The organism is Curtobacterium sp. AC272, assembly GCF_979258155.1.
The window spans coordinates 1,820,744-1,936,086 of record NZ_OZ409838.1 but is presented as its reverse complement, the minus strand read 5'-3'; the positions used below and the strand labels follow the sequence as shown (position 1 = coordinate 1,936,086).

Below are 115,343 nucleotides of genomic sequence, written 5' to 3'. Positions count from 1 at the left end.
GAGCTACTGGATGGCCGATGGGCCTCAACAGGTTACTGACGTCAGCCAAACTCCGAATGCCGGTGAGTGAGAGCGCAGCAGTGAGACGGTGGGGGATAAGCTTCATCGTCGAGAGGGAAACAACCCAGACTGCCAACTAAGGTCCCTAAGCGTGTGCTAAGTGGGAAAGGATGTGGAGTTGCATAGACAACCAGGAGGTTGGCTTAGAAGCAGCCACCCTTGAAAGAGTGCGTAATAGCTCACTGGTCAAGTGATTCCGCGCCGACAATGTAACGGGGCTCAAGCACACCACCGAAGTTGTAGATTTCGCACACTAGACAAGCCTTCGTGGTTCAGTCGTGCGGAGTGGTAGGAGAGCGTCGTGTGGCGAGTGAAGCGGCGGAGTGATCCAGCCGTGGACGCTACACGAGTGAGAATGCAGGCATGAGTAGCGAAAGACGGGTGAGAAACCCGTCCTCCGAAAGACCAAGGGTTCCAGGGCCAGGTTAATCCGCCCTGGGTAAGTCGGGACCTAAGGCGAGGCCGACAGGCGTAGTCGATGGACAACGGGTTGATATTCCCGTACCGGCGAACAACCGCCCAAGCTAATCCAGTGGTGCTAAGAGTCCTAACCCGGATCAACCGGATCCCTTCGGGGTGATGGTGGCCGGTCTAACGCTCGACCCCATGCTGGTGCGGTTAGCGTATGAACAGGTGTGACGCAGGAAGGTAGCTGAGCCAGGCGATGGTATCCGTAAGGTGAACCTGGTGTAAGGATGTAGGGCTGACGATAGGCAAATCCGTCGTCTGTACGCCTGAGATCCGACGCGTACCCGTAAGGGGAAATCAGTGATCCTATGCTGCCGAGAAAAGCATCGACGCGAGGTTGCAGCCGCCCGTACCCGAAACCGACTCAGGTGGTCAGGTAGAGAATACCAAGGAGATCGAGAGAATCGTGGTTAAGGAACTCGGCAAAATGCCCCCGTAACTTCGGGAGAAGGGGGCCGGACACGTGACCGGACTTTGCTCCGTGAGCGTTGAAGGCCGCAGAGACCAGTGGGAAGCGACTGTTTACTAAAAACACAGGTCCGTGCGAAGTCGCAAGACGATGTATACGGACTGACGCCTGCCCGGTGCTGGAAGGTTAAGAGGAAGGGTTAGCCTTTGGGCGAAGCTCTGAATTTAAGCCCCAGTAAACGGCGGTGGTAACTATAACCATCCTAAGGTAGCGAAATTCCTTGTCGGGTAAGTTCCGACCTGCACGAATGGCGTAACGACTTCCCAGCTGTCTCAACCGCGAACTCGGCGAAATTGCACTACGAGTAAAGATGCTCGTTACGCGCAGCAGGACGGAAAGACCCCGTGACCTTTACTACAGTTTGGTATTGGTGTTCGGTGTGGCTTGTGTAGGATAGGTGGGAGACTGTGAAGCGGGCACGCTAGTGTTCGTGGAGTCATTGTTGAAATACCACTCTGGTCACTCTGGATGTCTAACGTAGGACCCTGATCGGGTTCATGGACAGTGCCTGATGGGTAGTTTAACTGGGGCGGTTGCCTCCCAAAGAGTAACGGAGGCGCCCAAAGGTTCCCTCAACCTGGTTGGCAATCAGGTGGCGAGTGTAAGTGCACAAGGGAGCTTGACTGTGAGACTGACAGGTCGAGCAGGGACGAAAGTCGGGACTAGTGATCCGGCAGTGGCTTGTGGAAGCGCTGTCGCTCAACGGATAAAAGGTACCTCGGGGATAACAGGCTGATCTTGCCCAAGAGTCCATATCGACGGCATGGTTTGGCACCTCGATGTCGGCTCGTCGCATCCTGGGGCTGGAGTAGGTCCCAAGGGTTGGGCTGTTCGCCCATTAAAGCGGTACGCGAGCTGGGTTTAGAACGTCGTGAGACAGTTCGGTCCCTATCCGCTGCGCGCGTTGGAAATTTGAGAAGATCTATCCCTAGTACGAGAGGACCGGGATGGACGAACCTCTGGTGTGTCAGTTGTTCTGCCAAGGGCACCGCTGATTAGCTACGTTCGGACCGGATAACCGCTGAAAGCATCTAAGCGGGAAGCCGTCTTCGAGATGAGATTTCCATGCACCTTGAGTGTGAGAGGCTCCCAGCAGACTACTGGGTTGATAGGCCGGATGTGGAAGCGGGGACTAACGACCCGTGGAGCTGACCGGTACTAATAAGCCGAAGACTTGATAACACACTGATTTCCGTGCACGTGTTGCACGGGCTCGCGTCCACTTTGTGGTTCCCGACAGACGATCGGGAATCAAACTGAATACACCGCTCTGCCCATTCGTGGGCAGCAGCCGGAACATGTTTGAGACCAGATCATGGTCGAAAGTGTTCCGGTGGTCATAGCGAGAGGGAAACGCCCGGTCACATTCCGAACCCGGAAGCTAAGCCTCTCAGCGCCGATGGTACTGCAAGGGGGACCTTGTGGGAGAGTAGGACGCCGCCGGACTTAACGTAGTAACACCAGGGAACCCCTGACCAGCACTGGTCAGGGGTTTTCTGCGTTTCCGGGGGCTCTCGGCGGCGGTGGCCCTTCGATGCGTCCGCTCGTGAGCAGAAAAGGTCGAGTACCCGCGTGCGACTCGACCATTTCTGCTCACAAAGGGTCCCGTTCGGCTTCGTGGTCCTGCTGCTCCTCGCTGGCTGGCTGGCTGGCTGGCTGGCTCGCTGGCTCGCTCAGCCGCGGTCCGGCGCCGTCCTCCCTCGATGACGAGCTCGGGCTCCTCCACGAGTGGCGCTGGCGGTTCGTGAGCAGAGATGGTCGAGTCCTGCCGATCGCACCCGACCATTTCTGCTCACGAAGCGGAGCACGTCCGACGCTGGGGTGGCCGGGTCCACCAGTCTCGGCATCGGCGGCGCTCAGCGTCGAGCCGTGAGGTGAAGGTGGGACGGGTACAGGCGGGCCGTGCCCATGCGCCGGCGGCTGTGCGGGCCTTTCACTGTGCGGCTCGGCATGAAGTGGTCTGCTCGCGTGGAGGCGCGCCTCGAGCCGGACTCTGGACTCGACGCAGCTTGCTGAGCCGGCAGGGCGTACCGCGCTGTGGTTCCCGCTCGGGGAGTCCGATCGCCGACCCAGAGGGCGTTGTCCAGGTCATGAGTAGTTGCGCCTTGTCCTGCGAGCGATCGCTCGACCTGGGCGCGTCGTGGTGTTCGGCCTGCACGGGAGGGCTGGGCACGGCGTCGACGCTCGCCTTCCGGCTGCCGGGGGAGGATGCTGGTCCCGGAGTCCCGGAGTCCCGGAGTCCCGGAGTCCCGGAGTCCCGGAGTCCCGGAGTCCCGGAGTCCCGGAGTCCCGGGTCCCGGAGTCCCGGAGTCCCGGTGTCCCGGTGTCCCGGTGTCCCGGTGTCCCGGTGTCCCGGTGTCCCGGTGTCCCGGTGTCCCGGTGTCCCGGTGTGCCGGAGTGGGTTCTGAGATCGAACCATCCGGCCCCGCTCGGCGACGCACACGGCCTCCGCCCGCGACACGCCCGGGAAGTGGCCCAGCTGGCGCTCCCGTTCACCTCCCCGTAATGTTGTCACTCGTTGCCGCTGAGGCGGAGAACGGAACGGCCGAGACGGTCACCAGGTGAAACCACCTGGAGATGCAGTCCGGACGGGGTCCCGCTCAGGCAACCGACACCCAAGAGTTCCACGGTCTCCATCGTGGCGGTTGAAGGTGTCGCGAGACGAATGCCTCTCTGACGAAGCCCGACGGGTGGAGTGGGGAGTGCGTCTGGTCCTTGAGAACTCAACAGCGTGCACATTGTCAATGCCAATTTATTGATTGACCTCGTGCCTGGCCTCCCTTCGGGTTGGTTGGGTTTGAGACAATTCCTTTTGGATTGAAGATTGTCAGTAGACAGTCAACAGTCAGAATCAACTCGGTCTGATGCCCTTTGGGGTGTTGGGTCTGTATTTTTTTACGGAGAGTTTGATCCTGGCTCAGGACGAACGCTGGCGGCGTGCTTAACACATGCAAGTCGAACGATGATGCCCAGCTTGCTGGGTGGATTAGTGGCGAACGGGTGAGTAACACGTGAGTAACCTGCCCCTGACTCTGGGATAAGCGTTGGAAACGACGTCTAATACTGGATATGATCACTGGCCGCATGGTCTGGTGGTGGAAAGATTTTTTGGTTGGGGATGGACTCGCGGCCTATCAGCTTGTTGGTGAGGTAATGGCTCACCAAGGCGACGACGGGTAGCCGGCCTGAGAGGGTGACCGGCCACACTGGGACTGAGACACGGCCCAGACTCCTACGGGAGGCAGCAGTGGGGAATATTGCACAATGGGCGAAAGCCTGATGCAGCAACGCCGCGTGAGGGATGACGGCCTTCGGGTTGTAAACCTCTTTTAGTAGGGAAGAAGCGAAAGTGACGGTACCTGCAGAAAAAGCACCGGCTAACTACGTGCCAGCAGCCGCGGTAATACGTAGGGTGCAAGCGTTGTCCGGAATTATTGGGCGTAAAGAGCTCGTAGGCGGTTTGTCGCGTCTGCTGTGAAATCCGAGGCTCAACCTCGGGCTTGCAGTGGGTACGGGCAGACTAGAGTGCGGTAGGGGAGATTGGAATTCCTGGTGTAGCGGTGGAATGCGCAGATATCAGGAGGAACACCGATGGCGAAGGCAGATCTCTGGGCCGTAACTGACGCTGAGGAGCGAAAGCATGGGGAGCGAACAGGATTAGATACCCTGGTAGTCCATGCCGTAAACGTTGGGCGCTAGATGTAGGGACCTTTCCACGGTTTCTGTGTCGTAGCTAACGCATTAAGCGCCCCGCCTGGGGAGTACGGCCGCAAGGCTAAAACTCAAAGGAATTGACGGGGGCCCGCACAAGCGGCGGAGCATGCGGATTAATTCGATGCAACGCGAAGAACCTTACCAAGGCTTGACATACACCGGAAACGGCCAGAGATGGTCGCCCCCTTGTGGTCGGTGTACAGGTGGTGCATGGTTGTCGTCAGCTCGTGTCGTGAGATGTTGGGTTAAGTCCCGCAACGAGCGCAACCCTCGTTCTATGTTGCCAGCGGGTTATGCCGGGGACTCATAGGAGACTGCCGGGGTCAACTCGGAGGAAGGTGGGGATGACGTCAAATCATCATGCCCCTTATGTCTTGGGCTTCACGCATGCTACAATGGCCGGTACAAAGGGCTGCGATACCGTAAGGTGGAGCGAATCCCAAAAGCCGGTCTCAGTTCGGATTGAGGTCTGCAACTCGACCTCATGAAGTCGGAGTCGCTAGTAATCGCAGATCAGCAACGCTGCGGTGAATACGTTCCCGGGCCTTGTACACACCGCCCGTCAAGTCATGAAAGTCGGTAACACCCGAAGCCGGTGGCCTAACCCTTGTGGAAGGAGCCGTCGAAGGTGGGATCGGTGATTAGGACTAAGTCGTAACAAGGTAGCCGTACCGGAAGGTGCGGCTGGATCACCTCCTTTCTAAGGAGCATCTGGCCTCGTGTGCCCTTCGGGGTGGGCGTGGTCCAGGCGCCGAGTAACCCGAACGTGGTTGCCGGTAGCTCATGGGTGGAACATTGACAGTGCAGTTGGGAGTGATGCTTCCGACCTCAGTACGCTCTGCTTGCAGGGTTGGGACGGGTCGGGGGTGGAGCGCTCAGCTGGTGCACGTTGTTGGGTCCTGAGGGACCAGGCTTCCTGATCTGCCGTGAGGTGGGTTGGGGGTTGGGCCTACGGGTCCTTCGCCGGGCCGCATGAAGCACTGTCACTGGACGGTGGGGAGTGTGGTGCCGATCGTATGTTGAGAACTACACAGTGGACGCGAGCATCTTTGATTCGCGTCATCCAATCGACCGGGCACTTTTGGTGTTCGTGTTGTGGGTGATGACGGATCGCAATTTTAATCTTTGTGGTCAAGTTTCTAAGAGCAAACGGTGGATGCCTTGGCATCTGGAGCCGAAGAAGGACGTAGAAATCTGCGATAAGCCTCGGGGAGCTGATAATCGAGCCCTGATCCGAGGATTTCCGAATGGGGAAACCCCGCTGGGCGCTTTTGTGACCTGGTGACTCCCGCCTGAATATATAGGGCGGGTAGAGGGAACGTGGGGAAGTGAAACATCTCAGTACCCACAGGAAGAGAAAACAACATGTGATTCCGTGAGTAGTGGCGAGCGAAAGCGGATGAGGCTAAACCGATCATGTGTGATAGCCGGCGGGCGTTGCATGGTCGGGGTTGTGGGACACGTCACTCAGTTCTGCCGGACTGGGGCGGTTACAGCGCATCATAGTCGAACCGGTTTGAAAGCCGGGCCGTAGTGGGTGCCAGCCCCGTAGACGAAATGGTGTTATGGCCGGATGTGTATCCCAAGTAGCACGGGGCCCGAGAAATCCCGTGTGAATCTGTCAGGACCACCTGATAAGCCTAAATACTCCCAGATGACCGATAGCGGACAAGTACCGTGAGGGAAAGGTGAAAAGTACCCCGGGAGGGGAGTGAAATAGTACCTGAAACCGTTTGCTTACAAACCGTCGGAGCCTCCTTAGTAGGGGTGACGGCGTGCCTTTTGAAGAATGAGCCTGCGAGTTAGTGATATGTGGCGAGGTTAACCCGTGTGGGGCAGCCGTAGCGAAAGCGAGTCTGAATAGGGCGTTTGAGTCGCATGTTCTAGACCCGAAGCGAAGTGATCTATCCATGGCCAGGTTGAAGCGACGGTAAGACGTCGTGGAGGACCGAACCCACTTCAGTTGAAAATGGAGGGGATGAGCTGTGGATAGGGGTGAAAGGCCAATCAAACTTCGTGATAGCTGGTTCTCTCCGAAATGCATTTAGGTGCAGCGTTGCGTGTTTCTCGCCGGAGGTAGAGCTACTGGATGGCCGATGGGCCTCAACAGGTTACTGACGTCAGCCAAACTCCGAATGCCGGTGAGTGAGAGCGCAGCAGTGAGACGGTGGGGGATAAGCTTCATCGTCGAGAGGGAAACAACCCAGACTACCAACTAAGGTCCCTAAGCGTGTGCTAAGTGGGAAAGGATGTGGAGTTGCATAGACAACCAGGAGGTTGGCTTAGAAGCAGCCACCCTTGAAAGAGTGCGTAATAGCTCACTGGTCAAGTGATTCCGCGCCGACAATGTAACGGGGCTCAAGCACACCACCGAAGTTGTAGATTTCGCACACTAGACAAGCCTTCGTGGTTCAGTCGTGCGGAGTGGTAGGAGAGCGTCGTGTGGCGAGTGAAGCGGCGGAGTGATCCAGCCGTGGACGCTACACGAGTGAGAATGCAGGCATGAGTAGCGAAAGACGGGTGAGAAACCCGTCCTCCGAAAGACCAAGGGTTCCAGGGCCAGGTTAATCCGCCCTGGGTAAGTCGGGACCTAAGGCGAGGCCGACAGGCGTAGTCGATGGACAACGGGTTGATATTCCCGTACCGGCGAACAACCGCCCAAGCTAATCCAGTGGTGCTAAGAGTCCTAACCCGGATCAACCGGATCCCTTCGGGGTGATGGTGGCCGGTCTAACGCTCGACCCCATGCTGGTGCGGTTAGCGTATGAACAGGTGTGACGCAGGAAGGTAGCTGAGCCAGGCGATGGTATCCGTAAGGTGAACCTGGTGTAAGGATGTAGGGCTGACGATAGGCAAATCCGTCGTCTGTACGCCTGAGATCCGACGCGTACCCGTAAGGGGAAATCAGTGATCCTATGCTGCCGAGAAAAGCATCGACGCGAGGTTGCAGCCGCCCGTACCCGAAACCGACTCAGGTGGTCAGGTAGAGAATACCAAGGAGATCGAGAGAATCGTGGTTAAGGAACTCGGCAAAATGCCCCCGTAACTTCGGGAGAAGGGGGGCCGGACACGTGACCGGACTTTGCTCCGTGAGCGTTGAAGGCCGCAGAGACCAGTGGGAAGCGACTGTTTACTAAAAACACAGGTCCGTGCGAAGTCGCAAGACGATGTATACGGACTGACGCCTGCCCGGTGCTGGAAGGTTAAGAGGAAGGGTTAGCCTTTGGGCGAAGCTCTGAATTTAAGCCCCAGTAAACGGCGGTGGTAACTATAACCATCCTAAGGTAGCGAAATTCCTTGTCGGGTAAGTTCCGACCTGCACGAATGGCGTAACGACTTCCCAGCTGTCTCAACCGCGAACTCGGCGAAATTGCACTACGAGTAAAGATGCTCGTTACGCGCAGCAGGACGGAAAGACCCCGTGACCTTTACTACAGTTTGGTATTGGTGTTCGGTGTGGCTTGTGTAGGATAGGTGGGAGACTGTGAAGCGGGCACGCTAGTGTTCGTGGAGTCATTGTTGAAATACCACTCTGGTCACTCTGGATGTCTAACGTAGGACCCTGATCGGGTTCATGGACAGTGCCTGATGGGTAGTTTAACTGGGGCGGTTGCCTCCCAAAGAGTAACGGAGGCGCCCAAAGGTTCCCTCAACCTGGTTGGCAATCAGGTGGCGAGTGTAAGTGCACAAGGGAGCTTGACTGTGAGACTGACAGGTCGAGCAGGGACGAAAGTCGGGACTAGTGATCCGGCAGTGGCTTGTGGAAGCGCTGTCGCTCAACGGATAAAAGGTACCTCGGGGATAACAGGCTGATCTTGCCCAAGAGTCCATATCGACGGCATGGTTTGGCACCTCGATGTCGGCTCGTCGCATCCTGGGGCTGGAGTAGGTCCCAAGGGTTGGGCTGTTCGCCCATTAAAGCGGTACGCGAGCTGGGTTTAGAACGTCGTGAGACAGTTCGGTCCCTATCCGCTGCGCGCGTTGGAAATTTGAGAAGATCTATCCCTAGTACGAGAGGACCGGGATGGACGAACCTCTGGTGTGTCAGTTGTTCTGCCAAGGGCACCGCTGATTAGCTACGTTCGGACCGGATAACCGCTGAAAGCATCTAAGCGGGAAGCCGTCTTCGAGATGAGATTTCCATGCACCTTGAGTGTGAGAGGCTCCCAGCAGACTACTGGGTTGATAGGCCGGATGTGGAAGCGGGGACTAACGACCCGTGGAGCTGACCGGTACTAATAAGCCGAAGACTTGATAACACACTGATTTCCGTGCACGTGTTGCACGGGCTCGCGTCCACTTTGTGGTTCCCGACAGACGATCGGGAATCAAACTGAATACACCGCTCTGCCCATTCGTGGGCAGCAGCCGGAACATGTTTGAGACCAGATCATGGTCGAAAGTGTTCCGGTGGTCATAGCGAGAGGGAAACGCCCGGTCACATTCCGAACCCGGAAGCTAAGCCTCTCAGCGCCGATGGTACTGCAAGGGGGACCTTGTGGGAGAGTAGGACGCCGCCGGACTTAACGTAACAAGATGTGGCCATCGGCCCTCCATCGTGAATTTGCAGGGAGACCCTCGTTCACGCTGGTGGCCGGTGGCCATTTCTGTTTTGCCGCTCGTTGCTCGACGTCGGCTCCGGTTCGTGATGAACTGGGGGTCGAACGTCGGTCCGACCGACGCGGCACCCAACACAACGACACAGCGGACGAACGCCCGGCCTTCGGCTCGGGCACGCGATGAGGAGCAACGGTGGCGAACGACGACGAGCGGCGGAACGACGGCGACCGGGGAGACCGACCCCGACGGGACGACCGAGCCCCTCGACGCGACGGAGGTCCGCGCGGAGACGCTGCGAGCGGAGGCCGTTGGTCGTCCGGTCCACGTGACTTCGAACGCCGCGAGGGCGACCGCCGCGACCGTCCTGAGCGCTCCGACCGTCCGTTCCGCGACGGCGCTGCACGTCGCGACAGTGCGCCGCGGAGCGGTGGCGACCGTCCGTTCCGTTCCGGAGACCGTGATGATCGTCCGTCGTGGCGGAGCGATCGCGGCGACTCCGGCCGCCCGCCGCGCGGCGACGGCCCCCGCGGTGCTGAGCGTCCGCGCCGCGACGGGGACCGTCCGTTCCGGTCGGACCGCCCCGCGCGTGATGGAGATCGTCCCGCCTACCGTGGTGGTTCGGATCGTCCGCGTCGTGATGGTGACCGTCCCGCGTACCGTGGCGGCTCCGATCGTCCCGCCCGTGACGGCGACCGTCCCGCGTACCGTGGCGGCTCCGATCGTCCCGCCCGTGACGGCGACCGTCCCGCGTACCGTGGCGGCTCCGATCGTCCCGCCCGTGACGGCGACCGTCCCGCCTACCGCGGTGGTTCGGATCGTCCCGCCCGTGACGGCGACCGTCCCGCCTATCGCGGTGGTTCGGATCGTCCCCGTCGTGATGGCGACCGCCCCTACCAGGGTGGTCCGGATCGTCCCCGTCGTGATGGCGACCGCCCCGCGTACCGCGGTGGGTCCGACCGTCCGGCTCGCGATGGAGACCGCCCGTACCGCAGCGGCTCTGACCGCCCGGCGCGTGACGGGGACCGTCCGTCGTACGGTGGTGGTTCATCGGACCGTCCGCGTCGTGACGGCGACCGTCCCGCGTACCGCGGCGGCTCTGACCGTCCCGCGTACCGCGGCGGCGCCGACCGTCCGGCGCGTGACGGCGACCGTCCGGCCCGCGACGGCGACCGTCCGCGTCGTGACGGTGACCGACCGTCCTTCCGGGGCGCTTCGGACCGTCCGGCCCGCGGCGGCGACCGCCCTCGTCAGGACGGCGGCGACGATCGACGCCGGTTCGGCGACGGGACGCGTCACGCCGGCGCACGGTTCGGCGAGGCAGCCCGCGACGACTGGGAAGACCGCGACCCGTACGGCACGAAGTCGATCCGTCCGCGTCACGACGACCCGGACATCCCCGACGAGATCGATGCGCGCGACCTCGACCCCGCGGCGCGCATGGAGCTGAAGACCCTCAGCAAGGACAACGCCGACTGGGTCGCCCGGCACCTCGTGGCCGCGGCGCTGTTCGTCGACGAGGACCCTGCCCTGGCGAACGAGCACGCCCTGAGCGCCGCCCGCCGTGCCGGTCGCGTCGGTGTCGTCCGCGAGACCGCTGCGATCACGGCGTACCGCCTGGGGGACTTCGCGACCGCGCTGCGCGAGCTCCGTACCTACCGGCGCATCTCCGGCCGCAACGACCAGCTCCCGATGATGGTGGACTGCGAACGAGGCCTCGGCCGCCCCGAACGTGCGCTCGAGCTCGGGCGCTCGGTCGAACGTGCAGCGCTCGACACCGCGGTGCAGGTCGAACTCGCGATCGCGATGTCCGGCGCACGCATCGACCTCGGGAACCCCACAGCTGCCCTGGGCGAGCTGGAGATTCCACAGCTGGACCCGTCCACGGCCTACACGTGGTCACCGGCGCTCTACAGTGCTTACGCGGCCACGCTCGAAGAGCTCGGCCGCCAAGACGAGGCCGACGAGTGGTGGGCCCGTGTCGACCGTGCGGCGACGGCTCTCGCCGAAGCCGCCGACGAGAACGCTTGGGAGACAGTTGATGTGGTCGAGGAAACGCTCGAGGTCGAAGAACACGGAGACGCCGGCGAGCTCGACGACACCGACCAGCTCGACGACGACGCCGACCTCGACGACGACGAGCCAGCCCTCGCCGAGCCCGACGTCGTCGGCGAACCCGGCGACGCCGACGAGCCCGGCGAACTCGACGACGACAACCCCCGCGACGTCGACGGCTCCGCAGCCGACTGACGTCCCGACCGCTCCGACGGACGGCGTCGACGTGGTCCTGACGGACCTCGACGGCGTCGTCTACCGGGGGCGGAACGCCATCCCGCACGCGGTCGAGGCGCTCACACGGGCCTCGCTGACCGCACGGGTCGGGTACATCACCAACAACGCGTCCCGACGACCGATCGACGTCGCCGAACACCTCGAGCGCTACGGGCTCGAGGTGTCCGAGGACGACGTCGTCACGTCGTCGCAGGCCGGCGTGCAGCTCCTGTCGACGCTGGTGCCCGCCGGCGCGACGGTGCTCGTCACCGGCGGACTGGGACTGTCGAGCATCGTCGAGGCCGCCGGCTTCACGGTGACGACCAGCGCCGAGGACTCCCCGGCCGCGGTCATCCAGGGCTTCTCCCCGGACCTCGGGTGGAAGGAACTGGCCGAGGCGTCGTTCGCGTTGGCCGACCCGGCGATCCCGTGGGTCGCCACGAACATGGACTGGTCGATCCCGGTCGAGCGCGGCATCGCGCCCGGCAACGGCACGCTCGTGTCCGCAGTCCACCAGGCCGTGGGGCGGATGCCCGTGGTCGCCGGCAAGCCGGAGCGCCCGATCTTCGACGCCGCGGTCGAGCGGTTCGGCGGCGGGAAGACACTGTTCATCGGTGATCGTCTCGACACCGACATCAAGGGGGCGAACGACGTCGGGATCCCGAGCGTCCTCGTGCTCACCGGCATCGACCAGGCGAAGCAGGTGCTCGCTGCCGATCAGCGTTCCCGTCCGGTGTTCGTGCTCGAGGACCTCCGTGGTCTGTCCGAGCCCTACCCGGTGACCGTCCGTCGGCAGGACGACGACGGCACGCGGTACGTCACCGTCGGCAGCGCCACCGTGGCGATGCGGGGGCACGTGGTGCGGGTCCTCGACGCCGGCAGCGACATCGATCGACTCCGCGCCGGCGCAGCGCTGATCTGGGAGTCCGGGCTGGCCATCTACGGCCTTGACGTGGACCCGCAGCTCTACGGCGGCGAGTAGCGTGTCGGACGTGCCGAACCCCGAGCAGCCGTCCGCCGACCTGGAACCGCAGGACGAGTTCGCCGCGCGCACCTCGGCGGCCGAGACCCTGCCGCTCGTCGAACGAGCAGACGCGTTCTCGGCACTCCACGACGAGCTGCGCACGCGGCTCGAGAGCGGCGGCACCGCGAGTGCCTGAACCGGACGGAGCCGTGCCCGACGCGACCCCGGTCCGCCTCGACGCCCTGCTCGCGACACGTGGCCTCGCGCGCTCGCGCACCGCTGCCACCAAGCTCATCCAGGACGGCCGGGTGACGGTCGACGGTCGTCCTGTCGTGAAGCCCTCCGCCCCGACCTCGCCGGCTGCCGACATCGTGGTCGACGCGGCCGACGAGTGGGTCTCCCGCGCTGCCCAGAAGCTGGTCGGGGCGCTCGATGCGTTCGGCGTGGACCCGTCCGGCCGTGTGGTGCTCGACGTCGGTGCGAGCACGGGTGGCTTCACGCAGGTGCTCCTGGCCCGAGGTGCTCGCCGGGTCATCGCGCTCGACGTCGGGCACGGGCAACTGCACCCCACGATCGCCGTCGACGAGCGTGTCGCAGTGGTCGAGGGCACCAACGCCCGCAGCCTGACCCGGTCGGACTACCTCGCGCTCGACGGCGCTGCAGCCGAGACGACCCTGGTGGTCGGCGACCTGTCCTTCATCTCCCTCCGGCTCGTGCTGCCCGCCCTGGCCGAGGCCGTCCCCGCCGACGACTTCGTCCTGTTGGTGAAGCCGCAGTTCGAGGTCGGCCGCGGTGGGGTGCGCGAGGGCATCGTGCACGATGCGGCACTCCGCGACGACGCCCTGATGAACGTGCTGTGGGCGGCGTGGGACCTGGGCTTCGGGACCACCGGGCTCGCGGCGTCGCCGATCATCGGGACGCACGGGAACCACGAGTACCTCGCGCGCTTCCAGCGTGGTGTCGGTGGCAATCCGACAGAATGGAGAGTCCGGGCAACCGAACTCACAGAGGGGACCGCATGAGCGACGACCGGCACATCCTGCTCGTCTCCCACACGGGTCGCCGTGACTCGATCGACGCTGCGGTCGAGGTCTGCGACCTCCTGCACGCCGCCGGTCTGATCCCGGTGATGCCGTTCGACGAGTACGCCGACATCCGGCGGGCCGAAGCCTCGGTGGGGCAGGTCGACATCCTGGGCGTCGACGTCCAGGCGGACCAGCTCGAGATCGTCATCGTGCTCGGCGGCGACGGCACGATCCTGCGCGCGGCCGAACTCGTGCGCGAGACGCGGGCACCGATCGTCGGCGTGAACCTCGGGCACGTGGGCTTCCTGGCGGAGAGCGAGCGGGACGCCCTCGCCGAGACCGTCGAGCGCGCCCTGTCGGGTGAGTACCACGTCGAGGAGCGCGTCACCCTGCAGGTCGACGTGGTCGTCGGCAACCAGATCGTCTACTCGAGTTGGGCGCTCAACGAGGCCACCATCGAGAAGGCCTCGCGCGAGCGCATGCTCGAGGTGGTGACCGAGGTCGACGGTCGTCCGCTGTCCTCGTTCGGGTGCGACGGCGTCGTCGTGTCGACGCCCACCGGGTCCACGGCGTACTCGTTCTCCGGCGGCGGTCCGATCGTCTGGCCGGACGTCGACGCCCTGCTGATGGTGCCGCTCAGCGCGCACGCCCTGTTCTCCCGCCCGATCGTGGTGGGCCCGGACTGCACGCTCGCGATCGAGGTCCTGCGGCGCACGAGCGGTGTCGGGGTGCTGTGGTGCGACGGCCGCCGGACGCACGACCTGCCGCCGGGGGCTCGGGTCGAGGTCCGTCGATCGCCCGACCCCGTGCGGGTCGCGCGCCTCAAGGACGCCCCCTTCACCGATCGGCTCGTCGCGAAGTTCCGGCTCCCCGTCACCGGCTGGCGCGGGCCCCAGACCGACGAGGACGAGGAGCACCACCGATGATCGAGGAGATCGCGATCCGTGACCTCGGGGTCATCGGCGAGACCACGCTCGAACTCGGTCCGGGGTTCACCGTCGTCACGGGCGAGACCGGTGCCGGCAAGACCATGATCGTCACGGCCCTCGGGCTGTTGCTCGGTGCTCAGGCGGACGCCGGCTCGGTCCGCCGTGGTGCCTCGAGCGCCGTGGTCGAGGGCCGCTGGAACGTCCCCGAGCACGCTGCCGTCGCCGACCGCGTCGAGGACGCCGGCGGCGCGGTGGAGGACGGCGAACTGATCCTCACGCGCACGGTCTCGGCCGAGGGCCGCAGTCGAGCCACGGTCGGGGGCCGGAGTGCTCCCGTCGCGGTGCTCGGTGAACTCGCTGACCAGCTCGTGACGGTGCACGGCCAGTCCGACCAGATCCGACTGACCTCGTCGACCGCGCAGCGTGCGGCGCTCGACGGCTTCGGTGGGGCGGCCCTCGAGAAGGCCCTGAACCGGTACGTCGCCGCGTACGACGCGTGGCAGCAGCACACGGGCGAACTCGAGACACTGACACGCGACCGCGACGAGCGGGTGGCCGAAGCCGAACGGATCCGCGCTGCTTCGGACGAGATCGAAGCGGCCGACCCGCAGCCCGGCGAGGACGTCGAGCTCGCCGAGCGCGCCGACCGGCTTGGCAACCTCGAGGAACTCCGGCTGTCCGCGGCCCTGGCGCACGAGGCCCTGTCCAGCGAGTCCCTCGACGGGGTCTCTGACGTCGTCGGCCTGGTCGAGTCCGCCCGACGCGCCGTCGAGCGGGTCGCCGACTCCGACGCCGCTCTGCAGCCCGTGCTCGAACAGCTCACGGAGCTCGGCATCCAGGCGGCCGAGGCCTCGGCGAGCATCTCCAGCTACCTCGGCTCGCTCGAGCCCGAGGCCGGTCACGACCTCGAACTCATCAACGAACGGCGCGCCCTGCTCGCCGGCCTCACCCGCAAGTACGGCGAGACCGTCGACGACGTCATCGACTACGGGCAGCGGGCGAGCGACCGCCTGCTCGAGCTGGACGGCGACGACGACCGCATCGCGGCGCTCCAGCAGTCCGTCGAACAGGACGAGCAGGCCCTCGGGGCGGCAGCGGCCGCGTTGACAGCTGCCCGTACGAAGGCAGCAGCGGACCTCGCGAAGCGCGTCACGACCGAGCTGAAGACGCTCGCGATGGCCGGCGCCACCCTGGTGGTCGAGGTCACCGACGCGGGCGAGTACCGCCGACACGGACGCGACCAGGTGTCGATCCTGCTGCAGCCGCACTCCGGCACCGACCCCGACCGATCGGCAAGGGGGCATCGGGCGGCGAGCTCTCGCGCGTGATGCTCGCGATCGAGGTCGTGATGGCCGGCAGCACGACCGTGCCGACGTTCGTCTTCGACGAGGTCGACGCCGGCGTGGGCGGTGCGGCGGCGATCGAGATCGGCCGTCGGCTGGCGAGGCTCGCCGAGCGCACGCAGGTCATCGTCGTCACGCACCTGGCGCAGGTCGCGGCGTTCGCGAACAACCACCTCAACGTGGTGAAGGACGCCAGCGGCGCCGTGACCTCGTCGAGTGTGCGACGGCTCGAGGGCGAGGACCGCCTGCAGGAGATGGCGCGGTTGCTCTCGGGGCTCGGCGACAGCGCGAGCGGCGTGGAACACGCCCGCGAACTGCTCGACGTGGCCGGCCAGACGGCCTGACCTGCCACGCGGCCGCAAGCACGCAAGCAAGCACGCCCGCGCGCACGGCCCGAAGACCCGGCCGCCCACCCCGCGCAACGCCCACGGCGAACCGAGGTCGCGCCTCCCGGCAGTTCTGACGTACGATGGAATCCCGTGGCGGACACTCTCAGCAGCGGTACCCAGGCAAACACCCCGACCCCGAAGGTGACGAAGCAGATCTTCGTGACCGGCGGGGTCGTCATCTCTCGGCAAGGGCCTGACGGCAGCCAGCCTCGGCAATCTCCTGACGGCTCGCGGCCTCAAGGTCGTCATGCAGAAGCTCGACCCGTACCTCAACGTGGACCCGGGCACCATGAATCCGTTCCAGCACGGCGAGGTCTTCGTGACCGACGACGGTGCGGAGACGGACCTCGACATCGGGCACTACGAGCGCTTCCTCGACATCAACCTGGCGCAGTCGGCGAACGTCACGACCGGCCAGGTGTACTCGACGGTGATCGCCAAGGAGCGTCGCGGCGAGTACCTCGGTGACACCGTGCAGGTCATCCCGCACATCACCGACGAGATCAAGCGTCGGATGCGCGAGCAGGCGGAGAACGACCCGCAGCCCGACGTCATCATCACCGAGGTCGGCGGCACCGTCGGCGACATCGAGTCGCAGCCGTTCATCGAGTCGGCGCGCCAGGTGCGCCACGAGCTCGGCCGCAACAACGTGTTCTTCGTGCACGTGTCGCTCGTGCCGTTCATGAACGCCTCGGGTGAGCAGAAGACGAAGCCGACGCAGCACTCGGTCGCCGCGCTCCGCTCGATCGGCATCCAGCCCGACGCGCTCGTGCTGCGGTCGGACCGCCCGGTGTCGGATTCGAACAAGAAGAAGATCGCCCTGATGTGCGACGTCGACGAGGACGCCGTGGTGAACGCCGTGGACGTCCCGTCGATCTACGACCTGCCGACGCTGCTGAACAACCAGGGCCTCGACCAGGTCATCGTCGACGCGCTCAAGCTCGAGGCCGGCCCGGTCGACTGGACCGCGTGGACCCCGGTGCTCCGTGCCGTGCACGAGCCGAAGAAGGACGTCACGATCGCCCTGGTCGGCAAGTACATCGACCTGCCGGACGCGTACCTGTCGGTCACCGAGGCGCTCCGTGCCGGCGGCTTCGCCCACGACGCGAAGGTGACGCTGAAGTGGGTCGTCTCCGACGACTGCACCACGCCCGAGGGCGCTGCGAAGCAGCTCGGCGACGTCGACGGCATCTGCATCCCCGGCGGGTTCGGCGTGCGCGGCATCGAGGGCAAGCTCGGCGCGCTGCGCTTCGCCCGTGAGCAGGGCATCCCGACGCTCGGTCTGTGCCTCGGCCTGCAGTGCATGGTCATCGAGTACGCCCGCCACGAGGCCGGCCTGACCGACGCGTCGAGCACCGAGTTCGACCCGGAGACCTCGACGCCGGTCATCGCGACCATGGCGGAGCAGGTGGACATCATCGCCGGCGGCGACCTGGGCGGCACCATGCGCCTCGGCCTGTACCCGGCGACGTTCAGCTCCGGGTCGTTGGCCGAGTCGCTCTACGGTGCGCCCGAGGCGTCCGAGCGCCACCGTCACCGCTACGAGGTCAACAACACGTACCGGCAGCAGATCGCGGACGCCGGCCTGGTGTTCTCGGGCACGTCGCCCGACGGCAGCCTGGTCGAGTACGTCGAGCTGCCGCGCGACGTGCACCCGTTCTACATCGCCACGCAGGCGCACCCGGAGCTGCGCTCACGTCCCACGAACGCGCACCCGCTCTTCGCGGGGCTCGTCGCAGCCGCGATCGAGCGCCACGAGGCGTCCAGCCTGTTCGACCCGCAGAACGAGGAGCAGGTCGCGTAAGCGCAGCCCAGCCACGATCGGACGGGAGGTGGGCCCCGCCAGCCGGTACCGGCGCACCGCGCCAGCGGGGCGACGGCCGTGCCTGGAGGGACGGTGCCAGCTGGCACCGCGCCTCCCGTCCGTCTGCGGTCGCGTCGGGGGCGCGTGCTTGGATGGTTCCGTGACTGACGCACCCATCGCTGACGAAGCCGCCTCGTTTGAGGTCACCGAGTCCACCGTCGTGTACGAAGGCGCCGTCTGGGACGTGCGTCGTGACGCGATCGCGTACCACGACGAGACGATGGTGCGGGAGTACATCGACCACACCGGTGCCGTCGCGGTCTACGCCGAGGACGACGAGGGCCGTGTCCTCGTGATCCAGCAGTACCGCCACCCGGTGCAGGTGCGCGACTGGGAGCTGCCGGCCGGGCTGCTCGACGTCGAGGGCGAGGACCTCCGGGTCGCCGCAGCCCGAGCTGGCAGAAGAGGCCGACCTCGAAGCGGACACCTGGGAGCCGCTGGTCCGGTACAACACGTCGTCCGGCGGGAGCAACGAGTTCCTGCAGGTCTACCGCGCCCGGGGCGTGCGGCCCACGACGACGGCGTTCGAGCGCGAGGCTGAGGAAGCCGACATCGTGAAGCGGTGGGTGCCGCGGGCCGAGCTGGTGGAGGCGATCCTCGATGGTCGGCTGCACAACTCCGGGCTGGTCGTGGCCGTGCTCGCGGTGGATGCGCTCGAGCGAGGCCGCGCATGAGCCTGCGAGAACTGGTCGACACGGCGACGTGGACGCACGAGCCCGAGGCCGTGGAGCTCGACGGCGATGTGCTGCGGGTCACGGCGGCCCGGGGCAGCGACGCCTGGCGGACCACGTCGTACGGGTTCGTCCACGACTCCGAGCACGCGCTGGTGCAGCCCCTCGACGGGTCGTTCTCGATCGAGGCATCGTTCGTCCTCGACTACACGGAGCAGTTCGACCAGGCCGGCGTGTTCCTGCGCGTCGACGAGCGGAACTGGATCAAGGCCGGCGTCGAGTTCTCCGACGGGACGCCGCAGCTCGGCGCCGTGGTGACCCGTGACGTCTCGGACTGGTCGGTGGCCCCCGTGCCGGAGTGGGCGGGACGCGTGGTGACGGTCCGGGCCAGCCGCGACGGCGACGCCGTGACCATCCGGGCCTGGGCCGAGGACGAGCAACCCCGGCTGGTGCGGGTCGCGTACCTCGATCCCGATGCCGCCGTGTCGGCGGGACTGCTGTGCGCAGCTCCGACGCGTGCCGGCCTGACCGTGACGTTCACCGGGTACCGGGTCGGGGCCCCCGACGAGGCACTGCACTGACCGTGCGCCTGCTGTCGTGATTCCGCTGGACCGTGCCACGGAGACGTACCTGCGGCACGTCGCGATCGAGCGCGGGCTGTCGCAGCACACGCTGTCGGCGTACCGGCGTGACCTGGCGGTGTTCGCCTCGTGGCTGGCGACGGCTCTGGTGGTCGACTCCGACGGTGCCGACCGGGCCGGTGGGGCGTCTGCGATCGACGACGTCGGGCGGCTCGCTCGGGCAGACGTCTCGGAGTTCGTGACCTACCTGGCGACGAAGCCGGACGGTCCGCTGGCACCGAGGTCGATCGCCCGGATGCTCAGTTCAGTGCGCTCGTTCACGGCCTTCGCGGCGGGTGAGGGCTGGCTGCCGCTCGACCCCGGCACCGCCGTCCGGCCACCGAAGGCCCCGATGCGGCTGCCGAAGGCGATCTCGGTGGAGGACATGGAGCGCCTGCTCGGAGCGGTCTCGGCGGGCGGCTCCGCAGACGGCACTTCCGGTGTCGACGACCCCGTCCGGCTGCGGGACAAGGCGTTGCTCGAGCTGCTCTACGCCACCGGCGCGCGGATCTCCGAGGCGGTGGGGTTGTCGGTGGACGACGTGACCACGCTGTCCGATGACTCGGCCCCCGACGCCGATGGCCTCGCCGTCGTGAAGGTCACCGGCAAGGGGAACAAGCAGCGGGTCGTGCCCCTCGGCAGTTTCGCGCGGGCGGCGATCGACGCCTACCTGGTGCGGGCGCGGCCGGTGTTCGCCGCACGAGGGCCTCGACGCCGGCACTGTTCCTCGGCGCGCGGGGTGCTCGGCTGTCACGGCAGAGCGCGTGGCTCGTGATCCAGTCGGCGGCCGAGGCGGCGGGACTCGAGGCACACGTCTCGCCGCACACGTTCCGGCACTCGTTCGCGACGCACCTGCTCGAGGGCGGGGCCGACGTGCGCGTGGTGCAGGAGTTGCTCGGGCACGCGAGCGTCGCGACGACCCAGATCTACACGATGGTCACGGCGGACATGCTGCGGGACGTGTACCAGACGGCGCATCCGCGGGCGCGGCGGTAGGGCTCGTCGTTCGGCGGGTGCGGGCGTGCACTTCGTGAGCAGAAATGGTCGGGTCGCTGGTCGGCACCCGACAATTTCTGCTCACGAAGTCGGACGGTGACGGCCCCCGACGGGTCAGAAGAGGTGGAACTGGGCCGACGCCGCCACCGCGCCCGTCGCGACCGCCACCACCACCGCGCTCGAGGACGCGCTCCTCGCGGCGACCGCCCACCCACCGGTCGCGCCGGGGCGAACGACACCGACGAGCCCGCACACGAGAGCGAGCGCACTGCAGGCACCCAGCGGGTTGATGAGGATCGACGTCAGGGCCAGCAGCACCGCGAGCACCGTGAACACGCACAGCCGTCGATCGCGACCGCCGCCGGATGCCCACGCGCGGGTCCGGATCGATGCCGTGTGCACGGAGAACGCTGGGCCCACGGGTGCGACGACGATCGGCACGACCGGTTCCGGAGCACTCGGCAGGACACGGGTCGCGGCGCCCCAGGTGTGACCGTCCCACCAGCGGAGACGACTGGCGTCCTGCGGGTCCGGGAACCAGCCTGCGGCCGGCAGTGTCACGGGGACTCCTCGAGGTGCGGGGGACGGTGCTCCTCGAAAGTAGGGGATGCCGCCCCGCCGCCACAGTCCCAAGGCGGGTGTCGGCACAAGTGCGGACACCCGGCGGTGCGCTACGGTCGGCTGGTGACCACGACCCTCGACGGCTTCTGGAACGCACGGCGAGACGAGGCTCCGGAACTGCCGGCCGAGGTGCCGGAGGCATGGTCGTTCGGTGCCACTCCGGCGCAGGCAGACGAGCTGCTCGGCCTGGTGCTCCGCGGGGTCAAGGACGGCACAGCGTCGTCGCTCTGGGACTACGAGGCGACGGGTGACCCGCTCCCCACGACCGGTGAGCGCAGCATCGTGACCGACGGTGCCGGTGTTCCCCGGGCCGTCATCGAGACGACGGACGTCCGGATCGTCCCGTTCGACGCCGTCGGGGCCGAGCATGCGCGTGCCGAAGGCGAGGGCGACCGGACTCTCGAGCACTGGCGGACGGTGCACGAGGCGTACTGGCGCGCGCACTCCGAGAGCCCGCGCGGCTTCGAACCGGACATGCCGGTGGTCTGCGAGCGCTTCCGGCTGATCTGGCCGACGCCGACGCCTGCGCAGACGCCCACGCCGACGACGCCGACGGCGACGGCGACGGCGCCGCCGACGCCTGCGTAGACGCCGCCGCCGACCGTCAGCGCCTGACCGAGCAGATCAGGCCGGCACGGGCGCCGCGTCGACCTCGGTGAACACGTCCTTCACCGCGGCGAGCAGCCGCGCGTTGAAGTCGACGCCGAGCTGGTTCGGCACCGTGACGAGCACGGTGTCGGCAGCGCGGACCGCCTGGTCGGCCGCCAGCTCCGCGACGAGGTCCTCGGGCGAGCCGATGTACGAGCGGCCGAAGCGTGCGAGCCCGCCGTCGAGGTGCCCGACCTGGTCCTGCCCCTCGACTTGTGCGCGCACGCCGAAGTAGTGCCGCGACTCGTCGTCGATGATCGGGATGATGCTCCGCGAGACCGACACCCGAGGGGTCCGGTCCCAGCCCGACTCGGCCCAGACCCGTCGGAAGCGTTCGATCTGTTCGGCCTGCAGTTCGTCGAACGGCACGCCGGTGTCCTCGGTGAGCAGGGTCGACGACATCAGGTTCATGCCCTGCTCGGCGGTCCACTCGGCGGTGGCTCGTGTGCCGGCGCCCCACCAGATGCGGTCGCCGAGCGAGTCGGAGAGCGGGGAGATCGGCAGCGATCCGACCGAGCCGGTCATCTGCGGGTTGGCGTTGGCCATCGGTTCGCCGGCGACGGCGCGACGGAACACGCTGGTGTGCGCGCGGGCCATGTCGCCACCGTTCTCGTCGGACGCGTCCGGTACGTAGCCGAACTGCTGGTAACCGGCGAGGGCGGTCTCGGGTGAGCCACGGGAGACGCCGAGCTGCAGTCGTCCGCCGGAGATCAGGTCGGTCGCCGCGGCCTCCTCGGCCATGTAGAGCGGGTTCTCGTAGCGCATGTCGATCACGCCGGTCCCGATCTCGATGCGGCTGGTCTTCGCGGCGATCGCGGACAGCAGGGGGAACGGTGCCGCCTGCTGCGGTGCGAAGTGGTGCACGCGGAAGTAGGCGCCGTCGACGCCGGCCTCTTCAGCAGCGACCGCGAGGTCGATCGCCTGCACCAGGGACTCACGCCCGCTGCGCACCTTCGACCCCGGCACGTCGCGCCAGTGTCCGAACGACAGGAACCCGATCTTCATCATGTCGATGCAAACGCATCCGGAGAGTCGGGCATTCCGTCTCGACTACGGTGTCCGCCATGGACGACCCCCGCACCGCGCTCGACACGGAACGCGCTCGCAACGAACGGCTGCTCGCCGACGTCGAGCGGAGCATGCGCGACGTCAGTGACGCCCGCCAGGACGCCAACTCCGACGACGAGCACGACCCCGAGGGCGCGACCCTCGCGTGGGAGCGCGGCTCGCTCGGCGCCGTCCGCGACGCGGCCCGGCAGCGGATCGAGCAGGTGGACGCCGCGCTCGCGCGGCTCGACGCCGGCACCTACGGGATCTGCGCGGTCGGCGGGGAACCGATCCCAGCGGCCCGATTGGCCGCCGTCCCGTGGGCCGCGACGTGCGTCGCCCACGCGTGACGGGCCTCCCGGCGGACACCCGCTGACGGACGGGAGGCACGGCGCATCCCCGCCACGCGTCGTCCGTCACGCGCACCGCGCGTCCACCGCGTGCGCCGCGGATTCCCAGCCGCACGCCCTACGTTTTCGGCATGGACGGCGACGCGAACGACGGACCCGGCGAGAGCCGGACCGACGGTGCGCCGCGTCAGCGCTTCCAGTGGTTCCACGACATGCGGACCTGGATCCACGCCAGGCCGCACCTGCACCTGTTCTACAAGGTCCTCGTCGGAATCGTCGGCGGACTGGTCGTCATCATCGGGCTCATCCTGGTGCCGCTGCCCGGGCCGGGGTGGCTCGTGGTGTTCATCGGCCTCACGGTGCTGGCGAGCGAGTTCCACTTCTTCCACAAGATCATCGTGTGGCTCAAGGCGCAGCTGCACCGCTTCTGGGACTGGGCCAAGCGGCACGGACCGAAGCGCCTGCGCGATGCTGCCGACCGGGGCAAGGCCGACGTCGACGCCGCCCACACGGGTGCTGCTCGGACCGTCGGGGTGCGTGCTCGTGGACGGGCGCGCGGCGCGAACTCGGCGCACCCGGGGCACTAGCCGTCGGCTGGTGCGAGGTTGATCACTCCGTGCGGCGCTGTGGCCTCGCACCGTGTGGTCAACCTCGCACCAAGCGGGTGCCGGCCGCCTACTCCGCTGCGACGCGGATCGAGCCGGTGGCGGTGTGCTCGATGACCTCGGCGGCCTGCTCCTCGACGGCGGCCGCGTCCTTCGACGTCAGCTGCAGCACGAGCGCGACGACTGCCGCGAGCACGATGAACCCGCCGTACCCGGCGATGACGGGGACGAGTCCGATCGACGGTTCGAGTAGCCCACCGATGACGGCGGGGACCCCGAACGCCAGGTAGCTGACGACGTAGATCGTCGAGAGCAGTCCGGCGCGGTGGGTCGGTGCCGCGGTCGCGAGCAGCATCCGCAGCGGTGCCTGGAACCCGGCGCCGAAGCCGATGCCAGCGATCGCACTGCCGACGACGAGGCCGGGCAGGGAGTGGGCCATCACGAACGCCACGGTCACGATCGGGCCGAGCACCAGGGCGACGAGCCCGACGAGCACGGCGCGACGAGCGTCCATCCGCTGTGTCGCGAGCCCGGTCAGCGCACCGACGCCCGTGACGACGGCGATGAGTGCGCCGGCCGCGAAGTGGTTCGTGATGCCGAACACCGCACCGAGGGCCGAGGGGACGAGCGAGAGGAACATGCCGCCGAGGGCCCAGCTGGCGACGAGTGAGCCGACGACCCCGCGGAACAGCCGACGTGAGCTCCGCGGCACGCTGATCGTCGGCCGCAGCGAACGGAGCGCTCCGGGGCGCCGTTGGACCTGCTCGGGGACCACGAACAGCGCCAGCACGAGGAGCACGAGCAGCGCTCCGAAGACCAGGTAGACGAGCTGCTCCGGCGCCGGACCCCACTGCACGAGCGCGCCGCTCGACATCGCACCGGTGGCCAGCGCGATCGGCGGGATGACGCCGTTCAGCACGCCGGCCAGCGTCGGGTGCCGATCGAGTGAGTTGTCGATGAGGGCCGCCCCGAGCGCACCGATCAGGAGCCCGACGGAGACGCCCTGCACGATGCGGTCGACGATGAGCGCACCGACGCCGTCCGCGACCGCGAACAGTCCGAGCGACAGGGCGACGCCCAGGCCTCCGGCGACGAGCACGGGTTTGCGGCCGACGTGGTCCGACAGCCGCCCGGCGATCAGCAGGCTCGCGAGCAGCCCGGCGACGTAGATGGCGAAGACGCCGGTCAGCATGAGCGGCGTGAGGTGCCACTCGGCGGCGTAGACCGGGTAGATCGGTGAGGGGACCGCGGACGACGCGACCGACACCAGGAGCATCGCCGCGAGGATCCAGAACCCGGCGACCGAGCGAGCTGACTGCTGCATGAGCATCCTTCCGATGGTCCGTTGTACGACTGCATTCGTACCGCAGTCCGCTGTACGACGCAAGTCGTACAGCAAGCCGAACGGTGGTAGCGTCCCGTCCATGCCCGCGCACGTCGATGCCCCCGAGCGGCTGCCCCAGCCGACCGTGGCCGAGATGGACCTCCCCGTCGTCCTGGACGCCCTGAGCGACCCGATCCGGTTGGCGATCCTGCACCGCTACCTCGTCGACGCCGCCGGTGGTGAACGGAGCTGCGGCTGGGTCGGGATCGACCGACCGAAGTCCACGCTCACCCACCACTTCCGGGTCCTGCGCGAGGCCGGACTGCTCGAACAGCACCTCGAGGGCCTGACCCGCATCAGCCGCGTCCGCATCGAGGACGTGCAGCAGCGGTTCCCGGGGCTGCTCGACCTGGTGCTCGACTGGCAGGTGCCCGCGGCCCTGCTCCGCGACGGGATCGAGTCGTGAGCGCGGTGCCCGGCGCGGGTGCCGACGCCGGCGCCGGGGTGGCAGTGCACACGCTCCCCGACATCGGTGCTGACCCGGTCGTGACGACGGCGCTCGCCGCGGACCTCGACGCCGCAGGCTTCACCGTCGACCGGGTCGACGCACTCTGGGGACCGAAGCGGCCGCATCGCTGCACCGGGGCTCGCGAGTGGCGGCCCTCCGTGCCCTGGCTGCTCGTGAGACATCCCCGCTCGGCACCCTCGCCACCCTGTTCGTGCTCGGCCTGCCGACGTCCCGCGCGGACGCCGCAGCCGCGTTCCCGACCGCCGGGCTCGACGCCGTGGTCGCGGCAGGCCTGCTGCGGGTCTGTGGCACTGACACCGACACCGACACCGACGCCGCGGTCGTTGAGCCGACGGTGGACCTGCGTCCCTACGCCTTCGTCGACGACCTCGGTGCCGGCACCTGGTGGATCGTCTCGGACCTCGGCGAGCTCGCCCTCGGCCACGCGATCAGCGAGGAGCACGTCCTCGGCATCGGCGGCGCCACCACCACGCTGAGCGGTCTGCAGGTGCCCGTCCCCGTCCGCACGGTCCTGGACCTCGGTACCGGCTGCGGGATCCAGGCCATGCACGCCCGGCGCTTCGCCGAGCACGTGGTCGCCACCGACATCTCGCGCCGCGCCCTCGACATCGCCCGCTTCAACGCGGAGTTCAACGGCATCGACGGGATCGACTTCCGGTACGGCTCGCTCTTCGAGCCCGTCACGGGGGAGCGGTTCGACCGCATCGTGTCGAACCCGCCGTTCGTCATCACACCCCGCCGGCCGGGCGTCCCCTCGTACGAGTACCGCGACGGCGGCATGGTCGGCGACGCGCTCGTCGAGACCGTGCTCCGCGGCCTGTCCGAGCACCTCGAGCCCGGTGGGACCGCGCAGCTGCTCGGCAACTGGGAGTACCACTGGGGCGTCGACGGCCTCGACCGCGTGCGCAGCTGGTTCGCGGACACCGACCTCGACGCGTGGGTCATCGAGCGCGAGCGCCAGGACCCCACGTCGTACGCCGAGACCTGGATCCGCGACGGCGGCACCAAGCCCGGGACGCCCGCGTTCGACACGCTGATGGGCGCCTGGCTCGACGACTTCGCGGACCGCCGCGTCACCGGCGTCGGCTTCGGGTACGTCGTGGTGCGTCGAGCCCTGCCAGGAGGAACGGCGAGCCTCCGCCGGTTCGAGCGCGTCCCCGAGACGCTCGGCTCCAACCCCGCCGGGCTCGGCGCCACCGTCGCTCGCGTCCTCGACGCGGCCGCGTGGCTGGCCGCCAACGACGACGCCGCGCTCGCCACGGCGCACCTGACGGTGGCGGGCGACGTCACCGAGGAGCGCTACTACTGGCCGGGCAACGACGACCCGACGGTGATGACGCTCGTGCAGGGCGGCGGACTCGGACGGCGGGTGGACGCGGACACCGCGCTCGCCGCGTTCGTCGGAGCGTGTGACGGCGACCTGTCCGTGGCGGCGATCGTCGGCGCGCTCGCGCAGATCACGGGCGTCGACGAACAGGTGCTCGCCGCCGACCTGTTGCCGGCGGCGCGCGACCTGGTGCTCGACGGGCTGCTGCTGCCGGCCTAGCGAACGGACGGCACGGGCGCTGTCAGCGCCCGTCGCGCCAGCTGTGCTCGGGAGCGTAGCCGAGCAGCTCGCGGGCCTTCTCGGACGACAGCAGCGAGCTGACGCCGTCGATGTCCGCGCGACGCTCGATGTCGGGCACGTAGCGCTCGACGAGCTCGATCGTCGGGGTGTCCATCACGGTGTCGGGACTCGCGATGACGAACGCCTCGAACCCGGTGAGCTCGGCCTCGACGGCCCTGCGGACCGCCTGGGCGCCGTCACGCGAGTCGATGTAGGACCACAGGTTGAAGGTCTTCGCCTCGGGGGTGGCGTCCCACGGGAACGCGGGGTAGTCGGTCTCGTCCATCACGTTCGAGAACCGCAGGCCGATCATCTTCAGCTCCGGGTCCCAGCGGGTGAAGTGGCGGGCCATCTCCTCTTCGACGGCCTTGCCGAGCGAGTACGACGACTGCGGGCGGACCGCGAACTCCTCGTCGACGGGCAGGTAGGGCGGGTGGTGCTCGCCCATCGGGATGCCGAGCAGGGTCTCGCTCGACGCCCACACCAGGTTCTTGACCTTCGCGGCGCGTGCTGCGTGGAAGACGTTGATCGACGCCGTCACGTTGTTCGTGATGAGCGCCACGTCGGGGACCTGCCCCGGTGCGGGCACGGCCGCGAGGTGCACGACGGCGTCCACGTGGTCGTACCGGTCGTCGATGCCGAGCAGGGCGTTCAGGACCTGGCCGTAGTCGGTCAGGTCGATCCGGACGAACTGCACGCCCTCGGGCTGGTCGGGCGAGGGAACGCGGTCGAGCAGCACCACGTCGTACCCGTGCGCATCGAGGTCGCGCACCACCGCTCGTCCGAGCTTGCCGCTGCCGCCGGTCACCACTACACGCGTCATCGCGTCACTCCACATCCTCGTCGGGTCGCCCTCCGGGCACGCCCCATCCTGCCCGGCACCGCCTGACCCGACCAGGCCCTGTCCGTACCCCGCTGTCCGGCGGGGAGCGTCAGGCGGTGGGGGCGACCTGGGCGATCGCGAGCCGGGCGACGAGCTCGACGTGTTGTGCCATGTCCCGCGACGGGTCGAACAGCCACTGGATCTGCATGCCGTCGGACACCGCGAGCAGCACGCTCGTCAGTTCCTCGGCATCGACGTCGGCGCGGAGCCGTCCGTCCTGCTGCATGGTGCGGAAGTCGGCGGACAGGTCGCGACGACTGCGCTCGTAGCGCTCCTGGAAGTACGCGTGCGCGGGGTGCTCGGGGTCGGTCGCAGCGGCGGCGGAGAGGTTGACGAACATCTGCACCAGGCCCGGGACCTCGGCGTTGTGCCGGACGATCGCGGCGAGCAGGGCGGCCGGGTCCGGTGCCTGCCAGTCGTGCTGCAGGTCCATCTCGTCGCGTCGTCGCAGGATCTCGACCCAGAGCTCGTCCTTGGAGTCGAAGTAGTGCAGCAGGCCGGCCTGGGTCAGCCCGACGGCGTCGGCGATGTCCTTGATGCTGGTGCGGCGGAACCCCTGCGAGGCGACGAGGTCGAGCGCGACCGTGAGGATCTCCTCGCGCTTCGCGATGCCCTTCGCGTACGAACCCCGTCGTGCCATGGCAGGACTGTACCGCTCGGAGTGCACACAGAAAACCTAGCCGCACTTGGTTTTGGTGTTACCGTGGGCGGAGCCGCCGACGAAGGCGTGCGAGTCACCGGTGCAGGTGGCGTCCCCGAGAAGAGGTTGCAGTGGCCAACGACGCCCTGACCGTCAACGACACCCCGACCGCAGTCGCACCCACGCGCGGCCGAGGTGCCCCGCTCATGTACACGCTCGGCATGCCGATCGCGATGCTCGGCCTGTACATCGCGCTGCTGCCGCCGGTGCTGGTCGCCATGGCGCTCAAGGTCGCCGAGATCGCGCCGGACAACCAAGCGGGCGTGCTCGGCCTGGCACTCGGTGTCGGCGCGTTCGCCGCGATGGTCGCCAACCCCCTGGCCGGTCGCTTCAGCGATCGGACTGCCGGGAGGCTCGGCATGCGTCGTCCGTGGATCATCGGTGGCACCGTGGTCGGCTTCGCGGGCCTCGTGGTCGTCGCGACGACCACCTCGACCGTCGTGCTGGTGATCGCGTGGGGCGTCACGCAGATCGCCTACAACGCCACGATCGCCGCCATGACCGCGGTCCTGCCGGACCACGTCACGCGGTCCCAGCGCGGCCGGGTCGCGGCGCTGCTCGGGCTCGCCCAGAACCTCGCGCTCGTCGGCGGCACGTTCCTCGTGCAGCTCTTCTCGACCTCGGCGACGCAGATGATCATCCCCGGTGCGATCGGGTCGATCGTCGTCGTGCTCTACGCGCTCGTGTTCCGCGACCGCGTGCTCACCCACCGGCCGACGTCGAAGCTCAGCGTCGGGCAGGTCTTCGGCTCGTTCGTCTTCAACCCCGTGAAGCACCCGGACCTCGGCTGGGCCTGGCTCACCCGGTTCCTGATGGTCGCCGCGCAGTACACCGCGGTGAGCTACCTGACGTACTTCCTGCGGGACGACATCGGCGTGGACCCGGACCACGTCGCGAACGCGGTGTTCCAGGGAACGCTGTGGAACGTCGTCGGCATCGTGCTCACCTCGCTCATCGCCGGCTGGCTGTCGGACAAGCTCGGCCGCCGCAAGCTGTTCGTCGCGATCGCGGGCATCGTCGGCGTGGTCGGGCTCGTGATCATCGCGCTCGCGCCGTCGCTCGGCATGGTCCTGGTCGGCGAGTTCGTGATGGGTGCCGGCATGGGCGTCTTCTACGCCGTCGACCTGGCGCTCATCACCGACGTGCTGCCGTCCGACGAGGACAACGCGAAGGACCTCGGCGTCGTCAACATCGCGCAGGCCCTGCCCCAGTCGATCGTGCCCGCGGCGGCCCCGGGCGTCATCGCCCTGACCGGCGGGTACAGCGGCTTCTTCATCACCGGCGCCGTCGTCGGACTGCTCGGCATCGTCTCGGTGTCCCGCATCCGCGGCGTGCGCTGACCACGCTTCCCCAGGCTCTGAACGAAAGGACCGACCATCGTGACTACCGTGAACGACGTGACCGCTGCCTCCAGTACGGCCGAGCGCATCGACGCGCTCGTCGACCAACTGACCACCGACGAGAAGGTGCAGCTCCTGACGGGGCGCGACTTCTGGACCACCTGGCCCATCGAGAAGATCGGGCTGCGCCGGATCCTGATGTCGGACGGCCCCTCGGGCGTCCGTGGTGAGGTCTGGGACGAGCGCGACCCGTCGCTGAACCTGCCCTCGGCGACCGCGCTGTCGGCGTCCTGGGACCGCGCGATCGCGAAGCGCTACGGCGCCGCAGCAGCCGTCGAGGCACGCCGCAAGGGCGTCGACGTCGTCCTCGGCCCGACCATCAACCTGCACCGCTCGCCGCTCGGCGGCCGGCACTTCGAGGCGTTCAGCGAGGACCCGGTCCTGACCGGTGACCTGGCTGCGTCGTACGTCGACGGTGTGCAGGAGAACGGCGTGGCCGCGACCCCGAAGCACTACATCGCGAACGACTACGAGACCGACCGCTTCACCGCGTCGACCGAGGTCTCCGACCGTGCGCTGCGCGAGCTGTACCTGCTCGCGTTCGAGAAGGCCGTGACCGAGGCGCACGCCTGGGCGATCATGTCGTCGTACAACTCGATCAACGGCGTCACCGCGTCGGAGCACGACCTGCTCGAGACCCCCTTGAACTCGGAGTGGGGCTTCGACGGCATCGTCGTGTCCGACTGGACCGGCGTGCGCTCGGTCGACTCGGCGAAGGCGTCGCAGGACGTCGCGATGCCCGGGCCGAACCAGTGGTGGAGCGAGGGCCCGCTGCTCGCCGCCGTGCAGTCCGGTGCCGTGCCGATCGAGGCGATCGACCGCAAGGTCCGCCGCATCCTGACCCTGGCCGCCCGCGTCGGCGCACTCGAGGGCTTCGACCCCGTGGCCGCGCAGCCGGTGCACGTCGAGGACGGCGTCGCGTTCGTCCGCGAGGCCGAGGCCGAGGGCACCGTCCTCGTCCGCAACACCGGCGTGCTGCCGCTCGACGCGCCCGCCGTCTCCCGCATCGCCGTCATCGGCCACAACGCCGACCAGGCCCGCACGCAGGGCGGTGGCTCGGCCACGGTCGTGCCGTCGCAGGTGGTCTCGCCGCTGGACGGCATCCGTGCAGCGTTCCCGGGCGCCACGGTCGACTACGCGATCGGTGCCGTCGTGCAGGAGGGCATCGCGGAGTTCCCGCTGTCCACCATCACGAACCCCGGCACCGGCGAGCCCGGCGCCCGCGTCGCCTTCGTCAAGGACGACCAGGAACTGTACGTCGAGGACCGCCGCGCCACGGCACTGTTCTGGTTCGGCGGCGACGCCCCCACACGCGAGGCCGACCGGCTCGACATCACCACGACCTACACCGCGCCGTCCACCGGCACCGTGCGGATCGGCATCGGGGCGGCCGGCCGGTCGCGGATGTGGATCGACGGGGAGCTCGTGCTCGATGAGGACGTGCCGTTCGAGGGCGACCAGCTCGGCGCGGCGTTCCTCAACCCGCCGGCGCGCTCGGTGCCCGTGTCGGTGACCTCGGGGCAGCAGGTCGCGATCCGCATCGAGTACGACGTCATCCAGGACGAGACCCTCGGCGGGGTGCTCGCGTACCAGTTCGGCACCGAGCCGTCCGACGAGGACCCGTCGGTGCTCATCGATGCCGCCGTCGAGGCTGCCCGCACGGCTGACGTCGCCGTGGTGGTCGTCGGCACGAACTCGAAGGTCGAGTCCGAGGGGTACGACCGCTCGTCGCTCGCGCTGCCAGGGCACCAGGACGACCTGGTGCGTGCGGTCGTGGCGGCGAACCCGAACACGGTCGTCGTCGTGAACGCCGGCTCGCCCGTGGAGATGCCGTGGCGGAACGACGTCGCCGCGGTCCTGCTCACCTGGTTCGGTGGCCAGGAGTACGGCAACGCGCTCGCCGACGTGCTGACCGGCGCGCAGGAGCCCGGCGGCCGTCTGCCCACCACCTGGCCGGTCGTGATGGCGGACGTGCCCGTGCTGGACGTCACCCCCGTCGACGGCAAGGTGTCGTACGACGAGGGCGTCCACATCGGGTACCGCGCCTGGCTCCGTGCCGGCACCACGCCGGCGTACCCGTTCGGGCACGGCCTCGGCTACACCACGTGGACCGTCGACGGCGTGGTCGCGACGCCGACCGTTTCCGAGGGCGACGCGGTCATCGTCACGGCGACGGTCGCCAACACCGGACCGCGCGCCGGCAAGCACGTCGTGCAGGTCTACGCCTCGCGGGAGTCGTCGGCGGTGGACCGTCCGGCGCGCTGGCTCGTCGGGTTCGCCCCGGTCCGCCTCGGCGCGGGGGAGTCGACCGAGGTCTCGATCGAGGTGCCGGCCCGGGCGTTCGCGCACTGGGACGGAGCCTGGCAGTACGAGCCCGGCGCCTTCACGCTGCACGTCGGAGCCTCGGTCACCGACGAGTCCGGGAGCGCGGCCCTCGAACTGGTCTGACCAGTTCGTCCGGTTTCCGCGCACCGGCGACGCCTGTTGAGTAACATCGATGTGCGCCAGTCGGCTGGTTACCGTCGGCGCACGCACCGACTACGGGGTCGCTGGTTGTGCGACTCAGCCTCCTGATCCGGCTGACGATGCCCCAGCTTCCCCGGTGCGTCCAGAATGCGTCCCCGCGTCCGCGCGGGGGCGCATTCGTTCGTCCCGAGTGTTTCCGTCCTGGAAGGGGTTCGGCGAACCGGTTGACGGACTTCGTGCGATCTGGGCAAAACGGGTGACGGATGATCAACTTTCTCGCCCTGAGGGTGCAACTCAGTGTGACAAACCGCTCGGTAGGTGGAACGATGGTCCCACCATCCCGTGCGGATCAGGGACGAGATGGTCATCCGGCAGGGCTCTCGAGCATCACCGACTCGATCTGAGCCCCGCCGGGTGTCCTGATCCGCTCTCAGGCCCGCAGTGCTGGCGCGATCTCCTCGGCGACGATGCGCAGGATCCGCTCGTGAGCGGCCACGTCGCCGTTCGCGGGCAGGGTGATCACGAGTTCGTCCGTCGCGGTGACGGCGGGGTCGGCGAGCAGTGCGTCGACGATGGCGGCCGGCTCGCCGGACAGGACCTTGCTGAACCGGAACGGCGGGCCGGAGAGCGGTCGGCCCTCGTCGTCCATGCCCGAGGCGTACCCGGTCAGGAACTCCTCGTGGACCGCGCGGTCGTGGTCGTCGAGCAACGGCACGACGATGCGGCCCACCGCGACCTTCGACGGACGGCCGGTCCCGCCGTGCAGCTCGGTGAACCGCTCCCGGTACGCGGCGATCTGGGCGGCCTGCGACTGGGCGAAGGGTGCACCGGTGTCCTCGGTGTTCAGGGTCGAGCAGTGCAGCAGCAGGCCCTTCTCGGCCGTGCGCACCGCCGTGCCCATGCTGCCGCCGCCCCACCACACGCGGTCGCGCAGGCCGGGGCTGAGCGGCTGCAGGGTCAGGTCCGCACCGGCCGGGATGCTCTCGTAGCCAGAGCCGGCGCTGCCGAGTGCGTCGCCGTCGAGCACCTCGAGCAGTCGGGCAGCCCGGGCTTCGGCCTCGTCGCGGAACGAGCGGTCGACGGCGCCGCACACCGGGTCGAGGATCGGCCCGTACCCGGCGATGCCCGTGCTGATGCCGAGCTGCACCCGCCCGCCGCTCAGCAGGTCGACCGTGCTGGCGTCCTCGGCGAGGCGCACCGGGTCCTCGTAGCGCATGCCGAGCACCGCGGTGCCGAAGGCGATGGAGCTGGTGCGCTGGGCCGCGGCGGCGAAGAACGTCATCGGGCTCGTCAGGAAGGGCTCGAAGTGGCGGCCACGGACCCAGCCCGTGCCGTAGCCGAGGGTCTCGGCCGTCTCGAACAGCCGGAGACCGTCCTGCAGGGCGCTCGCCGCACCCGCAGTGCCGCCGTGGTTCGGGACGAAGGTGAGGAAGCCGAGTTCGCGCATGACGCGAGTCTATGCGCGCGTATGGAGCCGGGCCTCCCGGTCGTCCGTACCGACCACCTCGTCACCGCAGCCTGGGAGGATGGGGCCATGACCGACGTCACCACCGTGCCCCCGCTCGTCGCCGCGATCCCGGCGGCGGTGGACGGCGTCGTCGACGCCGACGAGGTCTACGAGGCCTTCGCGGCCTGGGCCGAGGAGAGCGGCCGGCCGCTGTACCCGGCACAGGACGAAGCGGTCATCGAGCTCGTCTCCGGCGCGAACGTCGTGCTGAGCACCCCGACCGGCACCGGCAAGTCGCTCGTCGCGGCCGGCGCGCACTTCGCCGCGCTCGCCGAGGGCAAGCGGAGCTACTACACGGCACCGATCAAGGCGCTCGTCTCCGAGAAGTTCTTCCAGCTGGTCGAGCTGTTCGGCGCGCAGAACGTCGGCATGGTCACCGGCGACTCCAGCGTGAACGGCGATGCCCCCATCGTCTGCTGCACGGCCGAGATCCTGGCGAACCTCGCCCTGCGCGAAGGACCCGACGCCGACGTCGACGTCGTGGTGATGGACGAGTTCCACTTCTACGGCGACCCCGACCGCGGCTGGGCCTGGCAGGTGCCGCTGCTCGTACTCGAACGTGCGCAGTTCCTGCTGATGTCCGCCACCCTCGGCGACGTCACCACCATCGCCGACGACCTGTCCCGGCGGACCGGCCGACCCACCGCCCGCGTGACCGGCGTCAGCCGACCGGTGCCGCTCGAGTACGAGTACGTGATGACGCCCGTGCAGGAGACCGTCGAACGGCTGCTGGAGGAGGGCAAGGCGCCGATCTACATCGTGCACTTCGCCCAGGCGGCTGCGCTCGAGCGGGCGCAGTCGCTGATGTCGGCGAAGGTCGCTGATCGGGCGCGTCGAGACCAGATCGCGGAAGCGATCGCGGGCTTCCGCTTCAGCGCCGGCTTCGGACAGACCCTGTCCCGCCTGATCCGCGCCGGCATCGGCGTGCACCACGCCGGCATGCTGCCGAAGTACCGACGGCTCGTCGAACAGCTCGCACAGCGCGGACTGTTGCCCGTCATCTGCGGCACCGACACCCTGGGCGTCGGCATCAACGTGCCGATCCGGTCCGTGCTGTTCACCGGACTGACGAAGTTCGACGGCACGAAGATGCGGCAGCTGTCCGCACGCGAGTTCCACCAGATCGCCGGTCGCGCCGGACGCGCCGGGTACGACACCGAGGGTGACGTCGTCGCCGAGGCCCCCGAGCACGACATCGAGAACGCCCGTGCGGTCGCCAAGGCCGGGGACGACCAGAAGAAGAAGAGCAAGATCAAGCGGAAGAAGGCGCCGGAGGGGTTCGTGTCCTGGGGCCAGGCCTCGTTCGACCGCCTCATCGGTGCCGAACCGGAACCCATGGTGTCGCGCATGCGCATCACGCACGCGATGGTGCTGTCGGTGGTGGCCCGCGGCGGTTCGGCGTTCGACGAGGTGCGCTCGCTGGTGTTCGACAACCACGAACCGCGCGCCCGCCAGCTCGCGATGGCCCGGCGTGCGCTCGTCATCGCCCGGACGCTCATCAACGCGCAGGTCATCGAGCGGGTGCCGGGGCCTCCGGTCTCCTACCGGCTCACGGTGGACCTGCAGTCGAACTTCGCCCTCAACCAGCCCCTGTCGCCGTTCGCGCTCGCCGCGTTCGAGCTGCTCGACCCGTCTTCGCCGACGTACGCCCTGGACATGGTCTCGATCGTCGAGGCGACACTGGACGACCCGCGAGCGATCCTGTCGCAGCAGCAGTTCAAGGAGCGCGGCGAAGAGGTCGCCCGCATGAAGCGCGAGGGCATCGAGTACGAGGAGCGGATGGAGCTGCTCGAGGAGGTCACCTGGCCTCGCCCGCTGTCCGAGCTGTTGGAGGCGGCGTACGAGGCGTACGCGGCGGAACAGCCCTGGGTTCTCGACTTCGCACTCTCGCCGAAGGCCGTCGTGCGCGACATGTACGAGCGCGCGATGACCTTCGGCGACTTCGTGCGGTTCTACCAGCTCACCCGGTCCGAGGGACTCGTGCTCCGGTACCTGTCCGACGCCTACCGGACCATGCGGCAGACCATCACCGAGGAACAGCGGAACCAGGAGCTCGACGACCTGATCGAATGGCTCGGCGAGGTCGTGCGGCAGACCGACTCCTCGCTCGTCGACGAGTGGGAGGCGCTGCTCAACGGTGACGTGCTGCTGGCCCTGGCCGAAGAGCAGGAGATCGCGCCGCCGCAGCCGGCACGGCTCACCGGCAACGTGCGGGCCTTCACCGTGCTCGTGCGGAACGCGCTGTTCCAGCGGGTGCTGCTCGCCGCGCGCGACGACGTCGACGGACTCGGGGCGCTCGACGCAGCAGCCGGGTTCGACGGTGACGCGTGGGACGCGGTGCTCGAGGAGTACTACGAGGAGCACGACACCATCGGCACCGATGCCGAGGCGCGGTCGATGTCCTACCTGGTGCTCGACCAGGCGGGGGCGACGGGTGCTGGGGCGACGGGTGCGGGAGCGGCGGGCGTGGCGCGCGTGTGGCGCGCTCGGCAGATCTTCGCGGACCCGTCGGGCGACAAGGACTTCGGGTTCTCGGCGACGATCGACCTCGACGCCTCGGACGAAGCCGGCGAGGCCGTGGTCCGGGTCACCGAGATCGGTCGGTTCGACGGGTGGGCCGACGTGGACGTGGACTGATGCCGGCCGGTGCTGGTTCGTTCGTCGTTCGAGCGCTCGGCGCGGAGGACGTCGACGCGCTGCAGGTGCTGCTCGAGACCGTGCCGGACTACGCCGAGCGGATCACCGGGTACCCGCCGGGGCCGTCCGACGGGCTGAGCGCACTCGTGTCGGTGCCGGACGGCTTCGACCCGGCGGGCAAGCACGGGATCGGGCTGTGGGACGGCGACTCGCTCGTGGCGTTCGCGGACGTGCTGCTCGGGTACCCGGCACCGACCACGGCGTACATCGGGCTGCTCGTCGTCCGCGGCGATCGGCAGGGTTCCGGCCTCGGACGGGTCCTGCACGAGGCCGTCGTGGCCCTGGCGGCCGAGGCCCGCGCCGACCGATTGCGACTGGGGATCGTGGCGACGAACGCGGGCGGCGCCGAGCCGTTCTGGCGGGCGCTCGGGTACGCGCCGACGGGGGAGCGGAAGCCGTACCGGTACGACGGGCTCGAGAGCACAGTGGCGTTGTGGGAGCGGGCGGTCTGATCCTCGTTGGTCAGGGGTGGACCAGGGTTGGTCAGGGGTGGACCCGGGTTGGTCAGGGGTGGACCAGGCCCTTCGCCACCAGGCTCCGGGCCGCCGCCACGATCGCCTCGTGCGGATCACGAGGCGTCCAGCCGAGCACGGTGCGGGCGCGCTCGTTCGAGGTGCGCTTGGCGTAGCCGAGGTCGGGCACCATCGCGCGGAACTGCGGCTGCGTCTCGGCCGCGGTCCGCACGACGTCGTCGGGCAGCGTCTGCGTCGGGACCGCCTCGGCGTCATCACCGAGGTGCTCGCGCAGGGTGGCGGCGATCTCGGCCAGCTCGAGCGCCGGGCCGTTCGACAACAGGAACCGCTTGCCCGCTGCATCCGGGGCGGTCGTCGCGGTGACGTGTGCGGCAGCGACGTCACGCACGTCGACGATGGGGATGAACAGCCGCGGGGTCGCGGGCATCGCTCCGGAGAGCATGGACTGCAGGATGTGGTTCGCACCGGACACCGCGTGCCCCATCGCCGGACCCATCACCGCGACCGGCATCGTCGTGACGAGCTCCGGCGCACCGGGCTCGGACGCGACGAAGTCCCACGCGGCGCGTTCGGCGAGGGTCTTGCTCGTGCCGTAGGCGTCGACCCCGGGGCCGTCGAGCACCGTCCAGTCGGCCTCGGTGAACACGTGGTCGGAGTGCGGGTGGCCCCAGCTGACCGCGTGGAAGGCCGAGGTCAGCACCACGCGATCGACTCCGGCCGCGTGTGCGGCGCGCAGCACCCGCAGCGTCCCCTCCACCGCCGGACGGATCACGGTATCCTCGTCCTCGACGTGGCCCGGCAGCACCGGCGAGGCGACGTGGTGCACGACGTCGATGTCCGCGACCGCCTGGGCCCATCCGTCATCGGACGTCAGGTCGGCGGCGACGAACTCCAGCCGGTCGTCGGCGGTCGGGCCGGCCTCGGCGAGGACCGCACGGACCTCGGGTGCACGGTCGAGGGACCGGATCGTGGTGCGGACGCGGTGCCCGGCGTCGAGCAACTGCAGGATCAGGTGGCCGGCGATGAAACCGGAGCCGCCGGTGACCAGGACGTGTTCGGTGTTCTCCATGCGCCCAGCATCGTCTCGAGGTCGGATGCGGACCAGAGCCTCGGTGTTCCTGGGTCTCCCAGACCCAGGCTGACCAAGGTCGTCGGACGCGCTGGCCCGAGACTCGTGCGCGCCGCCGCGAGACTCGTAGTGAGCGACGGTTCTCGGGCGAGCGGCCGCGAGATCAGTCGCTCAGGCCGAGACTCGGCCACCGGCCAGGCGTCGCCGGGTCAGAAGAGCGTGGCCGGCGGGGTCGCCTCGGGCAGTGCGGACGGCTCGGTGACCTCGACGCCGGGCCAGCCCGGACCGTGCGGCACGTCGGTGTGGTTCTGGTAGGCGGTGGCCGCACCACGGGCACGGACGTCGGCGGCCTCGTTCATCTCGTGGCCGACGTGCCCGCGGACCCACTCGAACGTGACCTTGCGACCCTGCAGCTCGGCGTCGAGCTCCTTGATGATCTCGACGTTCATGACCGGCTTGCCGTCGGCCTTGCGCCAGTTCTTCCGCTTCCACCCGGCGAGCCACTCGGTGCAGGCCTTGATGGCGTACTGGCTGTCGCACAGGATGTGCAGCGGCTCGCCGGAGTCCTTCGTCGCGCGGAGCAACTGCAGGACGGCCGTGAGCTCGCCGATGTTGTTCGTCGCCCGGGGCCAGCCACCGGCGGCCCAGCGGTCGTCGTCGACGTACCAGGCCCAGCCGGCGGGGCCGGGGTTGCCGAGGGCTGAGCCGTCTGCTGCGGCGACGATCGTCACGAGGGGACCTCCTGGTCGGGGCTGGTGCCCGTCGAGCGTAACGGACGGTCGAGTGCCTTCCGCGCCGAGGTCAGCGGCGCGCAGGGTCGAAGTTCAGCGTGCTGCCCTCGAGCAACCAGTCGTCGGCGCGGGTCTCCGTGTACGGGTTGAGCCACTGCACCTCGGCCGGCGTGATGCCGAACCGCTGCGCGACCGTGGTCAGCTCGTCGCCGTGCGCCACCAGGTAGTCAGCCGGTCGTCCGTCGGCTTCCGTGACGATGCCGTACGCCCCCGGTCGGTCCTTGCCGACGGTGATGCGCAGGTCCGGGTAGGGGTTCGGGATCTTCCAGTCCAGGGCGCCGACGGCCAGCACCGATCCGACCCACGGACGCTTCGACGGGTCTTCGTCCGGCACCGAGGCAGGGACGAGGACGACACTCTGCAAGTAGTCCGGTCGTGCACCGGCGTCGTGCATGACCACCGTCTTCGGCGGCCCGGAGGCGGCGGTCCACTCGGTCGTGTCCCGCGCCGACGCGTCACCGCCGTCGAGCGGGCTGGCGGTCCGGTGCCGGAACTGCAGGCTCATCTGCTGCGGGGTGGTCGTGCGGTAGCCGGACAGCTGCGCGGTGAACGTACCCGTGTCGTTCGCCACGATGCGCACGTGGATGCTCGTGTCACCGCTCGGGGACGTGACGTCGGTCTCCGCCGCGACCGTGCCCGTGGGCAGGGCCTGCTCGACCTCGTCCGTGTCCCCGTCGACCTGCTCGGTCGTGAGCGTCGGATCGGGGATCGGCTCCGCAGTGCGCTCGGCTGCCTGTCGGGTCGGCTTCGGCAGGGTGTCGTCCCCGCCGAACGCCGTGCAGCCCGTCAGCAGCAGCCCCACCATCGCCGTACCGATGACCGCGCTCGCCGCGGTCCGCATCCGTGTCATCGTTCCCCCACGGCAGGGAGCGTACCGCCGGGGTCCGGCCCGATCGACCGCCGTGACCGAACTGGTACTCGGGGCACACGGACTACCGTCCGGGTCATGAGCGACAGCATCCCGGAGACGCCGGATCCCGACTCGACCGACACTGCGTACAGCCCGTCGAGCGAGCGGGAGACCGAGGCGTCGCAGACCGACCAGCGCAGCGACGCCGAACTCGAGGCGGACGGCATCGACACGTCCAAGATCACCGCCGCACCGGGAACGGGCGGCGCGGACGACGCCGGCGACGTGGAGCCTGCGCCGGGTGACCTGCACCTGCCGTGGCAGTCGGAGGAGGACCGCCGGGGTTAGCGCGCCACGCGGTCGAGTTCGCGGACGAGTTCCTCGCCGTCGCGGACGTCCCAGAAGGCGAACACCTGCGGTCCGAACAGCCCGTCGAGTCCGGTGTTCGCGTAGATCTTGGCGGTCGCTCCGCCGGCGAAGAACGCCGCCACTCCGCTCGGATCGCCGGTGTTCCACTCCACCGAACAGTGCCGTCGGCCCCCGGTCCAGGTGACGGTGCGATCGGTGCGTCCGACCGGGACCTCGCGGGTGGTGTTCGGCCCGATGATCAGTGCGCGGCGGTCGGTGACGGCGTACACGGTCGTGCGCTTGCGGTGTGCCTTCACGAAGAAGCGGCCGACCACCAGGTGCACGCCGACGATCGAGAACACGATCGGGATGATCGCTCCCACGCCGAGGGAGCCGTTCCGCACGACGTCGAGGACCGCGAACGCGACGAAGCCGGTCCACAGCAGGGAGAACGGGATGAGGAAGCCGTCCCGCCCCGTGAAGAGCTTCGCCGGGTCGCTCGTGCCGGCCCAGTAGAGGTGCTCATCGGGTCCGAGGTGCGCACGGGCGGTCTGCTGAGGATCGTTCACCCCGAAGAACCTACGCCGTCACGAGGGTGCCACGTCACGACGGCGCTACCGTCACGAGGGCACCACCGTCACGACACCGCGTCGGGGTGCGAGCCCGTCCGCTGCCCGGACTCGAGCGTGGCGATCGCCGCGAGCTCGTCGTCGCTGAGCACGAAGCCGTCGACGTCGAGGTTCGACCGGATCCGCGACGGCGTCACCGACTTCGGCAGCACCACGACCCCCTGCTGCACGTTCCACCGGACGAGGACCTGCGCGACGCTCACCCCGTGTGCGTCAGCGATGCCGGTGAGGATCGGTTCGTCGATCAGCCGACCGCGACCGAGCGGCGACCAGGCTCCGGTGACGATGCTGTGCTGCTGGTGGAACTCCATGAGCTCGCGCTGCGGGAGCCACGGGTGCCGCTCGACCTGGTTGAGCGCCGGGACCTCGCCCGTCTCGTCGATGAGTCGCTGCAGGTGCGGCACCTGGAAGTTCGAGACCCCGATGCTCCGTGCCCGGCCGGAGTCGCGCAGTTCGACGAGCGCGCGCCAGGTGTCGACGTAGCGGTCGTTCGCCGCGGCCGGCCAGTGGATCAGGTACAGGTCGACCGCGTCGAGCCCCAGCCGCTCGAGGCTGCCGTCGAAGGCACGCAAGGTCGCATCGCGCCCCTGGTGGTCGTTCCACACCTTGGTCGTCACGAAGACGTCGTCACGGTCGAGCCCGGAGGCCCGGATCGCCTTTCCGACGCCGGTCTCGTTGCCGTACATCTCGGCCGTGTCGACGTGCCGGTAGCCGGCGTCGAGTGCGAGACCGACCGCCGTCTCGGCCTCGGTGTCGTCGACCTTGTAGACGCCGAACCCGATCGCGGGGATCGCGGCGCCGTCACGCAGGGGAAGTGAACTGACCATGCACCCATCCTGCCGGTGCGTGGCGGGCGCGCGCCGGGCCTCCCGGCCATCTGCGGAGAACCGTGTACCGGCCGCGATGGCAAATGCAATCGGGCGTACCTGGTCAGAACTTCCGACCAGGTACGCCCGATTCGACCAGGTACGCCGAAAGCCCGCGCCCGCGCTCAGGTCGGCAGGACCACCGGCTCGGTGTCGGGGATGGGGCTGGCGTCACGGCCGCGCAGGTCGGGCAGCCAGCGCTTGGCCCCGAGCGCGACGACGACGCCCGCCCCGGCCATGACCGCACCGACCGTGAAGCCGCCCACCGGGCCACTGCTGTCGATCAGGAAGCCGGCGACCGCGGAACCACCCGCGGCACCGATGAGCTGGCCGGTGCCCATCCAGCCGTAGGCCTCGGCGGTGTCGGAGAACTTGACGGTGGCGGAGACCGAGCCGAACATCACCGCGAGTGCCGGCGCGATGCCGATGCCCGCGATCACGAGGGCGATGCAGAGCCACCAGAAGTTCGTGCCGCCCAGGGCGAGCGCGAGACCGACGAAGACGATCGCCATGCGCGTCCACAGGGTGTTGGGGGAGATCGGACGGTGGCCGAAGGCCAGGCCGCCGAACAGCGACCCGACCGCGAAGACGGCCAGGACGATGCCGGCGTTCGGGCTGCCCTCGCCGAAGACGCTGGTGACGCTGGCCTCGACCGCCGCGCACGCTCCGATGAGCAGCAGACCGGTCAGGGTGGCGACGACGACCGACGGTCGCTTCAGCACCACGCCGAACGCGCGCTTCGAGCGGGGATGCGGACGCGGCCGAGCTCGGGGGAGGCGATGAACCAGATGCCGCCGACCACCAGGAAGACCATGGCGACGACGATCGCCTCGACCGTGCCGACCTGGGTCGCGACGAACGTGGTGATGACCGGGCCGGCGACCCAGATCAGTTCTTGGGCGCTGGCATCGAGCGAGAACAAGGGGGTGAGCTGCGACGAGGTCACCATCTTGGGGTAGATGGTGCGCACCGCCGGCTGCACGGGCGGGACCGCGAGACCGCCGAGGAACCCCACCACCACGTAGCCCCAGAGCGGCATGAGCACGAACCCGATGACCCCCATGCTCACGAGCGCGACGATGCTCGTCAGGATGAGGACGGGGCGCATGCCCCAGCTGCCCATCCAGCGGCTCGTGAGCGGGCCCGCCAGCGCCTGCCCGACACTCGTCGTCGCGAGCACCAGGCCGGCGGCGCCGTAGGAGTGGAAGACGTGCTCGACGTGCAGCAGGTAGGCCAGCGAGAGCATCCCGAACGGGAAGCGCGCGGTGAGCTGTGCGGCGATGACACGACCCACGCCGGGGTCTTCAGGAGGGGGCCGTACGTGCTCACGAGACGAGTGTACGGACCGGACGGATCGGGGTGTCACCCGTCCGGGGGAGGTGTGGAGGAGGTCCTCGTCGACACCGTTCTCAGACACGCCGACGGGAGGTGTCGAGAACTTCCGTCCACAGCTTGTGGAGAGTGTCGGTGGTTGGTGCGAGAGTGGCGGAAAACCGGGCCTCCGGGAATCCACAGTCTGTGGATCGGGTTGTGGAAACTACAGGCGTGTAACACTTTCTCTTGTGGTCGACGGGTCCGCCGGGCACAACATGTAGTAGCGTCGTCCTCAGCACCGCACACGAACTTCGGACCTGGAATCAGGCCCAGAAACCAGGGGAGAACATGGCCGTCACCGTCTACACCAAGCCGTCCTGCGTCCAGTGCACAGCGACGTACCGGGCCCTCGACAACAAGGGCATCGAGTACGAAGTGCACGACGTCTCCACCGATGAGGCAGCCCTCGAGCACGTCAAGAGCCTGGGCTACATGCAGGCCCCCGTCGTCGTCACGGACGACGACCACTGGTCGGGCTTCCGCCCCGACAAGATCGCGACGCTCAGCGCCGAACTGGCGTAGTCGTCTCCCGTCCTGTGGACGGTCACCCGGTTCCGTTCAGGAGGCCCGGATCGCCGCCCACAGGACACCCCCGGTCCGTCTGTCCGCACCTTCCACCGAGGAGCGCGCCATGAGCCGATTGGTCTACTTCTCGAGCGTGTCCGGGTACACCGCGCGCTTCGTCGAGAAGCTCGGCCGCGACGCGGACCGGATCCCGCTCTACCCGAGCGAACCCTTCCTCCACGTGGACGAGCCCTACGTCCTGTTCCTGCCCACCTACGGTGGCGGCAACGGCGATGGTGCGGTCCCCAAGCAGGTCATCAAGTTCCTCAACGACGCGCACAACCGCTCGCTCATCCGCGGTGTGGTCGTCGGCGGCAACACGAACTTCGGCGAGGCCTACGGCCTGGCGGGGGACGTCATCGCACGGAAGTGCCACGTCCCCGTTCTCTACAGATTCGAACTCTTCGGGACCCCTGACGACGTGTCGGCGGTCAACACAGGATTGGATGCATTTTGGACGCAGCAGTTGCAGACGTCGATCTGACGTCGCCGCAGACGGGGATGGACTACCACTCCCTCAACGCGATGCTCAACCTCTACGACGCGGACGGCAACATCCAGTTCGACAAGGACCGGGAAGCCGCGAAGCAGTTCTTCCTGCAGCACGTCAACCAGAACACCGTCTTCTTCCACAACCTGAAGGAGCGGCTCGACTACCTGGTCGAGAACGAGTACTACGAGCGCGAGACGATCGACATGTACTCGCTGGACTTCATCCAGCGACTCAACGACCTGGCGTACTCGAAGAAGTTCCGGTTCCAGACGTTCCTCGGTGCGTTCAAGTACTACACGAGCTACACGCTCAAGACGTTCGACGGCAAGCGCTACCTCGAGCGCTTCGAGGACCGCGTCGTCATGACCGCCCTCGGCCTGGCGCAGGGCAACGAGCAGCTCGCGATCGACCTCGTCGAGGAGATCGTCGCCGGCCGCTTCCAGCCCGCTACCCCGACGTTCCTCAACACGGCGAAGGCCCAGCGCGGCGAACTCGTCTCCTGCTTCCTGCTCCGCATCGAAGACAACATGGAGTCGATCTCGCGCGGGATCAACTCGTCGCTGCAGCTCTCGAAGCGCGGCGGCGGCGTGGCCCTGCTGCTCTCCAACATCCGTGAGGCCGGCGCCCCGATCAAGCAGATCGAGAACCAGTCCTCGGGCATCATCCCCGTGATGAAGCTGCTGGAAGACTCCTTCTCCTACGCGAACCAGCTCGGTGCGCGTCAGGGCGCCGGCGCGGTCTACCTCAGCGCCCACCACCCGGACATCATGAAGTTCCTCGACACCAAGCGCGAGAACGCCGACGAGAAGATCCGCATCAAGACGCTGTCCCTCGGCGTCGTCGTGCCGGACATCACGTTCGAGCTCGCGAAGAACAACGAGGACATGTACCTGTTCTCGCCGTACGACGTCGAGAAGGTCTACGGTGTCCCGTTCGGCGACGTCCCGATCTCCGAGAACTACCGCGCGATGGTCGACGACTCGCGCATCAAGAAGACGAAGATCAAGGCGCGTGACTTCTTCACGACCATCGCCGAGATCCAGTTCGAGTCCGGCTACCCGTACATCGTGTTCGAGGACACGGTGAACAAGGCCAACCCGATCAAGGGTCGGATCAACATGTCCAACCTGTGCTCGGAGATCCTGCAGGTCAACACCCCGACGACCTTCAACGAGGACCTGTCCTACAAGGAGATCGGCAAGGACATCTCCTGCAACCTCGGGTCGCTGAACATCGCGTTGACGATGGACTCGCCGGACTTCGGCAAGACCATCGAGACCGCCATCCGCGGCCTGACCTCGGTCTCGCAGATGTCGCACATCAACTCGGTGCGTTCCGTCGAGGACGGCAACGACAAGTCGCACGCCATCGGCCTCGGCCAGATGAACCTGCACGGTTACCTGGCTCGTGAGCGCGTCTACTACGGCTCCGAAGAGGGCATCGACTTCACGAACATCTACTTCTACACGGTGCTGTTCCACGCCCTGCGTGCCTCGAACAACATCGCCATCGAGACCGGCGAGACCTTCGACGGGTTCCGCGACTCGAAGTACGCGTCGGGTGAGTTCTTCGACAAGTACACCGACCAGGTGTGGACCCCCGCGACCGCTCGTGTCGCCTCGCTGTTCGACAACGCGAACATCACGATCCCGACGCAGGAGGACTGGAAGGCGCTGAAGGCGTCCGTCCAGGAGCACGGCATCTACAACCAGAACCTGCAGGCCGTCCCGCCGACCGGTTCGATCTCGTACATCAACCACTCGACGTCGTCGATCCACCCGATCGCGTCGAAGATCGAGATCCGCAAGGAAGGCAAGCTCGGCCGCGTCTACTACCCGGCGCCGTTCATGACGAACGACAACCTGGACTACTACCAGGACGCGTACGAGATCGGTGCCGAGAAGATCATCGACACGTACGCCGCGGCGACGCAGCACGTGGACCAGGGCCTGTCCCTGACGCTGTTCTTCAAGGACACCGCCACCACGCGTGACATCAACAAGGCCCAGATCTACGCATGGCGCAAGGGCATCAAGACGATCTACTACATCCGTCTGCGCCAGCTCGCCCTCGAGGGCACCGAAGTCGAGGGCTGCGTCAGCTGCATGCTGTAGAGCTGCTGCTCTCTTCCTGGAGGCGCGGGGCGGGCCCCGCCCCGCGCCTCCAGTCCGTCATCAGATCACCATCTCGAATCCGGAAGACAATCCCATGACCCTCACCGACCCGGTCCACGCCACGGGCAAGTCCATCCCGCTGATCAGTTCGGTCAGTGCCATCAACTGGAACCGCATCCAGGACGACAAGGACGTCGAGGTCTGGAACCGGCTGGTCAACAACTTCTGGCTCCCCGAGAAGGTGCCGCTGTCGAACGACGTGCAGTCGTGGAACACGCTGACGCCGGCAGAGCAGCAGCTCACCATGCGGGTCTTCACCGGCCTGACGCTGCTCGACACCATCCAGGGCACCGTCGGCGCGATCAGCCTGATCCCCGACGCCATCACCCCGCACGAAGAAGCCGTCTACACGAACATCGCGTTCATGGAGTCGGTCCACGCGAAGAGCTACTCGTCGATCTTCTCGACGCTGGCCTCGACGCCCGAGATCGACGACGCCTTCCGCTGGTCCACCGAGAACGTGAACCTGCAGAAGAAGGCCCAGATCGTCCTCGACTACTACACCGGTGACGATCCCCTGAAGCGCAAGGTCGCCTCGACCCTGCTCGAGTCGTTCCTGTTCTACTCCGGCTTCTACCTGCCGATGTACTGGTCCTCGCGCGCCAAGCTCACCAACACCGCCGACCTGATCCGCCTGATCATCCGTGACGAAGCCGTCCACGGGTACTACATCGGATACAAGTTCCAGAAGGGCCTTGAGGGCGCCTCGGAAGAGCGCAAGCAGGAGATCAAGGACTACACGTTCAACCTGCTGTTCGAGCTCTACGAGAACGAGGTGCAGTACACGCAGGACCTCTACGACCAGGTCGGGCTGACCGAGGACGTCAAGAAGTTCCTGCACTACAACGCGAACAAAGCGCTGATGAACCTGGGCTACGAGCCGATGTTCCCCAAGGAGACGACGGACGTGAACCCGGCGATCCTGTCGGCGCTCTCGCCGAACGCGGACGAGAACCACGACTTCTTCTCGGGGTCGGGGTCGTCGTACGTCATCGGCAAGGCGGAGAAGACCGAGGACGAGGACTGGGACTTCTAGTGGACTGGTTCTTCGACGGGCTGGGCACAATGCTCGTGACCCGATCCCCCTTTGCTGGCCATGGGGTCGTTGGATTTGGCCAGGGCGGTCGACGCCCTGGCCAAAGAGCCTGCTTGATGGCCAGTTCCCCGCCATGGCGGTTCCTGGTTGTCACGTCTTCTCCGATGGAGCTTGGCGTCACGAGGCAAATGGAGGATGTTGTGGGGCGTACATCGAGGCCGCGACCGGTTGATATGGCGCCCGGGCCGTGGCCGGACGCAGCTGGCTCTGACCCTCTTGGAGAGATCGGGCGTCGGTTTGTCCTTCGTTTGCGGGAGGCTCTTGGTGACCGGTCCGTTCGCTCTTTAGCGAAATCGGCGGGTGTTCACCATCAGACTCTCGAGAACGTTCTCGACGGGACGGTATGGCCGGACCTGTACACGATCGGACGCTTGGAGCTCGCGCTCAAGTCGGAACTTCGTTGACGGACTTGATCCTCGGGCTTCGATCTCCGGCGAGTGCGTGAGCCGAATGGCGATGCTTATGTCCGGCAGGGTTTTGTACGACTATGCCTTGGCGGGGCAGTCAACCAAATTAGTAGCTGCCCTGCCAAGGGTGCCCGTCAACGACGAACGCAGCCTTGTCAGCGGACGTGCGAGCTGGTTCCGCGCGCGATTGGGGAGAGCCGCTGCAACTGCGTGACGTGTCCGGGCTCGAGCTCGTCCAACGACGCCACCCCGAGCAGCCGCATGGTCCGCTCGATCTGCTCCGACAGGATCTGGATCATCCGGTCGACGCCGGCCTCGCCACCCGCCATCAGTCCGTACAGGTACGCCCGGCCCACCATGGTGAACCTCGCGCCGAGCGCCACCGCGGCGACGATGTCCGCCCCGGACATGATCCCCGTGTCCAGGTGCACCTCGGTGTCGTTCCCGACCTCGCGGACCACCTGGGGCAGGAGGTGGAACGGCACGGGTGCACGGTCGAGCTGGCGGCCGCCGTGGTTCGACAGCGTGATGCCGTCGACGCCCAGGTCGGCGAGGCGCTTGGCGTCGGCGAGGGACTGCACGCCCTTGACGACCACCTTGCCCTTCCACTGCGACCGGATCCACGCCAGGTCGTCGTAGGTGACCGTGGGGTCGAACATGTGGTCGAGGAGTTCCCCGACGGTGCCGGACCAGCGGTCGAGCGACGCGAACGCCAACGGCTCGGTGGTCAGGAAGTCGAACCACCACCACGGGCGGGGCATCGCGTTGACGATCGTCTTCACACCGAGCTGCGGCGGGATCGAGAACCCGTTCCGCTTGTCCCGCAGCCGTGCCCCGGCGACGGGCACGTCCACCGTCACGAGCAGCGTGTCGAACCCGGCCTTCTCGGCGCGGGAGACCAGCGCCATCGACTTCTCGCGGTCCTTCCACATGTACAGCTGGAACCAGTTGCGCCCGTGCGGGTTCGCGTCGCGGACGTCCTCGATCGCGGTCGTGCCCATCGTGGACAGCGCGAACGGGATCCCGGCACGGCCGGCCGCACGGGCACCCGCACGCTCGCCCTCGGTCTGCATCATGCGCGTGAACCCGGTCGGGGCGATGCCGAAGGGGTACGCGACCGGCGCGCCCAGCACCTCGCGCGAGGTGTCGACCTGCGACACGTCGCGGAGGATCGCGGGCGTGAACTCGATGTCCTCGAACGCCTGGCGAGCACGGGCGAGGGAGATCTCCGCCTCGGCCGCGCCCTCGGTGTAGTCGAACGCGGCCTTCGGGGTCCGGCGGGCGGCGATGCCACGGAGGTCCCAGATCGTCAGCGCCTGCTCGAGGCGGTGGCGTCGACCCGGCAGTGCGGGCTTCTTGAACTGCATGAGCGGGGCGAGGTCGCGCACGCTCGGCAGCTGCCGCTGTACCCGGACCCGTGCCGTCGAGGCGGGGCCGGTCGCGGCGGCGGGGGCACCGGTCGCGGGGTCGACGCGGTGCTGGTCGTCGGTGGTGGTCATGCGTGGCTCCTGACGGTGGTGCGGTGGGATCGGGCGTCCGAGCCCGGAGCGGGTGTGTAGCGGACCGGTTCGGTGGTGCGGGCGACGACGTCGCGAAGTGCCTCCAGCGATGCTCCGCCGAGTCCGGCGAGTCCGTGGGCACGCGCCTGCACGAGCACGTTGCCGAGCGCGGTCGCTTCGACGGGTCCGGCGAGGACAGGCAGTCCGGTGCGGTCCGCGGTGAGCTGGCAGAGCAGGCGGTTCTGCGATCCGCCGCCGACGACGTGCACGACCCGGACGTCCTTGCCGGTGACGTCGACGATCGTGCGCAGGGTGTCGGCGTACGCGACCGCGAGGGACTCGAGGACCGACCGGACGAACTCGGCGCGCGAGCCAGGCGCCCGCTCGCCGCGCGAGACGCACCACGCGGCGATGCGCGCCGGCATGTCGCCGGGCGCCGCGAACACGTCGTCGGCCACGTCGAACACGGGGACCGCAGTGGCGACGGCCGCGGCGGATGCGAGCAACGCCTCCAGGTCGATCCGTTCGCCGTCCCGTTCCCAGGTGCGGACGCTCTCGGAGAGCAGCCACAGCCCGGAGACGTTCTTCAGGAACCGGACCCGACCGTCGACGCCGCCCTCGTTCGTGCAGTTCGCCTCGCGCGCGGCGTCGGTCACGACGGGCGCGTCGAGTTCGACGCCAACCAACGACCACGTGCCGGAGGAGATGTACGCGAAGTCGGGCTCAGTCGCCGGCACCGCAACGACGGCCGAGGCGGTGTCGTGCGAGCCGACCAGCGTGATCGGGGTGGACGGCCTGGCCCCGACGGCGTCGGCCACGGCGGGCAGGAGCCCGCCGACCTCGTCGCCGGGCTGCCCGAGCTCCGGGAAGATGCCCGAGGGCAGCCCGAGCGACCACCGCAGGTCGTCCGACCACCGCCCCATGGTGATGTCGAGCAGTCCCGTCGTCGAGGCATTCGTGCGTTCCGCCACCTGAACGCCGGTCAGCCAGTACCCGAGCAGGTCCGGGATCAGCAGAGCCCGGTCACCGCTCTGCAGGAGGCCGTCGCGGAGGTCGGCGTGCAGCTGGAACAACGTGTTGAAGGGCAGATGCTGCAGGCCGTTGCGCCGGAACAACGCCTCCTTGCCGATCTTCCGCAGCATCGATCGCGACGCCGCAACATTCCGCTCGTCGCGGTAGTGGTACGGCTGGTGCGTGATGCGCCCCGCCCGGACGATGCCGTAGTCGACTGCCCACGAGTCAATCCCGATGCTGGCGACGTCGTGGTGTCGGGCCAGCGCTTCCCGGAGTCCCAGCCGCACCTGCCGGGACAGCTCGAGCGCGTCCCAGTGCAGGGCCTCGCGCTCGCCCTCCCACACCGGCACGGGCCCGTTCGGGAACCGGGCGACGTGCTCCATCTGCACGCCGTCCCGGTCGAGGTGGCCGACTATGACTCTTCCGCTGGTCGCGCCGAGGTCGACTGCGGCGACGCTGCCGCTGGTGTGCATTGCGCTACCTCAGGAAGGCCGCGGCGACGCCGGCGTCCACCGGCACGTGCAAACCCGTCGTGTGGGAGAAGTCCGCGGTGCAGATGGCGTAGACCGCGTTGGCCACGTTCTCGGGCACGACCTCGCGCTTCAGGATGGTGCGCTGCGCGTAGAACGTCCCGAGGTCCTGCTCGTCGATGCCGTACGTCTTCGCGCGGTTCGCACCCCAGCCCGAGGCGAAGATGCCCGAACCGCGGACGACGCCGTCGGGGTTGATCCCGTTGACGCGGACGCCGTGCTCGCCGAGCTCGGCGGCGAGCAGCCGGACCTGGTGCGCCTGGTCGGCCTTGGTGGCGGAGTAGGCGATGTTGTTCGGCCCGGCGAAGACGGAGTTCTTCGAGGAGATGTAGACGATGTCGCCGCCGAGCCCCTGCTCGATCAGGACCTTCGCGGCCGCCTTGGACACGAGGAAGGAGCCCTTCGCCATGACGTCGTGCTGCAGGTCCCAGTCCTGCTCGGTGGTGTCGAGCAGGCTCTTCGACAGGGACAGTCCGGCGTTGTTGACGACGAGGTCGAGTCCGCCGAAGTGCAGCAGCGTGGCTTGGATCGCCTGGTCAATCGCCTCGGCGCTCGTCACGTTCGCGACCACGCCGATTGCCTGGTCGGGGCTGCCGATCTCCGCAGCGGCCTCCTGCGCCTTGGCGAGGTCGAGGTCGGCGATGACGACGGCTGCGCCCTCGGCAGCGAGGCGCTTCGCGATCGCCTTGCCGATGCCCGACGCGGCACCGGTGACCAGCGCGATGCGGGTCGCCAGCTGCTTGGGCTTCGGCATGCGCTGGAGCTTGGCTTCCTCAAGCGCCCAGTACTCGATGCGGAACTTCTCGGCCTCGTCTATGGGGAGTAGGTGCTCAGCGCCTCGGCCCCGCGCATGACGTTGATCGCGTTGACGTAGAACTCACCGGCGACCCGGGCGGTCTGGGCGTCCTTGCCGTACGAGAACATCCCGATGCCCGGGACGAGCACGATGAGCGGGTCGGCACCGCGGATGGCCGGGCTGTCCGGCGTGGCGTGTCGGTCGTAGTACGCCTGGTAGTCGATGCGGTACTGCTCGTGCAGCTCGTGCAGGCGTGCGCGCTGCTCGTCGACGTTCGCCGTCGCCGGAAGGTCGAGGATGAGTGGCTTCACCTTGGTGCGGAGGAAGTGGTCCGGGCAGCTCGTCCCGAGCGCCGCCAGCTCTTCAGCACGCGAGGACGCCAGGAAGTCGAGCACGACGTCGCTGTCGGTGAAGCGCCCGACGACGGGCTTGTCGTGGCCGGCTATGCCGCGGATCGTCGGCGCGAGTGCGGCTCCACGGGCACGGCGGTCGGTCTCGGGCAGCGCCTCGAAGCCTGCTCGGGTCCCGCCGAACGGGTCGGCCTTCCCGTGCTCCGCGATGTACTGCTCGGCGGTGTCGATGATCCAGCGCGAGTTCGCCTCGGCCTCGTCTGACGTCTCACCCCAGGCGGTGATGCCGTGGCCGCCGAGGATCGTGCCGATTGCCTCGGGGTGCTGGTCCTTGATCGCGGCGATGTCGAGCCCGAGTTGGAAGCCCGGACGGCGCCACGGCACCCAGACGACCCTGTCGCCGAAGATCCGCTCGGTCAGCTCCGGCCCGTCCGCGGCCGTGGCGATCGCGATGCCGGCGTCGGGGTGCAGGTGGTCCATGTGCGCGGCGTCGACGAGCGCGTGCATCGCGGTGTCGATCGACGGTGCCGCGCCGCCCTTGCCGAACAGGGTGTGGTCGAACGCGGCGACCATCTCATCCTCGCGCTCCACGCCCGAGTAAACGTTCCGCAGCGCGCGAACCCGGTCGACCCGGAGGACGGCCAGGCCCGACGGCGTCAGCGTGCCGAGGTCACCGCCGGAACCCTTCACCCACAGCAGCTCGACGGGCTCGCCGGTGACGGGGTCGGTGTCGGTGCCCTTGGCGGAGGTGTTGCCGCCCGCGTAGTTCGTGATCCGCGGATCCGAGCCGAGCGCGTTCGAGCGCGCGATGAGCGCCCTGATCGTCTCGTCTGCCTCCGTGCGGTGCGTTGCGGGCATGACCCGAGCCTCCAGTCCTGTGGTTGTCATGTGTCTACGCGCCCCAGCCGGCTTGGACGCCGCCGACGCGGTCCTCGGCGATCGACTGCTGGTAGCCCGACTCCAGGTACGCGCGCATCGGGTTCGCCGGCAGGCCGCGGGACTCGCGCCACGCGGCGAGGTCCGCCCGGACGTCGGTCTGGTACGCGTCCATGAAGACCTCGTTGGCGCCGAGGACGTCGTGCGCCTCTTGCGCGGCGGTCAGGGCGACGCGGTCGAGGAGCAGCGCCCGGGCCGTCATCTCCTGCACGTTGAGCACGGAGCGGATCTGACCGGGGATCTTGTCCTCGATGTTGTGGCACTGGTCGAGCATGAACGCCACGTCAGGGTTGTCGTAGCCGCCGCCGCGGATGACCTCGACCAGGATGCGGAACAGCTGGAACGGGTCCGCTGCGCCCACGATCAGGTCGTCGTCGGCGTAGAACCGCGAGTTGAAGTCGAAGCTGCCGAGCTTGCCGAGGCGCAGCAGCTGCATCACGATGAACTCGATGTTCGTGCCGGGGGCGTGGTGGCCGGTGTCGAGGCAGACCATCGCCTTGTCGCCGAGGGCCGCCGTCTGCACGTAGCTCGTGCCCCAGTCGGGCACGTCCGTGTGGTAGAACGACGGCTCGAAGAACTTGTACTCGAGCACCAGGCGCTGGTCGGCACCGAGGCGGTCGTAGATCGTGCTGAGCGACTCGTGCAGGCGGTCCTGGCGGGAGCGCATGTCCTCCTGCCCCGGGTAGTTCGAGCCCTCGGCGAGCCAGATCTTCAGGTCACGGCTGCCGGTGGCGTCCATCACGTCGATGCAGCGCAGGTGGTGGTCGATCGCCTTCTGCCGGATCGACTCGTCGACGTGGGTCAGGGCGCCGAACTTGTAGTCGTCGTCCTGGAACGTGTTCGAGTTGACGGTGCCGAGGGAGACCCCGTGCTCCTGGGCGTGACGCTTCAGGTCCGCGAAGTCGTCGACGACGTCCCACGGGATGTGGAGCGCGACGGTGGGGGCGAGCCCGGTGTACCGGTGCACCTGCGCGGCGTCGGCGATCTTCTCGTAGGGGTCGCGCGGGGTGCCCGGCGTGCTGAACACCTTGAAGCGGGTGCCGGAGTTGCCGAAGGCCCAGGACGGGAGCTCGATCTGCTGGCGTGCCAGCTGGTCGGCGATGCCCGCGAAGCTCGGGGTCGATGTCATCGTGTCACTTCCTCGCGAGTGGCCTGAATCGTTTCAGACTGCGGAGACCGGGGGAGCCTTCCGCACGTACATACGGCTTGCCCTGTGGCGCCGCATCCGGCCGGAATCCGTTGGAGCGTTAGCAAACGCGCCTCGTCGGCCCTGAATCGTTTCAGAGAGTAGGTCGTCGACTTCGCTCGGCGCAAGCGCAATTTCGGTCCGCATCGCCAGCGTCGGTCCCCGTGCTGGCCCTGTCGGCCTCCTTGCGAGACGAGTTTGCTCCAGGCTTCGCCCGCCACTCCGGCTACTGCGGCGATTCTCGGGGGCAAGCGGTGAGACGAGGATCTCAGCGAAGGCGTCCGCAATATTGCGTGGTCGCAGCTCAAGTCCGTTGACACCCGTTCAACGGCGGACCTAGCCTGTCCCGCGTCGTGGTGTAGAACGGTCTACGTAGAACGGTCTACGCGAACTTCGCCTCGCCACCCCGAGCGCGGCTTGAACCCAATGGAGGGTCAAATGAAAATTCGTTCGAAGGCCGCTGCTGCGTCGATCGCAGCGCTTGTGGTCGCTGGACTCGTGGGGTGCTCGAACCCCACCTCAAACAACGCTGACAACTCTGGTAACGGCGACGTCGCCCCCGCTAAGAGCATCACCGTGTGGCACAACACGGCGGACACGCCGGCGCTGCTGGACCTCTACAAGAACTTTACGAAGAGCACCGGCATCAAGGTCAACCTGGTCGACATCCCTTCGAACTCCTTCGAGACGACGACCCAGACGAAGTGGACGACGGGTGACCGCCCGGACATCCTCGAGTACCACCCCACAACTGCAGCGATCTTGCAGTTCAACCCCTCCAGCTTCCAGGACCTCTCATCTGAGGCCTTCGTGAAGAAGTCGGGAGATCTGTACAAGAGCGCCGGTTCGTACCAGGGGAAGGTCTACTCGGCCATCACGCAGCTGCCCAGCATCTTCGGCCTGTACTACAACAAGGCCGCGCTGAAGAAGGCTGGCGTTGATGTGCCGAAGAACTGGAGCGACCTGCTCGCCTCCTGCAAGGCTCTCAACGCCAAGGGCATCACGCCGATCTACGAGTCTGGCAACAGCCAGTGGCCTACCCAGATCCTGCCGGCGGCGTACCTGGCCGACAGCAACAAGAACAACACCTACGGCCAGGACCTCTTCGAGAACAAGGAGAAGGTCAACGACCCGAGCGGCGCTTTGTTCAAGGGCATCAAGGCGTACAAGGGTCTGCAGGACGCTGGTTGCTTCCAGAAGGACGTTGCGACCGGAACGTTCGAGAAGGCGACCGACGCGGTGTACAACGGCTCGGCGGCGATGACCGCGCTGCACTCTGATGCGCTCACGCAGTTCGAGCAGGGTGCCGGCAGCGCCGATAAGGTCTCCGAGGCAGTCGGGTTCACCGGCATCTCCGCCAAGAGCAACACCGCGTGGTACGGACCGAGCCCCCTCGGCAGCTACTACGCACCGAAGACCGGCGACAAGGGGCGACAGGCCGCTGCGCTGAAGTTCATCGACTACGCCACGGGCAAGGGCTACAGCAAGCTCATCGAAGAGGGCAAGACCTTCCCTGTGATCCAGGGCGTCGTGGACCCGACGGGTCTCTCGGCGATTCAGAAGGAATTCAAGACGGCGTACGACAACGGCGCCACTGTGGGAACCAACCTCCCCGGTTGGAACACCTTCCCGGCCGAGCTCAGCAAGCTTCTTGCCGGGCAAGAGACGCCGACCCAGGTTGCGGACAACATGCAGTCCAGCGTCGCCCAAGCGGCGAAGGCTGCTGGGGTCAAGGGATGGTAATCTCCGCTGTCGAGCAGGACAAGCGGACGGTCGGGGAGCGCTCTGCGAAGCGCTCCCCGGCCGGGGCCGGCCGGCCGAAGCGTTCTCGCACCCGCTGGCTGTGGTTCATACTCCCGTCCCTGGTGCTCGTCCTCGTCTTTTTTGTCGTCCCCTTCCTGCTGAACGTCCCGTTCGCGTTCACGCAGTGGACTGCTTACAGCCCGGTCATCAGCTTCAACGGAATCAGCAACTTCGAGTTCCTGTGGCAGAACGGCACGTTGCAGAACGCGGTTGTCGTCACCCTCGCTTACGCGGTGGTGGCGATGGGGGTGCAAAACGTATTCGCCATGGCGCTCGCTCTGACACTGCGTAACACCACACGCACAAACTCGTTCTTCCGATCCATTTTCTTCCTACCGGTGTTGATCTCGCCGCTGGCCGCCGGCTTCATTTGGCGCGGCATCGTCGACCCCCAGGGCCCCCTGAACTCCGCGATCTCGGCCATCATTCCGGGCTTCGACTACGCGTGGCTCGGCCACCCCGTCAGCGCGCTGGTAACCGTGGCGTTCATCGACGGGTGGAAGTGGTCCGGAATCGCGACGCTCGTGTACATCGCTGGCCTGAACAGCATCCCCGACGAACTGATGGAAGCGGCGCAGCTCGATGGCGCCGGCCCGTGGAAGCGCTTCTGGCGGATCAGCTTCCCGCTGCTCGCACCTGCGTTCACCTTCAACATCGCGACGACCCTCATCGGCGCGCTCAGCGCCTACGACGTCATCGCATCGACCACGAGCGGCGGTCCGGGGAACTCCACGACCACCATCAACTTCGCGTTGCAGCAACAGTTCGGCTCGAGCTTTTACGGCACGGCCAGTTCATTGGGTCTCACCGTGACCGCACTCGTCATCGCGATCGCGGTCCCGCTCGTCATCTGGCTCCGGAAGAGGGAAGTGGCATGAGTGCTCTGGCAATCCCGAAGACGTCCTCGAGGCTGTCGGTCGACCGACGTGCACGTGGTCTCGCTCTCCTCAAGTACGGGCTGCTCACCCTGTTCGCTGTGCCGTGGGTCGGCGTGCCGTTGTGGATGCTGCTCGTCAATTCCTTCAAGCCCGTCGGTGAGGCCTCGCAACTCTCGCTCGCCCTCCCAAAGCAGTGGGCGATCGCGGAGAACTACACGGCCGTGTTCGTCACCGGCAACTACCTCACCGGTCTTCGGAACAGCCTCCTCGTAGCGGTCCCCACGATCCTCGTGGTCCTGTTCCTTGGTTCGCTGGCGTCGTGGGCTTACGCGCGGAGCACGTCGAAGGTCACACAGGTGTTCTTCTACATGACCGCGTTGTCGATCCTGCTGCCGCCAGCGATCATCCCCACGATCTACGTGCTGAGCAGCCTGCACCTTGATGGCTCGATCCTCGGCTATGCGTTGATGCAGATGGGGACACGCATCGGTGGTGTGATCTTCCTGACCACGGGCTTCGTCCGAGGGCTGCCTGTCGACCTGGAGGAAGCGGCGTCCATCGACGGGGCTTCGCGACTGCGGATCTACTTCTCGGTGCTGCTGCCGTTGCTCCGCCCGATCCTCTTCGTTGGAGCGGTCCTGCTGGTGATCTCCGTGTGGAACGACTTCTTCTTCGGTCTGCTCCTGCTCCGCGGCGGCGACAACGCCACGCTGCCGCTGACGATGTACTCGTTCGCGAGCTCCGGGGAACATGGGCTGAACTGGAACCTCGTCTTCGCTCACGTCGTGATGACGAGTCTGCCCCTCGTCATCGCCTACCTGTTCGCGCAGCGCCAGGTGCTGGCCGGACTCACCGAAGGGTCGCTGAAGGGTTGAGCGTGCACAACACTCCGGCCAACGTCCGCGTCGAACACGTCACGTCAGCGCTAGGTGTCGACATACCTCGTCCGCGGTTGTCGTGGGATCTGCCTCGAGGTGGTGACCAGGGCTCGTATGAGCTTGAAGTTGTGGCACCGACGGGTGAGCGCTGGACAGAGAGAATCGACTCCGCTGACACCGTTCTTGTGCCGTGGGTGGGCCCCGACCTGCAGTCCAGAGCCCGCCGTCGGGTGCGCGTGCGAACCTTCGACTCGGCCAGTCGTCCGTCGCCTTGGAGTAATCCCATCGACGTAGAAGCGGGACTCCTCTCCGCTTCGGACTGGTCCAGCAGATACATCGCTTCATCCCCCAACACAGAACAGCCGGTTGTTCTGCGCGGAACGTTCGAACTCGCACGCCCGGTCGTGCTTGCGCGCTTGTACATCGCGTACCGCGGAGTCGGGGAACCGGTCATCAACGGCAAATCAGCATCGGAAGAAGTGCTCGCGCCGGGGTGGCAGTCGTACGAGCACCGCGAGGTGTACTCGACCCTCGATGTCACTGCTCTCCTCCAAGTGGGGAAGAACACGTTCGACATCTTCCTCGCCGACGGCTGGTACCGGGGACGTCTCGGCTTCCTCCAGCAGCGGGCGCTGTACGGCGACCGGATCTCCGCGATCGCTCAGCTGGAGTACGAGTACGAAGACGGCCGTCGGGAGACTGTTGGCACCGACGCCCACTGGCGTTGGGCAATCGGACCGCTGCAATCCTCCAGCCTCTACGACGGCGAAGTTTACGACGCGCGCCAGGAAGTCGTGATCTCCGACTACGAGGAGGCACCGAGCGGAGGCTGGGCCGATGTCGAAGTCCTTGGAGACGCTTCGGCTCGACTCGAAGCACCGGTCGGCCCGCCGGTTCGGCGTGTGCAGGCAATCCGCCCGGTAGACATCGGCAAGTCACCGTCTGGAAGGACGATCGTCGATTTCGGCCAGAACCTGGTCGGCCGCGTGCGTCTGAGCGTGGAGGGTGCTGCCGGAACGACAATCACTCTGCGGCATGCGGAGGTACTGGAGCACGGCGACATTGGCGTGCGACCACTCCGCAGCGCCCGCGCCACGGATGCGTATGTGCTGAAGGGCGACGGCATCGAGACCTGGGAGCCGCGCTTCACGTACCACGGGTTCAGGTACGTCGAGGTGGAAGGCTGGCCCGGCGGTGCGCCCCGAGCCGAGGACCTCACCGCGCTCGTCATCCACAACGACATGGAGCGCACAGGGTGGTTCAGGTCGTCGAGCGGCGACCTCAACCGTCTGCACGAGAACGTCGTGTGGAGCATGCGGGGAACTTCGTCTCCATCCCGACGGACTGCCCCCAACGCGACGAGCGTCTCGGGTGGACCGGGGACATCAGCGTCTTCGCGCCGACCGCGACCTTCTTGTACGACTCGGTCGGTTTCTTGTCATCCTGGCTGCGGGACCTCGCCGCGGAGCAGCACGATGACGGCCTCGTCCCGTTCTTCGTGCCCGATGTGCCGTTCACGGACGAGGTGAAGGACGTGCCGGGCCTTGCGTTGTCGCACACAGCGGTGTGGGGGACGCTGCGGTCATCGTGCCGTTCGAGCTGTACCGGGCGAGCGGTGACGTCGAGGTACTCGAGCACCAGTACGAGTCGATGCATCGCTGGGTCGACGGTGTCCGTTCGCTCCTCGATGAGCGTCTGGTCTGGGACGAAGGATTCCAGTTCGGCGACTGGCTCGACCCGACGGCGCCGCCCGACGACCCCGCTGCAGGTGCGACAGAGACCGCCCTGGTGGCCACAGCGTACTTCGCCAACTCCGCACGCCTGCTGAGTGAGGCCGCGGCGCTCACCGGGCGACCGGACCACCAGAGGCAGTACGCCGACCTGGCCGACCGCGTGGGGGAAGCCTTCCGCACGCGGTTCGTCCTCCCGGAGGGCACACTCACCAGCGACACGCAGACGGCGTACGCGATCGCGCTGTGCTTTGAGCTGTTCGACGACGTTGCACAGCGACAGTCGGCATCCCGTCGGCTCGTCGAACTCGTCCGCGGATCGGGTCACCGGATCGCCACCGGATTCGTCGGGACCGCACTGATCCTCGACGCGCTCGTGCTCGCCGACGCCCTCGACGATGCGTACGAACTGCTGATGCAGACCGAATGTCCGTCGTGGCTTTACCCTGTCACGATGGGGGCGACGACAGTTTGGGAGCGCTGGGACAGCATGCTTCCGGACGGATCGATCAACCCGGGTGAGATGACGTCGTTCAACCACTACGCACTCGGAGCAGTTGCCGACTGGTTGCACAGGGTCGTTGGTGGATTGGCGCCGGCGGCGCCGGGATGGTCCAGGATCCGCGTCGCGCCCCGGCCGCACAACGCGGTTCGCTCCGGTATGGCAGCGCACCGCACGCCCCATGGCATGGCGTCCGTGCGGTGGGAGGTCTCGAATGGTGTACTCCGCGTCGAAACCGTCGTGCCCCCAGGGACGACCGCAGAAGTAGACCTCCCGGGCGAAGAACCTCGGACCGTGCAGTCCGGGGAGCACCTGTTCGAATGCCGCTGGGACCAGACCGGGCCCAGTGCGTCGGTCTCGTCGGGAGTGGCAGCTCCGTGACGCAGACGGAGCCGACGAAGGAGGTCGTGGCGCGGCCGGTGGAGAGAGGCAGCTCTCCCCGCCGCGCCACGATTCGCGACGTCGCGGAGAGGGCTGGAGTGTCAACCGCTGCCGCCTCGAAGGTGCTTCGAGGTGCCTACGGGGTCAGTGACAACATGAAGTCTCGCGTACAGATGGCCATGCACGAGCTCGGGTACCGACCGAACGCTGCAGCGCGCGGGCTCCGCGGCAAGACGTTCACTATCGGCGTCATGCTCTCCGACATTCACAACCCTTTTTTCGGTCTGCTAACCGACGGCATCAGAAGCTCGCTCTCCGCTGCCGGCTACGAAATGCTTCTTGGCCCCGGTGGCGGAAGCCCACGATCTCAGCAAGGCATGATCAACGCGCTCACTGATCGCGGGATGGACGGATTAGTCCTGATCGCACCGGTTGTAGGTGGAAACCTCCTTGAGCAGCTCGGCAGCCAGCTGCCGATGGTCGTGGTCGGCCGGCACGGGTTGGGGCACACTTACGACACTGTCGCCGGTGATGATCGTCGAGGTTCGTCCCTCATCGTGGATCACCTCGTCAGCCTCGGCCATCAGCGCATCCTGCACCTGACAAATCGGCACGAGAGCTTTGATGAGCCAGAGACGCCGGAGCGGGAACGCGCTGCTGGTTACGTGGAGGCAATGGAGCGGCACGGACTGGGAGAGTTCGTCGACGTCCGGCCGTCGACCTGGAGTGACGTCGGCGGACGGGAGGTTGCTCAGCAGGTACTGGCCATGCGTCAGCGTCCGACGGCTGTCCATGCCGGCGCCGACGTCGCGGCATTCGGGTTGCTTGCCGAACTGTGGGGCGCAGGCGTTGGCGTCCCGAGCGATCTCTCGGTCGTCGGGTACGACGACTCAGCGATGGCGAGTATGCCGCCGATCAACCTCACCACGGTGAATCAAAGTGGAGTCAGGATGGGTGAGCTCGCAGCGCAGACGCTCCTCGAGCGCCTCGACGGACGTACCGACCCACGCGCCGAGCTGATCGAGCCGACGATGGTGGTTCGGGGGACGACCGCCGCACCGTCCTCGCGCCACGCATCCTGATCGGAGTACGGCGTCGACGCGAGCCGAGTCGAGAAGGGACCCGGGGCGCTGTCAATGCATCGTCTGGTCAGGCTCCAACCAGCCGCGTAGATTCGCGGATCACGAGCTTGGTCGGGAGTTCCACTCGGTCGCCGCGAGCCTCTTGACCTGCTCGCAGCTGTTCGATCATCTCGACCGCTCGAGCGGCGAGCGAACGGATCGGCTGGTGGATCGTCGTCAGCGCGGGGTGAAGGACGGCCGAGCGGGCTGTGTCGTCGAATCCGATCACCTGCACATCATCCGGAATCGTGAGGTTCAACCGCCTCGCGGCCGCGTACACACCAATGGCCATATTGTCGTTGCAGGTGAAGACGCCGGTCGGTTGATCTCGACCGAGAACCGGAGCCAGCTCATCAACGAGCGGACGGGTGGTCCAGTCGCTCTTCACCACGGTCATGCTTGCCTCCGGGGCGTGGTCGTGGACCGCGCGCATGAAGCCGCTCTCACGAGCACGTCCGAACCGCAGTCGAGGTTCTCCAGTCACGCAGACGAACCGTCGAACGCCGAGACCAACGAGGTACTCGCCGGCGTCGTAACCGCCCTGCCAGTTGGTTGTTCCGACGCTCTGGAGCTCGTTGGCCGCGTCGGATGACGGTTCGAGCAGGACCATTGGAATCTTCAGTCCGCTCAAGCGTGTCAATTGTGCTCGCGTGGGCTGGATGAGCCCGAGGATGACGCCGGCCGGCCCGCGCCGAGCGACCCGCGCCGGCCAGTCGTCCTCGGGGTCGTCGCGCTCAAGAGTGAGGACCAGGTCATAGCCGAGACGTGCCGCTGCTTGTCGCGCGCCGGTGCTGACCTCCGCGGTCCACGCGTCATCGTATGTTCCGAGGACCAGCTCAATCGTGCGCGGGTCGGTCGATCCGGGGCGCCCGCGAGTGGTGGTAAACCGGTTGTACCCGAGTGATCGCGCGGCCTCCTGGACGCGTAGGCGGGTACCTGCTGGTAGCTCGCCCCTGCCGGATAAAGCACGGGACACGGTTGTCACGGACACGCCGGCCGCCGAAGCAACGTCCGACATGGACACTCGACGGCTGCTGCCGGAAGGTAGCGCGGGCATAAAGGTCCTCCCACATAAGTATCCCGCACTTCGCCCAACTTCGTGGTCGAGGTCCTCTGGAAACAGGACCTCCCGGCCCTGCATGACGCTGGGCCGGGAGGCGGGTACTGAAGGGGAGGAATCAGCGGTTGAAGTGGTGCCGCCACGCAAGGACGTCGACGACCTGCCAAACTGCGAGGTTGCCTTCCCAACCGGGGTAGAGGAAGGATCCCGTGTCGCTTGCCTCGTAGCTGATAGGGGTGTTGAACTCGTAGCCATGCTCCGGCACGTCCCACAACTGACTCGAGACGGCTGAAGCAAAGCCCAACCCAGCTGATCGGAGCGACGAGTCACCGTACCGTTCCCCGGCACTGGCGAGGTTCGCTGCGAACGCGTAGTTCGCCTGCGGCCACACGGATCCCGAGGACCCGCTCGGTGACACGAGGAGGTTCGCGCCGACAGGTCGGCCCTGGCTGTCCTTCAATCCCGAAGCGAAACGCGCCACAGTTCGCAGGTGGTCACGGTAATGGGTCTGGTTCACCACGTCGGGCAGCTTCGCGCGCTCCGCGAGGTACTGCGCGAGGAAGGTGGCGATAAGCGCGTCGTCACCGCCGGCGCCGTCGCTCTCGGGAAGCGTGTAGCGGTAGTAGCCGGCAGACTCGTTCCAGAACAGCTTCTCGAAGTCGGACTTCGCTGCGCTGAGGTCGGACTTCCATCCAGCAAGGATCGTCGGATCTTCGCCGGACTGCTTGCCGGCATCGATCATTGCTTCCGTAGCGAGGATGTACAACGACGACACGTACGAGTCGAACCGGTTTGAGGGGATGCCGTTGTAGGCGTTCGACATTGCCTGGGGGCTGAGCAGCCCGGGCGCCGGGTGCTTCGCCGACGGCACTTCCGGCAAGGCGTGATCGGCGGGGATTGTCTTCTGAAGGTAGGCGAATGTCTTCTTCATGGCGGGGTAGGTGAATCGGAGCGCCTTTTGGTCGTGGTTCCGCTCGGCGTAGTCGTACATCCGGAAGATGCTTTCCGAAGGTCGGTCGAGGAACCAGGAGAGCCCAGGGCCAGAGTCGGTGCCCTCGTTCCACTTGATGAACGGGTTGTCGCCCTCTGCTTCGTTCACACTGAAGTCTGCTGGGTCCCCGTGGCTGGTGGGCGAGAGGATCGCCTCTGCTTTGTTCTCCATTCGGTCCCGTTCTATGAATGGGAATAGCTCCGAATAGACGACGTAGCTATAGATGCCGATCTCGCCGCCCTGGCCGAGGGTTGACAGTCCCCCGGAATTCGCGTCAAGGCCGAGGTAGCTGTGGGTTCCGGGTACCTGGGCTCCTGCGCGCTGCGCTGTGGACTGTGGCGCACTGTTCCGGACGAGTCCGCCCTCCCACAGCGAGGTGTGGAAGGTGACGTTGGCAAGCTGGTTCAGCGCTCCTTCCTTGATCGTGTCCGGAAGCGTTCTCGAATTGACGAGCGGCTCCCACCAGTCGAGCACCTTCTTCAGCGTCTTCTCACGATTCATGAGGGCATCACGTGCGATCGTGTAGCTCTGGTGGAAGGGGTAGCTGCCGGCGATGTAGTCATTCGTGCGCGTCTCGCGGGCGCCGTAGTAGTTCGTGTAGTGCCGCATCCACACCGACTGGTTGTTCGCGAACGCCACCTGCGGGAAGTCCCATGTGAGAGTGAACGGGATGGTCTTCACCTCTCCCGGCTTGAGCGTCGCCGCGACGGCGATCGCGCCTGCCGAAGAGGACTTGTCAATCGGGCGATCTCCGAGCGTGCCCGTCGCGGAGAAGGGCGCGTAGACATCCGACCCGTCTCCTGCAGCGTTCCAGGAAGTCGTGTAGCTGAACGTCTCGTCCGTGCCCACCTTCGCCGCGAGTGTCCACTCGGACTTCTCGGCGTCGGGGGTGTTCTTCGCGGAGTCGGCAGAGAGAGTCACCGCGCGGACTCCCGTGCGCGCGTCCTGCTTGTATTGGCTGTTCAGGCCTTCGCGAACAGTTGCTGGCTGCGTGCCCTGGTGTGCTGCAACGTTCGGCATGGTGAACATGGTGGAGACCTTCGCGGTCTTCCCGGTGGTGTTGGCGATGCGGATGTCGAAGTTCGCCACGGGAAGCGAGCTCTGCTTTTCGTCTCGCGCGACGATGGGGGAGTAGAAGCGCATGGACACGTTGGTCTTAAAGGGCTTGTACTTCATCCACCCGAATGGGTAGAGCGCGGAGTAGTCCGCATCACCCTTGGACAGGGTATTCCAACCCGAAAGCGGGTCGCCCCAGCTGCGTTGCGCGAGTGCGTCACCCTTGTAGTCGACGGCGTGGGACCCATCGGTAGCGAGGGTCCGGACCTCTGCGGGAGCGTTGCCGACCTGTTCGCGCACGTGGAAGGCTGCCTGTGGCAGCGCCCGGCTCTCCCAAGCCTTGTCCTGGGATCCGCCGAAGAACCAGGGGCCGAAGGTGCCCGACTGGTTCACCATGAAGCTGCCGGCACCGATGCCACCGAGGGGAACCCCCATGCCGGGTTCCGTCATCGGGAAGGTGATTCCCGGGTAGGGCCAACCGGGGAGTCCTGCTTGCATGCGTACGGCAGAAATCCTTGAGGGCAGGTTCCGGTGGTGATGTCTCCGAGCGGCCGGGTCGTTGCAGCCGAAGGTATGTCGAACCCTGCACCCGGCCGTGCAGCGTGTGCGGCCAGCGGGGTGAGCCCGGTCGAAGCGAGGGCGAGGGCGAGTCCGGCGACGACGCCTGCGATGAGAGCCCTTGGAACGTGCGGCCTCTGGCGTCGCCCCGGGCGCAGTCGGGGGAGAGTGGACATCATTCATGACTCCTATGTCAGTGATGTGCGTTGCCGATGCATCGGCGGTGAGGTAGGCCCTGCGCAGGGTGGCATCAGAGTAGTTACGGCTCCGCTAGCTGACGAGCGCCCCGGGCATTTTTGCGCAAGGGTGGGCGCCTATGTCGGTCCGGTGGTTCGCTCAGTGGTTGCGCAGGCCGACGCCGCTTCTTGCCGAGGAGATCCATGACCCGCTCGATCCTTGAGTCGTCAGCGGCACGACGGCGGACTATCGTTCTCGCTCTGGGTGGCCTCATGGCGCTCGGTCCGTTCACGATGGACCTCTACCTCCCCGCCTTCCCCGTAGTTCAGCAAGAACTGAGGACAAGCCAAGCCGCGGTGCAGCTGACGCTGACGGCGACAGCGGTGGGGATGGGTGTCGGGCAGCTTGTCGCCGGACCGCTCAGCGACCTCGTCGGGCGCCGCCGGCCCCTGCTGTTCGCGGCGGTCCTGCACGTGCTCTCGAGCATCGCGGTCGCGGCCGCTCCTACGGTCGTGGCAGTGAGTGCGGCACGATTCGGGCAGGGAGTCGGGGCCGCGGCGGGCGGAGTTGTCGCAGTCGCTGTGATTCGTGATCTGTACGGCGGACAGCGCCTGGTTCGGATGCTCGCAAATGTCGCGTTGGTGGCGGGCCTCGCGCCGATCGTCGCTCCCGTGCTGGGGGCACAGCTCCTACTTGTGATCTCGTGGCGGGACATGTTTGTCCTCTTGACCGGCTTTGGGATCCTGATTCTCGCGCTTTGTGCCAGCGTCGTACCTGAGACGCTGTCTCCGGAACTCCGACGCGAGTCACGAGCGGCAGGAGCGCGCGCACACGTTGGTGCGGTGTTCAGGGACCGGACGTTCGTTGGAGCCGCAATATGCGGTTCGATGGTCTTCACATCGATCGTCACGTACATTTCCGCCTCACCGTTTGTCTTTCAAACGGAGCTCGGCCTGAACGCTCAGCAATTTGGTATGGCCTACGCAGTGAATGCGGTTGGGCTCTTTGCTGCGACTCAGATAGCCGCGCGATTGATGCGAGTGATCCAGCCCGCGTGGCTGCTCGCGTTCGCCGTTGCCGCGCTCGGACTGAGCGGATGCGCACTCGCCGCGCTCCAACTCACCCATGCGGGCCTCCTGCCGGTCGCGGTTGCGAGCTTTGCGCTGGTTGCTTTGACGGGCGTGGCCAATCCAAGCCTCAACGTTCTGACGCTCGAGAACCATCCGCGACGCGCAGGCACCGCGGCCGCGGTCACCGGCTTCGCCAACTCAATTGTTGGCGGTTTGGTGTCGCCGCTTCCGGGCCTTCTGGGCGGTGCGAGCGCTGGTTCTCTGGGAACGGTCGTTATCGCCGCGATGATCGTGGCGAGTGCCGCCGTGTGGCTCGTGATCCGACCCTGGACAGTTCCGCGGCTGACGGACTGATTTCAGCGGGCGCGACTGCGTCGAGGGGTGTCCCTGTGTGCGCGGTCTTCGCCCGTGCCATGGGCGCTTCTGTCAGGGCAGCGGCCGGTACGAGAACGACGACACCCGACTCGGTGAACCGGTTCCGCCGATCTCGAGGACCCGTCCAGTGAACCCTCCTGCGACCTCCGTGGAGACGTATCGCCCGTCGAGTTCCGCGAGGACGGTCTCGATGCCGTCGACGCAGGCCAATAGTGAGATCACGTCCGGTCCGGCTTTCCCGTTGGGGATGCTCGCGTCGGTGGGCGCTGTGGCTTTGATCGTGACCTCGACCGGGCCGGTCGCTACGGCAGGAGCAGGCCACGACGTGCTGAGCCCTCCAACGCGAGCGCGGGCCGTCAGGCGTCCGTCGCGCAGAGTGACTGCATACCAGTGGCGCGGGTCGATGCCGAGCCGCAACTCACCCCCGCCCGTCAGGACCGCTGCCGCCTCCCAGCTGAGGTCGGTCACTCGGGTACTGATGTGAAGGCCTCCATGATCGACATCTCCGCTCAGAGCGCCGCCGTGACCGATAACGTCCTGTGGTCGTCCGCTTGCGACTACCCACCGCGGGTGGAGTGGGCCGTCGAACCGCTCTTCGAACGCCGTGTTCCGTCGAGGCAAGCGGTATCGCTCTTCGTCGAACACTGGCCAGCCGTCGACCCAGTCGATGCCTGCAAGGAAGGTCTCACGACCGAGGACATGAAAGCCCGGCGTCGGTCCCTTAGCGCGAACGCCGAGGTACACCGATGCCCACGAGCCGTCCGGAGCCAGCACGAAATCGGCGTGCCCAACGTTCTGCGTGGCGTGGCCGGTGCTCCTGTGCGTGAAGATGGGATTGGTTGGGCATGCTTCGAAGGGGCCGCTCGGTCCGGTCGACCGCGCAACGGTCACGCAGTGCCCGCGCTCGGTTCCACCCTCGGCGAGGAGCAGGTACCAGTAGTCGCCAATCTGGTACAGGTGCGGGCTTTCGGCGGCCGTCATCCCGGAGCCTTGCCAAACGCGGTACGGCTCCGCGAGGAATGTTCCGGTCGAAGGGTCGATCGGGACCTGGTGAACAGCCTGCCCTCCGACGATGAAGTCCAGCACGTGCCAGGTGAGGTAGCACGTGCCCTCGTCATCCCACGCGAGATCCGGGTCAATCCCGCCCGCTGCGGGAACCGGGATGGGATCGCTCCAGGGCCCAGCGGGGTCAAATGCCCAGTAGATCTGCTGTCCTTCGTCGAACCTTGCCGCGTTCGTCGTGATGTACCAGAAACGGCCGTTGTGGTGGCGGAGGGTGCCCGCGAACAGGCCGGAGGACGGCAGCACGCCGGCCGGATCGAACTGCTCGCGTCGGGTGAGTATGTTGCCGATTTGTGTCCAAGTCAGCAGATCTCGGCTGTGGAACAGTGGCACACCGGGAAAGTACTCAAAGCTGGAGAACGCAAGATAGTAGTCGTCTCCGACCCGGCACACCGTCGGGTCGGGGTGGAACCCGGGCACGATTGGCTCGAGGGCCGCGCTCACTGTCTCACCAGTAGCACGAGTGACGTTGACGGTCGAGTTGGTGTCAAGCATTGGTCACTCCGACTCGAGAGAAGAAACTGCGATCGCTTGCTGCGAGCGGACGACGATCTCCCGTGATGCGGAACGACCCGCTCACAGCGCGGTGGTCGGAGGACAGTCCGAGCCAGACATCCACGGTGCCGGGCTCGATGCTGAACTCCCGGAACCGGTCCGTGTACCCGAGTTGCGCGGCGTCGACATCAAAACGGACACGCGCTCGTTCGCTTGGTTCCAGCGTCACTCGCGTGAATCCACCCAGCTGCTGTTCCGGCCGCGTCACGCCGACGCCCGTCGCGCGGAGGTACAGCTGCACGGTCGCCGTGCCGGCTCGCTGACCCGTGTTCTCGACCGTTACTTCGACGTTTGCGGTGCCATCCGACGTGATCTCGCTGCTGACAGAGAGGTCCTCGAATGCGAAGTCGGTGTAGGTGAGTCCGTGGCCGAATGGGAACAGCGGCGTTGCCGGCATGTCCAGGTAGTGCTCGGCGACGTCCGGTGGGAGCGGGTTGCGCTGGCCGGTCCCGCTGCGCTGGTGATGATAGATCGGCAGCTGACCGACGTGGCGTGGGATCGTGTACGGCAGCTTCCCGCTGGGCTGCGTCTCACCAAAGAGCACCTCCGCAACACCGGAAGGACCAAACGGGCCTCCGTATGGAGCCACGAGGATCGCGTTTGCCGCCAGCACTGACTCCGGCAGTGTGTAGGCGCGGCCTTGAAAGAGGACCACGACAAACGGCTTCCCAGTCGCGGCGACAGCGTCGACCAGCCGTCTTTGCGCCGCGGGCAACTCGATGTCCGCTGTGTCGCTGGCCTCGCCTTCGGTCCGATCACCGTTGAACCACAGGCTGGCGCCACCGAGCGCGAGCACGGCGATGTCTGCCTGCTCCACGATCGCGAGGGCACGTTCGACGGCGTCGTCCTCACCCGCCATGATGAGCCCACTGCCCTGCGCGTAGTCGACCTCAGTTCGGGTGCGAATCTCGTCCAGGAGCGTAGTCGCGTCGAGACGATCGCGCACGAAATCCTCCACCGGGACCGCGGGGAACACGCTGTTGTTCCACGCCGCCATGCCCGGGTCGACGCCGATCATGTTGCCCATGCCGCCCGAACTCATGAAGACAGTCATGTCTCGGAACGCGGGGTAGCTGTACGTGGGGAACTGGTACCGAACGGCGTTGGCGTGGGGGCCGACCAGAGCAACTCTCTGTTGGTTCGGCGCGAGTGGGAGCAGCCCATCGTTCTGCACGAGGACGACCGATCGCCGCGCGAGTTCGCGCGACAACTCAGCGCCTTCCGCGGCGACTGCATCGACGTCGATGCGCTCTTGCGGGTACGGGTTTTCGAACAACCCGAGACGGAACTTCGCGGTGAGCACCCGATGGGTAGCCTGGTCCAACGTGGCGAGGTCGAGGCGTCCCGCCTCGACCTCGCCTACCAGGGCGTCGCCGAAGCCGAACGGGGTTGGGAACTCTGTGTCGAGCCCCGCTTCGATTGCAAACCGTCCCGCTTCCGCCGCCGAGTGAGCTGCACGCTGTCGCTCAACCACCTGCTGCAGCGTGCTGTAGTCGGAGGAGACAAAGCCGTCGAAGCCGAGGGTGTCGCGGAGCAGGTTGGTCAGTACCTCTGAGGAGACAGCAGCGGGCGTGCCGTCGACGTCCGCGTAGGAGTTCATGACGGACGCGAGACCGGCGAGCTGAATCGCGGCCTCGAACGGAAATGCGAACAGATCGCGGGTTCGTCGGGGGCCGCCCTCATACGCGGAGAGGTTGATGCCGGTTTCGGGATTGCCGTACCCGATGAAGTGCTTCGCCGTCGCGACCACTCCATCTCGCAGGTCCCGCGACTGCAGCCCCTTCGTGTACGCGACGCTCATCTGACCGACCAGGTACGGATCCTCGCCGTACGTCTCGTGAGTTCGTCCCCACCGCGGATCGAGAGCAATGTCCATGTTGGGCGACAGGGCCTGACGGACGCCGACCCGCTTCATTTGCTGCCGGATGACATCTGCCATCTGTTCGATGAGTTCCGGGCTCCAGCTGGCGGCGAGGCCGATGGCGGTCGGGAACACCATGTGTCCGCCGGCGAGGAATCCATTCAGCGCTTCTGCGTGAACCAGCAACGGGATCCCCAACCGGGAACCTTCGATGACCGTGCGCTGCAGGTCGTGGACGATGTCCGCCATGGTTGCCGGATCGTCGACGCCGAAGTTGCAGATGAACCCAGGAGGGCTTTGCAGCATGGCGTCGAGTTCGGCGGGCCGTTGACCGTCCCGCCTCGTGATGTGCCAGGGCGGAGCCGAAACGAGCTGATGCGCCTTCTCGGTGTTCGTCATGAGCGCGAGGAGCGCGGAAGCGCGCTCTTCCGGCCGTCGTGTGGGGTCGAGATGGTCAGATGACGGCTTTGTCATGGTCACTTCCATGGGACAGTTTTGAGGGGCACTACCAACACCGCGTGCAGGCGCCCTGCGACGCTATGTGACCCCGACCAGACACTCCACCGCGTTGCGCAAAAACCCGGCCACTGTTCCGGCTGCGGTCGGCGGGCCGTGTGGGGTCACCGCTCGGGCTCGGTCCACGGGGCAAGCCACATTCCCGTGATGCCGTCGGTCAATCCGGTCGCGAACGACTCCCAAGTCTGTCGACACGCATCCGCGCGCGTCGCTGCGAGCGCTTCCTCACGTTCCGCGAAGCCGTAGGTGATGAGCTGCCGAGACATGGCGTCTCGTTGCACTCGGACGAAGTCCGGGATGTCCGGTCGGCTGCGTTCGATCCCGGCAAGGGCGTCCTGGAGCGACGTAGACGACAGCGCCTCGTCCGTGAATACCTGACGAAGGGATGGGTCAGCCACGAGCTGCGCTGTCAGCCGCGCGTACCACGTGAGCGGGCCCAGGGACGCGAGGTGCTCTGCGGTCGGCCGGACCAGGCAGTCGACCCATGTGCGCACGTCTGCGGACAATCCAGCGTCTCCCACGAGGACGGCTCGGCGGTTCTCGACGTCGTCCTGGTGGCGACGAACGATCGCCCTGAGGAGATCGGACTTGGTGCCGAAGTGGTAGCCCACCGCGGTGTTGTTGCCCTGTCCGGCGGCCTCACTGACCTGACGGTTCGACACTGCGCCGATCCCGCGTTCGGCGAACAGCCGTTCGGCCGTGTCCAGCAGTGCCGATCTCGTTGATTCGACTCGCTCGCTCCGGGTCAGCGACGGCTCTGGGGTCGAGCGGCGTTTCTGTTGGTCGTCCACGGACATCAGCACACCACAACCATCGCTGCTTGTTTCAATCAAGCGACTGACTTACAGTGGGATCCCATTGCTCAGGAGGAACTATGACCGTGTCAACGACGGAAGCCGCACGCCCGGCTGGTGGTCCAGCCCATGGGACCGTCGGGGCCCGGCCGAGCAGTGGGAGGACCGTGGTCGTTCTCGCGTTCGCCGGGATCGTTGTCTCGCTCATGCAGAGCCTCTTGATCCCGCTGATCCCCCAGCTGCCGAAGTTGCTGAACGCGTCTCCCAGCGACGCGACCTGGGCTGTGACCGCCACCCTCTTGGCCGGAGCTGTTGCGACGCCCACGGTTGGCCGACTCGGTGACATGTTCGGGAAGCGTCGCATGCTCGTGATCAGCGTCGTCCTGCTCGTGGCTGGCTCCGTCATCGGCGCGCTGAGTGTGTCGCTCGTCCCGCTGGTGATCGGCCGTGTCCTCCAGGGCCTCGCTGCCGGCGTCATCCCGCTCGGCATCAGCATCATGCGAGACGAACTCCCCGCGGACAAGCTCGGCGGTGCCACCGCCATGATGAGCGCTTCCCTCGGCGTCGGAGGGGCGCTCGGTCTCCCCGCAGCCGCGATCCTCGCCGACAACTTCGACTGGCACGTCCTGTTCTGGGTGGCAGCGGTGCTCGGCGCGGTGGCACTCGCGCTGGTGATTACGCTGGTCCCGGAGTCCCCGGTGCGAAGCGGCGGGCGCTTCGACTACGTCGGCGCGATCGGCATCTCTTCCGCGCTCGTCGCGCTGCTGCTGGGCATCTCGAAGGGCGCGACGTGGGGATGGGGTTCCCCACTCACGATCGGTCTACTCGTTATCGCTGCCGTCGTGCTCGTGCTGTGGGGCACATGGGAACTCCGGACGACAGCGCCGTTGGTCGACCTGCGCGTGACCGCCGGACGGCAGGTCCTGCTGACGAACGCCGCTTCCATGATCTTTGGATTCGCGATGTTCGCCATGTCGCTGGTGCTCCCGCAGCTGCTGCAGACGCCGTCGTCGACTGGGTACGGCCTCGGTCAGTCGATGCTCGTGGTCGGACTGGTCATGGCGCCGTCCGGCCTCGTCATGATGGCGGTCGCCCCGCTGTCCGCAAGGATCTCGCGAGCGGCCGGTCCGCGGGTGTCGTTGATGGTCGGAGCCGCGACCGTGGCGGTGGGGTACGGGATCAACATCGTGCTCATGTCCGCCGTCTGGGAGCTCGTCCTGGTGTCGGTGCTCATCGGAGCTGGCATCGGAATCGCCTACGGCGCGATGCCTGCCCTCGTGATGGGAGCGGTACCGCAGAGCGAGACCGCCGCTGCCAACAGTCTGAACACGCTCATGCGATCCATCGGCACGTCGTTGTCCAGTTCGGTAGCCGGCGTAATCCTCGCGCAGATGGTCACCCATACAGGCAGAGCGGCGGTGCCCACGCAGGCCGCGTTCCAGACGGTGCTCGCCATCGGCTCAGGAGCCGCGCTCGTAGCTCTGTCCATCGCGTTCTTCCTGCCGAAGCACCGCAGCTGACGGTAGGCCGTCCGCGGCTGGCTCAGCGCGCACCACAGTGACGCAAACGAACAGGAGAGAGATGACTGCCATGCAGACCGAACCCACGATCGACCTCGAGGAGCTGCGGGAGAAGTACCGATTCGAGCGCGACCGGCGACTACGACCGGACGGCGCGCGTCAGTACCGCGGCACACGGGGCGCGTTCGGCTACTGGGCACGAGACCCCTACACTCGAACGACGAGTCGGGAGCCTCGACACGACGCCGTCGAAGTCCTCGTCATCGGTGGCGGTTTCGGCGGACTCCTCACCGCGGCGAAGTTGCGCGATGCCGGTTTCGACTCGGTCCGTGTGACGGACGAAGCGGGCGACTTCGGAGGGACCTGGTACTGGAACCGGTACCCCGGCGTCCACTGCGACATCGAAGCGTCCGTGTATTTGCCGCTGCTCGAGGAGGTCGGGACCAGCCCCACGCGCCGGTACGCGCCGGGCGCGGAGATCCGCGCGCACGCAGTGCGCATCGCCAGGCACTACGACCTGTACGACGACGCGCTCCTGCACACCCGGATCACCGAGCTGCGTTGGGACGAGGCGGACCTGGTGTGGCACGTGCGCACGGACCGGGACGACCACATGCGCGCCCGCTACGTCGTTGTCTCCTCGGGCACGCTCACGCAACCGAAGCTGCCGGCGATCCCCGGGTTCGACCGCTACCGCGGGCACACGTTCCACACCAGCCGTTGGGACTACGCCTACACCGGCGGGGACGAGACCGGAGGGCTGGTCGGCCTGCGTGACAAGCGCGTCGCGGTGGTCGGGACCGGCGCCACCGGCGTGCAGGTCATCCCGAAGGTCGCGAAGGATGCGAAGCACCTCGTCGTCCTGCAACGCACCCCGTCGAGCGTCGACGTGCGCGACAACCGTGACCTCCCCGAGGGCTGGACCGACGGGCTCCCCGCAGGTTGGCAACAGCACCGGATGGACAACTTCCTCGAGACGGTCTCGGGAGAGGAGCCGGAGGTCGATCTCATCGACGACGGGTGGACCGCCACGGCCCGACTGCAGCGACAGATGCTAACCGGAGCCTCCCGTGATGACCTCTCACCGGAGGAACGCGAACGACTCGACGAGATCGCGGACGCCGCCAAGATGGACGCAATCCGCCAGCGGGTCGACGAGATCGTGGTCGATGCGGACACCGCCGCGAAACTGAAGCCTTGGTACCGCTACATGTGCAAGCGCCCGACCTTCAGCGACGAGTACCTTCCCGCGTTCAACCGGGCGAACGTGACACTCGTCGACACCGCGGACACGGGAGGCATCACGGCCATGTCCGAGAACGGGGTCCTCGTCGGAGACCGCGAGTACGAGGTCGACTGCGTGATCTTCGCCACCGGCTTCGAGACGGGCGTCTCCGGGGTCGTCTCCGGTTCGCTCCCGGTCATTGGTGCCGGCGGTATGCCGTTGCTCTCGGCGTGGGCGCAGGGGCCTCGCACGCTGCACGGTATGACGTCCCACGGCTTTCCCAACCTGTTCCACCTCGGGTCGTTTCAAAACGCGAACTCCGTGAACTTCGTGCACATCCTGCAGGAGCAGGCCGTGCACATCGCTGCGGTCCTGGCAGGCGCGCGCACCAGTGGTGCTGCGCGAGTCGAACCGTCAGCCGCGGCGCAGGACGCCTGGGCCGCCACGATCCGCGAGGTGGAGGTCGACAACGGTCGCTTCCTCGAGGCCTGCACGCCTGGCTACTACAACGGCGAGGGCTCCCGCCTGCGGGGAGGCGGGGGTACGGGCCCGGCCCCGTCCGTTTCCACAGGCTCCTCCGAGAGTGGCGCGACGTGCACATGGGCGATGTCCTGGTGCCGCAGGAAGTCGATCGCCCCGATGACCGCTCCGCCTGCGGCCCGCGGCGCACCTGACGCCAAGTAACGCGCATGCGGCGGCACGGCGATCTGCGGTCAGGCCCGGGCGGTGGCGTCGTCCGTTCCTTCGTACCGGAACGACGCAACGGACGTCTCGGCCGCCGCGGAGATGCCGATCATCCGACCGGTAAAGCCGCCCGCCACCTCGGTCGACAGGTACCGGCCGTCGAGTTGCCCGAGCGACGTGAACGTGGACCCCGTCCTGATGCCCAGGACGATCTGGTCCGGCCCGTTGCGGGGGTACCCGCGCGCCCTCGTGCGGGTTCGGTGCGGATCTCGACGACGACGTCCGACACGGCGACGGAACTCCCAAGTGAGAACCACTGGTCGTCGATGACGGCGACCGCTTGCGCTCGGGCTCCGTCGGTCTCGATGAGCACCCGGTGACTCGGATCGATCCTGATCTCGAGCGCAGCAGTGCCGCTCCGCGGGTGCAACCGAGCGGAGGTCCGGGTGAAGAAGTGTTCCTGGCGTCGCCCGACGAACGTCGTCCCACCGCGCGGACGCAGTGTCCACGCCTCGCGCTTCCGGGACAGCACGTCGGAGGGGAAAGCGTCCGGCGAGACCCAGGTCAGCGGGATCGCCGACGCCGGGAGCTCCTCCACCGACGTCGAGGGCCGACGCGGCTCGACAGGCGCACCGATGACGGGCCACCCGTCCTCCCAGGCCACCTCGACGGCGAACGTCTCCCGCCCGAGGACATGCCACGCCGGTGTCGAACCGCGCGGCCGGGTCCCGAGGAACACCATCGCCCAAGAGCCGTCTGATCGCTGCACGAGATCGCCGTGGCCGGTGCTCTGCGTGGGCGACGCGGTACTCCTCGCCGTGAGGAGCGGAGAGGAAGCGGCCGGTTCGTAGGGCCCGGAGATGCTGGTCGACCGCGCGACGGTCACGGCGTGTCCGCGCTCGGTGCCGCCCTCTGCGATGAGGAGGTACCAGAACCCGTGGACGTGGTAGAGGTGCGGTCCCTCAGGGAACTGTCCGCCCGTTCCGCGCCAGAGCACTTCGGGACGGGAACCCAACTCGCCCGACCGCAGGTCGAGCCGGGCCTGCAGGATGCCTTGAGCCCCGGGTGGTAGCTCGCCCGACCAGGTGATCCAGGCCGTCCCGTCCTCGTCCCACGCGAGGTCGGGATCGATACCGACGGCACCTGGCACGCGGATCGGATCGGACCAGGGGCCGCCCGGATCGGTTGCGCTGACGAGGAGCTGCCCAGGACCGTCGTCGACGTTGGTCGTGATCATCCAGAACCGACCGTCGTGGTGGCGAAGCGTGGGCGCGTACACGCCGCCCGACGGGCGCGTCGACGAGGGCGTGAACTGCTCTGCGCGTTCCAGGACGTGACCGATCTGTGTCCAGGAACGCAGGTCCGACGATCGGAACACCGGAACGGCCGGGGCGTACTCGAAACTCGAGTTCACCAGGAAGAACTCGCCGCCGACCGCGCAGACGCTCGGGTCCGGGTGGAAGCCCGGTATCACGGGTGTGGTGGGTAGACGCATGCTCGGCTCCTGTGGTTCGGACGCACCGGACGGGAGCGCTGCGGTCCCGTTGTGACGTCGACGGCACCCTGCGGCGCGGCACCGCGGGGCAATCGGTCCGGAGTGTTGCGCGAAATCGAGCCCTGTCCGACGCGACGCCGACCTGCTGTAACAGGATCGTAACTCTTGACCATTGCGTGGCTGACGGAGCCGGGCTACCTTCGCTCAACAACAACGTGTTGTCGACAACATACCCGCTGTTGCAACGTTCACGCTCCACGAGATTGGCCACCGATGACATCCCCCCACCCTTCAGCGGCGTGCTGTTCGGCGCTGCTTACTACCCCGAGTACCAGCCGGACGCCGACCTCCGACACGACTTCGACCTGATGGTCGAAGCCGGGTTCACCGTCATCCGGGTCGGGGAGTCGGTGTGGTCGACCTGGGAGCCGCGCGAGGGTGTGTTCGAGCTCGACTGGCTGGAGCCGACGCTCGACGAGGCCCATCGACGGGGGATCAGCGTCATCCTGGGCACTCCCACGTACGCCGTCCCGCCGTGGCTGCAGCGGCTCCATCCGGAGATCGCCGCCGAGACGTCCACCGGGAAACGGCATGGTTGGGGCGCGCGCCAGGAGATGGACCAGAGCCACCCGGCCTACCGGTTCTACGCCGAGCGGATCGCCCGGAAGGTGGTCGGGCGGTACGCGAGCCATGCGGCGGTCATCGGCTACCAGGTGGACAACGAACCGGGTATGCGGCTGCCGCACAACGAACACACCTTCCAACGGTTCGTCGAGTGGTTGAAGGTCCGCTACGGCAGCATCGACACCCTCAACGAAGCCTGGGGACTGGTCTACTGGTCCCACCGTCTGTCGGACTGGGCGGACCTCTGGCGACCGGACGGCAACGCCATGCCCGAGTACCAGCTCGAGTGGCGCCGTTTCCAGGCGACCCTCGCCACCGAGCTCATCGCGTGGCAGGCGGACGTGGTGCGCGAGTACGCCCGCGACGACCAGTTCGTCACGACGTGTTTGTCCTACACGCGGCCCCAGGTCCGCGACGAGGAGCTGGCGCGTTCGATCGACGTCGTGGCCGGGAACCCGTACTACCGGATGCAGCACGGTCTCGACTGGGACGCAGCGGTCCTCCGAGAAGAACTCTGGTGGCACACCAGCGTGTGGGCGTTGTTCCAGTGGGGCGACCGGGCTTGGTCGTCGGCGCAGTCCCAGTTCCTCGTCACCGAGACGAACGCACAGTCGGTCGGAGGGTCCTGGCAGAACTTCCCGCCCTTCGCGGGGCAGCTCCGCCAGGCGGCGTTCGCGCTGCTCGCCCGGGGTGGCCGCATGGTCGAGTACTGGCACTGGCACACACTCACCTACGGCGGGGAAGCGTACTGGGGCGGCGTGCTGCCGCACAGCGGGAAGCCCGGTCGGATCTACCGGGAGGTCGCCGCGCTCGGGCGGGAGATCCGCGAACTCGGCGCCGCCTTGGACACCTTCGAGCCGCACGCCGACGTCCTCATGCTGTGGTCGACCGACACGAAGTGGGCGTTCGAGTTCTCGCCACCCCTGGCGAAGCCCGACGGGTCGCCCGACGCCGGTGCATACCAGGAGATCTTCGACGCGTTCTACCGTGGCTTCTTCGAAGCGGGCGCGCAGGTCCGGGTGCAGCACCCCGGGCAGTTCCTCGAACTCGATGCTGCGGACGCCGTCGAGCGGTACCCCGTGCTCGTGGCGGCCGCGGTCTACATCGCCGACGACGACGTCATGAACGCCCTGCGGGCGTACGCGGCCGCGGGCGGACACCTGATCGTCGGCGTGCGCACCGGGTACGCCGACGAACTCGGCCGCGTCCGACGGGAAACGGCGCCACCGGTCCTCGGCGACGCAGCAGGCGTCCACTACGACGAGTACAGCAACCTCATCGAGCCACTCGCGGTCGTGTCGACACCCGCGCTGACGCTTGAACCAGGAGCTGCCGGAAGCGCGTGGGTCGAGCTGCTGGAGGTGGACGACGCCGCGGTCATCGCCTCGTTCCGTCCCACAGAACTCGGCGCGGGCGCAGCGGTCACCACCCGACCGACCGGTGCCGGGTCGATCACCTACGTCGCGACGGTCCCCAATCCCGCCTTCGCGCGGAGCATCGCCCGGTGGGCGGTCCCGGAGACCGCCGCTCGACGATGGGGCGGTCCTGCAAGCGTCACCGTCAGCACCGGCGAAGCAGACGCCCGTTCGATCCACTTCGTGTCGAACTGGTCGGCTGAACCGGCCTGCGTCACCGCTCCCGCCGACCTCCGGGACCTGGTCGCGGGAACCCAGTACGCCTCCGGCGACACCATACCTCTCGAGCCGCGAGCCGCCCGCGTGTTCGCGCTCGAGACTCCGGGTCACCCTCTCCGGTGACCGTCACCCTCCCACCGAAAGCAGCACCATGAAAACTCACCGCAGCGTCGCGCTCGCAGTTGGAGCGGTCGCCGTCACCGTCGCTCTGGCTCTTTCCGGATGCAGCTCATCCGGATCCGGCAACGGAGCCGACACGAAGCCAGCCAGCCAAGCGGAGATCGACAAGGCGATGAACACGTCGACGACGATCAACTTCTGGGCCTGGGTGCCGAACATCCAGAACGAGATCGACCTCTTCGAGAAGAAGTACCCGAAGATCAAGGTCAACCTCGTCAACCAGGGTGACGCGAACACGCAGTACGTGAAGCTGCGAGCAGCCGTCAAGGCAGGCAAGGGCGTTCCCGACGTCGCGCAGATCGGGTACGACTACCTGCCGTCCTTCACGCAGACAAACAGTCTGCTCGACATCACGCCGTACGGTGCCGACAAGATCAAGTCCGACTTCGTGCCTGGGATCTGGAGCCAGGTCACGCAGAACGGGAAAATCTGGGCGGTACCGCAGGACTCCGGGCCGATGGGCACGCTCTACCGAACGGACATCCTCGAGAAGGCGGGCGTCAGCGCTCCCACCACTTGGGACCAGTTCGCGAAGGACGCGCAGACGGTGAAGGAAAAGACCGGCGCCTACATCACGAACATCCCCGGCAACGACATGCCGCAGACGCTCGGCTTCTTCTCGCAGGCCGGTGCGAAGTTGTTCGACTACGACGGGAAGAAGACCGTCAGCATCGACGTGGACAGCGAGAAGACGCAGCAGGTCGTCTCGTACTGGCAGGACCTCATCCAGAAGGACCTCGTCGCGACCGACCCGGACTTCACCGACGCCTGGTACCAGGGATTGTCCCGGGGTTCCTACGCCACCTGGCTCACGGCCGCCTGGGGACCGACGTTCCTCGCCGGCAGCGCGAAGAACACGAGCGGGAAGTGGAAAGCAGCAGAACTCCCGCAGTGGAAGTCCGGCGAGCGGGTCTCCGCGAACTGGGGAGGCTCCTCGGACGCGGTGATGGCGGGGACCGAGAACCCCATCGCCGCGTACGAACTCGCGAAGTTCATCAACAGTGACCCGTCATCGACGATCAAGCTCGCGAACGACCAGTCGCTGTACCCGACGACCACGGCCACACTCAAGGACGCCGCGTTCACGGACGCCGAGTCGGAGTTCTACGGCGGCCAGCAGGTGAACAAGTTCTTCGCCGACGTCTCGACGACGGTTCCCCAGAACCAGGGGTACCTGCCGTTCCAGGACTACGTCAACTCGTCCTACAACGACACCCTCGGCAAGGCCATCGCCGACCACGGCGATCTCAAGTCCGCGCTCACCGCGTGGCAGAAGAAGCTGACCAGTTACGCGAAGCAACAGGGCTTCACCGTCAAGTAACCGACGAGGGCCGGCCGAGCACGCAGTCGGCCGGCCCTCCCACGAAGAGGCAATCATGACCACCGAAGCACCGCGGCGCGCAGCACCGCTTTCCTCGTCCCCCGGAAACGGCGCGGGATCTACGCCGGACAGAACAAGACCGCTTGGCTCCTCACCCTTCCGTTCCTCATCGTCTTCGCCGCCTTTTTCGTCGTCCCGCTGGTGTACTCCGGGTACCTCAGCCTGTTCACCTCGCAACTCGTCGGCGGCGAGGTCTTCAGCGGACTGGGCAACTACGCGAGGGCGCTGCAGGATCCTGCTTTCTGGGAAGGGCTGCGACGCGTCGCGCTCTTCCTCGTCGTGCAGATGCCGATCATGATCGTCGCGTCGATCTTCATCGCACTCGCTCTCGACAGCGGCCGGGTGCGCGGCGGCAAGGTGGTCCGCATCCTCGTCTTCGTCCCGTACGCGGTACCGAGCGTGGTCGCCACCCTCATGTGGGGCTACCTGTACGGTAAGGACTTCGGGCTCATCACGCAGCTGTTCCAGGTGTTGGGACTCCACGCGCCGAACCTGTTGTCGCCCCAGAACGTGCTCGGGTCGACGATGAACATCGTCTGCTGGGAGTTCATCGGGTACAACATGATCGTGCTGTACGCGGCACTCCGCTCCGTCCCGAACGAGCTGTACGAGGCGGCCGAGATCGACGGCGCCGGGCAGTGGCGCATCGCCTGGAGCATCAAGTTGCCGGCGTTGCGCCCTGCACTGCTCCTGACGATCATCTTCTCGATCATCGGTTCGTTCCAGCTCTTCAACGAACCGAACCTCCTCTTCAACATCGCTCCGAACGCCATCGGCAGCGACTTCACGCCGAACCTGTACGCGTACAACCTCGCCTTCCGAAACCAGGAGATCAACTACGCGGCTGCGATCGCGTTCCTGCTCGGGATCGTCATCATGATCGTGTCGTTCGTCGTCCAGGGCATCACCAACCGCAAGGAGCGACTGGCATGACCGCGACCCCGCTCGTCACCGAGGCCACGAAGATCACGGACGCCGTCTCCGGACCGAGCGCGAAGGGGCGTCGTCCGCGCAGCCGACGGCCGCTAGAACGCGACAAGCGCCGCAGCACGGTCCTCTCCATCATCATCTGGCTGACCGTGGTGTACTTCCTCGTCCCGCTCCTCTGGTTGGTGATCTCGAGCACGAAGGACAACGGCAACCTCTTCACGAGTTTCGGGCTCTGGTTCGGGAGCTCCTTCGACTTCTTCGAGAACCTCGGTTCGCTCTTCACCTTCCAGGACGGCATCTACCTCCGGTGGCTCGTCAACACGGCTCTCTACGCGGTCGTCGGCTCCATCGGCGCAGCAGCACTGTCGACGATGGCCGGCTACGCGCTCGCGAAGTACCGCTTCCCCGGTTCCGGCGTGGTGTTCAACGTCGTGCTCGGGTCGATCATGGTCCCGCTCACCGCGCTCGCCCTGCCGACCTACCTCCTGTTCGCCGCGGGCGGGCTCACGGACACGGTCTGGGCCGTCATCCTGCCGTCCCTCGTCAGCCCGTTCGGCGTCTACCTCCTTCGCGTGTACGCCGCCGACGCGGTCGACGACAGCCTGCTCGAGGCGGCGCGGATCGATGGTGCGAGCGAGTTCCGGGCCTTCCGCACGATCTCGCTCCGACTCCTCACCCCGGGCATCGTGACCATCCTGCTGTTCCAGCTCGTGGCGACCTGGAACAACTACTTCCTCCCGCTCATCATGCTGAACAGCCCGAAGCTGTTCCCCGTCACCGTCGGACTCGCGCAGTGGCAGAGCGCGGCGTCAGCGGGTGGCGGCGCGCAGGTGCTGTTCTCGACCGTCCTGACCGGCGCGTTCGTCTCCATCATCCCGCTGATGATCGCCTTCCTGTTCCTGCAGCGCTTCTGGCAGTCGGGCCTCGCCACGGGCGGTGTGAAGGGCTGAAGCAAAGGGGAGCCGAACACCCCCACACCAACTGATCTGCACCACCGAGCTCCATCAACGAAGAGGAACGGCAATGCACGAAGAACGATCCGGGTCCATCTCCCGACGAGCGGCGCTCGGCGGCGCTGCAGCACTCGGTGCTCTGGCGCTGACGCAACTCGACGGCGGTGCCGCGTCGGCATCGACGGAAGCGCCGGCGGCGTCGGGCAACGGCGGTGTGAACGCGAGGCCGTCGACGATCCCGGCGCTCCGCGAATGGCAGGGGCGACGCGGCGGCTTCGAACTCACTCGTTCGACCGTGATCCTGGTCAGGACGCGGGACACCTGGCAGCTTCGGGACATCGCGGCCGTCATCGCAGCCGACGTCCGCGCCGCGACCGGACGGCTCCTCCGTGTGCTGGTCTCCGACCGCCGCCCGCACCGCGGTGACATCGACCTCCGACTCGGTGCCGTCGGTGCCGATCTCGGTTCCGAGGGGTACCAACTCGACATCGGCGACGCGGTGACAATCACCGCAGCGTCCGCCTCCGGCGTCTTCTACGGAGGTCAGACGCTCCTCCAACTACTCCGGCAGAGCGCGACCGTTCCGACCGGGACGGCGCGGGACTGGCCGACGTACCGTGAACGCGGCCTGATGGTCGACGTTGCTCGCATGTACTTCCCACTCGAGTGGCTGAAGGCCCGCGTGCGTGACATGGCTTCGGTCAAGCTGAACATCCTGTCGCTCCACCTCACCGACGACGAAGGGTGGGGTGTGGAGAGCAAGCTCGGACTGCAGTCCGCGAAGTACCTCACGAAACGTGAGCTCACCGAACTCGTCGCGTACGCGTCGGCCCGTCGCATCACCGTCATCCCGGAGATCGATTCCCCGGCCCACCTCGGCGCACTGCTGCAGAAGTACCCGCAGTACCGGCTCGTGGACACCAACGGGACGACCTCTCCGTCGAAGCTCGACTTCACGATCCCTGGCGCGGTCGACCTGATCAAGTCGATCCTCGCCGAGTACCTTCCACTGTTCCCTGGTCAGTACTGGCACCTCGGGCAGGACGAGTACCTCGCGAACAGCCTGTTCGCCGACTACCCGCAGCTGGAGCAGTGGGCGAAGGAACGGGTCGGGTCCGCTGCGACTGCGAAGGACTCGGTGATCGCGTTCGCGAACGAGCTGAATGCGTTCGTCCGTGCCCGCGGGAAGCGAGCGCGGATGTGGAACGACAACCTCGGGCCCGGCACGACGATCAACGCCGACTCGAACATCGTCGTGCAGTGGTGGACCGACGCCGACCCGGAGAACCTGTTCGGCGACACCGGCCCGTACTCGCCGCAGGTCCTCGTGGACCAGGGACACGAGGTCCTGAACGACAGTCTGCTCCCGACGTACGCCTACCCGCCCGGTGGGCAGACGCCGCAGATCGACCCGGCATGGATGTACGAGGATTGGTCTGCTGAGCAGTTCTACGGCTACCTCTACCGCGAGGACGGCGCCGGCGGATACCAGAAGTACCTGCCCACCAAGACGCTTAGCGTCGGGAACCCAAAGCAGACCGGTTCGTCGCTGAACGACTGGAACAGTGGGGGAACGTGGACTCCTGATGAGGCCGCGGCCGACCTGTTCCCGCGTCTGCGGATCATGGCGCAGAAGACCTGGAACTCCCCGCAGGTCACTTCGTCGTACTCCGACTTCGCGTCACTCATCGCGAAGACCGGGTCTGTGGGCGTCTGAACGCAGCACGTGGACGGTCGCGGCTGCAGAGCGGCGGCCGTCCGCGTCCTGTCGTCCCCGAACACCGAGAAGAGGCGAGACCGCCATGACACGCACCCCGCTCGACACGGGTTGGACCATCCGGCCGAAGACCAGCATGTTCGTCGCTCTCACGGACGGCGAGGAAGCGCGTACCACCGTGCGGGTGCCACACGATGCCGCCCTCGCGCTCGAGAGGACGCCGCACAGCGACGGTGGCACGCACAACGGCTACGTCCCATCGGCGACGGTGGAGTACCAGCTCGAGCTCGCCGTCCCGGAGGGCTACCGGAGGAAGCGGGTGGCGATCGAGTTCGAAGCGGTACACCGAGACGCGATGGTGTACGTGAACGATGACTTCGCAGGGCAACGGCCGAACGGCTACACCGGGTTCTCCATTGACCTCGACCCCTACCTCCGTTACGGCGAGACGAACCGCATCCGTGTCGACGCGCGAGCTCACGACGACTCTCGTTGGTACGCCGGGCTCGGTATCCACCGGGACGTGTGGCTGGTGGTCTCGGAGCCGGTCCACGTCGACAGCGCGCTCGTGCAGGTCACGACACCGGACATCGAAGAGGCTCTGGCGGTTGTCGTGGTGAGCGTCCCCGTCGTGAACACCACCTCCGCAACGCAACGGATGTCCGTGAGGACGGAGATCACGGGCACGGCTGGGATCGTCCTGTCGCATTCCGACTCCCCGGTGACCGTCCGGCCCCACACCACAGCAACAGTGCGACTCCGCCACTACGTGGCAACGCCGGCACTGTGGAGCGTCGAACACCCGGTGTTGCACACCGCGAAGGTCGAGCTCTTCGCCGAGCACGACCTCGTCGACTCCACCGAGACGTCGTTCGGGATCCGTCGACTCCAGCTCGACCCGGCACACGGCCTCCGCATCAACGGGGAGACGGTGAAGCTGCGCGGTGCCTGCGTGCACCACGACAACGGCATCCTCGGGGCGGCGAGCATCGGTCGTTCAGACGAACGACGGGTGGAACTGCTCAAAGCGGCGGGCTTCAATGCCATCCGGAGCGCGCACAACCCGATCAGTCGCGCGATGCTCGAAGCCTGTGACCGGGTGGGCATGCTCGTCATGGACGAAACGTTCGACGTCTGGACCGTCGGCAAGTCGCACCACGACTATTCGCTGAGGTTCGCCGAGTGGTGGGAACGAGACGTCACCGCCATGGTCCAGAAGGACTTCAACCACCCGAGCGTCGTCTTCTACTCGATCGGCAACGAGATCCCCGAGACCGGGACGCCACTCGGAAGCGAGTGGGGTCGTCGGATCGCAGACAGGGTTCGCGAACTCGACCCCTCCCGATTCGTCACCAATGCCATCAACGGGTTCGTTTCGGTACTCCCCGAAGCCGTCGAGCTCCTCGAAGCTGCCGGCGGCAACCTCGAGGGGGGTGTCAACGCGGCGATGGAGTCGATGGAGGGTTTCATGTCCGACGTCATCGCCTCACCGCTCGTCACGGAGAGGACGGCCGAGTCGTTCGCGATCCTCGACGCGGCCGGGATCAACTACGGCGCGGCCCGCTACGACCTCGACCGAGACCTCTTCCCCGACCGCATCATCATCGGGACCGAGACCTACCCGGGCGACATCGCAACCAACTGGAGTGCGGTGCTCGGCAATCCCCGCGTGATCGGCGACTTCACCTGGACCGGCTGGGACTACCTCGGCGAGGTCGGCATCGGCGCTCCTCGCTACGACGGTGAGGACAGAGCCTTCGGAGCACCGTACCCGTGGCGTCTCGCATGGTGCGGCGACATCGACATCACCGGTCACCGACGTCCGGCGTCGTACTACCGGGAGATCATCTTCGGTCGTCGTCAGCGACCGTACATCGCCGTCCAGCACCCGGACACCCATGGCCGGACACGCATCCCTGGCCAGTGGTCCTGGAGCGATTCGATCGCCAGCTGGTCATGGGACGTCGCTGACGGCACGATGGTCACCGTCGAGATCTACAGCGACGCGGACGCAGTCGAACTACTCGTCAACGGAACGCCCTCCGGACGTGCCCCCGCAGGCAGGTCCGCGTCGTTCCGCGCGGAGTTCGACGTGCCGTACCGTCACGGTGAGGTGACCGCAGTCGCCTACCGGAACGACGTCGAGGTGGGACGCCACACGTTGCGGTCAGCGACCGGCAGGCACACGCTGAACGCGCAGGCCGACCGGCGGGCACTCGTCGCGGACCACTCCGATCTGGCGTTCGTCTCCATCACCCTGCAGGGCACCAACGGCGTGGTGATCCCGGATGCCGATCGTCCGGTGACCGTGGACGTCAGTGGACCAGCGGTGTTGCAAGGCCTCGGCAGTGCTCGTCCCGATCAACCGGAACGCTACGACGGCACCACCCACACCAGCTTCCGTGGCCGGCTGCTCGCAGTGGTCCGCCCTGACGCTCCAGGAGCCGTTGAGGTCATCGTCAGTGCGCCTGGCTGCGAGGACGTGGTCGTGCCGCTGACGGTCGTCGCCCCGGGGGTGCATGCCGGCTGAGTCCGCCCCAGGGGTGCGGATGCGAGGCGCTCGGCACTCAGGTCGCCCTCCCGGACTCCGCGTGGTCTCCGAACTCCAGCGTGCCGGCCAGGACCTGCAGCACGTGCTGGTAGGCCGACCCAGTCGCTCGGCTCATGCCGATCTCGCACGTTCGGTTCACGGACGCGTGTGTGATCGATGACGCAGCCGCGACGGCCGCTGCCTCGGCCGTCGTCGCTGCTCGCGTCAACTCGGGATGCAGCATGCCTCGGTCGCCCGCGAACCCGCAGCAGCTCCAATCGTCGGGGATCACGACGTGGTCCGCAGCCGCCGCCGCGACGCGCACCAGGGCGTCGTTCAAACCGAGTCGAGTCGACGAGCACGTCGGGTGCACCGTCATCGAGGCGACCTTGGCTCGAGGCGGAAGCTTCGGCAGTACGACCTCATCGACGAAGGCCACAGCGTCGATCACCCGGATGCCCGCCTCGCTGCTGGCATCGAGGAGAATCCGCAAGCCTTCGGAACACGACGACGCGTCGCTGACGACCGGCAGGGCGCCGTCGGAGGTCGCGTCGCGGAGCGAGGCGACGACGCGACGCCGCATGACCTCGTACCCGTCGTCGAGTCCCTTGGACTTCCACGGGGTGCCGCAGCACAGCGAGGGCAGCCCCTCAGGAGTGACGAGCGAGACGCCGGCCTTCCTGCAGAGTTGCAGGAAAGCGCCTCGGACGTCGCCGCCACCCACACCTCCGAACATGGTCGTCGTACAGCTCGAGAAGTACACCGCGCTCGGCGTGCCGGGGAGTTCGACCCGACGCCGCGTCGTGCCACCGCGCGGAAGGTCCGCAGAGTAGGCAGGCACCGTGTCGGCCCCAAGAGCGCGGCGGGCGACGCGGGTCGCGGCTGCTGCGATCTGAGGTGCCGCGGATGCGCCGCTGAGCGCCGCGCCGCCCGCACGAGTGACCACGCCCCACGACTTCGCCGCAGCGCTCCACGCATGCTCGACCACCGGGGCGTTCTGTTCGGCGCGGAGCCTGCGGACGAGGTCACCAGTGTTGATGAGGACAGGACAAGCGGTCTGGCACATGCCGTCGACCGCGCAGGTCTGTACCGCGTCGTAGTCGTACTCCGAGCGGAGCACGTCAGCGAGGGCTGTGTCTCCCGCAGCATCTGCCCGTGCGATCTCGCGCCGCAGCACGATCCGCTCTCGAGGGGTGGTGGTGAGGTCCCGGCTCGGGCAGACGGGCTCGCAGTAGCCACACTCAACGCATCGGTCGACTTCCGCTTCGACCGTGGGCGTCGTCTTAAGTCCGCGCACGTGTGCGTCCGGGTCGTTGCTGAGCAGCACCCCGGGGTTGAGGACCCCGTCCGGGTCGAGCAGCGCTTTGACCGCGACCATGACCGCATGGAGAGTGTCGCCGTACTGTCGTCGGACGAACGGCGCCATGACTCGTCCCGTGCCGTGCTCGGCCTTCAACGTGCCGCCTTGCTCGAGCACCAGGTCGACCATGTCGGTGGTGAACGCCGCGTACCGCTCGAGTAGTCGCGGCTGGTCGAACCGCTCGTTCAGCATGAAGTGGATGTTGCCGTCCTTCGCGTGGCCGAAGATCACGCTGTCCTCGTACCCGTGCAGCTCGAACAGCTCGGTCAGACGGACGCACGTCTCGTAGAGGCGCTCGACAGGCACCGCGATGTCCTCGAGCAGCGCCGTCGTCCCCGACGGGCGGGCGCCGGCGACGAGTGTGTACAACCCCTTCCGGATGTGCCACAGCTGGGCTCGGCGGGCCGGATCCGTGCTCAGGAGACCGACGGCAGGCATGTGGAGCGAGGCCAGCATCCCGGCGGACCTGGCGAGCCGTTCGTCGAGAGCTGCCTGTGTGCTCTCCTGGTACTCCACCAGGAGAGCGGCCTGCGTCGTGACGGCGAGCGCCCGGAGGTCGTCCGGTGCCTCGGCGTCCCGTTGTGCCACCCGGAGGCTTGTCGCATCGAGGAGTTCGACCGCCGCGAACCCCGCGGCGACGAGCTCCGGTAGCGCCGAGGTCGCGGTCTCCAGATCGGGGAACACCAGGAGACCAGTCGCCGCGAACGGGCGGACAGCGATGGTGTCGAAGACCGCTTCGGCCACGAACGCGAGGGTGCCCTCGCTCCCGATGACGAGGTGTTCGAGGATGTCGATCGGGCGGTCGTGGTCCAGGAAGCTGTTCAGGCCGTAGCCCATGGTGTTCTTGATCGCATGCAGTCGTCGAAGCGTAGCTACGGACCGCTCGTCGGCGCGCACCTCGTCACGGAGCCGCAGCAGCCCTGCGTGCACGTCCGGGCGCCGCGCCCGCAAGTCGTTGTCGGCATCTGCTGCACCGGTGTCGAAGACGCTGCCGTCGGCGAGGACGAGCACGGCCGACGCGAGTGTGCGGTAGGTGTTCGACTCGATGCCGCACGCCATCCCGCTCGAGTTGTTGGCGATGACCCCGCCGACGGTGCAGGCGATCTCCGACGCGGGATCCGGGCCGAGCTTCCTGCCGTGTCGAGCCAATCGGATGTTGACCGCGCGGACGGTCGCACCTGGTCCGGTGCGCACCTGCGCACCCGCTCTGAGGACTTCGATCTGGCGGAAGTGCCGGCGCCCGTCGACGATCACGCCCGACGAGCTCGCCTGCCCGGACAGGCTGGTGCCACCGGAACGGAACGTGACGCTCGTGCCCGCTGCGCGGCTCGCGGCGAGGACGGCGGCGAGTTCCTCGGTCGAGCCGGGCGTGACGACCGCCTGAGGGGTGAGGAGGTAGTGGGATGCGTCGTGTGCGGCTGCCAAGCGATCGGTCGCGCGACTCGCGACGCCGTGCGGCGCCGCGATCGTCAACGCGTCGACGACCTCGCGAGGCACGGGGCGGAGCGTCGTGCTGCCCGCGGCACTGCCCCCGTCAGTGCGACTCACGTGACACCTCCGAGCCGCTGGCACCGATCAGGAAGTCGAGGTCGGCCCCGGTGTCCGCCTGCGTCACGTGATCGACGTACAGCCGCTCCCACCCTCGGCGTGGGTTCGCGAACCCAGCGACGGTCGCGGCGTTGGGGACCCGTGCCTCCAGTTCATCGGCCGGAACGTCGAGGTCCAGGCGGCGACCGCGGACGTCGAGCTCGATCCAGTCGCCGTTTCGGACGAGGCCCAGCGGACCGCCGGCTGCGGCTTCAGGTGTGACGTGCAGGACCACGGTGCCGTAGGCGGTTCCGCTCATGCGCCCGTCACAGATCCGGACGATGTCGCGGACGCCGCGTTCCAGCAGCTTGCGCGGGAGTGGCATGTTCGACACCTCTGGCATCCCCGGGTAGCCCTTCGGCCCACAGCCGCGGAGGACCATCACGCTGTTCTCATCGATCTCGAGGTCCGGGTCGTCGATGCGGGCGCGGAAGTCCTCGATCGAGTCGAACACGACGGCTCGGCCGCGGTGTTTGAGCAGGTGGGTCGACGCGGCCGCGGGCTTGATGATCGCGCCGCCCGGGGCGAGGGTGCCCCGGAGGACCGAGATCCCGGCGTTCGGGAGCAAGGGGTTCGATCGTTCGGTGATCACGTCCGCGTCCCAAATGCGGGCATCGTCCAGATGGTCGACGAGGGGGCGACCATCAACCGTCAACGCGTCGGGGTCGAGGAGGTCACGGACCTCGCTGAGGACTGCTTGGAATCCTCCGGCTCGGTGCAGGTCGTCCATCAGGAACCGTCCGGCAGGCTGCAGGTTCACGAGGAGGGGAACGTTCGCACCGATCCTGTCGAAGTCATCGACGGTCAGCTCGATGCCGAGACGCCCTGCGATCGCGAGCAGGTGGACGACGGCGTTCGTCGATCCGCCGATGGCCGCGAGCGCGACGATCGCATTGTGGAAGCTTCCCCGGGTGAGGAACGTGCTCGGTCGGCGATCGTCTCGGACGAGATCGACGGCGAGGCGCCCCGTTGCATGAGCGCCCTCCAAGAGGCGGCTGTCGATCGCCGGAGTCCCGGCGAGCCCCGGCAGCACCGTCCCCAGCGCCTCAGCGACGAGTGCCATCGTCGACGCGGTTCCCATCGTGTTGCAGTGCCCCTTGCTGCGGATCATCGAGGACTCGGAGAGGAGGAAGTCCTGCTCGGAGAGCTTTCCGCCGCGGACCTCTTCACTCAGACGCCAGACGTCGGTGCCGCAGCCCAGAGCCTGCCCGCGGAAGGTGCCCGTAGCCATCGGTCCCCCCGGCACGACGACCGCCGGGAGATCGACCGATGCTGCCGCCATGAGCAGGGAGGGGATCGTCTTGTCGCAACCGCCGAGGAGGACGACCCCGTCGATGGGGTTCGCGCGGAGCATCTCCTCGGTGGCCATCGCTGCCATGTTCCGCCACAGCATCGCGGTCGGGCGGACGTTCGTCTCTCCGAGGGAGACGACGGGCAGCTCGAGCGGGATGCCTCCGGCCTCGTAAACCCCGTTCTTGACCGCCTGAGCAACTTCGTCGAGATGTGAGTTGCACGGTGTCAGATCCGAGGCGGTGTTCGCGATCGCGATCTGGGGTTGTCCCTCGAACGCGTTCCCGGGGGTACCGCGCCGCATCCAGGCGCGGTGGATGTACGAGTTGCGGTCGTCGCCGCCGTACCACTCAGAACTTCGCAACATCATTGTTTTCCATTTCCCGGAATTGTGCTCTGATAGCCGAAACATGATTAGTATAGGCGCGACCTCAGGAGGCAACGGTGCACAACGCCCGCTCGGCAGACGCCGACGTCCTCGTCGACGCAGCCAGGAGGCTCGTGGTTGCGACCGAAGACGCCTACGACCTCGCAGAAGGACCACTCTGGGATCCGGTGCGGTCGGTGCTGCTGTGGGTGGACATCACAGCGGGCCGCGTCCAGGAGGCTGTGCTCCGCCCCGGCGGAACGCTCGACGTCGTCGGGCAGGAGCAGTTTGGAGGGACCGTCGGCGCGGTCGCGATCGGTCCGGGCCGCGAACTCCTCGCCGCGGTCGGAGGACGTCTCGTCGTCAGGTCGCGCGACGGCGACCGCTCGTTCGGGCCCGAGCTCGTGCCGGGCGGATCCGGTCGACGGCTCAACGACGGCAAGCCGGACCCGGCGGGACGATTCGTCGTCGGGACGCTGGCGCTCGACGGTACGTCCGAGTCCGAGTCGCTTATGACCGTGGCGGGGGACGAGACGGTTCGGACCCTCGACGACGACCTCTCGCTGGCGAACGGCTTGGCTTGGAGTGCAGACGGGACGTTGTTCTACACGGTGGACACACTCAGGCAGACGGTGTTCGTCCGCCCCTACGACGTCGAGTCCGGCGCGACAGGACCCCGATCGGTGTTCACGCAGCTGGACCACGGCTTCCCGGACGGCATCTGCGTCGACGGAACCGGTTGCGTTTGGGTTGCGGTGTGGGGCGCCGGTGCCGTGAACCGGTACTCCTCGGACGGGAGTCTCCTGGACGTCATCGACGTTCCCGCGCCCCATGTATCGAGTGTCGCCTTCGCCGGGGCGGACCTCGAAACGCTCGTCATCACCACTGCGAAGCAGGACCTGTCGAGAGATCAGCTCCGCGCTTTCCCGCTCTCGGGGCGACTCTTTACCTGTGTTCCTGGTCCCCGCGGGCTCCTACAGCCACGCTGGGCTGGTCCGATCCCTGCCGATGACTCCTCGAAAGGTCAGTGATGAAACTCCTCCGTGTCGGTCCTGTGGGCGATGAGAAGCCCGCCGTGCTCCTCGACGACGAGACCTACCTCGACGTCTCCGACATCGTCGACGACTACGACGAGCGCTTCTTCGGGTCCGGAGGGCTTGACAGGCTTCGGGCCGTCCTCCCCGCTCGCGCCGAGGCGCGAACCGGAGCCGCTGCGCTCGCCGGGAAGCGCCTCGGCGCGCCGATCGCCCGACCGCACCAGATCCTCTGCATCGGACTGAACTACAGCGACCACGCGGCTGAGACCGGACAGGCCGTCCCCGCGGAGCCGATCTTGTTCACGAAGTCCCCGAACACGATCATCGGACCGGACGATGACGTCCGTGTTCCTCGGGGTTCGACGAAACCCGACTGGGAAGTCGAACTCGGGATCGTGATCGGGAAGCGGACGAGCTACCTCGACACCGTCGAGGATGCTCGAGATGCAATTGCCGGGTGGGTCCTGGTGAACGACGTGAGCGAACGGGCATTCCAGATGGAACGCGGCGGTCAGTGGTCGAAGGGCAAGTCTGCTGAGACGTTCAATCCCGCTGGCCCCTTCCTTGTCACTCCCGACGAGGTGCCCGACGTCCTGGACCTCGACATGTGGCTCGACGTCAACGGTGTCCGCAGGCAGACCGGTTCGACGTCGACGATGATCTTCGATCCGTACTTCATCGTCCACCACCTGAGCCAGTTCATGGTGTTGGAGCCGGGCGACCTGATCAATACGGGCACACCCCCGGGCGTCGGCATGGGCTTCGACCCGCAGATCTGGTTGCAGGCGGGCGACGTGATGGAGCTCGGCATCGAGGGGCTCGGACGTCAACGCCAGAACGTCCTGGCACCGCGATGAGGGCGTTCGTGATCAACGGCCCTGGTGCGGCCGCGGTTGAGGACGTCCCCGAACCCGAAGCTGCACCGGACGAGGTCATCGTCGATGTACGACGGGTGGGGATCTGCGGCACGGACGTCGAGTTCTACACCGGCGAAATGCAGTACCTCCACGACGGGAACGCCGCCTTCCCGATGCGGATCGGTCACGAGTGGACTGGCCTCGTGTCGGCTGTGGGAGACAGCGTGGACCCCGCCTGGTTGGGCAAGCGTGTGACCGGCGACACTATGCTCGGGTGCGGTCGGTGTCAGCGGTGCCGCACCGGACATCAACACGTCTGTAACTTCCGTACTGAGCTCGGTATCCGAGGTGGGCGTGCAGGGGCGCTGGCCGACCGTATGTCGATCCCGGCGCGGGCTCTGCTGGAGCTTCCGGACGTCGTGGACGACACTCTCGGTGCGCTGGTCGAGCCTGGGGGGAACGCACTCCGAGCAGTGCGGGGGGCGGGCGTGGAGCCGGGCGCGCGTGTTCTGGTCCTCGGGCCCGGCACGATCGGGCTCCTGGTGGCGATGTTCGCGCGAGCTTCGGGTGCGGAGGTCCACTTGTTGGGGAAGCCGGGGCGCTCGTCTGACTTCGCGGCCACTTTGGGTTTCGATGGCGTTTGGACAGAGGATGACCTTCCGACTGATCTCGCGTGGGATGCGGTGGTGGACGCGTCCAATGCCGAGCACCTCCCCGCCCGTGCGGTCGAACTGGTCGAGCCTGCAGGACGGGTCGTCTTCGTCGGACTCGCGGGTACACCGAGCCTCGTGGACTCGCGAGCGCTCGCGCTGAAGGACGTTACCGCCGTCGGCGTGCTCAGCGCCTCCGGCGGACTGCAGGGCACGATCGATGCGTATGCCACTGGTGTCGTTGATCCTCGCCCCCTCGTCGCCGCCGCGGTGCCGCTCGAAGACCTCGCCGGCGTGTTCTCCGGCACGCGCTCGCACCGCGACGGAGCGGGGCCGAAGACACACGTCGTGATCGACGGAGCAGCTTCGTGAGCGAGTACACGGGGCTTGCGGCGATCGTCACGGGTGGCGCGAGCGGTATCGGCGCATCGACCGTCCGGGTCCTGCTCGAACGGGGTGCTCGCGTCGCAGTCCTCGACCTCGACCCTGCGGGAACTCCGGCGGGGGCCCTCGCGGTGGCCGCCGACGTCACGGATGCGGCGGCGGTGTCGGACGCTGTGGCGCACATCGGTGAGACGTTCGGGGGCGTCGTGGACGTGCTCGTCAACAACGCCGGGATAGGAGCGACCGGAGATGTCGCTGCGAACGACGACGACGAATGGGCCCGCGTGCTCGACGTCAACGTGATCTCGATGGCACGTGTGACTCGAGCCGTACTCCCGTACCTCCGTCGTTCGCAGCACGCCGCCATCGTCAACACATGCTCCGCTGTCGCCGCAGTCGGGGTACCCAACCGGGCGCTCTACAGCGCGTCGAAAGGCGCCGTCGCCGGGCTCACGCTCGCGATGGCCGCCGATCAGGTGGCGGACGGGGTGCGGGTGAACGCGGTGTCGCCTGGAACTGCCGATACACCCTGGGTAGACCGAATCATGCGCGGGAGCGCCAACCCGGACGCTGCTGCAGCGGCGCTCCGAAGCCGTCAACCCATCGGCAGGCTCGTGACCGCTGACGAAGTGGCTCACGCCATCGCGTATCTTGCTTCGCCGCTGTCCGCCTCGACCACTGGAGTAGTGCTCGGCGTCGACGGTGGCATGCCGACCCTGCGACTGCCGTGAACGACCGATCGAAGGAAGAATCATGAAGACTGCTGTGATCACCGGAGGTGCGAGGCGGGCTCGGTGCCGCGACCGCTGAGCGCCTCCGTCAGGACGACGTGCGGACGGTTACCTTCGACGTCGCGGCGGGTGCCGACGTCGTCGTGGACGTGACTGACGAGGACGCGCTGCGCGCGGCTGCTGTCGAAGTCGGTCCGGTTGACATCGTCATCAATTCGGCAGGGGTCGTCGGACCGGGTGTTTCGCTGCTCGAGACGGAGCTCGCGGACTGGCGCCGCGTGCTGGACGTCAACGTCCTCGGCACAGTCGCGATGATGCGGGCCTTCGTCCCGGGCATGGTGGAGCGAGGATGGGGGCGAGTCGTGAACTTCGCCAGCATGGCGGGAAAGGACGGCAACCCCAACCTCTCCGTCTACTCGGCCTCGAAGGCGGCCGTGATCGCACTCACGAAGTCTGCCGGCAAGGAACTCGCCACCTCAGGAGTTCTCGTCAACGCCATCGCCCCAGCGGTGATCGCGACCCCTATGAACGCCGCGACTGCTCCCGAGGCGCTCGCGCACATTACGAGTTTGATCCCGATGCGGCGGGTCGGAGAGCCCGCGGAGGTCGGGGAACTCGTTGCCTGGTTGGCGTCGGAGCGGGTGAGCTTCTCCACCGGCGCCGTCTACGACATCAGCGGAGGCCGAGCCACGTACTGACGGCCCGTCCGCTGCGGAAGCAGAGGCCACGGGTCAGTGCGACCAGTCGTTCGATGCCGGGGCCACGAGCGGCAGGATCACGGGCAAGCTCTCGACGAGCGCGTCGATGGGAAGTCGGAATGCGAGGGCGCTCACACTGACGGCACCGGCCGTGTGCGATGGCGTGCCGCCCTGGATTGGTACCGCGATGCAATTGATGCCCAGCTCGTTCTCCTGGTCGTCCACCGCGTAGCCCTTCGCCCGCACGCTCTCCGAGCTCCTCCCACAACGCCGGGATCGTGGTGATCGTCCGGTCGGTCCGGGGTTCGAAGGGGCCCGGACCGAGGCGGCCCACGAGTTCCTCCTCGCTGCGCACCACGCGGCTCAGGAGCAGCTTGCCCACCGCAGTGCGGTACGCCGGGTTCCGGCCCCCGATCACCGACGTGGAGTCGAACAGCACCTTCGGGCGGATCGACCTTCGCGCGGTACACCACGTCGGCGCCCTCCAGGATGGCGTAGTGCGCGGTCTCCCCGAAGCGTTCAGCGAGCCGCTCCAGCACCGGGAGGACTCGCGCTGCCTCAGGGCGTGCAGCTTGGTACTCGAAGGCGAGGCGGAGGAATTCATCGCCGAGTTGGTAGGCGCCTCGGCCGGACTGGACCGCCAGCCCCGCTTTCCGCAGTGCGACGAGTGCGCGGTGGACGGTCGGTTTTGGACTGCGAAGCGGCGTCGACAGCTCGTCCAGAGAGGCCCCGTCCGGGTGCTTCGCGAGTTCGACGAGCACGGCGAGAACGCGGTCGGCCCCGACGACCCGCCCTGGCTCCTCTGACAACGAACTGCTCCGATCCGCCCCTTGCACGTCACTGCTCGGAATCCTATGCCGAATACCGGAACGCGCGGGTCGTCGTGTGTGAAGATTGCTGCCTGTTGGCGCTCTGGACAGGTATGAATGGACTGTGAAGCCCTCGACCATCTACGACGTCGCCCGGGAAGCGGGCGTTTCCCACCAGACGGTCACCCGTTACCTCCGGGGCTACGAAGGCATTCGCGACGCGACTAAACAACGCGTTGAGAAGGCGATCGCCCGGTTGGAGTACCGACCGAACACGGCTGCGAGGCAGCTCCGGCTTCGAACCACAAACCGCGTTGCTGTCCTCGCGGACCGCATCGGTCAGGGCGGCCCCGCCCTGATCGTTCGTGGGGTGACCGAGCGTCTGCAGCAGCGCGGCTACGTCAGTGACATCATCGCTGTGGATGGTCAGGACCTTGCGTCTGTCGACGCGGCTATCGACCTCGCTACCGAGTACCAGGTGGCGGGGATCCTCGCGACGGCGCAGACAGACATCGTCCTCGACCGCCTTCGGTCGCGTCCGATCGCTGTGCCGATGGTGATCGACGCGCAGATCGTGGATCCGATCAGCGGGGAGCTGGTAGGGCAGCTCGCGGGCGTTGAAGCGGCCCAGCACCTGCTCGAGTTGGGCCATCGGAAGATCGGCTACGTGGCAGGCCCATCCGGCTGGCTCGCTACTCGCGACCGACAGAACGGATTCGTCTCCACCGTCGAAGCAGCCGGCGCCACCGTCGCCTGGGTCCGCGAAGGGGACTGGACGGGGGCCTCCGGATACAAGGCCTGGCAGATGCTCGATGAGGACGCCAGGAACATCACGGCGATCGGTGTAGCGAACGACACGATGGCGATGGGGATCATGGCGGCGCTTTCCGACGACGGCCGCAGCGTACCCGACGACGTGAGCGTCGTGGGCACCGACGACACGGACGAAGGGCGATTCGTGCGCCCCGCGTTAACCACGGTGCAGCTCGACTTCGAGGACGAAGGACGCCAGATCGCGCAGCGACTCGTCAATGCCATCTCTGACAGTCGGAGTGGTGAGGGCGGAGGAGAGGCATTCGATGAGGTGCTCCATCCCCCGCGGCTCATCTCTCGAGCCTCGACAAGCGTGGTGTCGGAACTGGGTCGTCCTGGGACGTGATCCGCCGTCTGGAGGCCACCGGTCCGCCTCCTGACCGGGCAGCTGGGCGGCGCGGGAGTGCCTTCATCCTTCCCACCGCGACACGGGCGGCATGAAGGCCCCGGGTCTGCTCAGGACCCGCGAGCAGCGCTGGCCGGGAACGGGAAGGGCACCGTGCGGACGACCATCCGCACGGTGCCCCGTCGTTTCAGTGCTGCGCTACCGTCAACAGGGCCGTTGCTGCCAGGCTCCGTTCGGAGTCCCCGACCGAGATGGTTCGACCCGCCGTCGCCGACTGCCAGTTGCTCGTGCCGGTGTCCCAGTACCGCAGCTGTTCGCTGTCGATGTGGACGCTGACGATCCCGCTCCTACCGGGCGCGAGCATGATGTTCCCGTAGCCGCCCAGCGCGTGCTCGGCGAACTGGGCGTCGTAGTGACCGCGCGGAGCCCCGAGGTAGAACTGTGGCGTCGCCGAGCCCGTCCTCGCTCCCGTGTTGCGGACGCGGACCGACACGGTCGCGCCCGAAGAGTCCGGCCTCACCTTGAGGTGCGAGTACTGGAACGAGGTGTACGACAGCCCGTACCCGAACGGGAACAACGGCGTCTGTCCGGTCTTGTCGTCCCACCGGTAGCCGACGTAGATGCCCTCACGGAAGTCGAGCGACCCGTCGCGTCCCGTGAGCGCTTCCGGCGTAGCGGACACCGGGCCCTGCTCGGGACCAGCCGGGAACGTCACCGGAAGGTGACCGGACGGGTTCACGTCGCCGTACAGGACCTGCCCCAGCGCGGTACCGAAGGTCTGCCCGGGGTACCAGGCCTGCACCACGCCTTGCACGTTCTTCAACCACGGCATCAACACAGCGCCGGCGGTGTTCAGCACGACGATCGTGTGCGGGTTCGCTTTCGCGACGGCTTCGATGAGCTGGTCCTGGTCTCCCGGCAGCTCGAGGCTGTCGCGATCCGCGCCCTCGCCCGATGCGAAGTTCGCCAAGACGATCGCGACGTCGGACTTCTTGGCCGCCGCGACGGCGGACGGGATCTGGGACTGCGACGGTGTCTGCCAAGCGAGGTTGATGCCGTCGTTGCCGAAGGAGTTGCTGACGCTGGTGTACGAGACGGAGAGGTGCACGGGTCGCCCAGCGTGAAGCCGGATCGTGCCCTGAGCCGGGTACGCCACTCCGCTGCCGAGCTGTGAGGTGGGTTTCTTCGCGTCGATCACCGTCCGACCGTCCACACTGAACGTTTCGTCGCCCGAGACGAGCGAGGTGAACCGGTAGAGACCGGTCTCCGTCGGCGTCAAGGTGGTGGTCCAGCGAGCCGAGTACGGAGCCGTCAGGCCGGTCGGGACCTGTGTCAGGTTGATCGACGGGTCCGTGCGGGTGATTGTCGGAGTGCCCTGTGGAACCGCCGAGTCCCAGTACTGCGCAGACCAACCACTGCCGCTCCCGGTCGTCGGGGCGAGGGAGTCGCCCGCGACGAGGTCGGTCGCGGCGACGTCACCCGCAGACCCCTGCGCCTGGACGATGGTCGTGCCAGGCCCCGCCCGCTTGGTGATCCCGGCCAGCGGGGTGGTCGTGGTCGCGGCGGAGACGGGCACCGATGGTCCGCCTCCTTCGACGTACACCGCGTCCATCCCGGACGGACCGATGACAGCCACGGACTTGTCCCGGCTGCTCTTGAGGAAGTGCGTCGTGGGTGTTCTTCAGCAGCACCATGCCCTTCGCCGCGACTTCCGTCGCCAGCTGCTGATGCGCTGCGGTGCTGATCTCCGTCTGCGAGACGGGTGGGTGGTCGAACACCCCGGAATCGAACAGTGCGTAGAAGATGCGCTGGTCGCCGTCGTTCAGCGCCGACAGCGGGATCTGCCCCGACCTGTACATGTCTGCGGTCCGCTGCTGGTTGCCGTCGTCGAAGCCGGCGATGTCGACGCCGGCGATCGCCGCGAGCACGGCGTCGCGCTGTGCGGCCAGGTAGTCGGGGATCACCAGACCCTTGAACTGGCTCTTCAGATCGCCCAAGAGCTGCGGGTTCTGGCACGCCTGTTGCCCGTTCACCTGGTTGTACGAGCACATCACGGAGTCAGCCCCGCCGTTCTTCGTGGCCGCGACCACCGGCGCCTCGTAGATCTCGTGCAGTGCCTGTTGCGGGATGTTTTCGTTGATCGCAGGGGTGCGGTAGCCGAGTGTGACGGGGACGGTTCCGCCTCCAGGCACGTTGTACTGCAGGACCAGCGGCCAGTCGCCCCCTTCGAAGCCCATGCGTCCGTACTCCTGCGTGTTGGCACCGAAGTGCTTGACCGTGGTCATGACGTCTTGCGACTTCGCGCCGTCGATCTCGGCGCGGGCCGTGGTGCCGATCAGGTACGGGTCTTCGCCCAGGTTCTCCGCCTGCCGGCCCGACAGCGGCTGGCGGGCCACATCCGTGGCCGGACCGAGCCAGATGCCGTCACCGTTCGCTCGCGTCTCCTGCGCCACGGCCGTGCCGTACCGGGTGGCGAGGTCCGTGTCGAAGCCCGCAGCGAGGTCCTGCGCGGAGGGGAATGCGGTCGCTCCCACCGCCGCGATCCCGCTGGGTCCGTCGTGCGAGGCGAGGATCGCCGGGAGACCGTACTGCACGAGCGGGTGGAAGTTGTCGAGCGCGACGTCGATCTTCTCCTCGAATGTCAGAGCGCCGAGCAGGGCTGTTGCACGTTCTGTCGGCGTTTTCGAAGTGTCACGCCACGGTTCGTCGCTCGCAAACGCGGCGGTGCTCAGCGAGCAGACGGAGCCGACGACGAGAGCGCCGACCGTGACGCCGGCGGCGAAGCCGCGTTTTATGTACTTACGCATGAATCTCCCTTGATTTCCGTAAGCGCCGCTGTGCGGACTTGGTGGCGATGTTATCGACAACATTTTCTGGCCGCAAGGGAGGCGACATGCTCGCCCGAACACTGGGAGCCTGGTTCTCCCAGTTTTCCGAGTTCGTCGACTCCGGCCCTCGATCGTTGCGCAACGTTCACCGCATACCAGCGCTCGGCGGGAACTTCAGACTTCGTCCCACTCATGGCCGGCGGTCGCCACTTCCCTCGGCCGGGGCGGTGTCGCTTCCGTCTTCATCGTGTGCGGGGCGCTCGGACTCGTCGGAGCCATGTTCGATGCCGTTGCAATCCGCGGTCGCGTCCATCCTCGTCGCCCTCGTCATCGCCCTGCCCTGTCCCTTCGTGAAACTATTTCCTTATGGGTGAAAGGTTCCGGCGGGAGGCGCTTTCGGGTCGGGTCGACGAGTTCAATGAAGTCCTTGCCGCCCGGTTCGGGCGGGTCCGATCGGAGCCATGCCCGGCGCGGTTCGAGCTGCGGCACGCCGGCGACGACGACGTCGCACTCACCCGCGCAATCTGCGATATCGGGCATGGCGGTCTCCTGCGCCCACGGGAGCACCACCTGATCCTGTGGGCGGGCGGCGGGGACATTTCCTACATCGCCTCCGACGGCACCGCGTTCACCGCCAACGAACGCGCGGTGCTCCTCCACGCCGAGGAGTCATACACGTACCGCGTCGAGGCGAGCCGCCTGACAATCCTGGCCGTGTCGGACCGGCTCCTTCGAAAGCACCTCCCCGAGCCGTGCCGCACTTCCGCTCTCACGCTCAAGTTTGACCGCGACGACCAGCACGTCGAGCTGCTTGAGCAACTCCTGCGCACGGCGAGCGCCACGATCATTTCGGAGAGCACCACGAGCTCGGTCCGGGAGACCACGAATGCGCTCGTCGCCGAGCAGGTCCTCCGCGCGTTCCCGCTCCACCCTCCGTCCGGCCGTGCTGCGCAGATCGCCGTGGCGATGGAGTGGATGCGCGCTCACGCCCACGATCCGATCACGGTTGCAGAGGTCGCCGCCGCCACCGGAATCAGCGTCCGAACGGTGCAGCAGGACGTCAGCGAGACGCCCATGCAATGGGTTCGCCGATATCGGCTCGAACAAGTGCACGACGAGCTTCAGCGGCGGCCGCGGGCACCACGGTCGGGTCCGTCGCTCGAAGCTGGGGCTTCGGGCATCTCGGACGGTTCGCGAACGAGTACGCGGCACTGTTCCACGAGCCGCCACGCACCACTCTCGCGCACGCAGCACGCGAGGCCTGACAAAACCCAGCCACCTCCGCGGTGCTGACGGGCGCTGACGCGCACCAGCGCCGACGCGCTGGTCTCGAACTCCGAGCCGTCGATGCCGCCCGTGGTCGTGTCCTCAGCGCTCAAGGAAGTCACCACACGCAGCGTCTGGTGAACGCCGTGCGGCTGCAATGCTGGCCAGCGGGTGCGTAAGACCGATCCAGAGAGAAGCGTCCGCCTCGTGTCCGTTAGCCGATCCCCACCTGCGACTACTCGGAGGCCGCAGGTACCGCTCCTGACGCGCTCGATCCCGTCGGCGTCAGCTACGGTCACCGCATGACCGACAGTGAGACGCCGAACGACGACGAGCGCGATGAGAGCGATGAGAGCGATGAGAGCGATGAGAGCGATGACCAGCTCGGCGGCACCGCACCGGTCCAGGGCAACGACACGGATAGCGCAACGCCTGCGCGACGCATCATCGTCCCTGGGGCCGGGGGCAATGCGGATGCGGGGGGCATCGTCGACAGGCTCGGTCTACTGAACTTCGACGCCAGCATGTTCGCGAACTTCACCTCGCTGTACACGCCGTCGATCGACTTCTCACGCTTCGCCGATTGGGGCACTCCCCAGCGCTTGCGGACCTCAGCCGGAGGATCGCCGAACAGACGATGACAAGCGCCCCCCTGTATTCCCCCGCCTGGTTCGAACCAATCGTCGACGCGCTGCGCGAGAGCACCAAAGGGTGGAACTTCCCAGACCTCGCGGATCTCGTCCGCCCCGCTCTGCCAGCGAACATCTTGGAAGCAGACATCGACTACGAGCCCGACGAGTGGATGACCTGGATTTCGGAAGGCCTCGTGATCGCGTGGGTTCCCGACGCCGGGACGCTTGAGCTCATCGCTGCAGCCGGCACGCCCGCGGGGCGTCGCTCGGCTGTATCGACACGTGCCGCCGAGGTCCTCGAGTCATGCGAAGTCCTCCTCGACCAGATCACCGCCGCCGACTACGTCCCGTTCGTCGAGCCTGTGCGGCGCGCGATCGCGGGGGTTCGCGCGGACTTCTCGGATCTCGCGCAGGCGTACGCAGCGAGCACGCTGGAAACGATCGTGGCGATGAAGTACGGCCCCCGGCGGTTCTTTCCCAAGATCGTAAGCGAGCACGAACAGGCGCGGCTCTTTCGAAGCGAGTTGCACCTCGCCCAGCTCATCGCCGTCTTTCAGAGCTTCACCGGAGACGACGTCCCGACCACCTTTAACCGGCATGCGACGGTGCACGCCGTCACACGAGGGAAGCAGTACTCCCGGCTGAACGCTGTGCTCGCGGTAGGCCACCTGGTCAGCGCGCTATGGAAGTACGAGCTCGACACCCGCGACGCGCATCACTAAGTGGATAGCGCCGAAATCGGGCCCGACGGGCGTCCGATGGACGATCGCTAGGCGATCAGTTGGGCTCGCAGCTCTTCTGGCGTCAGGTCATAGCCCGTCGCACGAGGTCCCGACCAGTTCAGACCTGCGATCAGCCCGTCCCTCTCGATTCCCGGAAGCCATCGGCTCTCGAAGTCAACGCGCGAGATCTCCAGGGGTCGAAACCCTTGTACGCCGGTACCTGTGCGATGACGCGCTCCGCGCGCGACCGCCGAGACCAGAACGGCATCGCCCGGCGACCATCGGCTGCCTTCGGTGCCGGTACACCGCTGTTGTCTTCGACCGTCCATACCGGGCCGTCGCTGCCGATCTCACGAAAGAACGACGACGCCTGTGCAGCACTGACACTCACACCACGAAACGAGCGCAGCCCCTCGTACCGATAGCCGATCGTTGAGCGAGACATCGATCGCGATCGAGCTGAGTTCTAGGCAGCTTCAGCATCACGACGAGTCGCGAGTGGCTGGGCCGACGCCTTCCGTTGTGGGCGGTGGTGCTGGTGTCAGCACGACGGGCACGTGCCGTCGTAGTGGCGTCCGGGTAGCCCCGACGAACCGGTGGGCGTCCGCGGTTTGCGCACTCGGTGCAGTGTCCCGGGTCGGAGTCTCTCCAATCGCCGTGTCGTGTTCGTCCTGTTCAGCGGGGCTGGACGTCGTCAAGGGTCCAGGTCTTCTGCAAGACCTCGGGGCCGACGCCGTAGAACCGGAACATCAACTCGAATGTGGGCGCACCCCCGGTCGGGACGTTGTTGGCCTCGCGGCCCGGCTCGACGTCGGGTCCGAAGTACACGTCGACGGAGCCGTCGTCATTCACGGTGAGACCCGGAGCCTGGGACGCGACGGAGTACTTGGTGTTGCCCTCGATGAGGGTGTGGTCGTCGCCGTCGTACGCGGTCACTGACCAGTACTGGGAGACAGGAACGCCGCCCGGGACTCGGAGCCGGTAGGAACGGTCCGAGCGCAGCAGCTCGTCGTTGCTGTCTCGGACCGTCACGAGGTAGAACTGGCCGATCCCGAGCCGCTTGATGCCGATGAAGGCCATGTGGTAGATCACGGCGCGGTCTGTATATGGGTAGACCTCACCGTTGGTGAAGTTCTCCGCCTGGCCCTGGATGAAGTCGCGCTGCGCGGGGAAGAACCAGTGGCTGCCCTCGGCGAAGTCCGGTTCGGTTCGGTAGACGGTCGCGAGCCATTCGTGCGCCTCCTGGACGGCGCGCTCGAGGACTTCGATCCGGGCGGCGTCGGGTGCGAAAGGTTTGCCGCGTTCGATGCCGAGGCCCCGCAGCATTTCCGCGAAAGCGCGGTCACGCGGCAGCCACACCTCGTGCTGCACGACACGGTCCAGTGCCTTCCAGAAGTGGATGTCGTACGGGATACGCGTATCGACGATCGTGCCGTGCAGATCGCGACGCGGCGTGGCAGCAGGATTCACGGCTTCGGAGAGCGGGTAGAGCCCGATCTGCTCGCAGTAGGCGAGCCCCGCGTCGAGAGTCTCCTGGTCGGCATGCGGGAGCACGGACCGGAGCAGTGCGTACACGCCGCTCGTATCCGACTGCAGCACGATGAACCCGTCCGGGATCTCGTCGGCGTACCCGGGCGGCAGGAGCAGGTACCGGCCGCCACGGCCCTCGTCGGCACCGAACGGGCCGACGTCCTCCAGTGGCACCTGCCAGAGGTTACAGAGACTGCCGTTGAGGACGTGCTCATCAGATCCCGGCGGAATGTCGACCACCACCGGACCGTCGGCGAGGTCTACGAACGCCATGTAGTAGATCAGGTCTGGATTCGGCGTCAGCGTCTTGTTCTTCCAGTCCACCAGGCGTGACCAGTACAGGAACTCTCCACCGCCCTCCGGAGCGAGCACGTCGCGCATCACCTCGAAGTTCACAGCGGGCATGCCCCAGACCGCCGCTTCCACCGCGCGGCGGTACAGGCCCTGCTCCAACACGTCGCGCCGCATGTCGTCCATGTGTGGCCACCTTCCCGTCGCCGCCAGCTGTCGGAACGCTACGGTCGGCGCCCGCAGCAGGGAGCACCCAAACTGGGTGAGAACTGACGACGGGCACAACACGATGGGTGTCCCGTTTGCCGGTCGACAATTGAGACAAGGTCTAGCGGGCTTGACTCGGCAGTATCGAGCCCCACACGCAGCGCCAGGTCGTACTTTTGGCATCGCCGCTCGACCCCGTCGACGTTCGTCCTCAGTTGACCTATCCATGACCAAGGTTGCGGAGCATTCGCTCGAGGGTGAAGTCGAACCGTTCGTGGCCGGCCCCGGACGTCAGCAGGTCGGCGTGCCTGACCGTATTCGGGAACTGCTCGAGCGGAAGCATCCGCAGCCGCGCGGCGATCTCCGCGGGATCGATGGTCTCCTCCGGCACCCGGACGGCCTGCTCGCTCGCAGCCGATGCCTCGAGACAGTAGGCAATGACGTACAGGTGCGCTGCGTCGGTGGTCCACGCGGCGTCCTGCGGATCAGCGCCGCCGGCGAGGAGAAGCGAAAACAGTGCTTCCTGCAGTCGCAGCGGTCCGAGGTCCGCTGGCACCGCCGCCAACGCGACAGCAGCGACACCCGGATACGCGAGGAACTGGTCACGGAGCGCCACGCACACATCCACGAACTGTTCTCGCCAGCGCGATGGATCAACCTCCGGGAGGGCTACCCGGGAGCACAGTTCGCTGACCAACAAGTCACCGAGCTCCGACTTGTCCCGCACGTGCTGATACAGGGACGCCGGGCCTGTATCGAGCGCGTCGGCGACCGAGCGCATCGTGAGCTGCTCATATCCGCCGGACGCGACCACTACCAGCGCGGCGTCGATGATCCGCTGCCGTGAGATTGGCATGCGGCCGCGGCGGGTCGCCGGTTCACGGGCGTCCGACGGCGGCGGTGATGCGAGGAGCGCCTGCCACTGATCGCGGCTGACCAATCTTCGCGTCACACGTCGTCCTGCCATGGGGTGATCCTACCGCTTGACACGAACACAATTCGACTCGAACATTGTTCGTATCAAAACTATGACGTCAAGCGGAGGACTCACATGGCACCTGCCATCTCGATCATCGGCGCCGGCCTCGGCGGCCTCACCCTTGCCCGCGTTCTGCACGTGGCGGGCATCCACGCCACGGTCTACGAAGCGGAAGCCTCCGCGGACGTCCGTACCCAGGGCGGTCAGCTCGACCTCCACGAGGAAGACGGGCAACGCGCGCTCGAGATGGCGGGATTGACCGAGGAGTACCTCGGCATCATCCACCGCGGCGGCGGCGCACGACGCGTCTACGACACCGACGGCACCGTGCTGGTTGAAGTTCCGGACGACGGATCCATGTCCCACCCGGAGACGCTGCGCGGCGACATCCGCCGCATCCTGCTCGACTCCCTGCCCGCGGATGCCGTGGAGTGGGGCAAGAAGCTCCTCGCGGCGGTTCCCATCGGCGACGGGCGACACGAGTTGGCATTCGCGGACGGCACGACGGTTGACACCGACGTGCTCGTCGGCGCAGACGGCACCTGGTCTCGCGTCCGCCAGCTCGTCTCGAGCGCTGTGCCGGCCTACTCGGGGGTGAGCTATGTCGACAGCTACCTCCACGACGTTGCGGAGCAGTACCCGGACATCGCCGCCACGGTCGGCGATGGTGCGCTCTACGGGATTGTCCCCCGTAAGGGGTTCCTCGCGCACCATGAAGTTGGCGATGTCGTCCACACCTACGTCGTCCTGCTCCGGCCCGAGGGGTGGTTCGACGACATCGACTTCACCGACGCTGTCGCATCACGGACACGGATTGCAGCCGAATTCGACGGTTGGTCGCCGAAGCTCACCGCTCTCATCGCCGAGGGCGACGACGCCCCGGTCCTGCGGAAGATCTTCCAGCTTCCGGACGATCACCACTGGGCCCGCGTACCCGGCGTCACCCTCATCGGTGACGCTGCCCATGTCACCGTCCCCGGCGGTGACGGTGCGAACCTCGCAATGTTTGACGGTGCCCAGCTCGGCGAAGCGATCGCGGCGCACCCCGATGACATCGAAGCCGCCCTCGCGGCATACGAGGCTGTGATGTTCCCGCGGAGTCAACAGGCAGCGATCGCTGCGCACCGCACGATCGACACCATCTTCGGATCCGGCGCACCCGACGGCGTCGTCAACCTGTTCAAGGGGGTCCTCGCCAGCCAACAATCGAACGCCTGAGCGCGCGACTCACGTGTGCCGCGGGGAGCTCCGGTTCGAACCGCGGTTCGTGTCGGTTGCCCATCGACTATTGGACGCGTCAGTCGTACGCGCCCATGGAGTGTCGGAGGCGATCGATCTGCGCTTCGAGAGCTTCATAGCACTCGTGGTCGGTCGTACCATGCCCCCGATCACGTCCGAGATCGCTGCGGGACCTGTCGGTCATGTGCTGCATCAGTGGGCCGGCGGCGCGAGGATGGTCGACTGCGCCAAGGAAGGCTGCTGCGAGGTTCGTAAAGTCGCCGATCATGATGCGACGGCCGTCAAGCCGTCATCCACGGCCCGGCCGCCGCGACACGCCGACGGCGGGCGGTCCACACGTGTGGAGAGATCCCATCACAGGGTGTGGAGGAGTGTGGGAGGTGACGTCCAGACGGCCGGATTTCCGGGGTACACCAACCTGTCCACACTGTGGAGGACGTTGTGGAGAACTACACCGCTGTAACACTTTCCCTTGTGGTCGGGTGCGGTGTCGGGCACAAGATGTAGTTTGTTCCTGTGAGGGCGGTCATCCGCCCGAACAGCAACAAACCCCCGACTGGGTCTTCCAGTCGAGGGCTGTCACTGCACACGATGCGCGCCGAAGTTTCGCAGGCCCAAGCGCTCACCGTGGTTTTCCACACCAGATCGGAGTCACCACATGATCACTCTCACCGGCTGAACTCACTGTACCCACGAGGACCCAAATCGCGTCGCGGCGCCGCCCAATCTTGCGGTTCCGCCACCTCGCAGTTGGGCGTGTCGTCGGCCCTGTCTGCGGCACTTCCTCACGTCGGCTCCATCTTCTGAGCCGACCCACGCGGCCGTGCTCGCGCAGCCGCATCCTCTCGCCGCCGCTTTCTCGCGGCGTCTCCTTCGCAGACGCAGCTCTGCCAGTACGAAAGGAGAGGGCACAGTGACCCTCCGTTTCGAAATCAAGCCCACCCAGAACGCCCAGTGGTCCTGGTGGCTCTACGGCGCTAACAACGAAATGGTCGCTTGGGCGGGGGAAACGTTCGTCTCCTCCACCAACGCGCAGCGCGCCGCCACCGCGTTCAAGACCGGGTCCGTCACCGCGCGGTACGACGTGTACCTGGACACCGCTGGCAAGTGGCGGTGGCGGGCATGGCGCTCCAGTGACAAGGTCGCAGCCTCCGGCGAAGCGTTCGCGTCGGTCACCAACGCGCAGCGCGCCGCGACCAACGTCCAGATGAATGCATCCGTCGCCACCGGCGCGTAATCCCCACCGCATCATCCGGTGGTCGGCGGGAAACTCCTCGCCGACCACCTACACCGCCGCACCCCGCGGCAGGACGGAACAAACCACCATGACCAACTCCAGCGACCGCCACGTCGTCCAGAACCCCAATGGCGGATGGGACGTGAAGGCTCCCGGCGCAAGCCGCTCCTCGGCCCACACCGACACCCAGGCACAGGCCATCGACCGTGGTCGGCAGATCGTCGGCAACGCCGGCGGCGGCGAACTCAACATCCACGGCCGCGACGGTCAGATCCGGGCGAAGGACACCATCTCTCCTGGCAACGACCCGCGCAACATCCGCGGCTAGACCGCCTTGACACCCGACCAGGTGGCGCGGCGACCGCGGCGCCACCTGGTCCTCGGGGCAGGACGAGGCAGGAGAACCGCAGGCCTCGACGGCGCCGGTGGCCCCTACGCGACCGCCAAGGCCGCTCTCGGCGGCTACGGCCGTGACCTCGCGACCCGAACCGGGAAGCGCGGGATCACCGTCAACACGCTCGCCCCCGGCTTCGTGACCGATACCGGCTTCGTTCGAAGCGGGCGGCATGGGCGACAGCGCCCGGATGGTCGAGGGCGCGGCCAGTCGGACACTCATCGGCCGAGTCGGCACCCCGCAGGACATCACCGCAAGCGTCCGCTGGCTCCTCAGCGACGACGCCGGCTGGGTGACCGGCCAGACGATCGCAATCGACGGCGGCCAGAACATGCTCCGCTGATGAGCCGCGTCGCCGTCATCGGAGCCCACCGCCGCACCGGAGCGCACGTCGTCACGCAGCTCCTCGCCGCCGGACACGCCGTCGTTGGAACAGTCCGCGACCCCGAGCACGTCGCCGCTCTGCATGCGGACGGCGCGACGGGAGTCGTCGTGGATCTGATGACAGCGACCCCGGAGGAGCTGACGGCTGTTCTGACCGGTACCGACGCCGTGGTGTACGCGGCGGGGAGCGGGTGGGGAGACACCCGCGACCTCGTGGAGCGACTCGACCGCGACGCCATCATGACCGCTGCGGACGCATCCGTCGCCGCCGGCGTCGGCCGTTTCGTTCTCGTCTCCGCGCACCGCACCGACGAGGACCTCGGGGACCCCGTCGTCGATGTGCTCCTCCGGGCCAAGCGTACAGCGGACGCCGACCTCCGCGGCACCGTTCTCGGGTGGACGATCATCAGACCCGACGCTCTCACCCAGGGCGCTCAAACAGGAGGAGTCCACGTCGGGACGACCGTGCCGCACGGAGCGATCGCCCGCGCGGACCTCGCCGCACTCATCGTCGCCGTTCTCGCAGACCCAACCATGACCCACCAGCAGTTCGATGTCATCGGCGGAGACACTCGCACCGCCGACGCGATTAACTCGCTCCGAGGCTTCGTCGACTAGACGACCGGACAACGATCGGCTATCGGGATGGGCTCGCGCTCGTATCGTGGTGTGGTGACGATCAACTCAGCGCTTCTTGGATTTGCCGCCGTCGCGGCGGTCCTCACCGTTATTCCCGGCTTGGACACCACGTTGGTGCTCCGATCTGCGTTGACGCAGTCGCGGCGCCGTGCGACCGTCACAGCCCTCGGCGTGAGCGTGGGCGCGCTGGTCTGGGGAGCTGCTGCCGCAGTCGGTGCGGCGGCCCTGCTCGCCGCTTCCGAACTCGCGTACCGCGCGCTGACCGTCGTGGGCGCGGCGTATATGGCCTACCTCGGCGTGATGCTCATCGTCCGGAGCTTCCAGCACCTGCCCGCTGCCCTCGACCAGCTATCGGCACCGATGCCGCTGTGGCGTAGCTTTCTCACGGGGGCATGGACGAACCTGCTTAACCCGAAGATTGGCGCGTTCTACGTCGCCACGATCCCGCAGTTCATCCCCGAGGGCGCCTCGCACCTCGGGATGGGGTTGCTCCTGGCGGGTGTCCACGACGTTATCGGTCTGCTGTGGTTCGCCGGCATCATCTGGGGTGCCCAGGCGGCACGCCGCTGGCTTGCGAACGCTCGCGCGCTGAAGATCATCGATCGCACCGCCGGCGTCGTCCTCATCGGTTTCGGCGCACGCCTCGTACTCGAACGTCACTGACATCGCGGCAGCCCATCGGCTATCGAGACTCTGTACGCGGACCGAGTCGACGTGCCGACTTCTGTTCCGCCTTAGCTCGTCGGACGCGGGGTTCCGGCGAAGCTGCCGCCTTGGAGTGGTCCCGGCTTTGGGAGCCAGACGGGGCGTCCGCACCCCTGGGGGAGAGCACATTCGTGTAGTGGTGCGGTGTGCGCGACAGGGTGACCTGTTCGGTGACCCCCTGGTAAAGCCCGGCGGGCGTGACGGTGCGGAACAGTTGCGGGTCGATCAGCTGGTGCGTTTCGCCGCGGCCGACGGTGTCGCGCACGTAGTTCTTGTCGAGGGTCCCGAGGGACAGGATCCACATGGATGCTCGGTCGAGCGAGATGTGCACCTTGTATGAGCCACCGTCTCGTGCCCGTCGACGGAGCGCCTCCATGGCGCCGGTCGCCGCTAGCCAGGCAACGAGGTAGTCGTTGACGATGCCCGTCGGCGGGAGCTTCGGATCCTCGAGTGTGCCTTCCGCCGCGAGCATGCCGGTCACGGCACCTGCTGGCTGGTCGAAGCCGATCCGGTTCGCCCACGGCCCGGTCTCGCCGTGGGTGGACACGGTCACGTACACCAGGCCCGGTCGCTGTGCGATCGCGTCATCGACACTCATGCCGATGGAGTCGAGCAGGCCGGGGCGTCGGTTGGCGAAGAAGACGTCTGCGCCGCGAAGGAGTTCGTGCAGTTGCTGTTGTCCCTCGGGCGCTCGGACGTCCAGCCGTGTGGAACGCGCTCCGACGTTTGCCGTCGCGACGAGCGCGTCCTGCTCCCACTCGGTGGCGCGCCAGACTTGAAGGACGTCGGCGCCGAGCGAGGCGAGCGAACGCCCGATGCCCGCGCCAGCGATGACATGTCCCATCCCGAGCGCGCGAATGCCGGACAGAGGGGCCAGGCCGAACGGGTCGAAGGGCTCCGGCTCCGAATCGCCGATCCGCTCGATCTCGATGAGGGGCTTCGAGGCCAGGTGCTCGAAGACGGGTTCCTCGACGAATTCCTGGACACTGCGTACCTTGGCCATTACAAACCCGCCGGCCTCACCCATCTGCTCGAGTTCGTCGGCTGTGTGGTGTGTAAGCGCACGGCGGAGCGCCGTTGGGGTGTCCGCACAGTCGAGCGCCTCGAGCATCTGGCTCTTCAGTGCCGGGTAGACGTTTGCGGCCACGACGTGGCGGCCGTCTCCCGTGGGTTGTGGGTGGACGAGGAAACTGATCGACTTGTCGGCTGTCGCGGCCGGGTAGCCGTTGATCAGTTCCCAGCGTCGCTCGCTCGCGGGAGCGAGCCGCCGGATCGCCTGTCCGAGGTCGACGCTGATGTCCTGACCGACACCAGTTCGCTCCCGCCAGATCGCGGCTGCGACGACCGATTGCTGCATGAGCGCGAGCGCACTGGCGGCACCCAAGCGGATGCTCGACGGGATCAGCGGGTCCAAGCGGTCGAAGCTGATGCTCCCTCCGGTGTCCTCTGGGGTCAGGCCCAGGGGAGCGAGGATCGCGCGGAGCTCAGCATGGAGGTCAAACTCGTCTGTCGTCGCGCGGTTGGTGACGCCGGCGAGCAGCGCCGCACGAAGGCCAGCTGGGTTCGTGGTTTCCATGGTTCTCCCGAAGATGAAGGTGCCGGACGCGAGCCCGGTCTAGTTGCGTACGCTGCGCAACTAGTTTATACTAGCGCAGTGAATGAACGGCGAACGCGAGCAGAGGCCCTCCTGCACGATCAGATCTCGCAGCTCTGGAACCGACACGTGACTGCGGCCGCGCTGAGCGAGTCGGAGGACCGCCCGGACAACCTGACGCGGCTGATCCTCCGTGGACTCGGTCGCACCGGACCGATCCGCGCCAGCGATGTGGCAGCGGACCTCGGCCTGTCCCGTGCATCGATCAGTCGCCGCGTCGCTTGGCTCGAGTCCGACGGCTTCGTGCAGTCGGTTCCGGATCCCGACGACGGACGCGCAAGCTTGGTCTCCCTGACCATTGCAGGCCTGGACCGGCTCGACGAGTTGAACCGTGCCGGCGTCGACGGACTCCGCGAGCTCGCGGAGGAATTCACCGAGGACGAGCTCGAGATGTTCGCGAGCCTCCTCACCCGTTTCAACGCCCGGGCCAGTGCCCGCCGTGCCCGCCTTGAGCAGAAGAGACCTCATGACCACCACTGACACCCGACCCATCGGGTACCGCGCCCGCTACCGCGCCTGGTACGAGACGCTGCCACCGGCAGTGCAGATGATCGGCCTGCAGCTGTGGCTGCCGACGTTCTTCATCTTGGCGTTCGCGTTCTGCTACGTGTTCGCGTTCCACTCGCCCTCGTTCAAGAACGTGCCGGTCGCGGTCGTTGGGCAGTCCTCGGTGATGCAGCCCGTCGCGCAACAGATCCAGTCCGCGTCGAAGGGCGCCGTGAAGGTCAGCGTTATCGAGAGCCTCTCCGACGCGAAGTCCGAGGTCCGTCGCGGCGACATCGCGGCGGCGTATGTGCCGGAGCAGGGCAAGGCGACACTCGTGGTGGCCAGTGCGAACAGCTTCCAGCTGTCGAGCCTCGCACGGGAGTTCTTCCAACCCGTCGCTGCTGCCTCGAACGCGGTGCTGACCACGGATGACGTCGCGCCATTGCCGACGCGCGACTCGTTCGGGACCTCGCTGTTCTACCTGACGCTGTTGTGCACGATTGCCGGGTACATGGCGGCGATGTTCGTGGGCATGATGGGCGGTGGGTTGAAGCACTGGCAACGGTTCTCGATCTTCGGCGCGACGAGCATCGTGTTCCCGTTCATCGCGATGCTCCTGGCGCGATTCGTGATCCAGGTCGTCGACGGACACTTCTGGTCCATGTGGGCGATCGGTGCGGCGACGAGTTTCGCGGTGGGCTGCATCGTCAACGGGCTCGCCTACTTCTTCGGTCGGTTCGTCACCGCGGCTGCGCTGCTGTTGTTTGTGTTCGCGAACGTCCCGAGTTCCGGCGGTGCCTACCCGCCGGAACTGGTTCCGCAGCCGTTCCGGTTCCTGCACGACTTCGTGACGGGCACCGCGACAATCAATCTGCTCCGACGCGACGTGTACGGCGTCGGCCCTGACGCGTGGCACGGCTGGCTGCTGCTCGCGTGCTACGCCGCGGTGGGCATCGCGCTGGCGCTAGTCGGCAAGCCCTACTTCGTCGCCAAGGCGCGACGGAACCGTGCCCGTGGTCACCGGTCGATGATGATCACGGCACAGGTCGCGAACATGGCCCATGCGGGCTACGTCACACCGATCGCTGCTGTCCCGAGCGACCTGGCACCGCAGTTGGGGACGACGGTCGATCGGGAACCGGAGCGTGCCCTCACCGCACCCCACGCTGACGGCCCGGCCCACACAACGGCCACGGACGTCGCCGGGACGGAGGCCAACGCCGGGATGGTCTTCACCGCAACTGCGATCTCAGAGTCCGGTCCCGTCGAGCTGACCGTGAGTATGCACGGGCCAAGCGACCCTGCACACCATCGGCGTGGACGCCACGGCAACCACGCAGCTGCTCATGCGCAGCGCGACGGGGAGCGAGAGAACGAATTCTCCCCCGAAGAAGCCGACGGCGACGCCGTCGCCGCCGAGACCGGCGCGCTCGGCTGACTCCTCAGGATCTGGAAGGGCACGTCATGGATGCTCCGTCGGGACAACGAGTCGATCGCCATTTCGGCCTCCGTGAACGCAAGCGGATCGCGACCCGGCGACGGATCATCCTGGCTGCCCGTGAAAGCTGTCTCGCTCGAGGTCTGCCAGCCACAACGATTGAAGTGATTGCCCGAGACGCAGACATCTCCCCACGGTCGTTCTTCAACTACTTCTCTACCAAAGAAGCGGCACTCCTCGGACTCAGTCTGGAACCTCCGCACGAGGTCGTCGACAGTGGATTGGAGAACCTGCCGTCTGATCTGGCGTCTGCCGTGGTCCACGTCGTTTTCCTGATCCTCGGGAACGGCCTCGACGACGTGGACCCCGAGCTGCGTCGCCGGGTCCTCCGCCGTTATCCGGATCTTCTGGATCAAGCCCAGGGGTACTGGAAGGACGGCCTCCAGGCTGCAGCAGCGACCATTACCCGTCTCCTCGAACTGCGCGGCCAGGCCCACCAGTATGCGGCTGAGATGTCTCGGCCCCTGCTCATGCTTGCCGCGACCTGCCTTCGTGACGGCTTTGAGCAGGGTGATCGACTTTTCGTGGATGAAGAGGACACCGCCGGGCGCCTTCGTCGCGTCGCGACGCTCTTGGGCGGGCGTACCGGCACCTGCTGATCGCCGTCCAGGACGGCGCTGCCCTGATCGACTCGCGATCCCGCCCGCCGCGACCGTCACGGCCGGACGGGATCGCGATTGCGAGCTGCCCTGCTGAGTGCCGGAGTCAAGCGGCGGTGACCGACCGGAGGGTGTCCTCCAGGAGCGCGACGAAGTTGTGGGCCCCGACGTGCGCGGCGAAGAGGCGGCGCTCTTGAGGGTCCTCAGCGAGGAGCGCAGTGACCGTGGCGGTGTCGCCGGGGACCGTTGTGGCGATGAAGCGTCGGTCTTCGGCATCGCGACCGATGACGATGCCGATGGCGTCGCCCTGACCGTACTTGACGGTCGACGTCTCGATGGTGACCGGTCCGGTCGGGTGTTCGACGATCGGTACGGTCGGGGCCGCATCGAGTGCGTGTTGGGCGTCCTCGTCGGACGATGCCACCCATGGCTTGTAGGTCGTGGAGTAGACGGCTGCCGAGTACTTGCTGAGCAAGCCGCCGTTCGCTCCGACGAAGCCGAGGGTGCCTGGCCGCTGTCGCAGCCGGTGCACGGTCTCGACGACGGCGTGCATCGAGTAGTTGTTGCCGGCGCCACCGAAGAACGGGAGCCCACCGGTCAGTGTCAGCCCGCGCTCATCGACGTGGGAGAGGCCGAGTCCGTCGGTGATATTCAGGACCGCGATCGGGAAGCAGCTGTAGAGGTCGAAGGTGCTGATCGCATCGTTACTGGTACC

88 protein-coding genes, 5 rRNA genes and 10 pseudogenes (2 of these 103 running past the window's edge) are annotated in these 115,343 nt (G+C 67.1%); 65 read left to right on the top strand and 38 right to left on the bottom strand.

What is annotated here, in order from left to right:
* The 17 genes and pseudogenes from ACZZ0J_RS09840 to ACZZ0J_RS09760 all read left to right on the top strand — a co-directional run.
* A 23S ribosomal RNA gene (locus ACZZ0J_RS09840) occupies positions 1 to 2,179 on the top strand (it extends 950 nt beyond the left edge of the window).
* Positions 2,180 to 2,326: 147 nt separating this feature from the next.
* Positions 2,327 to 2,443: ribosomal RNA gene (gene rrf / locus ACZZ0J_RS09835) — 5S ribosomal RNA — on the top strand.
* A gap of 1,448 nt (positions 2,444 to 3,891) precedes the next feature.
* Positions 3,892 to 5,411: ribosomal RNA gene (locus ACZZ0J_RS09830) — 16S ribosomal RNA — on the top strand.
* Positions 5,412 to 5,840: 429 nt separating this feature from the next.
* Positions 5,841 to 8,970, top strand: a 23S ribosomal RNA gene (locus ACZZ0J_RS09825).
* Between the two features lie 147 nt (positions 8,971 to 9,117).
* Positions 9,118 to 9,234 (top strand): 5S ribosomal RNA (gene rrf / locus ACZZ0J_RS09820).
* Together the 16S, 23S and 5S rRNA genes form the textbook arrangement of a ribosomal RNA operon.
* 362 nt (positions 9,235 to 9,596) lie before the next feature.
* Positions 9,597 to 10,718 (top strand): hypothetical protein, encoded by a 1,122-nt coding sequence (locus tag ACZZ0J_RS09815; protein ID WP_463436564.1) that lies wholly within the window; start codon positions 9,597 to 9,599, stop codon positions 10,716 to 10,718.
* Positions 10,709 to 11,518: a tetratricopeptide repeat protein gene (locus ACZZ0J_RS09810; RefSeq protein ID WP_132100937.1), complete on the top strand. Its 810-nt coding sequence runs from the start codon at positions 10,709 to 10,711 to the stop codon at positions 11,516 to 11,518. The genes ACZZ0J_RS09815 and ACZZ0J_RS09810 overlap by 10 nt, the downstream gene beginning before the upstream one ends.
* A gap of 31 nt (positions 11,519 to 11,549) precedes the next feature.
* Positions 11,550 to 12,521, top strand: a complete 972-nt coding sequence (locus ACZZ0J_RS09805) for an HAD-IIA family hydrolase (protein ID WP_131922791.1) — start codon at positions 11,550 to 11,552, stop codon at positions 12,519 to 12,521.
* Positions 12,522 to 12,531: 10 nt separating this feature from the next.
* On the top strand, positions 12,532 to 12,699 hold the full coding sequence (locus tag ACZZ0J_RS09800; RefSeq protein WP_159572718.1) for a hypothetical protein: 168 nt from the start codon (positions 12,532 to 12,534) through the stop codon (positions 12,697 to 12,699).
* Positions 12,700 to 12,712: 13 nt separating this feature from the next.
* Entirely contained in the window at positions 12,713 to 13,525 is an 813-nt protein-coding gene (locus ACZZ0J_RS09795) for a TlyA family RNA methyltransferase (RefSeq protein ID WP_323749095.1), read from the top strand.
* Positions 13,522 to 14,454, top strand: coding sequence for an NAD kinase (locus ACZZ0J_RS09790; RefSeq protein ID WP_463436557.1), 933 nt, complete (start codon positions 13,522 to 13,524; stop codon positions 14,452 to 14,454). The genes ACZZ0J_RS09795 and ACZZ0J_RS09790 overlap by 4 nt, the downstream gene beginning before the upstream one ends.
* Positions 14,451 to 16,144: pseudogene (recN, locus tag ACZZ0J_RS09785) on the top strand (DNA repair protein RecN). Before ACZZ0J_RS09790 ends, recN begins: the two are co-directional and overlap by 4 nt.
* Before the next feature lie 135 nt (positions 16,145 to 16,279).
* Positions 16,280 to 17,993, top strand: a pseudogene (locus tag ACZZ0J_RS09780) (CTP synthase).
* 160 nt (positions 17,994 to 18,153) lie between these two features.
* A complete protein-coding gene (locus ACZZ0J_RS09775; RefSeq protein WP_463436555.1) occupies positions 18,154 to 18,594 on the top strand; it encodes an NUDIX domain-containing protein in 441 nt (146 codons plus the stop codon).
* Positions 18,557 to 18,727, top strand: coding sequence for a hypothetical protein (locus tag ACZZ0J_RS09770; RefSeq protein ID WP_463436553.1), 171 nt, complete (start codon positions 18,557 to 18,559; stop codon positions 18,725 to 18,727). Before ACZZ0J_RS09775 ends, ACZZ0J_RS09770 begins: the two co-directional genes overlap by 38 nt.
* Positions 18,724 to 19,305 (top strand): DUF1349 domain-containing protein, encoded by a 582-nt coding sequence (locus ACZZ0J_RS09765; RefSeq protein ID WP_194647035.1) that lies wholly within the window; start codon positions 18,724 to 18,726, stop codon positions 19,303 to 19,305. The genes ACZZ0J_RS09770 and ACZZ0J_RS09765 overlap by 4 nt, the downstream gene beginning before the upstream one ends.
* A 19-nt stretch (positions 19,306 to 19,324) precedes the next feature.
* Positions 19,325 to 20,340: pseudogene (locus ACZZ0J_RS09760) on the top strand (site-specific tyrosine recombinase XerD).
* Between the two features lie 114 nt (positions 20,341 to 20,454).
* Here the strand turns inward: ACZZ0J_RS09760 and ACZZ0J_RS09755 are convergent.
* Positions 20,455 to 20,901, bottom strand: a complete 447-nt coding sequence (locus ACZZ0J_RS09755) for a DUF2510 domain-containing protein (protein ID WP_463436550.1) — start codon at positions 20,899 to 20,901, stop codon at positions 20,455 to 20,457.
* Positions 20,902 to 21,024: 123 nt separating this feature from the next.
* Between ACZZ0J_RS09755 and ACZZ0J_RS09750 the strand changes: the two genes are divergently transcribed.
* Positions 21,025 to 21,549 carry an ASCH domain-containing protein gene (locus tag ACZZ0J_RS09750; RefSeq protein WP_463436548.1) on the top strand — a complete coding sequence of 175 codons (525 nt, stop codon included), beginning with the start codon at positions 21,025 to 21,027 and terminating at the stop codon, positions 21,547 to 21,549.
* 36 nt (positions 21,550 to 21,585) lie between these two features.
* On the opposite strand, the gene ACZZ0J_RS09745 is transcribed toward ACZZ0J_RS09750, so the two are convergent.
* A complete protein-coding gene (locus ACZZ0J_RS09745) occupies positions 21,586 to 22,617 on the bottom strand; it encodes an LLM class flavin-dependent oxidoreductase (protein WP_463436546.1) in 1,032 nt (343 codons plus the stop codon).
* A 56-nt stretch (positions 22,618 to 22,673) separates the two neighbouring features.
* On the opposite strand from ACZZ0J_RS09745, the gene ACZZ0J_RS09740 reads away from it, so the two are divergent.
* Together ACZZ0J_RS09740 and ACZZ0J_RS09735 are read left to right on the top strand one after the other, a co-directional pair.
* A complete protein-coding gene (locus ACZZ0J_RS09740) occupies positions 22,674 to 23,006 on the top strand; it encodes a TraR/DksA family transcriptional regulator (RefSeq protein ID WP_194647032.1) in 333 nt (110 codons plus the stop codon).
* A 131-nt stretch (positions 23,007 to 23,137) separates the two neighbouring features.
* A complete protein-coding gene (locus ACZZ0J_RS09735) occupies positions 23,138 to 23,593 on the top strand; it encodes a TIGR02611 family protein (RefSeq protein ID WP_243648858.1) in 456 nt (151 codons plus the stop codon).
* A gap of 88 nt (positions 23,594 to 23,681) precedes the next feature.
* On the opposite strand, the gene ACZZ0J_RS09730 is transcribed toward ACZZ0J_RS09735, so the two are convergent.
* Complete coding sequence (locus ACZZ0J_RS09730) at positions 23,682 to 24,935, bottom strand: MFS transporter (RefSeq protein ID WP_463436542.1); 1,254 nt, start codon at positions 24,933 to 24,935, stop codon at positions 23,682 to 23,684.
* A gap of 100 nt (positions 24,936 to 25,035) precedes the next feature.
* Between ACZZ0J_RS09730 and ACZZ0J_RS09725 the strand changes: the two genes are divergently transcribed.
* Positions 25,036 to 25,401, top strand: a complete 366-nt coding sequence (locus ACZZ0J_RS09725; RefSeq protein WP_123341244.1) for an ArsR/SmtB family transcription factor — start codon at positions 25,036 to 25,038, stop codon at positions 25,399 to 25,401.
* Positions 25,402 to 25,588: 187 nt separating this feature from the next.
* Positions 25,589 to 27,010 (top strand): methyltransferase, encoded by a 1,422-nt coding sequence (locus ACZZ0J_RS09720; protein ID WP_463436539.1) that lies wholly within the window; start codon positions 25,589 to 25,591, stop codon positions 27,008 to 27,010.
* Positions 27,011 to 27,032: 22 nt separating this feature from the next.
* On the opposite strand, the gene ACZZ0J_RS09715 is transcribed toward ACZZ0J_RS09720, so the two are convergent.
* Together ACZZ0J_RS09715 and ACZZ0J_RS09710 are read right to left on the bottom strand one after the other, a co-directional pair.
* Positions 27,033 to 27,893, bottom strand: a complete 861-nt coding sequence (locus ACZZ0J_RS09715; protein WP_463436537.1) for an NAD-dependent epimerase/dehydratase family protein — start codon at positions 27,891 to 27,893, stop codon at positions 27,033 to 27,035.
* 109 nt (positions 27,894 to 28,002) lie between these two features.
* Positions 28,003 to 28,593, bottom strand: a complete 591-nt coding sequence (locus ACZZ0J_RS09710; RefSeq protein ID WP_123294964.1) for a TetR/AcrR family transcriptional regulator — start codon at positions 28,591 to 28,593, stop codon at positions 28,003 to 28,005.
* A 131-nt stretch (positions 28,594 to 28,724) separates the two neighbouring features.
* Here ACZZ0J_RS09710 and ACZZ0J_RS09705 point away from each other — a divergent pair, with 131 nt between their 5' ends.
* Both ACZZ0J_RS09705 and ACZZ0J_RS09700 read left to right on the top strand, forming a co-directional pair.
* Positions 28,725 to 29,993, top strand: coding sequence for an MFS transporter (locus ACZZ0J_RS09705; protein WP_463436535.1), 1,269 nt, complete (start codon positions 28,725 to 28,727; stop codon positions 29,991 to 29,993).
* A gap of 48 nt (positions 29,994 to 30,041) precedes the next feature.
* Positions 30,042 to 32,501: a glycoside hydrolase family 3 protein gene (locus ACZZ0J_RS09700; RefSeq protein WP_463438171.1), complete on the top strand. Its 2,460-nt coding sequence runs from the start codon at positions 30,042 to 30,044 to the stop codon at positions 32,499 to 32,501.
* A 448-nt stretch (positions 32,502 to 32,949) separates the two neighbouring features.
* On the opposite strand, the gene ACZZ0J_RS09695 is transcribed toward ACZZ0J_RS09700, so the two are convergent.
* Complete coding sequence (locus ACZZ0J_RS09695) at positions 32,950 to 33,966, bottom strand: LLM class flavin-dependent oxidoreductase (RefSeq protein WP_463436533.1); 1,017 nt, start codon at positions 33,964 to 33,966, stop codon at positions 32,950 to 32,952.
* Positions 33,967 to 34,053: 87 nt separating this feature from the next.
* On the opposite strand from ACZZ0J_RS09695, the gene ACZZ0J_RS09690 reads away from it, so the two are divergent.
* A complete protein-coding gene (locus tag ACZZ0J_RS09690; RefSeq protein ID WP_463436531.1) occupies positions 34,054 to 36,663 on the top strand; it encodes a DEAD/DEAH box helicase in 2,610 nt (869 codons plus the stop codon).
* A complete protein-coding gene (locus tag ACZZ0J_RS09685) occupies positions 36,663 to 37,175 on the top strand; it encodes a GNAT family N-acetyltransferase (protein WP_463436529.1) in 513 nt (170 codons plus the stop codon). The genes ACZZ0J_RS09690 and ACZZ0J_RS09685 overlap by 1 nt, the downstream gene beginning before the upstream one ends.
* A gap of 52 nt (positions 37,176 to 37,227) precedes the next feature.
* Here ACZZ0J_RS09685 and ACZZ0J_RS09680 read toward each other — a convergent pair whose 3' ends face one another.
* The 3 genes from ACZZ0J_RS09680 to ACZZ0J_RS09670 all read right to left on the bottom strand — a co-directional run bounded on the left by ACZZ0J_RS09680 (position 37,228) and on the right by ACZZ0J_RS09670 (position 39,897).
* Entirely contained in the window at positions 37,228 to 38,265 is a 1,038-nt protein-coding gene (locus ACZZ0J_RS09680; RefSeq protein WP_463436527.1) for an NAD-dependent epimerase/dehydratase family protein, read from the bottom strand.
* 209 nt (positions 38,266 to 38,474) lie between these two features.
* On the bottom strand, positions 38,475 to 38,996 hold the full coding sequence (locus ACZZ0J_RS09675; RefSeq protein WP_123294960.1) for a ribonuclease H family protein: 522 nt from the start codon (positions 38,994 to 38,996) through the stop codon (positions 38,475 to 38,477).
* 70 nt (positions 38,997 to 39,066) lie between these two features.
* Positions 39,067 to 39,897 (bottom strand): hypothetical protein, encoded by an 831-nt coding sequence (locus ACZZ0J_RS09670; protein ID WP_463436524.1) that lies wholly within the window; start codon positions 39,895 to 39,897, stop codon positions 39,067 to 39,069.
* A gap of 105 nt (positions 39,898 to 40,002) precedes the next feature.
* Between ACZZ0J_RS09670 and ACZZ0J_RS09665 the strand changes: the two genes are divergently transcribed.
* Positions 40,003 to 40,254 (top strand): hypothetical protein, encoded by a 252-nt coding sequence (locus ACZZ0J_RS09665; protein ID WP_123294958.1) that lies wholly within the window; start codon positions 40,003 to 40,005, stop codon positions 40,252 to 40,254.
* Here ACZZ0J_RS09665 and ACZZ0J_RS09660 read toward each other — a convergent pair.
* The 3 genes and pseudogenes from ACZZ0J_RS09660 to ACZZ0J_RS09650 form a co-directional block, all read right to left on the bottom strand.
* Positions 40,251 to 40,823 carry a hypothetical protein gene (locus tag ACZZ0J_RS09660; RefSeq protein WP_463436521.1) on the bottom strand — a complete coding sequence of 191 codons (573 nt, stop codon included), beginning with the start codon at positions 40,821 to 40,823 and terminating at the stop codon, positions 40,251 to 40,253. The two genes, ACZZ0J_RS09665 and ACZZ0J_RS09660, sit on opposite strands and share 4 nt — an antisense overlap.
* 68 nt (positions 40,824 to 40,891) lie before the next feature.
* Positions 40,892 to 41,710: an aldo/keto reductase gene (locus ACZZ0J_RS09655; protein ID WP_463436519.1), complete on the bottom strand. Its 819-nt coding sequence runs from the start codon at positions 41,708 to 41,710 to the stop codon at positions 40,892 to 40,894.
* A 164-nt stretch (positions 41,711 to 41,874) separates the two neighbouring features.
* Positions 41,875 to 43,078: pseudogene (locus tag ACZZ0J_RS09650) on the bottom strand (MFS transporter).
* A gap of 333 nt (positions 43,079 to 43,411) precedes the next feature.
* Between ACZZ0J_RS09650 and nrdH the strand changes: the two are divergent.
* From nrdH to nrdF, 4 genes are all read left to right on the top strand, one after another.
* A complete protein-coding gene (nrdH, locus tag ACZZ0J_RS09645) occupies positions 43,412 to 43,645 on the top strand; it encodes a glutaredoxin-like protein NrdH (protein WP_017886897.1) in 234 nt (77 codons plus the stop codon).
* A gap of 109 nt (positions 43,646 to 43,754) precedes the next feature.
* Positions 43,755 to 44,171 carry a class Ib ribonucleoside-diphosphate reductase assembly flavoprotein NrdI gene (nrdI, locus tag ACZZ0J_RS09640; protein WP_463436499.1) on the top strand — a complete coding sequence of 139 codons (417 nt, stop codon included), beginning with the start codon at positions 43,755 to 43,757 and terminating at the stop codon, positions 44,169 to 44,171.
* Positions 44,172 to 44,188: 17 nt separating this feature from the next.
* Positions 44,189 to 46,294 (top strand): class 1b ribonucleoside-diphosphate reductase subunit alpha, encoded by a 2,106-nt coding sequence (gene nrdE / locus ACZZ0J_RS09635; RefSeq protein WP_463436497.1) that lies wholly within the window; start codon positions 44,189 to 44,191, stop codon positions 46,292 to 46,294.
* A 94-nt stretch (positions 46,295 to 46,388) separates the two neighbouring features.
* The gene (gene nrdF, locus ACZZ0J_RS09630) at positions 46,389 to 47,390 is read left to right on the top strand and encodes a class 1b ribonucleoside-diphosphate reductase subunit beta (RefSeq protein ID WP_111086559.1); all 1,002 of its coding nucleotides are present in this window, start codon (positions 46,389 to 46,391) and stop codon (positions 47,388 to 47,390) included.
* 622 nt (positions 47,391 to 48,012) lie between these two features.
* On the opposite strand, the gene ACZZ0J_RS09625 is transcribed toward nrdF, so the two are convergent.
* The 4 genes and pseudogenes from ACZZ0J_RS09625 to rhaI all read right to left on the bottom strand — a co-directional run bounded on the left by ACZZ0J_RS09625 (position 48,013) and on the right by rhaI (position 54,111).
* The gene (locus ACZZ0J_RS09625; protein WP_463438170.1) at positions 48,013 to 49,224 is read right to left on the bottom strand and encodes an alpha-hydroxy acid oxidase; all 1,212 of its coding nucleotides are present in this window, start codon (positions 49,222 to 49,224) and stop codon (positions 48,013 to 48,015) included.
* A gap of 128 nt (positions 49,225 to 49,352) precedes the next feature.
* On the bottom strand, positions 49,353 to 50,843 hold the full coding sequence (locus ACZZ0J_RS09620) for a rhamnulokinase (RefSeq protein WP_463436493.1): 1,491 nt from the start codon (positions 50,841 to 50,843) through the stop codon (positions 49,353 to 49,355).
* A 4-nt stretch (positions 50,844 to 50,847) separates the two neighbouring features.
* Positions 50,848 to 52,904 (bottom strand): annotated as a pseudogene (locus ACZZ0J_RS09615) (bifunctional aldolase/short-chain dehydrogenase).
* A 34-nt stretch (positions 52,905 to 52,938) separates the two neighbouring features.
* Entirely contained in the window at positions 52,939 to 54,111 is a 1,173-nt protein-coding gene (gene rhaI, locus ACZZ0J_RS09610; protein ID WP_463436491.1) for an L-rhamnose isomerase, read from the bottom strand.
* Positions 54,112 to 54,606: 495 nt separating this feature from the next.
* Between rhaI and ACZZ0J_RS09605 the strand changes: the two genes are divergently transcribed.
* The 7 genes and pseudogenes from ACZZ0J_RS09605 to ACZZ0J_RS09575 all read left to right on the top strand — a co-directional run bounded on the left by ACZZ0J_RS09605 (position 54,607) and on the right by ACZZ0J_RS09575 (position 61,422).
* Positions 54,607 to 55,911 carry an ABC transporter substrate-binding protein gene (locus tag ACZZ0J_RS09605; RefSeq protein ID WP_463436489.1) on the top strand — a complete coding sequence of 435 codons (1,305 nt, stop codon included), beginning with the start codon at positions 54,607 to 54,609 and terminating at the stop codon, positions 55,909 to 55,911.
* Positions 55,912 to 56,033: 122 nt separating this feature from the next.
* Complete coding sequence (locus tag ACZZ0J_RS09600) at positions 56,034 to 56,849, top strand: carbohydrate ABC transporter permease (protein WP_463436487.1); 816 nt, start codon at positions 56,034 to 56,036, stop codon at positions 56,847 to 56,849.
* Entirely contained in the window at positions 56,846 to 57,724 is an 879-nt protein-coding gene (locus tag ACZZ0J_RS09595) for a carbohydrate ABC transporter permease (RefSeq protein WP_463436485.1), read from the top strand. Before ACZZ0J_RS09600 ends, ACZZ0J_RS09595 begins: the two co-directional genes overlap by 4 nt.
* 2 nt (positions 57,725 to 57,726) lie before the next feature.
* Positions 57,727 to 58,902 (top strand): annotated as a pseudogene (locus tag ACZZ0J_RS09590) (family 78 glycoside hydrolase catalytic domain); the annotation flags it as partial.
* An 80-nt stretch (positions 58,903 to 58,982) separates the two neighbouring features.
* Positions 58,983 to 59,213, top strand: a pseudogene (locus ACZZ0J_RS09585) (alpha-L-rhamnosidase-related protein); the annotation flags it as partial.
* A gap of 101 nt (positions 59,214 to 59,314) precedes the next feature.
* Entirely contained in the window at positions 59,315 to 60,340 is a 1,026-nt protein-coding gene (locus ACZZ0J_RS09580) for an alpha-L-rhamnosidase-related protein (protein WP_463436483.1), read from the top strand.
* A 26-nt stretch (positions 60,341 to 60,366) separates the two neighbouring features.
* Entirely contained in the window at positions 60,367 to 61,422 is a 1,056-nt protein-coding gene (locus ACZZ0J_RS09575; RefSeq protein ID WP_463438169.1) for a LacI family DNA-binding transcriptional regulator, read from the top strand.
* Positions 61,423 to 61,489: 67 nt separating this feature from the next.
* Here ACZZ0J_RS09575 and ACZZ0J_RS09570 read toward each other — a convergent pair whose 3' ends face one another.
* Positions 61,490 to 62,479 carry a LacI family DNA-binding transcriptional regulator gene (locus ACZZ0J_RS09570; RefSeq protein WP_463436481.1) on the bottom strand — a complete coding sequence of 330 codons (990 nt, stop codon included), beginning with the start codon at positions 62,477 to 62,479 and terminating at the stop codon, positions 61,490 to 61,492.
* Between the two features lie 160 nt (positions 62,480 to 62,639).
* On the bottom strand, positions 62,640 to 65,003 hold the full coding sequence (locus ACZZ0J_RS09565) for a GH116 family glycosyl-hydrolase (protein ID WP_463436479.1): 2,364 nt from the start codon (positions 65,001 to 65,003) through the stop codon (positions 62,640 to 62,642).
* A gap of 503 nt (positions 65,004 to 65,506) precedes the next feature.
* Between ACZZ0J_RS09565 and ACZZ0J_RS09560 the strand changes: the two genes are divergently transcribed.
* Positions 65,507 to 66,727: a multidrug effflux MFS transporter gene (locus tag ACZZ0J_RS09560; RefSeq protein ID WP_463436476.1), complete on the top strand. Its 1,221-nt coding sequence runs from the start codon at positions 65,507 to 65,509 to the stop codon at positions 66,725 to 66,727.
* A 72-nt stretch (positions 66,728 to 66,799) separates the two neighbouring features.
* Here the strand turns inward: ACZZ0J_RS09560 and ACZZ0J_RS09555 are convergent, their stop codons facing one another.
* From ACZZ0J_RS09555 to ACZZ0J_RS09545, 3 genes are all read right to left on the bottom strand, one after another.
* Positions 66,800 to 68,305 (bottom strand): family 43 glycosylhydrolase, encoded by a 1,506-nt coding sequence (locus tag ACZZ0J_RS09555; RefSeq protein ID WP_463436474.1) that lies wholly within the window; start codon positions 68,303 to 68,305, stop codon positions 66,800 to 66,802.
* A complete protein-coding gene (locus ACZZ0J_RS09550) occupies positions 68,298 to 70,712 on the bottom strand; it encodes a glycoside hydrolase family 3 N-terminal domain-containing protein (protein WP_463436472.1) in 2,415 nt (804 codons plus the stop codon). Before ACZZ0J_RS09550 ends, ACZZ0J_RS09555 begins: the two co-directional genes overlap by 8 nt.
* Before the next feature lie 134 nt (positions 70,713 to 70,846).
* Complete coding sequence (locus ACZZ0J_RS09545) at positions 70,847 to 71,533, bottom strand: TetR/AcrR family transcriptional regulator (protein ID WP_463436470.1); 687 nt, start codon at positions 71,531 to 71,533, stop codon at positions 70,847 to 70,849.
* An 83-nt stretch (positions 71,534 to 71,616) separates the two neighbouring features.
* Here ACZZ0J_RS09545 and ACZZ0J_RS09540 point away from each other — a divergent pair, with 83 nt between their 5' ends.
* Entirely contained in the window at positions 71,617 to 73,056 is a 1,440-nt protein-coding gene (locus ACZZ0J_RS09540; RefSeq protein ID WP_463436468.1) for an MFS transporter, read from the top strand.
* Between the two features lie 70 nt (positions 73,057 to 73,126).
* A complete protein-coding gene (locus tag ACZZ0J_RS09535; protein WP_463436466.1) occupies positions 73,127 to 74,965 on the top strand; it encodes a flavin-containing monooxygenase in 1,839 nt (612 codons plus the stop codon).
* A 29-nt stretch (positions 74,966 to 74,994) separates the two neighbouring features.
* Here the strand turns inward: ACZZ0J_RS09535 and ACZZ0J_RS09530 are convergent, their stop codons facing one another.
* Positions 74,995 to 75,114, bottom strand: coding sequence for a hypothetical protein (locus tag ACZZ0J_RS09530; RefSeq protein WP_463438168.1), 120 nt, complete (start codon positions 75,112 to 75,114; stop codon positions 74,995 to 74,997).
* A complete protein-coding gene (locus ACZZ0J_RS09525; protein ID WP_463436464.1) occupies positions 75,075 to 76,460 on the bottom strand; it encodes a family 43 glycosylhydrolase in 1,386 nt (461 codons plus the stop codon). Before ACZZ0J_RS09525 ends, ACZZ0J_RS09530 begins: the two co-directional genes overlap by 40 nt.
* Positions 76,461 to 76,759: 299 nt before the next feature.
* Here ACZZ0J_RS09525 and ACZZ0J_RS09520 point away from each other — a divergent pair, with 299 nt between their 5' ends.
* Positions 76,760 to 78,841, top strand: a complete 2,082-nt coding sequence (locus tag ACZZ0J_RS09520; RefSeq protein WP_463436462.1) for a beta-galactosidase — start codon at positions 76,760 to 76,762, stop codon at positions 78,839 to 78,841.
* 36 nt (positions 78,842 to 78,877) lie between these two features.
* Here the strand turns inward: ACZZ0J_RS09520 and ACZZ0J_RS09515 are convergent, their stop codons facing one another.
* The gene (locus ACZZ0J_RS09515; RefSeq protein ID WP_463436460.1) at positions 78,878 to 79,018 is read right to left on the bottom strand and encodes a hypothetical protein; all 141 of its coding nucleotides are present in this window, start codon (positions 79,016 to 79,018) and stop codon (positions 78,878 to 78,880) included.
* Between ACZZ0J_RS09515 and ACZZ0J_RS09510 the strand changes: the two genes are divergently transcribed.
* The 5 genes from ACZZ0J_RS09510 to ACZZ0J_RS09490 all read left to right on the top strand — a co-directional run bounded on the left by ACZZ0J_RS09510 (position 79,011) and on the right by ACZZ0J_RS09490 (position 86,409).
* Entirely contained in the window at positions 79,011 to 80,219 is a 1,209-nt protein-coding gene (locus tag ACZZ0J_RS09510; protein ID WP_463436458.1) for an ABC transporter substrate-binding protein, read from the top strand. The two genes, ACZZ0J_RS09515 and ACZZ0J_RS09510, sit on opposite strands and share 8 nt — an antisense overlap.
* Positions 80,220 to 80,420: 201 nt before the next feature.
* Complete coding sequence (locus tag ACZZ0J_RS09505; protein WP_463436456.1) at positions 80,421 to 81,212, top strand: carbohydrate ABC transporter permease; 792 nt, start codon at positions 80,421 to 80,423, stop codon at positions 81,210 to 81,212.
* The gene (locus ACZZ0J_RS09500; protein ID WP_463436454.1) at positions 81,209 to 82,159 is read left to right on the top strand and encodes a carbohydrate ABC transporter permease; all 951 of its coding nucleotides are present in this window, start codon (positions 81,209 to 81,211) and stop codon (positions 82,157 to 82,159) included. Before ACZZ0J_RS09505 ends, ACZZ0J_RS09500 begins: the two co-directional genes overlap by 4 nt.
* A gap of 73 nt (positions 82,160 to 82,232) precedes the next feature.
* The gene (locus ACZZ0J_RS09495) at positions 82,233 to 83,879 is read left to right on the top strand and encodes a family 20 glycosylhydrolase (RefSeq protein ID WP_463436452.1); all 1,647 of its coding nucleotides are present in this window, start codon (positions 82,233 to 82,235) and stop codon (positions 83,877 to 83,879) included.
* 85 nt (positions 83,880 to 83,964) lie between these two features.
* Positions 83,965 to 86,409 carry a glycoside hydrolase family 2 TIM barrel-domain containing protein gene (locus tag ACZZ0J_RS09490; RefSeq protein ID WP_463436450.1) on the top strand — a complete coding sequence of 815 codons (2,445 nt, stop codon included), beginning with the start codon at positions 83,965 to 83,967 and terminating at the stop codon, positions 86,407 to 86,409.
* Positions 86,410 to 86,446: 37 nt separating this feature from the next.
* On the opposite strand, the gene ACZZ0J_RS09485 is transcribed toward ACZZ0J_RS09490, so the two are convergent.
* Positions 86,447 to 89,317, bottom strand: coding sequence for an FAD-binding and (Fe-S)-binding domain-containing protein (locus tag ACZZ0J_RS09485; RefSeq protein WP_463436449.1), 2,871 nt, complete (start codon positions 89,315 to 89,317; stop codon positions 86,447 to 86,449).
* Positions 89,304 to 91,016, bottom strand: a complete 1,713-nt coding sequence (locus ACZZ0J_RS09480) for an IlvD/Edd family dehydratase (protein ID WP_463436447.1) — start codon at positions 91,014 to 91,016, stop codon at positions 89,304 to 89,306. Before ACZZ0J_RS09480 ends, ACZZ0J_RS09485 begins: the two co-directional genes overlap by 14 nt.
* A gap of 74 nt (positions 91,017 to 91,090) precedes the next feature.
* Between ACZZ0J_RS09480 and ACZZ0J_RS09475 the strand changes: the two genes are divergently transcribed.
* The 5 genes from ACZZ0J_RS09475 to ACZZ0J_RS09455 are packed head-to-tail and all read left to right on the top strand — an operon-like array spanning position 91,091 to position 95,370.
* Entirely contained in the window at positions 91,091 to 92,044 is a 954-nt protein-coding gene (locus ACZZ0J_RS09475; protein ID WP_463436444.1) for an SMP-30/gluconolactonase/LRE family protein, read from the top strand.
* Positions 92,044 to 92,907 carry a fumarylacetoacetate hydrolase family protein gene (locus ACZZ0J_RS09470; RefSeq protein ID WP_463436442.1) on the top strand — a complete coding sequence of 288 codons (864 nt, stop codon included), beginning with the start codon at positions 92,044 to 92,046 and terminating at the stop codon, positions 92,905 to 92,907. Before ACZZ0J_RS09475 ends, ACZZ0J_RS09470 begins: the two co-directional genes overlap by 1 nt.
* 8 nt (positions 92,908 to 92,915) lie before the next feature.
* Entirely contained in the window at positions 92,916 to 93,929 is a 1,014-nt protein-coding gene (locus tag ACZZ0J_RS09465) for a zinc-dependent alcohol dehydrogenase (protein WP_463436440.1), read from the top strand.
* Complete coding sequence (locus tag ACZZ0J_RS09460) at positions 93,926 to 94,672, top strand: SDR family NAD(P)-dependent oxidoreductase (RefSeq protein ID WP_463436438.1); 747 nt, start codon at positions 93,926 to 93,928, stop codon at positions 94,670 to 94,672. Before ACZZ0J_RS09465 ends, ACZZ0J_RS09460 begins: the two co-directional genes overlap by 4 nt.
* Positions 94,673 to 94,719: 47 nt before the next feature.
* On the top strand, positions 94,720 to 95,370 hold the full coding sequence (locus ACZZ0J_RS09455; protein WP_463436436.1) for an SDR family NAD(P)-dependent oxidoreductase: 651 nt from the start codon (positions 94,720 to 94,722) through the stop codon (positions 95,368 to 95,370).
* Positions 95,371 to 95,403: 33 nt separating this feature from the next.
* Here ACZZ0J_RS09455 and ACZZ0J_RS09450 read toward each other — a convergent pair whose 3' ends face one another.
* From ACZZ0J_RS09450 to ACZZ0J_RS09440, 3 genes and pseudogenes are all read right to left on the bottom strand, one after another.
* Complete coding sequence (locus tag ACZZ0J_RS09450) at positions 95,404 to 95,616, bottom strand: IclR family transcriptional regulator domain-containing protein (protein ID WP_463436435.1); 213 nt, start codon at positions 95,614 to 95,616, stop codon at positions 95,404 to 95,406.
* A gap of 64 nt (positions 95,617 to 95,680) precedes the next feature.
* Positions 95,681 to 95,974 (bottom strand): annotated as a pseudogene (locus tag ACZZ0J_RS09445) (hypothetical protein); the annotation flags it as partial.
* Between the two features lie 85 nt (positions 95,975 to 96,059).
* Positions 96,060 to 96,320 (bottom strand): annotated as a pseudogene (locus ACZZ0J_RS09440) (hypothetical protein); the annotation flags it as partial.
* Here ACZZ0J_RS09440 and ACZZ0J_RS09435 point away from each other — a divergent pair.
* Positions 96,304 to 97,338: a LacI family DNA-binding transcriptional regulator gene (locus ACZZ0J_RS09435; protein WP_463436433.1), complete on the top strand. Its 1,035-nt coding sequence runs from the start codon at positions 96,304 to 96,306 to the stop codon at positions 97,336 to 97,338. The pseudogene ACZZ0J_RS09440 and the gene ACZZ0J_RS09435 sit on opposite strands and share 17 nt — an antisense overlap.
* Before the next feature lie 187 nt (positions 97,339 to 97,525).
* Here the strand turns inward: ACZZ0J_RS09435 and ACZZ0J_RS09430 are convergent, their stop codons facing one another.
* The 3 genes and pseudogenes from ACZZ0J_RS09430 to ACZZ0J_RS09420 all read right to left on the bottom strand — a co-directional run bounded on the left by ACZZ0J_RS09430 (position 97,526) and on the right by ACZZ0J_RS09420 (position 100,145).
* Positions 97,526 to 97,831, bottom strand: a complete 306-nt coding sequence (locus tag ACZZ0J_RS09430) for a fibronectin type III-like domain-contianing protein (RefSeq protein ID WP_463438167.1) — start codon at positions 97,829 to 97,831, stop codon at positions 97,526 to 97,528.
* A 114-nt stretch (positions 97,832 to 97,945) separates the two neighbouring features.
* Positions 97,946 to 98,929 (bottom strand): annotated as a pseudogene (locus ACZZ0J_RS09425) (glycoside hydrolase family 3 C-terminal domain-containing protein); the annotation flags it as partial.
* Positions 98,814 to 100,145, bottom strand: a complete 1,332-nt coding sequence (locus tag ACZZ0J_RS09420; protein WP_463438166.1) for a glycoside hydrolase family 3 protein — start codon at positions 100,143 to 100,145, stop codon at positions 98,814 to 98,816. The gene ACZZ0J_RS09420 and the pseudogene ACZZ0J_RS09425, both read right to left, overlap by 116 nt.
* Before the next feature lie 387 nt (positions 100,146 to 100,532).
* Here ACZZ0J_RS09420 and ACZZ0J_RS09415 point away from each other — a divergent pair, with 387 nt between their 5' ends.
* The 3 genes from ACZZ0J_RS09415 (at position 100,533) to ACZZ0J_RS09405 (ending at position 102,786) form a co-directional block, all read left to right on the top strand.
* Positions 100,533 to 101,459, top strand: coding sequence for a hypothetical protein (locus ACZZ0J_RS09415; RefSeq protein WP_463436431.1), 927 nt, complete (start codon positions 100,533 to 100,535; stop codon positions 101,457 to 101,459).
* A gap of 275 nt (positions 101,460 to 101,734) precedes the next feature.
* Positions 101,735 to 102,073 carry a hypothetical protein gene (locus ACZZ0J_RS09410; RefSeq protein WP_463436429.1) on the top strand — a complete coding sequence of 113 codons (339 nt, stop codon included), beginning with the start codon at positions 101,735 to 101,737 and terminating at the stop codon, positions 102,071 to 102,073.
* Positions 102,070 to 102,786 carry a hypothetical protein gene (locus ACZZ0J_RS09405; RefSeq protein ID WP_463436427.1) on the top strand — a complete coding sequence of 239 codons (717 nt, stop codon included), beginning with the start codon at positions 102,070 to 102,072 and terminating at the stop codon, positions 102,784 to 102,786. Before ACZZ0J_RS09410 ends, ACZZ0J_RS09405 begins: the two co-directional genes overlap by 4 nt.
* Positions 102,787 to 102,833: 47 nt before the next feature.
* On the opposite strand, the gene ACZZ0J_RS09400 is transcribed toward ACZZ0J_RS09405, so the two are convergent.
* From ACZZ0J_RS09400 to ACZZ0J_RS09385, 4 genes are all read right to left on the bottom strand, one after another.
* Positions 102,834 to 102,974: a DUF2750 domain-containing protein gene (locus ACZZ0J_RS09400; protein ID WP_463438165.1), complete on the bottom strand. Its 141-nt coding sequence runs from the start codon at positions 102,972 to 102,974 to the stop codon at positions 102,834 to 102,836.
* Positions 102,917 to 103,231 carry a DUF2750 domain-containing protein gene (locus tag ACZZ0J_RS09395; RefSeq protein WP_463436425.1) on the bottom strand — a complete coding sequence of 105 codons (315 nt, stop codon included), beginning with the start codon at positions 103,229 to 103,231 and terminating at the stop codon, positions 102,917 to 102,919. Before ACZZ0J_RS09395 ends, ACZZ0J_RS09400 begins: the two co-directional genes overlap by 58 nt.
* Before the next feature lie 230 nt (positions 103,232 to 103,461).
* A complete protein-coding gene (locus tag ACZZ0J_RS09390) occupies positions 103,462 to 104,793 on the bottom strand; it encodes a DUF1214 domain-containing protein (RefSeq protein WP_463436423.1) in 1,332 nt (443 codons plus the stop codon).
* 241 nt (positions 104,794 to 105,034) lie between these two features.
* On the bottom strand, positions 105,035 to 105,781 hold the full coding sequence (locus ACZZ0J_RS09385) for a TetR/AcrR family transcriptional regulator (protein ID WP_463436421.1): 747 nt from the start codon (positions 105,779 to 105,781) through the stop codon (positions 105,035 to 105,037).
* 84 nt (positions 105,782 to 105,865) lie between these two features.
* On the opposite strand from ACZZ0J_RS09385, the gene ACZZ0J_RS09380 reads away from it, so the two are divergent.
* The 6 genes from ACZZ0J_RS09380 to ACZZ0J_RS09355 all read left to right on the top strand — a co-directional run bounded on the left by ACZZ0J_RS09380 (position 105,866) and on the right by ACZZ0J_RS09355 (position 110,349).
* Positions 105,866 to 107,011, top strand: coding sequence for an FAD-dependent oxidoreductase (locus ACZZ0J_RS09380; RefSeq protein ID WP_463436419.1), 1,146 nt, complete (start codon positions 105,866 to 105,868; stop codon positions 107,009 to 107,011).
* Between the two features lie 934 nt (positions 107,012 to 107,945).
* Complete coding sequence (locus ACZZ0J_RS09375; protein WP_463436417.1) at positions 107,946 to 108,269, top strand: YegP family protein; 324 nt, start codon at positions 107,946 to 107,948, stop codon at positions 108,267 to 108,269.
* An 88-nt stretch (positions 108,270 to 108,357) separates the two neighbouring features.
* A complete protein-coding gene (locus tag ACZZ0J_RS09370; RefSeq protein WP_463436415.1) occupies positions 108,358 to 108,597 on the top strand; it encodes a DUF2188 domain-containing protein in 240 nt (79 codons plus the stop codon).
* Between the two features lie 238 nt (positions 108,598 to 108,835).
* A complete protein-coding gene (locus ACZZ0J_RS09365; protein WP_463436413.1) occupies positions 108,836 to 109,006 on the top strand; it encodes an SDR family oxidoreductase in 171 nt (56 codons plus the stop codon).
* Positions 109,006 to 109,665: an NAD(P)H-binding protein gene (locus tag ACZZ0J_RS09360; protein WP_463436411.1), complete on the top strand. Its 660-nt coding sequence runs from the start codon at positions 109,006 to 109,008 to the stop codon at positions 109,663 to 109,665. Before ACZZ0J_RS09365 ends, ACZZ0J_RS09360 begins: the two co-directional genes overlap by 1 nt.
* 54 nt (positions 109,666 to 109,719) lie before the next feature.
* Positions 109,720 to 110,349 (top strand): LysE family translocator, encoded by a 630-nt coding sequence (locus ACZZ0J_RS09355; protein WP_463436409.1) that lies wholly within the window; start codon positions 109,720 to 109,722, stop codon positions 110,347 to 110,349.
* A 19-nt stretch (positions 110,350 to 110,368) separates the two neighbouring features.
* Here the strand turns inward: ACZZ0J_RS09355 and ACZZ0J_RS09350 are convergent, their stop codons facing one another.
* The gene (locus ACZZ0J_RS09350; RefSeq protein WP_463436407.1) at positions 110,369 to 111,967 is read right to left on the bottom strand and encodes a CoA transferase; all 1,599 of its coding nucleotides are present in this window, start codon (positions 111,965 to 111,967) and stop codon (positions 110,369 to 110,371) included.
* A 147-nt stretch (positions 111,968 to 112,114) separates the two neighbouring features.
* Between ACZZ0J_RS09350 and ACZZ0J_RS09345 the strand changes: the two genes are divergently transcribed.
* From ACZZ0J_RS09345 to ACZZ0J_RS09335, 3 genes are read left to right on the top strand one after another with little or no spacing between them, the layout of a single operon-like run.
* Positions 112,115 to 112,525: a MarR family winged helix-turn-helix transcriptional regulator gene (locus ACZZ0J_RS09345; RefSeq protein WP_463436405.1), complete on the top strand. Its 411-nt coding sequence runs from the start codon at positions 112,115 to 112,117 to the stop codon at positions 112,523 to 112,525.
* Positions 112,512 to 113,969, top strand: coding sequence for an ABC transporter permease (locus ACZZ0J_RS09340; RefSeq protein ID WP_463436403.1), 1,458 nt, complete (start codon positions 112,512 to 112,514; stop codon positions 113,967 to 113,969). The genes ACZZ0J_RS09345 and ACZZ0J_RS09340 overlap by 14 nt, the downstream gene beginning before the upstream one ends.
* A gap of 26 nt (positions 113,970 to 113,995) precedes the next feature.
* Positions 113,996 to 114,628: a TetR/AcrR family transcriptional regulator gene (locus ACZZ0J_RS09335; RefSeq protein ID WP_463436401.1), complete on the top strand. Its 633-nt coding sequence runs from the start codon at positions 113,996 to 113,998 to the stop codon at positions 114,626 to 114,628.
* 106 nt (positions 114,629 to 114,734) lie between these two features.
* Here ACZZ0J_RS09335 and ACZZ0J_RS09330 read toward each other — a convergent pair whose 3' ends face one another.
* A protein-coding gene (locus ACZZ0J_RS09330) for an acetyl-CoA acetyltransferase (RefSeq protein ID WP_463436399.1) crosses the window boundary here: on the bottom strand, positions 114,735 to 115,343 show its 3' portion. 951 nt of this gene lie beyond the right edge of the window; 609 of the gene's 1,560 nt are visible here — the last part of the coding sequence; its start codon lies beyond the right edge, outside the window — the gene reads right to left on this strand; its stop codon occupies positions 114,735 to 114,737.

What these genes read in the sequence shown, in the direction of transcription:
- ACZZ0J_RS09810 (WP_132100937.1), top strand. Translation starts at nt 10,709, where the DNA reads ATGGAGCTGAAGACCCTCAGCAAGGACAACGCCGACTGGGTCGCCCGG.
- ACZZ0J_RS09790 (WP_463436557.1), top strand. Translation starts at nt 13,522, where the DNA reads ATGAGCGACGACCGGCACATCCTGCTCGTCTCCCACACGGGTCGCCGT.
- ACZZ0J_RS09765 (WP_194647035.1), top strand. Translation starts at nt 18,724, where the DNA reads ATGAGCCTGCGAGAACTGGTCGACACGGCGACGTGGACGCACGAGCCC.
- ACZZ0J_RS09745 (WP_463436546.1), bottom strand. Translation starts at nt 22,617, where the DNA reads ATGATGAAGATCGGGTTCCTGTCGTTCGGACACTGGCGCGACGTGCCG.
- ACZZ0J_RS09740 (WP_194647032.1), top strand. Translation starts at nt 22,674, where the DNA reads ATGGACGACCCCCGCACCGCGCTCGACACGGAACGCGCTCGCAACGAA.
- ACZZ0J_RS09735 (WP_243648858.1), top strand. Translation starts at nt 23,138, where the DNA reads ATGGACGGCGACGCGAACGACGGACCCGGCGAGAGCCGGACCGACGGT.
- ACZZ0J_RS09730 (WP_463436542.1), bottom strand. Translation starts at nt 24,935, where the DNA reads ATGCAGCAGTCAGCTCGCTCGGTCGCCGGGTTCTGGATCCTCGCGGCG.
- ACZZ0J_RS09725 (WP_123341244.1), top strand. Translation starts at nt 25,036, where the DNA reads ATGCCCGCGCACGTCGATGCCCCCGAGCGGCTGCCCCAGCCGACCGTG.
- ACZZ0J_RS09715 (WP_463436537.1), bottom strand. Translation starts at nt 27,893, where the DNA reads ATGACGCGTGTAGTGGTGACCGGCGGCAGCGGCAAGCTCGGACGAGCG.
- ACZZ0J_RS09710 (WP_123294964.1), bottom strand. Translation starts at nt 28,593, where the DNA reads ATGGCACGACGGGGTTCGTACGCGAAGGGCATCGCGAAGCGCGAGGAG.
- ACZZ0J_RS09695 (WP_463436533.1), bottom strand. Translation starts at nt 33,966, where the DNA reads ATGCGCGAACTCGGCTTCCTCACCTTCGTCCCGAACCACGGCGGCACT.
- ACZZ0J_RS09690 (WP_463436531.1), top strand. Translation starts at nt 34,054, where the DNA reads ATGACCGACGTCACCACCGTGCCCCCGCTCGTCGCCGCGATCCCGGCG.
- ACZZ0J_RS09685 (WP_463436529.1), top strand. Translation starts at nt 36,663, where the DNA reads ATGCCGGCCGGTGCTGGTTCGTTCGTCGTTCGAGCGCTCGGCGCGGAG.
- ACZZ0J_RS09680 (WP_463436527.1), bottom strand. Translation starts at nt 38,265, where the DNA reads ATGGAGAACACCGAACACGTCCTGGTCACCGGCGGCTCCGGTTTCATC.
- ACZZ0J_RS09670 (WP_463436524.1), bottom strand. Translation starts at nt 39,897, where the DNA reads ATGCGGACCGCGGCGAGCGCGGTCATCGGTACGGCGATGGTGGGGCTG.
- ACZZ0J_RS09665 (WP_123294958.1), top strand. Translation starts at nt 40,003, where the DNA reads ATGAGCGACAGCATCCCGGAGACGCCGGATCCCGACTCGACCGACACT.
- ACZZ0J_RS09655 (WP_463436519.1), bottom strand. Translation starts at nt 41,710, where the DNA reads ATGGTCAGTTCACTTCCCCTGCGTGACGGCGCCGCGATCCCCGCGATC.
- nrdH (WP_017886897.1), top strand. Translation starts at nt 43,412, where the DNA reads ATGGCCGTCACCGTCTACACCAAGCCGTCCTGCGTCCAGTGCACAGCG.
- nrdI (WP_463436499.1), top strand. Translation starts at nt 43,755, where the DNA reads ATGAGCCGATTGGTCTACTTCTCGAGCGTGTCCGGGTACACCGCGCGC.
- nrdE (WP_463436497.1), top strand. Translation starts at nt 44,189, where the DNA reads ATGGACTACCACTCCCTCAACGCGATGCTCAACCTCTACGACGCGGAC.
- nrdF (WP_111086559.1), top strand. Translation starts at nt 46,389, where the DNA reads ATGACCCTCACCGACCCGGTCCACGCCACGGGCAAGTCCATCCCGCTG.
- ACZZ0J_RS09625 (WP_463438170.1), bottom strand. Translation starts at nt 49,224, where the DNA reads ATGCAGTTCAAGAAGCCCGCACTGCCGGGTCGACGCCACCGCCTCGAG.
- ACZZ0J_RS09620 (WP_463436493.1), bottom strand. Translation starts at nt 50,843, where the DNA reads ATGCACACCAGCGGCAGCGTCGCCGCAGTCGACCTCGGCGCGACCAGC.
- rhaI (WP_463436491.1), bottom strand. Translation starts at nt 54,111, where the DNA reads ATGACATCGACCCCGAGCTTCGCGGGCATCGCCGACCAGCTGGCACGC.
- ACZZ0J_RS09605 (WP_463436489.1), top strand. Translation starts at nt 54,607, where the DNA reads ATGAAAATTCGTTCGAAGGCCGCTGCTGCGTCGATCGCAGCGCTTGTG.
- ACZZ0J_RS09595 (WP_463436485.1), top strand. Translation starts at nt 56,846, where the DNA reads ATGAGTGCTCTGGCAATCCCGAAGACGTCCTCGAGGCTGTCGGTCGAC.
- ACZZ0J_RS09570 (WP_463436481.1), bottom strand. Translation starts at nt 62,479, where the DNA reads ATGTCGGACGTTGCTTCGGCGGCCGGCGTGTCCGTGACAACCGTGTCC.
- ACZZ0J_RS09565 (WP_463436479.1), bottom strand. Translation starts at nt 65,003, where the DNA reads ATGGGGGTTCCCCTCGGTGGCATCGGTGCCGGCAGCTTCATGGTGAAC.
- ACZZ0J_RS09560 (WP_463436476.1), top strand. Translation starts at nt 65,507, where the DNA reads ATGACCCGCTCGATCCTTGAGTCGTCAGCGGCACGACGGCGGACTATC.
- ACZZ0J_RS09555 (WP_463436474.1), bottom strand. Translation starts at nt 68,305, where the DNA reads ATGCTTGACACCAACTCGACCGTCAACGTCACTCGTGCTACTGGTGAG.
- ACZZ0J_RS09550 (WP_463436472.1), bottom strand. Translation starts at nt 70,712, where the DNA reads ATGGAAGTGACCATGACAAAGCCGTCATCTGACCATCTCGACCCCACA.
- ACZZ0J_RS09540 (WP_463436468.1), top strand. Translation starts at nt 71,617, where the DNA reads ATGACCGTGTCAACGACGGAAGCCGCACGCCCGGCTGGTGGTCCAGCC.
- ACZZ0J_RS09535 (WP_463436466.1), top strand. Translation starts at nt 73,127, where the DNA reads ATGCAGACCGAACCCACGATCGACCTCGAGGAGCTGCGGGAGAAGTAC.
- ACZZ0J_RS09525 (WP_463436464.1), bottom strand. Translation starts at nt 76,460, where the DNA reads ATGCGTCTACCCACCACACCCGTGATACCGGGCTTCCACCCGGACCCG.
- ACZZ0J_RS09510 (WP_463436458.1), top strand. Translation starts at nt 79,011, where the DNA reads ATGAACACGTCGACGACGATCAACTTCTGGGCCTGGGTGCCGAACATC.
- ACZZ0J_RS09500 (WP_463436454.1), top strand. Translation starts at nt 81,209, where the DNA reads ATGACCGCGACCCCGCTCGTCACCGAGGCCACGAAGATCACGGACGCC.
- ACZZ0J_RS09495 (WP_463436452.1), top strand. Translation starts at nt 82,233, where the DNA reads ATGCACGAAGAACGATCCGGGTCCATCTCCCGACGAGCGGCGCTCGGC.
- ACZZ0J_RS09490 (WP_463436450.1), top strand. Translation starts at nt 83,965, where the DNA reads ATGACACGCACCCCGCTCGACACGGGTTGGACCATCCGGCCGAAGACC.
- ACZZ0J_RS09480 (WP_463436447.1), bottom strand. Translation starts at nt 91,016, where the DNA reads ATGATGTTGCGAAGTTCTGAGTGGTACGGCGGCGACGACCGCAACTCG.
- ACZZ0J_RS09470 (WP_463436442.1), top strand. Translation starts at nt 92,044, where the DNA reads ATGAAACTCCTCCGTGTCGGTCCTGTGGGCGATGAGAAGCCCGCCGTG.
- ACZZ0J_RS09420 (WP_463438166.1), bottom strand. Translation starts at nt 100,145, where the DNA reads ATGCGTAAGTACATAAAACGCGGCTTCGCCGCCGGCGTCACGGTCGGC.
- ACZZ0J_RS09415 (WP_463436431.1), top strand. Translation starts at nt 100,533, where the DNA reads ATGGGTGAAAGGTTCCGGCGGGAGGCGCTTTCGGGTCGGGTCGACGAG.
- ACZZ0J_RS09410 (WP_463436429.1), top strand. Translation starts at nt 101,735, where the DNA reads ATGACCGACAGTGAGACGCCGAACGACGACGAGCGCGATGAGAGCGAT.
- ACZZ0J_RS09405 (WP_463436427.1), top strand. Translation starts at nt 102,070, where the DNA reads ATGACAAGCGCCCCCCTGTATTCCCCCGCCTGGTTCGAACCAATCGTC.
- ACZZ0J_RS09395 (WP_463436425.1), bottom strand. Translation starts at nt 103,231, where the DNA reads ATGTCTCGCTCAACGATCGGCTATCGGTACGAGGGGCTGCGCTCGTTT.
- ACZZ0J_RS09390 (WP_463436423.1), bottom strand. Translation starts at nt 104,793, where the DNA reads ATGGACGACATGCGGCGCGACGTGTTGGAGCAGGGCCTGTACCGCCGC.
- ACZZ0J_RS09385 (WP_463436421.1), bottom strand. Translation starts at nt 105,781, where the DNA reads ATGGCAGGACGACGTGTGACGCGAAGATTGGTCAGCCGCGATCAGTGG.
- ACZZ0J_RS09380 (WP_463436419.1), top strand. Translation starts at nt 105,866, where the DNA reads ATGGCACCTGCCATCTCGATCATCGGCGCCGGCCTCGGCGGCCTCACC.
- ACZZ0J_RS09370 (WP_463436415.1), top strand. Translation starts at nt 108,358, where the DNA reads ATGACCAACTCCAGCGACCGCCACGTCGTCCAGAACCCCAATGGCGGA.
- ACZZ0J_RS09365 (WP_463436413.1), top strand. Translation starts at nt 108,836, where the DNA reads ATGGGCGACAGCGCCCGGATGGTCGAGGGCGCGGCCAGTCGGACACTC.
- ACZZ0J_RS09360 (WP_463436411.1), top strand. Translation starts at nt 109,006, where the DNA reads ATGAGCCGCGTCGCCGTCATCGGAGCCCACCGCCGCACCGGAGCGCAC.
- ACZZ0J_RS09350 (WP_463436407.1), bottom strand. Translation starts at nt 111,967, where the DNA reads ATGGAAACCACGAACCCAGCTGGCCTTCGTGCGGCGCTGCTCGCCGGC.
- ACZZ0J_RS09340 (WP_463436403.1), top strand. Translation starts at nt 112,512, where the DNA reads ATGACCACCACTGACACCCGACCCATCGGGTACCGCGCCCGCTACCGC.
- ACZZ0J_RS09335 (WP_463436401.1), top strand. Translation starts at nt 113,996, where the DNA reads ATGGATGCTCCGTCGGGACAACGAGTCGATCGCCATTTCGGCCTCCGT.